The organism is Puniceicoccaceae bacterium, assembly GCA_040224245.1.
In the GTDB taxonomy this organism is placed as follows: Bacteria; Verrucomicrobiota; Verrucomicrobiia; order Opitutales; family JAFGAQ01; genus JAKSBQ01.
Genome location: JBEGIR010000032.1, coordinates 1 through 105,100, shown reverse-complemented (window position 1 = coordinate 105,100; position 105,100 = coordinate 1). Strand labels below are relative to the sequence as shown.

The following is a 105,100-nucleotide window of genomic DNA, read 5'->3' as shown; positions in this document are numbered from 1 at the left end:
AGGCCTGTTCCCCGCGCAGGGACAGCATGAGTTCGATGCGCTCGGTCAACTGGGAATCGAGCTGGGCAAACGCGGATGCCTGCAGTAGTTCGGAGCGCACGTTGGCGCCAATGTCCGGTGACCAGTAGTTGAGTCCATCGGGACCGATCTGAGGTCCGGCGAGGATGCGCGAGTTATCGCTGACGTTGCGTCTTGAGATGTCGCGCCGTGGAAAGGGTTCGGCAAAATAATCCTGCACCATTTCGGCGTCGGTGTAGCGCAGGCCAACACCATAACTCAGGGTGCTGCGTTCGAACCAGTCGAGGTAGTCCAGTCCCTGTACGAGCTGGTCGAGAATGAACTGTTCGGTATCGATGGCGTAGCCGTAGGACGACAGTTTTTCCGTCTTCAAGGTATCCAGCAATGCCTTGTATTGCCAGTGGGTACCCCGACCTCCGGTCCAGTCCAGATCGAGAAATCCAACCCAGTTGGTTGCCTCTGAGTGATCGCGTTCGTCCGAAAGCACCTGATTGCCGCTCAATGGCGTGGTGAAAACCGTTCCTCCGCGTGCAAAATACTCGCGCGTGTAGCGGTAGCCTTCGTTGGGATTCTGACTCAGGCGGGCCAGCAACTCGTTGAGATCCGCCCGTGCCGCAAAACGGGGATCCACCTGACCTGTGCTGGGCAGGGGTTGGCCATAGGCACGTGCGCGGTCATCGGGGTCGGCGAGGTTGAGCATGGCATCGCGTGCGGCTGCGCTGATGGAACCACTTGCAACGGCAGCGTCTACCACGGCCGTGGGCACCACCAAAGCGTTGAAATCCTCGATTCCATTGTAGAATCCAAAGCCGTAAGGATAGGAGCTGAGGTCGCGATGGGCGGTGTTTTGAAAGCTCGCATCTACCATGTTCACGGGTTCGCCAATGATGTAGTTGCCGTTGTCAATCAGGTCCTGCGTCACACGGTTCCAGCCTGCATTTTCCGAGCTCTGGTAGTGGAAATACTCGAAGCCCGCAAACGCCGTGATGCCGGGGGTCAGGTCAGTCTTGATGGAGGCATAGGCCGATTCAAAATCATTGCGCAGACGATCATAGTAGCTGCCCTCCCGGTTGAAGGTGAGGGAGACCCGAAAGGCGGAGGGACGATTGCCCAGCATCACGGGACCCCCGTAGTCCAGCAGGGTGCGATACTGCTGGTGACTGCCAAGTGTGAACTCGATGGAACCGCGATGTTTGTCAAAGAACGGCTGCTTGGGGACGAGGTTGACAAATCCGCCCACATGCGTCGGAGAGATGTTGGGAGGCGTGGGTCCCTTCACAATGTCAAGGGCTTCGGATGAGCCGAAGGACAGCGGCATTTCGTTGAGATTGAAGCTGCGCACCATGCCGTTGAGCAGGGTGGCACCCTTGGCCCCGCGTAGAATGGGAGTGCCCGTGACGCCGTAGTGGTTGATCAATTGTGTGCCCGCCCCAAACTTTGAGAGTGAGCGCAGATCGTCAATCTGCAGCAAATCCATGTGCTCAGGCGTGAGCAGGGTCACTGAGCGCGGGATTTCAATGATGGTTTTATCGGTGTTGAAGAGTCCCGACACTGTGCGGGACTGGGGCTCGATGCCACCTGCGGCGTATGCAGTGCTCTCGCGAACGATGAAGGCTTCGAGTTCGGTGATGGGTCCCTCAGCCACAGCGGTGTCGAGTTGTGCGGCGGCAGGTTGCGTCGCGGCGTTCAGCAGGATGGCAAGGACAAACGTGTACAGGATGTCAGGTTTCATGAGTTGCATGCAAGATCCGGGACATGCTGCCACCAAAGCCCGGAAGTGTTGGGTGGGAAATGAAAGACTGCAACCGACAGGGTCGATTCAGTGCTCCACCTCGTTCAAACTGGAAGTTGCGAGCGTTGGGAAAAGTTCGAAAATATCAACCTTTTTGTCGATCACGCCGAGTTGGTGAAGGATATCGACATTGGACTGAACTTTGTCGGCCTCGAGTCGGCCTATATTGGCTGGGTGGTTGGGTTTGCCGTCCACGATTCCGTAGTCGAGCATGGACTGACGGATGAACTCCATCAACTCGGGTGTCATGCGTTCATTGCGCTGTGCGATGAGATCATGGGCGGGTGCGGGATCTTCATACAGGTATTCATGCCAGGCTTCCTGAGTGGCACGCACAAAGGCTTCCAGTGCCGGGCGTTTTGTCTCCCAGGTTTCGGCGTGCACGAGGATGCCGCGATAGGTGTCCAGTCCGCTTTCCCAGATGGGCAGCACATGCGGGTTAGCCCCCTTTTGGCGCACGAAGTAGGCCTCGTTCGTGACAAAGCACTGCATGATGAATTTCGGGTCGTTGAGGAAGTGGCTCAGACCAAAATTGTGTGGCATGCGGATGAGCTGGATGTCGTATTTGCTTTCGATGTAGTCAATCCAGGGAGCGCCCACATCGACCATCACGCGGCGTCCGTCCAGCTGACGGAAGTCTGTGATTGCATGTTCGGCGTGGGACAGGATGCCCTGAGGGTTGTGCTGCATCGTCACACCGATGAAGCGTACAGGCATACCGCGTGCGTGGGCGACGATGGCGTCGTCTGCGCGGATGTTCATGAGGTCGCAACGCTTGAGCAGCAGGCGCTTGGTGGGATCCGCATTGGGTCCTCCTTCGAGGATGGTCACGTCGAGTCCGTAGTCAGCATAGCGTCCAGTGGCCAGTGCCTGGTAAAATCCTGCATACTCAGGCTGTGCAAACCAGTCGGATTGAAAGACGAGGGAAATGCGCGGCGCCTCACCCGGTTTGCTCGGTGTGGCCTCGGGACGACGCTCGCAGGCATAGAGCAGCAGGGTTGCCGCAGCAAGGATGAGTCCGGGATGCAGATTGCACAACACACGTTTCATGGTACGCAAAGCCAATCCCGCAGTTGCATCAAGTCAAGTTCGGGTCACCTGCTCAGGTGGCGAAGTTGGGCTGACACGATGCGACTATGCGGATGGAGCGTCGCCCTCAAGGCGCTTGGACAGGGTGATGACTGCATCCTGCTGGTATCCGATGCGGTGGTAGAAGGCGATCACCTCTCGGTTGCTCTCGCGCACCATCAGATTGATTTTGGGGCATCCGCGTTTGCGCAGCAGTGTTTCGGCATGTTGCATCAGGTTCCGCGCGATGCCCTGTTGCTGGTGGGCGGGGGATACCGCGAGGTAGTAGATCCACCCACGGTGTCCATCGTAGCCGAGCATGCAGCTGCCGATCACGGTGCCATCCTGTTCCGCCACAAGCATTTCATCAGGATTTTCTGCGAGCTTTCGCTGCAGGTCTTTTCGAGGGTTGTTGCGGGAGATGGTCAGCTTGCAATCGGTCCAGAGCTGGATCAGTGCATCAGTGTCGTTCGAATGATAGGGTCGGATGGTCATGGGAGTCGTAGCGTGGGATCAAATCCAGATGAAATGCGTGTCTTCGATGGTTGTGGTTTCACATGGCACCACGCTCTTCACATTTCCAAGCGCAGTGGAATTTGAGAAATTTCCGAAGTATGGCAGTGGCTCCGATTCCCCTCCGTCCCCCTCATGCGCGGTTTGAGTTGGCAAAGGAATCGTGCCATTTGTGCAGCAGCCACCAGTTGAGTATCTGCACGGTAGTCACAATGATCAGACCCAGCAGACAGGCGGTGAGTCCAACGGCAAAGAGCTCGGGAATCAGTGTTTCTTTGTTATAGATAAAGACCAGCAGGCCCAGCCCGCCGCGCCCGGCTTGAAAGCTCCCCACAAAAAACTCACCAAATACCGCTCCGATTGGAATGAGCGTTGCGGCGATCTTGATGCCATTGATCATCTGCGGAAGTGCATGGGGCAGGCGAAGCAGGAAGAGGGTCTGAAGCGGTGAGGCGCGATACACTTTGAAGCAGTCGATCAGGTTGGGATCGGTGGAAATCAGTCCGAGTGTGGTATTGGCTACAATCGGGAAAAAACTGGTGATGAAGGTGATGGTGACAACCGAGGCGGCACCATAGTCGAACCACAGCACAATAATGGGAGCAAAAATAACCACTGGTGTCATCTGGATGAGCAGGATCCAAGGGTAGATGGCCTGGCGAACCAGGCGGGAAGCACTGAGTCCGATCGAGAGCAGCACACCGAGCACGACGGCGATGAGGAAGCCACTCAGGCCAAACTGCGCCGTGACAGCTGCGGATTGCAACAGGCGTGGCCCTTCATTGTAGAACGCCTTCATGACCTCGTGAAAGGGCGGTAGAAAGTAGGGGTTGATGTCAAACAGCGCGATTGCACCATACCAGATGGCGATCACGAGCAACCCGGAACTCAGTGGCAGCAACACTCGATTGACGAGCGGGTGGGAGTGGTTGGGTGGGTTCATGCTCCGTTTGAAACGATACCGCAGTTTTCGTTGCCTCCGCTGAAGGTGATTTGATTGCGGATGGAGTTTACGTAGTCGAGGTAGGCAGGTGTGGTTTGCAGTTCCAGCTTCCGTTCGCGCGGCAGTTGGATGGGGATGATTTCACCCAGTGTTCCCGGTGCGGGACTCATGATGCACACCCGATCTGCCATGAAAATTGCTTCGTGTACCGAGTGGGTGACCATCAACACACTCCAGCCCGATTTGCGCTGGAGGCTGAGCACCAGCTCATTCATCTGATTGCGGGTCATCGCATCAAGCGCCGCAAAGGGTTCATCCAGAAAGAGCAATTGTGGGTTGAGCGTGAGTGCTCTTGCCAGTGAAACCCGCATTTTCATTCCGCCCGAGAGTGCCTTGGGGAAGTAGTCGGAAAAGCCATCGAGCAGTACGTCTCTCATGGCCTGTTCACATCGCTCGCGCCGCTCGGCGACACTGCTTCCCCTCAGGCGCAGCGGCACCTCCACATTGCCCAGGGCAGTGCGCCAGGGAAGCAGGGTGGGGTCCTGAAAGATAAACGCCAGTTCGGGGACGTGATCCCCGGCCCACTGGATGTGTCCGTCGGTCGGGCGCAACAGCCCCGCGATGGATTTGAGCAAGGTCGATTTGCCGCAACCGCTCGGACCAATGATGGCGACAATCTCGCCCGCCTGCAGATCCAGATTTACCGCCTGAAATGCGGTGTTGCCCGTTTCCCGGAATTGCAGTCCCAGTTTCCGCACCTGCACCGTGGGTGGTGGAGAGATTGCGGATTCGGGTGGCAGGGTTGTGGTGCTCATTCGTTCGAAACATTGGAACCCTAAAACGGTTTCACTGCAACTCTTCTGCACACAGTCCCGGGAGGGAATCAAGAATATGGGTCGGGCCTTCAGCCCTTGGGTTGGGACTCCTGTGATTCCTGGGGCGCCGCCCCAGGCTGGTATGATCTCGCGCCGTTGGCGCTGGCGGCAACGAGTTTTCCAAGGGCGAAGCCTCGTTTCATACCAGCCTGGGCAGCAGGCCGAGGAGTGAAAATGTCGTGATAAAAGCGTGTCGATTGAATGGTATTGGCGTAATTGAACGGCGAGGATACCGGATGAGCGGCAGCATGTGTTTTCGAGGGGCGAAGCCTTGTTTCATACCAGCCTGGGCTGCAGGCCCAGGAGAAAAGGTGATCCCATCACGCGAGGGCTGAAAGCCCGACTCATGAACTCTCAACCGGCGGATTCCTTTGCCAGATTTTCCCTTTGGTGAACCAGGGAATAAACGCAGGGGATCAGGATGAGCGTGATCAGCGTGGACGCGGTGAGTCCACCAATGACGGCCCGGGCAAGTGGTGCCTGTGCATCCGCACCTTCGCCAATACCCAGTGCGAGTGGAAGCAAGCCCAGAATCGTGGTCAGTGTGGTCATCAGAATGGGCCTGAGGCGTCGGCGTCCTGATTCGGTCACGGCTTCTCTCGCTGGCATGCCGCGCGACTGTAACTTGCCTGCCTGATCCACAAGCAGGATGGCATTGTTCACGACGATACCGCCCAGCATGATGCAACCGATGGCGGATTGAAGATTGAAGGTGGTATCTGTTCCCATGAGGGCGATAATCACGCCAATGCCGGCCATGGGTGCTGACAACATCACAATCAGGGGATTGACCAAGGACTCATACTGACAGGCGAGCACCATGTAGACCAGCAGCAGCGAGAGCACGATGGCGATCAGGAGTTCGCCAAATGCTTTTTGCTGCTCTTCAAAGCTGCCAGTGATCAGGAAACTGTAGCCCTCGGGGCGTGGCAGAGAGTCGAGCATGGCCTGAACCCTTGCGGCGACGGTACCCGTGTCGGCATCCTCCACATTGACGTCGATGCTGACGTAGCGCTGCTGATCCTTACGCTGGATGCCCTGTGGTGCACGATTGCTCTCGTTGGAGACGAGATTGCGCAGCGCGACCTGTTCCCCAGAAGGAGTCGAAAGCGTGAGGTCGAGCACCTCATCCATGGTGAGTGATTCGGCGTTGGCCAGTTGAAGCACCATCTCGACGGCACGACCCTCGGTCTGAAAATTGCCCGCGCGCGATCCGGCAACTGCGGTTTGCAGTACATTGGAAACATCCCTTGGAGACAGCCCCAACGCTGCGATTTTGGCCCGGTCCAGGATTAATTCTTCCTGCGGAAGCCCTTCGTCAAAACTCTTATTCAGATAGCCCGTCCCCTCGATTTTTTCGAGTTCCTCATACACCTGGTTGGCGATATCCTCCAGGACCGATATTTCGTAGCCCCTCACCTCCACGCGAAACCCGTTTCCGTCAATATCTCCGAGCACGCGCTGCAGCACAAACTGTCCTTGCGGTGCCCATGTAAAAATTTCCATACCGGCGATTTGTCCGCGAAGTTTGAGTCGCAGGTCGGTTGCAATTTCTTCATTGGAGCGTGCTCTTTGTGCGGCGGGCACCAACGAAATGCGCGCATCGCCCCAGCCCTCGGCAACACTGGTAATGGAGGCAACTTTTTCGGGGACAGATTCTTCCACAATGCGTTCGATGCGCCTCATCGCCTCGTCGACAATTTCAAATCGTGTTCCCACCTCCATTTTGCCATAGATGCGCACTTCTCCTTCATCGCTGGGTGGGAGAAATTCCGTGCCAATGAAGCGGAAGAGGTAAATGCTCAGTGCAAAAAGCAGGGTGGCGAAGGCGGAAATTTTGATGCGATGATTCAGGGCGCCCGCCAGGAGGTTTTGATAACTTTGCTCGAGGTTTTGAAACCATTTCTCCGAAAAATCGACCAAACGCTGCAGGGATTTCCGGCGTTTTTGTGCACCGACTCCCTTGGGTTGGATGAGCTTTGAGGACAGCATGGGGACCAGACTGAGGGAGACCAGCAGTGAGCAGATGAGGGAGAATACGATCACGTAGGCCAAGTCCTTGAACAGCAATCCGGAGACTCCCTTGATGAAGACGACGGGCAGAAAAATGACGAGGGTGGTGATCGTGCTGGCAACAATGGCGGTGGCGACCTCCTGGGCACCCTCTGGCGCTGCCTGTTTCGGATCGAGTCCTTCCGAGTCGCGCTTGCGGAAGATATTTTCCAGCACAACGATGGAGCTGTCCACCATCATGCCCACTCCGAGCGCCAGTCCGCCGAGTGTCATCAGGTTGATGGTGAATCCTCCAAAATACAGCATGGCAAAGGTGGCAATGATGGAGATGGGTATGGCCGCTCCAATCACAGCGGTGATGCGCACATTTCTGAGGAAAAACAACAGTACCAGGATCGCCAGTCCCCCTCCATAGAACACCGACATCGCCACATTCTGGATCGAACGTTCGATGAAATTTCCCTGATTGATCACCGGGATCACGTTCAGCTGTGGGAAATCGCGGTTTACGGCCTCGATTTCGGCGAGCACGCCCTTCGCCACTTCTACGGTGTTGGCATCGGCCTGCTTGCGGATCGCCACGCGAATGCCCTTCACTCCGTTGATGCGGTCCACTCGCCAGGGGCGATCATAAGTATCGCGAACCTCGGCGATCTGACGGATCGTAACGACAGCACCATCATCGGCCTGGACCATGGTGTCGCGGATTTCTTCGAGACTCCGGTATTGGGCAGGTGTTCGCAAATTGATTTCGTATCGACCCGTTGCGATGCTTCCCGAAGGCAGGTCGAGATTCGCATTTCGCAGTGCAGTGAGGACCCGGTCAACGGGCACCTGGAGCGCCCGCAGGCGGTCTGGATCGAGGTCGATGCGAATTTCCCGGTCGAAGCCTCCCCACAGGTCCACTTGAGCCACCCCGGGAACCCGCGAGAAGCGATAGCGGATCTCGTGGTTGATCATGTCCGTCATTTCCACGGGATCCAGATCGCTGGAGATGCCCAGCAGCACGACCGGAAAGCTACCGATGTCAAACTTGCTCACTCGCGGACGATTGATGTCCTGCGGGAGTTCGTTGATTTCGTCTTCAATCTTGGTCTGAACTTCGATGGCCGCAGCGTCGAGATTGGTTCCCCAGGCGAAGGTCACCCTGATATTACTGAAACCCTGGTAGGTACTCGATGATATTTCGTCAACCCCTGGAACCGTTGCGATGATTTCCTCCAGAATCTGGGTGACCCGGGTTTCCACCACTTGGGGACTGGCTCCGGGGTAGCCAGTGCGCACCGAAACGGTTGGCAGCTCCACTGGTGGAAGCAGGTCAATTTTGAGCTGACGAAACGAAAAAACCCCCAGCACGACCACGATCAGGGTGATCATGGTCGTGAAGATCGGCCGGCGGACGCTGAATTGCGGTAAACTCATGGTTGGCTGATGGAGGGGATCGTGGTGTCCACAATGGAGATTTCAGAGCCGTCTTCGAGCAGGTGCTGACCCAGAATGACGACCTGTCCACTAAGTGATTCCGGTTGGATGGCGCAGCGTCCGTCGTCCAGAAAGAGCACTTCAACTGGCTTCCACGAAACGGTGTGAGTCTCAGGGTCAGCGATGAACACTCCGGTTTGATCCTTGCGCCGGGCCAGGGCAATCTCGGGAACAATCGTGGCAGATTCGAGGCGATCCAGCGTGATGCGCACGCGCACAAACATGCCGGGTTTCAGCCGGTAGTCCGGATTTTGCACGGAGAGTTCAACACGAGCCTGACGTGTGGATTCGCGAAAAACCGGAGAAACTCGGTCAACCGTGCCGTGGAATACCTCACCCTTGAACGCATCGGTCTCAAATGTGGCGGATTGTCCGGGTTGCATGAACACATAGTCTCGCTCGGTCACGTGAATGACGGCCTTGATGGGATCGATTTCGACGATGCGGAAGAGTGTTTGATTGGGAGATACCACATCCCCCACCTCTTGATAGCGTTCAGCGACGATGCGTTCCTTGCCCGAACCGGACCAGATGACTCTCACTTCGGTATAGCTTTTCTGGATGCGCGCCGACTGCAATACGGCCTGCTGGCGGCGCAGTTGTGCTTCGGCGACCTTGAGCTGTGCCTGGCGTGCAAGGTATTGGGCTTCGGCGGTTTCGTAGTCGGCTGCGGATACAAACTCCCGGTCACGCAGGGTGTTGAAGCGTTCGATTTCGCGTTTGGAAATCTCCCAAAGGCTCCGCGCCTCGACCAGATTTGCCTCCGCGACGGCGAGATTGGCTTCGGCCTGCAGCACTTGCTGCTGGATCTCGGTATCGTCGAGATTTGCAACCACTTGTGCAGGGGTCACCACATCTGAAAAATCAACGAGCATCTCGGTCAGTTGACCTCCGATTTTGGGTGCAACCCGGAACTCAGAGTGCGGCTCCAGAGTGCCACTGAGCACGCGGCGTCTTTCGATGGAGTCTTTTACAACCGGGGTTACTGCAACGGGCACAGGGCGGTCCGCATAGGATTCGTCTTCCCGAGAGTTGTCATCGGTCTGGATTCGTTTCCACACCCAAAATGTGATGGCACCCACGACGAATAACACCACCAGGATTTTCAAAAAATGCTTCATGTCTAAGTATTGCTCAGGGTAACGGGTTTACTGCACTCACAACGACTGAACCCATCACCTTATCGCACACCAAGAGATGATTTGCAGAAATTAGTAATGAAAAGCCTCCAGAAATGATTTGTGGCACTGCGGTTTCCTCGTAGCGGAAATTGTGATCATTCCGGATTTGGACCCAAAGCACGCGAGGACCGAAGCCACCCTATGCAAAATCAAGGGCTAATGCCCTTCATTTGCTTATACAGGGCAAACTCAGAAGGGAAAAGATCGAGGTGATCCTAAACGAGTGCGTTTCGATCCAAATTGAACCTGTTGCGGGAAAATCGATCAGAAGAGATAAACCGAAAAGAATCATGATACCTCCGCGCCTCTCCAAATGTGCCCTCATGCTTTGGGGGTTTACCACGCTTTCATGGTTGCTTTGGGCCGATGCCAATGAGCATTTGCCTCTGGGTGATCCAGATGGGGATGTGCGGGATTCGATTACATCCGAAATCGATATGCTCATGAAACCGCAGCTGGATGCGGTGCTCGATTGGCAGCCTGTGTTCAGGGAATTCAACACCGACCTTGAATTTCCGGTCGGTGGGGAAATTTACGAATTGAAACCGATGGTGATTCAGCCTCGCCTGACCTTTCAGCAACGAGTGGATCGTGATCTGCATGAGGACCCGATACGGTTCCTTACGCCAAAAGGATTGACCGAAGCGTATCTTGCAGATCTTCCTTCGTGGGATGTGGACTTTCTCAATCGGTTTACGCTCCCTTTCATTGGAATGTCACCTGCCACCCGAGCCGAAATGCGCGCCCGAAACATGCGTAACGCGAAACACCTCGAAACCGTGAGACTCATCCTGTCGGTCAAGCGGGAATTCCATCCGCAGGAGTACCATGAGCAATTGGAAATGTATCGCAAATCGATGCGTTGAGCGAGAAGCGGATTTTAATTTCAGTATCTGGGAGCACACCTCGGCCTTGACTCGATCATAGGCGATTCCACTCGGAAATCGCTGAACGAATTTTCGCCCAGGTGTAACCTTTCAAACAGCGAGGATCGGGATCAAGGTCAGCATCTTCAAACCACGATAGTGATTTTTCGACGGTCCAGAGGTTTGCCTTGGGGTACTTCTCTTGAAAGAATCCGAGCAATTGCGAGCGTTCAAAATGCTGCATGAGTTCAAAGAGATCCCAGAAGTCCTTTTTGCTGCCACGATTGGCAATGGCGTTGAGTTTCATGGCGGCGATGTCCTCGACCGAACACAGGCGAATACTGTCCTGTTCCAGGATGGGTGCAATCATTGCATAACGGTGCGCCATGAAGTCGATCTTGATGCCGTTGATCACACCCGAAACCGAATTGGATTCGATGGAAGTGTGAACCAGTTGAAAGTGTTCTGTTAGCGATAGACCCAGTTTCGATGGATCAAACGAATGATCACAGAATAAATCGATGTCGACGGATTGTCGATGTCCGTAATGCAAGGCCAAGGCTGTGCCTCCAACGAGAGTGAAGTCGCTCAAGTGAGGATCTTTCATCAGTTCCTGCAAGAGATTCCACAATGGTTCAGGGACGGCTTCGGTATGCAGGTTCATGAATCCCAGTGAAGGGGTTGTTGCCAGGCGCGAAAGGTATTACTGGGGATTTGGAACTGATTGGCAAAAAAGCTGAGGGTCTTGCGGTTCAATGCCGGAGCCTGAACCAGCGCATCGCGTACCCGTTGGGCGCCATAGTAAGACCAAGCTTGGCGGACTTCTTCCGAATCTCCACGGTCCATGATTCGACGAATCAGGAATGCCGCATGTTGGTCAGCATCGAGGGACGCTGGATCGACATCCCAAAGCAAATGGGACGGGAGTTTCGCGATAAATTCCTGTCCGGATTCCATGTGGAGGAATGTTATTCGAATCCGGTGGCAGTTCAAGGGGAATTCCTTTACCCAGGGAATCTCCGGGCTTGAGTTAATGGATGTGCATTTCAACTGTATATGGGTCGTACGGCTCTCCCATTTTGAAATAAGTGGGGTTGTTATTTCAAAAAGTTGACATAAATGAAATAAGATTGCGGATTATTTCACAAAATGAAACAGGCAGGACGTACAGCAACGGGTGAATGGAAGGCGATTGAAGAGGGAGGTTTTGCCTTTCACCCGGATCCGCTGCCTCCCAAGATCGAATGGGATGTCGCCTTGGTCTCTGCCCTTTCCCGGGCAGATATTGAGATCGGTAAATTGACGGGTGAGGCGAAACGATTGCCAAACCCGCATGTCTTGATCAGGCCCTATGCTCGGCGGGAGGCAGTGTATTCATCCAAAATTGAAGGCACTCAGGCAACATTGGGAGAAATTCTTGCGGTGGAAGCAGGGGCGAAAGTGGAACGCAGCCCGGATGACATACGGGAAGTGAACAACTATGTGCAGGCGCTTGAGTATGGTCTCGAACGGGTGCATGCACTGCCGATCTCGAAACGCCTGATTCTGGAGTTACATGAAATCCTGATGCAAGGCGTGCGGGGGGATCATGCGCATCCTGGCAAATTTCGAACGATTCAAAACTGGATCGGACCTCTTGGGTGTAGCATAAAAAACGCTTCCTTTGTGCCTCCGCCACCCCAACACTTGCAGGACTGTTTGAACGAATGGGAGCGCTATGTGCATGAAGGCGATTTGCCAGTTTTGCTGCATGCTGCCCTGATTCACTACCAGTTTGAGACCATTCACCCGTTTCTGGACGGAAATGGCCGTATAGGGCGTTTGTTGATCACCCTGCTGCTCATTGAGCGCGGCATCATGGACGGACCTTTTTTATACCTGAGTGCTTCCTTTGAAGCGAATCGGACTCAGTATTACCAGTGTTTGCGGGAGGTGAGTGAAAATGGGGACTGGAAGCAATGGTTCTTGTTTTTCCTCAATGCGGTGGAACATCAAGCCGGAGATGCGATGAAGCGCAGTCAGTTGATCAATGCACAGCTGGATGAGTGGAGGAACCAGCTGCACGGGAAACGACCTGTGATTTTGCCACGCATTCTGGATCTGATCGCGACCAATCCTTACCTCACGGCTCGCAAGGTACAGTCCGCTCTGGAAGTTGCATACAACACAGCTTCCAAAGCGATCCAAGTCCTTCAGAGTGAGGATATCCTGATTCCCGTGGATGATCGTCAGCGTGACCGCGTCTATGTGTCTTCGCGATTGTTGGAAATCCTGGAAGATCCACTTTGAAGCTCGATGTCGGTTTCCCGTTTGAGTCCGAGTCCGCGAAAAACCTCCAATGTCGCAGTCGATTGGTTGAGGGTGTAGAAATGGATTCCCTTCGCACCTTGATGGATCAGGTCGGCACACTGGGTAGTTGCATGATGAATGCCAACGTGACGAATACGGGATTCATCGCCATTTGTACGTGAGAGTGCTCGCAGCAACCTTGCCGGGATACGGCTTCCTCCGGCCAGTTCTGCCATGCGCTTTAACCCGTTCAGACTCGTCACAGGCATGATGCCAGCCAGAATTGGAACATCGATACCCGCGAGTTCGCAGCGACCCTGAAAATCATAAAAGTCTGCATTTTCAAAGAACAGCTGCGTGCAGATATAGTCCGCTCCCGCATCGACCTTGGCCTTGAGATGGTCCATTTCGCGTAAGCGATTGGGAGTTTCAGGGTGTCCTTCGGGAAACCCAGCAACACCAATCCCGAAATCATGCCCATGTCGTTCTGAAAATCGGCGGATAAACGCCACCAGATCGGCGGCATAAGGGAACTCTCCCGCAGCGGAAATGTGAGTCCCTTTGGGGAAATCACCGCGCAGTGCCAGTAGATTGTTCACCCCTGCTTCGGCATATTTCTCGAGAAGCACTTCGATGTCCTTTTGGGTATGACCGACGCAGGTAAGGTGCGGAATGGTGTTCAGGTTTGTCTCCTGTGCCAGCCGAAGAACGAGTCCGAGCGTCGCTTCACGAGTCGTTCCTCCTGCTCCATAGGTCACACTGACGAATGCAGGTTCGTAGGGTTGCAGCTCGGAGATGGTCTGATAGAGCGATGCGGCCGCCCGTTCCGATTTGGGTGGGAAAAACTCAAATGAAAATAGCGTGCCATTTGTCGAAAGGATATCGCGCATGTGCATCACTGGTATTGTTGCATTCATGATTTTAGAACTGGGATTCAAAAGCATTTACCAAGGCAGATTCGCGTAGCTTCCGGGCCGCATCCACCATGTGAGTCAACGATGGAATGACTTCTTTCCACTGCCGGGTTTTCAGACCACAATCCGGGTTTACCCAAAGTCGCTCGGAAGGAATACGGCTGGCAGCTTTTTCCATCAGGTTCACAATGGATTCAACAGTTGGAATATTGGGCGTGTGAATATCGTATACCCCCGGCCCAATTGCGTTTGGGTATTGGAAGTCGTCAAATACATCCAGCAATTCCATGTCAGAACGGGAGGTTTCGATGGTGATGACATCTGCGTCCATCGCAGCAATGGATGCGATGATGTCATTGAACTCGGAATAACACATGTGCGTGTGGATTTGAGTCTCGTCCGCCACCCCGTTTGCAGTAATGCGAAAGGACTCCACGGCCCAGTCGAGGTATTCCTGCCATTGGGATCGCCGCAGCGGCAATCCTTCACGCAGGGCAGCTTCGTCAATTTGCACAATCGCAATGCCGACTCTTTCAAGATCCAAGACCTCTTCGCGAATCGCAAGTGCAAGCTGTTTGCAGGTGGTTGATCTGGGTTGGTCGTCTCTGACAAAGGACCAGTTCAGCAGGGTGACGGGTCCCGTCAGCATGCCTTTCATCGGTTTTGAGGTGAGTGACTGTGCGTAGGTCATCCAATCCACGGTCATGGCTTTGGGCCGGGAGATGTCTCCAAATAGGATAGGAGGCTTCACACAGCGGGAACCGTAACTTTGCACCCAGCCAAATTCGGTGAATGCATAGCCGTTGAGTTGTTCCCCGAAATACTCAACCATGTCGTTGCGCTCAGGTTCTCCATGCACCAGAACATCCAGTCCCAAAGACTCCTGCGCCTTCACACACTGGGCAATCTCATGGCGCATGGCTTCGGTGTAAAGTGCTTCATCCAGCTTTCCTTTTTTATACTGACTGCGAACATTGCGAATGCTTTGGGTTTGCGGAAACGACCCAATCGTCGTCGTTGGAAAACGCGGAAGCTGGAGGCGTGCAGATTGTAACTCGGCGCGTATGGCATAGTGGCTCTTTCGCTGTCCGAGTTCCGGAGAGATGGTTTTGAGTGCTTCTTGAACTCCCGCCTGGTGAACCCGACTGGAGTTTCTGCGGGAATCCATTGCAGCTGCATTTTCCCGCAGCGCCTCACGAACGCTCTCACGGCCTTCATTCAAGGCTTTTCTGAGGATTTCCAGTTCGACGAGTTTTTGCTTCGCAAATGCCAACCAGGAACGGATTTCCGGGTCCAGCTTTTCTTCGGATTCCAAGTCTACCGGTACGTGGAGCAAGGAGCACGATGGAGCCAGCCAGAGGCGATCTTTGAGCCGTTTTGCCAACGGTTCCAAGCCATCGAGTATGGCGACCAGATCCGACTTCCAGACATTGCGTCCGTTGATGATGCCGAGCGAGACAATCCTGTCTTGGGGCAGGGAATCGATCAAGGTTTCCACTTCATCCCATGCATTTACGGCATCCAGATGCACCCCTGATACCGGTAATTGCGCAACCACAGTCAGGTTTTCCCGGAGTTGGCCAAAATAACAGGTCAGCAGAAGTTTGATGCGACAAGCGGAGAATTCTTGATACGCGGTTTGCAGGGCATCCACCCATGCTGCATCCAAATCCGTTACCAAAATCGGTTCATCGATCTGCACCCATTCGATGTTCTGCCGGGATAACGCTTCCAGCAATTCCTTGTAAGTATGGAGCAATTCCGGGAGCAGCTGCAGTTTATGGGAACCATCTTTCGATTTTCCAAGGGCAAGATAGGAAACAGGTCCCAGCAACACGGGTTTTGGCGTGTGACCCTGTTCTTGGGCCTCCTGGATTTGCTCCAGCAAACGCGAAGGATCGAGTTCAAAACGCGTTTTGGCCGTAAACTCAGGAACAATGTAGTGATAATTGGTATCCAGCCATTTTGTCATTTCACCTGCTGCCACCGCACCGCATCCGCATGATTCAGACTCTGCGATGGCAGTATTGGCAGAACGACCCCGCGCGACTCTGAAGGAGTTGTCCAATGCATCACCCGAAAATCCGCTCACCCGCTCGGGCAAATTCCCCAAGGTAAAGCTCATGTCCAGGACATGATCGTAAAACGAAAAATCCCCAACCGGAACAAAATCGAGCATGGACTGGTCTCGCCAGTGGCGGTGACGCAGCTCAGCTCCTGTCTGCTTCAAGTCTGCCAGCGTGGATTCGCCCTTCCAATAACGCTCCAGCGCAAATTTCAGTTCTCGTTTTGCTCCCATGCGTGGGTAGCCCAAGTTGTGGATCTTCACCATTTTGATGTTTTCTGGATTTTTACGGATTACGCATTCTATCCACTTGTATCCATGAAGTAAAATGGTATAAATTCACATATCCATGATTCTGGCTCATGGGAAAAGTTACGATGCAAATTCTCGAACGCATTCATCTCGAAATCATTCGCTCGGTTGAGAAGTATGGCTCTCTGACCGCCGCTGCTGAAAAGCTGCACCTCACCCAATCCGCTTTGAGTCATAGCATTCGCAAATTGGAGGATCAGCTTGGAGTCAGAATCTGGTACCGGGAGGGTCGCCGCCTGGTCCCAACTCAAGCGGGTGAATACTTGCTCACCGTGGCAAACCGCTTGCACCAACAGTTTACGCTGGCCGAGTCAAATCTGCTGCAGTTTGCGCGGGGCGAAAGGGGAACGCTGCGCATCGGGATGGAATGCCACCCCTGTTACCAATGGCTGCTGAAGATGGCCAAGCCCTACCTGGCGCAATGGCCCTCAGTTGATTTGGATGTAAAACAGGAATTTCAATTTGGTGGAATCGGAGCGTTGGTCGGGCACGAAATCGACTTGTTGGTCACTCCCGATCCCGTCTTTAAAGAAGAACTCAGTTTTGAGCCTGTTTTTGACTACGAACAAGTGTTGGTTGTGGCACGAAATCATCCTCTTCAAACACGTCCCTGCATCCAGCCCGAGGATCTCACCCAGGAGGTGCTCATCACCTATCCCGTCAGCATCGACCGCCTCGATATTTTCAACCAGTTTCTCACTCCCGCCGGAGTCGTTCCCAAGCGCCACAAAATTATCGAAACCACCGACATCATGCTTCAGATGATCGCCAGTGGTCGTGGCGTCGGAGCACTGCCGCGCTGGTTTGTGGAAGAAAGCATCCCAAAGTTCGACATCGTTCCCATCCGATTGGGTCACAGCGGTGTGGCCAAGCAGATCTTTTTGGGGATTCGGGCAGCCGATGCCGAGGTGGACTATATCAGCGCATTTCTGAAGCTCGCACGGACCTTGTGGAAAAACGAAGCGGGATCTTGAGTCCAACAGGTCGGGGTTTTGCAACTCCGATGGATTGGAGCGTTTTGAGTTCGGCATCTGCCGAGCGGTGTTTTTTCGAATCCTGGATTCAGGATCTCAAATAATCATTCGCATGGGACCCTTTTCCTTTAAGCCATGGACAGCGAATTGGCTTGGGGGTGTTCGGATCACCCGAAAGTTCAAAGCGGAAATAGTGTTCCGAAGTTTCGGGAATGCTTTATTTTTGTCCGGAATGGGAGTATCCTCTTACCGTTCAAGACTCCATCGTTGATCCTCATAAAAACGGAATTGATTGATTTCCCGACCTTCCTCCTGTGCTTGTGCACGATAGGCTTGTTCGACCATGCACATGGATCGGACCCCTTGACCAGCGCATATTCCGAAACCAGCCCCACATACGAGCGCAGGCTTTTACCGTCGGGGCGATATGAGCGGGAAACCTATGCGTTTGCAAAAGGAGTGTGCTTGGACAACTCTGGTCGCGATGAATCGTTGACCCGACTGTCGTTTCTCGAGATTGGCAATGTGCTCGCTGAAGCGCTGTGGGAGGCGGATTACGCTCCAACTCCCAGTGTAGAGGCAACCGATCTGCTCATCGTGGTGCACTGGGGAAAAACGACCCCGTTTCGGCATGCAACCTCAAACATGGGTGTCGAGAACGTTGTGAACGCATTCGATGGAATGTCGTTGGCGACCGGTGATGGCAGTGTTGAAGACGAAAGTGGAGAATTGCAGGATTCATCTGCAGAGCTTTCGGCGGCTGCGTTTGATCCGGGGCGAATGGAAGTGGGGCTAGTGTTGCAGCAAATGGTTGACGATGACCGTCGACAGGTGATTTGGAACCACGCCCAACTGTTGGGTTATCAAGACGCAGTGATGCGGGCATGGAATCTCACGCAGTATGACTACCGATTCAGGGACTCCAATCTGGACGTCGTGAGGGAAATCGAAGCTCCCCGCTATTTTGTGATCCTTCAGGCATACGATTTCCAGAAAATATGGAAAGCGAAGGAAAAAAAAATGCTTTGGACGACCCGATTCAGCATTCGCGCGAACCGGAGGAATTTTGATGAAGAACTCCGATCCATGGCACTCGCAGCGAGCAGAGTCATCGGTTCGGACTCAAAATCTCTCAGAAGGGGATTGCTGAAATCCAGAGTTGAGTTCGGTGATCTGGAATACCTGGGAGTGCAAGAACGCACGGATTGAAAGCGCTTATCGATGGGGCTGAAAATCGAGGTGCATGTGGCAAATGCTCAAACGTTTTCCCTTTGACCCAGTTTTCCCTTTCGGTTGCTTGGGTCTGCTGGATAAAGTCACTCAGCGCTTCCGTGTCGAGTGCCAGCCGGCGGTCTAAGTCCTCAGGAACTCTTTCTAGAAACTCCAAGCCAAAGCACAGGTTCTGCACCAGATGCTCTTCGAGCACGATTTCGTTGTGAATGGACGTATTTTTTGCGCTCATTTCTTTCGACCAAAACCCGATCAACAAACTTCAAGTTTCATTACTTACTAAGCTTTGAAACAATTTTCTTTGGCGACACGACTGCAATCGGACTTTGCCTGAAACCTTTGGCATCGCGTGTGACCACATAATCGGAAAAACCTGCCACAGCAGACGAAATCTGGAGGGCATCCTCATAGTCGAAAGCATTGTAAGCAAACGCGCGCTGCGCTTCTTTGCTCCCTGTTGCAGGAATTGAGAAGACTTTCAGCAGTTCCTGGATCATCTCATCCGCTGCTGCTTTTCCGAACTTCTTTGTGCAGAGATAGCTCAGAATCGAGAGTGAATGCCAGGCGCAAAGATTCGTGGCAGCGATCTTCTGAGTTTGCTTCAGCAACTTGACCGCATCTGCATGTCCAGGTCTCGCTTGATCGACCAGATCAACCAGCACATTCGCATCCCAGAAAATCTTCACGCAAATTTTTCTTCGAGGTGCTGGTGGTAGTCCGTTTCGTCCAGTGCTTGCGCTTCTGCCGGATGCCGCTCTATCCAGCCAAGAATACCATCGATCGACGGTCGCTCCGAGATACCCTCTGCCTTTGCCTGCATCTGTCGAAAAGCTTCTGCTGAGAGCACCACCGCGACCGTGCGTCCTTTCTTCGAGATCTCAACCGGTGCCTTCTGCGTGGCCTCGAGCAGTTCGCCAAAATTGTTTTTCGCGTTTGTTGCAGTGATGACTGTCATGGCTGTCAAAATAGCCATTTTAGCTATTTGTTCAAGGGGGAAATCTACCCTACGCCTCCATTTTGGAAATAGCCAACACTCTACATGATTGGCAATCCCGGGGTCTGGAGGATCGGATTCAGGAGTTACGCGCCTGGTCCCCCGATGGGTTCGACAATATGCCTTTGGTCAAATCCAGCGATCAGCGGTTTCCCTTTCATCATGGCTTCCTGAACTGCTGGCAACGTCATCGAGTTCTGATGACTCTCCTGTCTTTCCACGCCTCGGAGATGCGGTAGAGTCTTTCGGGATAATCCTATGGGGATGTGTCTTTCGTAGGGCCTGCGTTTATCGCAGGCCGTTTGGGTGTTCGGACGCTGGGTGCTCCGAAGCACCCATCCTCTCCTACTTGAATCCAAGTAAGGGAACGGGTGGCGATGGAGGTCGATTTTGGTAGATTTTCAGGAGGTTTTTGAAGAAACATTCGAAAGCCTATCCTCCAACCCAGTTCTCCAATGCGCCCTTCGGATCGAGATATGCCTCGGATGTTTTGTCCCTTCCCTCCACCTTCGGAAGATGCTGCTTCAACCGCTCGACGGTGGATTGAGGCATACTATGCTTATTGGAATCGATGCAAAACCGCAATGGTTGACTGGGAACCCGAAACTCTCACGATCTTTTATGAAGAAACCTAAAATAAAGCATGTGCTCACAGCCGCAGTGGTTGTGTGTTTTGGGATCCTTCTGATCTCGGAACGTGATGCTGCAAAAGCGGGATTTCAGCAGGGATACGAATACATCAGCCAGTCGCTGGCGCGTTAGGGATCCAGGTGGATTTGCTAATACCTAAATCCAAGTAAGGCAACGGGTGGCGATGGGTTTGGGGTATGATACAGTTGGTTCGAGTTTTTGATGGATGCATTGATGCTCACCCTCCAGTCTTTTGTTCTCCAATGTCCACCTCCGATACTGCAATGCATATGCCATGCTTGTGCCCGTTCCGCGCATTCAGGAATCCGGCGAATGCAATTTGGACTCAACGGTTCAATGACTGGAGTGCGATGCCATCGCACCCTCATTCCTTTTTCGTGAACCCAATCTGAAAAGCTATGCAATTACCCAAACTCCCGAAACGGGTCTGCCCGATCCGATCTGTGTTCCTCCTCCTGCTGGTCGCGCTGTTGACACCGCTTCACGCCGCCCCTTGGCCGCCAAAACTGGACGGCATTGAGGGGGATCCGGCTGTCGTCTATGGTCAACTCGAAAACGGCGTGCGCTGGGCCTACCTTCCGAATGCGCATCCGGAGGATCAGCTCAGTCTGCGCCTGCTGGTGGAGGCGGGGTCGTTCATGGAGGAAGATGACGAGTTGGGCATGGCGCACTTTCTCGAACACATGGCGTTCAATGGTACGCAACACTTTCCCGCAGAAGGGCAGGCGATTGAGACGTTTCAGCGCCATGGACTCGCCTTTGGTCAGCAATTGAACGCGATGACGGGCTTCCTTCAGACCGTGTATCAAGTGGATCTGCCGCATCTGGAGACCGCCCTGCTGGATGATGCCTTCCGCTTTCTGCAGGATCAGGCACATGGACAAGTCTTCGATGAGGCGGAGATCGAAAAGGAGCGCGGCGTGATCCTTGAGGAGATGCGCACACGCAACTCTCCGCACTATCGCGCCTATTTTTCGAATTTGGGTTTCCTGCTTGGCGAGGGGCGCTTCGCGAACCGCTCACCCCTTGGCACTGAAGCGACGGTGAAGTCGTTTCAAAAACAGGATTTTGAAGAGTTCTATCAGAAATGGTACACCGCCGACCGAATGGTGGTGCTCGGAGTGGGGGCCTTGAGCGCGGAGGATTTTGAGGCGCGGGTGAAGGCGCATTTTGCGGAAATTCCGGCGAATAGCGAACCTCTGCCGAATCCGACGGACACCATCCGACCTCCCTCTGCCAATGCGGTGCACTTTTCCGATACTCCCGGTTCCGAGCACATGCTCGTGCAGCTGGCAAGTCTGCTGCCAGTGGGAAATGAACCGATGACCGCAGAGAAGATGCGCGAGAACACGCTCAACTTCATGTCCACAGTTTTCCTCGCGATCCATTTCAATCTGCAAGTGGCTGGTGGCAATGCTCCGTTTTTGCAGGCGATCAATGACATGCAGGAGGAAGCAGGGTTGTTTCGCCTGATGCGCCTGATCCTGGTGACCCAACCCAATCTGACGATGGAGGCTCTCGATCAGTTGGCCAAGAGCGTTGGTGATTTAACCACAAACGGGTTTGACGAAGAGCAGGCCAATCAGTTGAAGGCGATGCTGCTCGCCAACATGGACGGCATCGTGCAGCAGGCGGCGACGCGGCAAAACGCACAACTGGCACAGGCGATGGTGGGTGCATTTTCCACGCGTGGCATGGTGTTCATGCATCCGGCGCAGGAACAGGAACTGCTCAAGCAATGGTTTGCGGAGTGGGATGGCAAGCAGATTGGGGAGGCGCTTAGGGTCGCCCTCGAACCCGAGCGAGCTGCGATTCTGCTTGAGGGAAAACTGGCACAAGTGGAGCTGGACAAGGACGAAGTAGTTGCGGCGTATCAGCGCGGCCTCGCGACCCGGAGTGAAGGCAAGCAGAAGAAGGAAAAGCTGGAGTGGGCCTATGCGGATTTTGGAGAACCCGGGGAGATTGTATCGCAGGAGTTGGATCCCGAACTGAACATCACCCGGATTGCTTTTGCCAATGGGGTGCGGGTGAACCTCAAGGAACTGCCGACGCATCAGAATCTCATCAACATCAGCCTGCGCGTGGGCGAGGGCCTTGCCAGCATTACGGATCAGGACCGTCGCCTCGCACTTGCGGCTCCCTCCCACTTGCGGTTTGGTGGACTGGGCCAACACTCGCTGGAAGAGATCCAGCAGCTCACGTTGGCGAAACAGTTTGGCATCGGAGGAATAAACGTTGGCAACCTGGCGCTTGAACTGCATGCAGGCGGCTTGCGCAACGATTTCCCGATGCTACTCGAGCTGCTGGCTGCTCACCTCATTGATCCTGGCTTCCGAGCCTCCGCCCACGCGATTTATCAACAGGCCATTCAGGCACAGTGGAAGGACGAACCCAGCAATCCGATGGAAGTGTACCAAATGCATGTGCAGCCTTTTCTTTTTGCGAACGACTGGCGTTCCCGCCAGCTGAGCAAGGCGGAGATGCTGTCAGCTGAAGTGCCGACCACGACTGCCTGGCTGCTGCCCCAGCTGCGCGAGGGCTACCTCGAGATTGGAGTCGCGGGTGATTTCGAAACCGAGAAATTGTTGCCCGAGCTGGCGCGCACCTTTGGGGCCTTGCCAGTGCGCAGCACGGTTGTTCCGGTTATGGAAGCAGAGGATTCCCCGCAGTTGATTAAGCCAACTCGCGAGGTCTTCCGCTACGACGGACCCGACCCGAAGGCGGCCCTGGTGCTGACGCTGCCAGTCTGCAGCGGAGTATCGTGGCAGGAGGCAACACAGGTGGAAGTGCTGGCAGCTCTGGTGCAGGATGCATTGAACCAGGAAATCCGCGAAGCCATGGGCGGAACCTATGGGGTCAGTTGCCAGGCATCCTGTGGTTGGGATTCCACTGCAGACGGTCAGCTCACCATCCAGATGGAGTGCGACCCGGAGCGGGTGGATGCCTTTGAGGTCAAAGCGATGGAGGTGCTCACGAATCTCGCCAACGACGGTATTTCCAAGGATCAGCTCAAGCGCGCGCTTCGTCCGCTCATCCATCAGGAAAAGGAATCCCTGAAGGATCCCGGACACTGGAACGGATGGGTGCTCACGCGCAGTCAGGGCACCCCCTGGTTCAACGAGCGCATGCTCGGACGGCTTGAGGTACTGGAGTCCACGGAACTCGAGCACCTGCAGGCGCTGGCCTCGCGTTACCTCCAGGCGGATCGTGCCGTGATTGCCCAGATCCTGCCCAATGAGATTTGATTGATCCGTAGGGCCTGCGTTTATCGCAGGCCGTTTGGGTGTTCGGACGTTGGGGCGGCCTCCGGCAAGCGGAGGCCCTACGAGAGAGGGAAGAGGGCGGACTCCGGCCCTTCGGCCAACTCAGGGTGGTGAGCTTGTCGACACCAAGAGTGGAGCCTCTACGGATGGGAAGGCGGATTCACAGGGTCTTTCCGGCTGTGGGTCGAGTGTCTTTCGTAGGGCCTGCGTTTATCGCAGGCCGCTTGGGTGTTCGGACGTTGGGGCGGCCTCCGGCAAGCGGAGGCCCTACGAGAGAGGGAAGTGGGCGGACTCCGGCCCTTCGGCCAACTCAGGGTGGTGAGCTTGTCGACACCACAAGCGGAGGCCCTACGGGGAGGCAAGCCGCGCGTGGGGTTCTTGGGTCTGGGATGGTATGAGCAGAGGATTGACGCAGGTAGATGATGCTTTCAACATCAAGTTCTCATGTCCTCCAGACCTCTTCCTCAACGAAAGACAGAACGGCTTCGCATTGCACGAATTTCTCGATCTGGGCAGTGTTATTTCATTACGTTCTGCACGTCCCAGCGTCGAAGCCTCCTGAACACGCCGGAAGCATTTGATGCTTGTATCCAAGCTGCCGATGCAATCACAAAGTCCCTCAACTGGAATTTGAAGATGCAGACGGTAATGCCAGACCATATCCATCAGTTGTTCACACTGGGTGACTCCCTTTTACTCAGGCAATTAGTCGGAAAATACAAAACGCTTCTGAAACGAGAGATGGGGATAACTTTTCCTTTGTGGCAGGAGAATTTCCATGATCGACGGATCCGGGATGAAACGGAATTCCAATCAACGGGGTTCTACATGTTCATGAACCCTTATGTGAAAAAATTACTCTCAGTTCGCGAGGTTTGGAAGGGACACCTCATTCCCGATCCGAAGGTGTTTCCGTTTTTATCCAAACGAATTGAAGGGATGTATCCGGAACCGCGTTGGTTGTCTGGAGATTGAGAGAGACGGCCTCCGGCGGTGGGTCCCTTGTCTTTCGTGGGCCTGCGTTTATCGCAGGCCTTTGGGTGTTCGAACGTTGGGGCGGCCTCCGACAAGCGGAGGCCCTACGAGAGAGGGAAGAGGGCGGCCTCCGGCCCTTCGGCCAACTCAGGGTGGTGAGCCTGTCGACACCACAAGCAGAGGCCCTACGGATGGGAAGGTGGTGGCGAGGCAGGTGTCTTTCGTAGGGCCTGCGTTTATCGCAGGCCGTTTGGGTGTTCGGACGCTGGCGGCCTCCGACAAGCGGAGGCCCTACGAGGGAGGGAAGAGGGCGGCCTCCGGCCCTTCGGCTAACTCAGGGTGGTGAGCCTGTCGACACCTCAAGCGGAGGCCCTACTGAGGGGAAGGAGATGACGGGGAGGTGGGGGTTCCGGCTCAGGGGAAAACATGTTCGTGCAGGAACTGCACGGCGCGGGCTTCGTGCCAGCAGTGCTGACGTGGATGGAGGTCGCTCAGAAAGCCAACGTGACCTCCGTGTCTTGGGGTTTCGAGGAAGAAGGCATCACTGGCACTGGCGATGTGCTCCGGCAAGCAACTGGCGGACAGGAATGGGTCATCCAGCGCATTGACCAGCAGGGTGGGCACGTCGATGTGCTGTAGCAACGGCAGACTACTGTTGCGCTGCCAGTAGTCTTCGGCAGATGCGAATCCATGGACCGGAGCAGTGTAGGCGCCATCAAACTCGGCAAAGGTGCGCATGCGGCGGAAGGAAGGGATATCAAAATCGGTGCCAATGGTCTGATTTTTCAGTTCCAGTTTGCGAGTCATGTCGCGCATGAAGCGGCGCATGTAAATGCGGTTGATGGGACTGGCCAATACAGTTGCGCTGCCTGCCAGATCCACTGGCACCGACACAGCGACACCGCCTACAACGGAAGCATGGCGACTGCCCTCGCCGAGGTATTTCAACAGCACGTTGCCTCCGAGGCTGAATCCGATCAGTGCAATTTTAGATTGGGGAAATTTATGCTGCACCCACTCCACGGCCACCTGAACGTCCTCGGTCACGCCGCTGTGGTAGGAGCGGGCAAATCGATTGGGCCGACCGCCGCAACCCCGAAAATTCAGCGCAACAGCCGCCCATCCGGCTGCGACTACGGCATTCGCCATGCCGCGAAGATAATGGCCTTGACTGGAACCCTCGAGTCCGTGCAGCAGCAGTACCGCGCGATTGGACTGAACAGTTGGATGCAGTACATCCACATCCAGAAAATCGTCATCCGGAGTCGCAAGTGTGAAGCGCTGATAGTGCGCTGGAGCCGCTTGACGAAAGAGGGCGGTGAAGATGGTGGAAGTGTGCCCATTGCGAAGCAACCAGGGCGCACGGTAGGAGCTGGATGACAGGACTGGCATCCCGTCAGAACTGCCGCATTCGGCGGGTCTTGGCAAAACCAGAATCTATTGTAGAAAAGCGATGGCGTGAAAAAGATGTAAAAACGAGAAAAATTTCCGTGATCTCCAGGCGGGGTTCATGTTAAAAAAGAGTGAATCCGTCCGCATATCCCGCTCTGGCCCAGTTTCCGCTTTCAAAGCGTTTGTCCTATGAAAGAGTCATTTCAAGCATTCGTTTCCCTTCTTACTGCAACTGCATTGTTTTCCAGTGCCTCTGCCATGCGCATGGAGGATCAAGGGGGCTACGCCCTGGAAAAAGGACTGCAATACTTTCATGGTGAAGGAGTTCCCTATGATTATGAAGCGGCGGCAAAGCATTTTCGCGAAGCCGCTGAACTCGGAAATGTGGAAGCGCACCTCAATCTTGGTTTTCTGTATGACCTGGGCATTGGGGTGGAACAAGACTACCGCAAGGCAGCAAACTATTACCGCCTTGCCGCAGATGCAGGGGATGCGACCGCACAGTTCAATCTGGGCATCCTCTATCGCTTTGGTCGCGGAGTGGAGGCGGATCCTGCAATTGCGGCGGTCTGGTATGAAAAAGCGGCCGAGCAGGGCTATGTCGATGCACAGTACAATCTGGGTGTGCTTTACGAAACCGGACAAGGCGTGGATGCAAATCTGCTGATCGCCGACATGTGGTACATTCTTGCCGCTGCAAGTGACCACGGCAAAGCCATGGAGCGACACGAGGCACTGGTCGTGCAGATGACCCCGGAGCAAATGCAGCAGGCCTGGGAATCTGCCTACGAACTTGGTGTGGCCATGGTTGCTCACGCCGACGAGACGGAGTGAGCCTGCCGGGTGGGAGTTCGGTGGCGACCGATCCCTATCGCATCGAGCGTGAGCGTTACAGGGAAACAGTGAAACGCTCGTCTGCCTTGAGATCCTTAAGGAAGGCAACGAGCAGTTTTACGGTGTTTTCCACGTCGTTGAGATCCACCGTCTCCACGGGTGAATGCATGTAGCGCAAAGGGATCGAAATCAGCGCGGACGGAATGCCAGTGCGTGTGTTGAAGATTCTGTCTGTATCGGTTCCGGTGAAGCGACTGGTGGCTTCGTGCTGGATCGGAATGCCCGCATTTGTGGCGGCTTTGACGAGGCGCTCGACGACCATGGGGTGGTTGGCTGTGCCGTAGGTGAGTGTGGGTCCAGCACCAAGTTTGATCTCGCCGTGTTTCTTTTTGTCAATACCAGGTGTGTCCGTGGCGTGCGTGACATCAAACACGATGGCAACATCGGGGAAAAGCCGATCTGCAATCATCATGGCACCATTGCCGCCCACTTCTTCCTGTACCGCGTTGACCGCATACACCGTTGCCTCAGGGCGTTGCCCCGGTTGTTGCAACTCTTCAAAAATGCGCGCGAGAATGAAACCCGAGATGCGATTGTCGACGGCGCGGGAGACGAGGCGGTTTTCGGAAAGTTCGAGCGGCTCGATATCATAGACCGCGCAGCAGCCCACCTGCAGTCCCTTTTCGTGCACCTCAATACGGGTGTTGACACCGACATCGACAAACAACTCGTGCCACTTCGGAGTCTTTTCATCACCGCTACTGTCACGCCTCAGGTGGATCGCGGTATTGCCGATCACGCCGCACACGGGTCCCTTTGAGCCAAAAAACACGACGCGCTTGCCGCGCGCGATGGCCACGTCAGAACCCCCATTGGCAATCACCGATACAAAGCCATCCTCTGCGATGTAATTGATCATGAACCCGATTTCATCGGCATGGGCTTCAATCATGACCTTGATCGCGTCGGGCGCTGCCCCATTGAGTGTGGCCCAGGTGTTGCCGTAGGCGTCATTTTCGACGGAATCTGCGAGCGGACGCAGGTAGTTCGCCCAGACGCGCTGACCGGGCATTTCACCACCGACCGGACTGGGAGTGGTGAGCAATTGTTGAAGGAAGGTTTTGTGTTCGGATGTCATATGGGTGTTCCGTTTGTAAAATAGGAGATCAGTCCGCACTGGCTGGCACGCGATCCTGTGTGGCGACGCATGGACGGGAGAATCCGGAAAAGGTCAAATCAGTCGTTGAGGAAATCCACCACCTTGCGGTGCAGTACCTTGTTCGAGGCGATGACGGAGTTGCCCTTGAGTGCGTCCTCGCCCTCCCAGTCGGTGATCACGCCATTGGCACCGCGAATGATCGGAATCATGGCGTGAAAATCCCATGGTGAAACAATGGGATCGACCATGATGTCTGCCCAACCACTCGCGAGCAGCAGGTAGCCGTAACAGTCTCCCCAGGTACGGTAGAGCTTCACGTTGGCGGCGAGCTTGTTCCACTTGACCTCACCCTTGTAGCGTGCCGGATTGATGGGGTCGGAGGTCAACAGGATGGCGTCCTCGATCTTTGCAGTCTTCCGCACGGTTACCTGCTTGCCATTGAGCCAGGTGGTTTCGCCGTCGCCGATCAGGATCTGATTGAGCACGGGTTGATGAATCATGCCGAGAATGGGTTCGCCCTTGTATTTCAGGCAAAGCACGGTGCCGAAGAGCGGAACACTGGTCATGAATGTTTTGGTTCCATCAATCGGGTCGATCATCCAGACGTAGTCGGCCTCCTCGTTTTCGCTGCCAAACTCCTCCCCGACGATTCCATGCTCCGGGAAGCGGGTGTGGATCATCTTGCGGATCAACTGCTCCGCCTCCCGGTCCGCCTGGGTGACGGGTGTTTGATCTTCCTTCAGCTCGGTGGCAAGGTTTTGCGAACCGAAGTAGCTGCAGATCAAACCACCGCTCTTGACCGCGAGCAGGTTGGCAAATTCCAGATATTCAGCAATAGTACTCATGTGGAAAAAGGGACACACCTCATCATGCCTTGCGGCAGGGGATCATGGCGGCATCTTTCATGCCGTGAATGATCTTTTTGTCAGCGGGACACAGGGTGGCGAGGATTCCGTGCAGCTCTGCACGACCATCGACGATAAAATAATAGGGGCAGAGCCTAACACGTCCACTCATCTCCTGCAAGCTTCCATCGTCCTGGTAAACCGGATGTTGCACCCGCATGGGTTTGCGGTAGCGCTGCAGCACGTAGAGGCTTTGCTGTGGACCCGCGATGGCATTGCTGATGGCGGCTTCCCAGGTTTCGCGTGGCACATCCGAGCCGAGCACGACACTGCGTGCTCCCCAGGCCGTTTCATCAAATCCACTGATTTTGAGGATGAGTTCCCGCTCCCGTTTGGAGGCTTCGCCGAGCTGGCGCCAATCGTGGATGGGTTGACCACCCACATGTGGGGCATCGAGCACCGCACAGGGCGGCACGGGTGAGGGGTCCATGATCCACGTTTTGGGGATGATCTTGTGCAGTAGCTTGAACTGTGCTCCGCTCAACTGCTCCTTCCAGAACGCCTGCAGCAGGGGGTGGTGGAATAACCCGAGTGCCAGTTTCTCCTCCTGAAAAGGACGCATCGGCGGGGTGACATTGAGTTGACCCTCCTTCCAGGCCTCCAGCATGTGGTCGAGTGAGGCGATATTTTCGAGGTCAAAGAGCTCCCAGAAGCGGTAGACGATGTCAATTTTCTGCGGATTGCCGTCGATGGCGACGCAGAGTTCATGCCCGAGCGGCATCACGTCGTTGGGATGGAAGACAAAGACGCGCTTGCCCAGCAGCTGCAGTTGTTCCGCGATCCACTGCATCTCGGGTCGGTAGGTGGCGGCTTCGTCGCTCACCAGAATCGCAATGAATGGAAAACTGCGCTCGGAGACGGAACCCGCAAGCGTGTCGTAGAATGCGAGCAGCATCGACTTCATGGAGCCGACGATCTCCTGTCGTTCTCCATTCCCGGCTGCGTCGACTCCATACAGCTGATTGAGGAATGCGGTCAGACCAATGCCACCGGGCACGGAATCCATCTCGGACAGGGCAAACCCGTCTTCGGTGATCAACAGATCTGGACGCAGGATCAGTGGAGTGCGACCCTTGAGGCGGTCATCCCGCGCGTGCTCGATCAGCTCGGCGGGCTTGCCACGGTCGAGGTAATCGGCAACCCACGGAGCTTTGAGTTCTTTGTTGCGCAACAGATTGCGGTCCTGGGCGGAGCGCAGGTAGAGCGTTTCGAGTGCCAGGTGAAAGGCATAACAGGCGTCACCAATGGCCTCAATGGTTTCGAGCTGGGCTGCGCTGAGCGGATAGGCCTCTGGCGATAGCTTCCAGGTTTTTGACTCAAAGAGCGGCGTGGCCTCGAAGGTCTCCTTTAACTGCTGGAATGAAAGCATGGCAGACTGTCCGAGTTAAAGGGATAACCTTCGAAAGGGAAGCGAAAAGCTCACGCATCCACATCCTGCACCATATCCTTGCGTGCCCGTGGTCCTCCCGCGCGCAACCAGGCATGGATGAATGGTTCAAGTTCGCCATCCATGACGCCTTGTACGTTGGAGGTTTCGACACTGGTTCGAAGGTCCTTGACCATCTGATAGGGTTGAAAGACGTAGCTGCGGATTTGGTTGCCCCAGCCCATTTCTCCCTTTTCCCCATAGAATTTTTCCATTTCCGAGCGCTTTTCATCCTGAATCTTCTCATAGAGCCGACTCTTGAGCGTTTTCATCGCGGAGGCCTTGTTCTTGTGCTGTGAGCGCTCGTTTTGGCAGGCGACCACGATGCCGGAGGGGATGTGAGTCAGACGCACCGCCGAATCTGTCTTGTTGACATGCTGCCCACCCTTGCCGCTGGAGCGGTAGGTGTCCACGCGAAGATCCTCTTCCTTGATTTCGACATCGACGTCATCCTCGATTTCTGCGACCACATCGACGGAGCAGAAGGACGTGTGCCGCCGCTTGTTCGAATCAAACGGGCTGATCCGCACGAGACGATGCACGCCGCGTTCGGCCTTGGCATAACCATAGGCATTGAACCCCACGATTCGCATGATTGCGCGGGAGAGGCCAGCCTCTTCTCCGGGTTGCAGGTCCTGAATATCGACCTCATAGCCTGCGCGCTCGGCCCATCGACTGTACATGCGGAAGAGCATGTCGGCCCAGTCGCACGACTCCGTTCCACCTGCACCGGCGTGGATGGTGAGAATGGCGTTGCTCTTGTCGAGCTTACCACTGAGAAAGGACTGCAGCTCGAGCGCATCAATTTTCTTCGCCAGTTCCTCGACGCTGGAGTTGACCTCATCCATGTAGAGTGCGGCCTCATCCTCGTCGGATTCGCGAACAAGATCGACGAGGGTTTTCAGATCCTCGAGTTTCTGGGTGAACTGTTCACACTCCCGTAGCACCTGCTTGAGGGAACTGAGTTCACTGGTGATTGTCTGCGCCTTTTCGGGGGAGTCCCAGAACGTGGCATCGGCCATCAACTCTTCGATTTCGGCAACTCGCTTTTGTTTGTTAGCGACGTCAAAGAAACCTCCATAAATATCCGGCTCGCTTGTTGATGTCTTCGATTTGAGAAAGGATTTCGGGTGTGATCATAAGCATCGATATCAGAACAGTCTTGCTTCGCTTTTCAAGATTTTATGCACTGGCGGCACAAGATGCGTATCTATTGGGATGTCACGAAAGTCAGTAAAAACCGGGTGTTTTCGGGATTGAACCGTGTATCCCAGCGCCTGCGACAGGCGCTGTCGGAAGCGGGTGAAGAAGTGATACCAGTGGCCTGGTCGCTGCGAAATTCCACCTACCTGTGTTTTCCTTCGCGGGAGCCAATCCACCCCACGACACGAGATGTGTTTGTGACTCCCGAGCTGTTCAGCGAGCACGAGCGGCCCGGGGCGAATGCCTGGGTGCAACGCTTCAAAGGGCGTTGTTTTGCGGTTTTTCACGATGCCATTCCGCTGAAGTTTCCAGAGTTTACATGGCCCAAAAGTGTGGCGCGTCATCCCTTCTACCTGAAGGATCTGGCGGCATACGACGGAGTCCTTGCCAACTCTCAACACAGCTGCGAGGAGTTGCTGGCGTATTGGGACTGGCTGGGGATTCAAGCAAATGCAACTGTTAGCACCATCCCGCTGGGTGCTGATTTTTCACGCGATCCCAGGGTGCTGACTTCGCATCCAAACTCACCCATCCTGCAGTTGCTGATGGTGGGGATTCTCGAACCCCGAAAAAACCACGATGTCGTGCTCAGCGCGATGGAGATTTTGCGCACGCAGGGAAAAGCAGTGCAACTGTCGATTGTGGGACGTGTGAACCCCCACTTTGGCAAACCCGTGCTCAGGCGCATTGAGACCCTCATTCGGCGCGGGCTGCCCATCCGCTTTCACCGTCAGGTCGAGGATTCCGAGTTGGTGCGCCTCTACGAGCAGGCGGACCTCACGCTCTTTCCGTCCCGGGTTGAGGGGAATGGGCTACCTGTGATCGAGTCGCTCTGGCGAGGCATTCCGACCATTGCGAGTTCGATTCCTCCTCATCTCGAGCACGCGAGCAGGGGCGGAGGCATCCGCATTGTGAACCCAATGGATGCCAGCCACCTCGCGGCCACACTGGATCAGTTTATCGATCAACCGGAGACGTTGGCAGACTTGAAGACCCAAGCGCTGCAACACGACCTTCCAACCTGGAAAGACAGTGCGCGAGTGACCCTGGACGCTCTGCGAAATCGGGCGCAACCACGTCGAACTTCGTCGCAGACATGAGAACTGCGATTACGGCAAATCCCTGGCGTATGGGTGCGGTGTGCGCGGTTGCGATTTTTTGCATCCTTCTGGGCATCAAGCTCTCCCTTCCCGGTGGATGGACGCGCCTGGGTGGGTTTGGAGAGCATTTCAGCGAGCGCTATCTTGGCGTGGTGCATGAGATGGATGCCTACATCAAACCCGATTCCGGTGGATATGATGGTCAGTTTTATGCGCAGCTGGCAACGGATCCGACCTTGCAGGAGAGTGCGTTTGATCAGGCCATCGATGAACCCTCCTATCGCGCTCGTCGCATCCTGCTCCCATGGATCGCGCATGTGCTGGCACTGGGAGATCCACAGCGCTCGATTCGGATCTATTGCAGCCTCAACGTATTCTGCTGGTTTGCTTTTGCGGCACTGATCTGGCGCTGGCTGGAGGTTCGTGATGCGCGAACCTTTGCGCGCTGGATGGCCTGCATTTTCAGCATGGGCGTGATGGATTCTGTGAAATATTCCCTTACGGATTTGCCTTCGATTCTGCTGATCCTGACATTGATCCGCTATGCCACCCATCGACCGCTTGTGGGGGGAGTGGGAGTTGTAGCATCGGTCTTTCTGAAAGAAACCAACATCCTCGCGATAACGGCAATGCCCGAGCTGAAAGGACAAACGGGCAAGAGTTGGAGATCCCTTTGGCCCTGGTTGCTGAGTACGGCTATGTCCATGGTTTTGTTTTGGCTGTGGTACCAGTACATTCACCTGCGGTTTGAACCCTTCCATGGCGTTCGGGGCAACTTCGACTGGCCGTTGGTTTCCATGCTGCGCAACGGGTTTGCGGGCATACAGGAGCTTGTTTCAGGAAACTGGGATGATCGTTACCTCTTCCGGACCCTTGCCATCATTGGCTTTGCCGTGCAGGGCATCTATTTGCTGACCCGTGCGCGCGACCTTGAGCTGCCGCTGGTGCGTCTGGGCTGGACCTTTGGCGCATTGTTCCTCGTGCTGGGAGATCTGGTCTGGTGGGGCTATTGGGCGGTCTGTCGCGTTGCGCTGCCCATGACCATTGCGTTCAATTTGCTCTACGCACCGAAAGGCAAACAAACATTCTGGTGGGGCCTGGTGTTGGCCAACCTGACCGTGATTCACGCGCTGTATCGCTTTTTGTAGAGAAAGACGGAACAGTGGTTTTGGCAGGAGTAACCAAAAAAGCCTGCTCCGTTGTGAGAGCAGGCTTTTTTGCAAATTCGAGTTGGCGAAGGGATCAGATGATGGGCTTGGTCTTTTGCAGACCAACCACGCGGTCGCCTTCATTCCACTGGCCGCGTTTTCTGAGCAAATCCACTCGCTCAAAACGCTTCAGAACATTGCGTTTCTTCTTACCGGCTGCGGAGCCTACCTTAAAGCTATTATGCTGTGACATGGGTCTGTGTTGGTTGAAAAGGGGAGATTAAGAGGAACTTGCTCATGCATTTCAAGCCCATTTTCAGAATTTTTCCCAACAGGAAGTGCTGAAGTGCTCAAGCTACTGGGATTCGCACATCCAGTCAAAGTAGGGTGCTGCGATGCCATCCATTCGCACCCAGAGCCACTGCGGCACATCGTAGGGGTGATGTTGTTCGAGAAACGCTTCGATTGCGGGAGCTTGGGTATCGAGAAATTTGAGCGTGATGCGGTACTCTTCGTCGGTGTGCAGCTGACCCTGCCAGGAGTAATGGGAACGTATGGGTGAAGACACCTGCGCGCATGCTACGAGGTGGTGCTCCAGTAGTGCAGCCGCGAGGGCGTCGGCTTGTTCCCGGCTCGCAGTGGTGGTCCATCCAACTGCTGCGATGGCGGAGCGGGCTGCGGGGGAATCGGGAATCATGATGATCTCACGGGTTGAAATTCCAGAGAATGGCAGGCTGGGTCAAATCCCCAGTTGCGTTAGGACGGGCATGAGCACATTTTATCATTGAAAACGGGTAAGGGAGATGCATGATGATGCGATTTGGTCCGCGTGCAGTCCTGTGCCGGATGCAGGTATCGGCATCAATCCAAACCCATTTCCGCAATTGAAAGACGAGTATTTAAAGCAAGCGCAGAAGGTGATTCAAGATCCAAACATTCTGGTGAATGTGGTTTCCCGGCGGGTGAAACAGCTCAAACACGGCAGTCGACCCCTGGTTGAATCCCTCGAACGACTCAACCCGGAAGATATCGCACTGCGCGAAATCATCGAAGGGAAGATCACTTACCAGCTCTACAACGCGGACGATCCGTTGAACTGAGGGTCGGCGATTCGGATCAAACTCCGGTCTTCCCCACTTTTTTCAGGCTGGAAACAGGGACAGTGTCCGGTTCCAGCCTTTTGTCATTGAGCAAATGGCCAAGTCCAAACAGCAAGAACGCAACAAGGAAATCCGCAATGCGAAGGTGCATCACAACTACTTCGTTACGGAGACCTATGAAGCGGGCATTGTATTGCGGGGCACCGAGGTGAAATCGGTGCGCCTGGGCAAGGCCCAGATCGCGGAGTCCTTCGCGCGCATCGACAAGGGTGAGGTGTTTCTCTACAATGCCCACATCAACGAGTATGCCTTTGGCAACCTGAACAATCACAATCCGACGCGTCCGCGAAAGTTACTGCTCAACCGGCGCGAAATTCACAAAATCCTGGGGTCCATCGAAAGCGGGGGCAAAACGCTCATCCCCACCCGGATGTATCTGAAACATGGCCTGGTAAAAGTGGAACTGGGCCTGTGCACTGGCAAAAAACTGCACGACAAACGCGAGACGCTGAAGCGCAAAATTGATCTGCGCGAGGCTGAACGGGCCATGAAGCGCACGCAGGTCTATCCTGCAGCGGGCCGCTGAGCTGGATTGAAGCGTTGAGGAACACGGTGAGCATGGATACGGGCACCCCCTTCAGGAACGCTTCACCTCCTCCCCGTTCGCCTTCTGCCCGGGGCCTGAAGACGGGACTGCCATCCTTGCGGGAAATTCCGGACTGGTTGCGCTGGCGTTTCACCGATGCCCAGCGCTTTCTGTTGCTCTGCATCATAGCCGGGGTGCTGTGTGGACTGGCGGGAGTAGGATTTCACCTTTCCATCCATTGGGTGTATGATACATGGTCCCACTCCTTCCGGGGAACTACGGGCTGGCAAAAGGTTGCGTTGATGATCGCATCACCGGCTATTGCTGGACTGATGGTGGGATTGATCCTGCAACACCTCGCTCCTACGGCAACGGGTAGTGGCATCCCCCAGACCAAACATGCGTATTACCAAAAATTTGGGTATATCGGTCTGAAGGAGGCCTTTTTCCGTTTTGTGGCGGGCACCTTGTTTGTGGGGCTTGGCAATAGCCTGGGAAGGGAGGGACCAACCGTGCACATTTGCAGCGCGATTGCCTCAAAAATCGGACAGTGGGCCGGCCTTGCGAAGTCGAGCGTGCGCGCCATGGTGCCTGTGGGCATGGGGGCTGGCATTGCGTCTGCCTTCAACACTCCAATCGCGGCGATTTTTTTTGTGTTTGAAGAATTGCTGGATGATTTCAGCAGCAAGGCACTCGGCGGCATTCTGGTGGCAGTGGTGATTGCTGCAGTTGTATCTCGGGCGATACTGGGTGAGCATGCAGCCTTTGTCTTGGACCTGCCTCCGTATCACATGAATGCATGGATGCTGGTATCGGTTGTGATGGGCATCAGTGCGGGATTTCTGGGGCACCTGTGGGTTACCCTGTTATTGTGGATGCGGTCACGGGTCAAACGATGGGGTGCGCCAGTCTGGATCAAGCCGGGCCTGGGAGGGCTGAGTGTGGGATTGATTGCCTACTCGGTCTATCAACTCACGGGAGGTGCCGAGGGCGTGTACAGCATCGGGTATCAGGATTTGAGTGCCGCATTGGGGGGCAAGCTGGTGTTGCCTGTCATCTTGGCCCTGTTTCTCGGAAAATTTTTCGCCACGCTGTTTGCCTATTGTTTTGGCGGCAGTGGTGGGATTTTTGCACCGGTCCTGTTCATGGGTGGCATGCTCGGTGCGCTGTTTGGGGAGAGTCTAACGTTGTATTTTGCGGTCCCGGATCGGGTGGACGCTGCCTGTGCGCTGTTGGGCATGGGGGTGTTTTTTGCCGCGGTGATCCGCTGCCCGCTGACCTCGATTCTCATTATTTTTGAAATGACGCGCAATTATTCGATCATTCTGCCGCTGATGACGGGCAACATGATTGCCTATGCGATTGCGGTGAAATTGCGTCCGATTTCGATCTACGATTCCCTGCTGCTGCAGGACCGCATCAGCCTGAAGCGCATGCCAAGTTATCGGGGAGAGCGGGACTGGCGAAACCTCCCGGTTTCAACGATCATGACGCATGAAGCGGTGACGCTTCGTGCTGAGGATACGGTGGAGCATAGCCTGCAAGGAGTCATTGCGGCGCAGCGACACCATGCCTATCCGGTGGTGGATGCTGCCGGGAAGCTTGTGGGGGTGATCACCCGGCACGAGTTGATGGAAGCAAGTCCGGAACGCAGGCATGACGAGGTTCAGGAACTGATGCCAACGAAGCGCCTGGTTACCCTGACGCCCGATACCTCCATCCGTGATGCAGCCAACATCATGGTGCTGGGGGATGTGGAACAGGCGCCAGTGGTGAGCAAGAGCGATGCGACGCGGCTGCTTGGTATTCTCACCTTGCACGATATTGCCCGACAGCAGAACGCGATTCAGGAGAAAGAGGATGGCTGATGGGGTTTGGGACAGCATCACCACCTATGGTGGCTCTGAAAACCGATGGTGCATTGTTTTGAGGGTTGTTTCATCGCGGCAACACCTACACTATTCAACCCACTCAGCCTTTCCGTGCAGATGGTTTCCTGCATGCCCGAAAGGCCAAGCAACCGCAAGCAAGTGACTATGGACAAAAAGATTCGCATTGGGATCATTGGCGCGGGCGAGAATACGCGCATCAAACACATACCCGGATTTCAGGCGATTCACGGGGTGGAGGTGGTGTGCGTGTGCAACCGACGTCCCAACAGTTCGCGTTCGGTTGCGGACCAGTTCAAGATCCCGCGCATTCACAATGACTGGCGCGAGGTGATCGCGGACCCGGAGGTGGACGCCGTGTGCATCGGCACCTGGCCCTACCTGCACTGTGATGCCTCCATCGAGGCACTTAAGGCGGGCAAACACGTATTGTGTGAAGCCCGCATGGGCATGAACCTGACCGATGCTGTTGAGATGGTCAACGCCGCGCGCTCCCAGCCGGATCTGGTGGCGCAGCTGGTGCCGGCACCCATGTCCCTCGATTTTGACCATGTGATCAAGAATACACTCGAGCGGGAGGAGCTGGGAGAGATTCGGGAGATTGTGCTCACGCACTACAGCCGCAGCAATATCGACCGCGAAGCTTCCATGCACTGGCGGCAGGACATGGATTTGAGCGGATGCAATGTGCTCACCCTGGGAATCTTCTATGAAATGCTTCACCGGTGGTTTCCGCAGGATCCGGAATGGTTGATGGCGGATGCTGCGATTTACACCCAGTTTCGCCAGGACAAGTTGTCCGGCAAAATCAAGGAAGTTAAAGTTCCCGATACCATCACGGTGCTTGGGCGCTACGGGAACGGAACGCGATTGGTGCTGAACATGACCGGAGTGGATGCGGGGCAGCCAGTCTCCGAAATCCGAATCCATGGTACCGAAGGTAGCCTGCGGGTGGATTTTCTGGAGATGTATCTGTTTTTTGCCCGCATGGGTCACGATTATGAAATTCCGATTGATGTGCCTCGGCAGACCCGTCGGGGCTGGCGCGTGGAAGAGGACTTTATTGCAAGCATTCGCACGGGCAAACCGGTGGAACTGACCAGCTTTGACGAAGGACTCAACTACATGCGCTTCACTCAGCGCGTTTACAACTCCTGGTCAAATGGGGGGATTAAGACCTGATGAGTCCACGTAACACCAGCCTTACGATGGTACTGGCGACGGGCAATGCGGGGAAAGTAAAAGATTTTCAGTTGCTTCTGGAAGCCTCTCCCTTGGACATTGATCTGAAATCGATGCAGTCCTTTGGCGGCATGCCGGAGGTGCACGAAAGTGAAACCACCTTTGCTGGCAACGCCCACCTCAAGGCACTGGCAGCACGTTCGAAGCTCCCCACCCACAGCGCGTTTTGGGTGTTGGCCGATGACAGTGGGTTATCGGTGGATGCACTTGATGGGGCACCCGGTGTGCAAAGTGCGCGCTTTGCGGGTGAGCATGCGACAGATGCTGAGAACCGGGAAAAGTTGCTCTCAAAGTTGCAGGGCGTGGAGGGAGCTTTGCGCAGGGCGTTTTTCACCTGCCACCTCTGTTTGATTGCACCGGATGGAACCCGGTATGATTTTGTCGGGAAACGCGTGGGTCACATCGCCAATGCAGCAAAAGGAAGCCGTGGCTTTGGGTATGATTCTCTCTTCATTCCCGAGGGTGAAACCCAAACGTGGGGGGAACTTCCGGAATCCACCAAAAACGCTCACAGCCATCGGGGAAATGCAGTTCAACAGATGCTCGATTGGCTGTCGTCAGTCACCCCCCCGCAATGAAGTTCGATTTTTTTGAGCATTTTTTGGGAAGGGATTGTCCTAAAGCTGGTATGAAATGCCTTTGACGCCGATATCGTCTTGACTCGAAACTTGAGTGCATATCAAGCTTTCGGTGAGTATTCGGAGGTGTTTTTCCCACATTCGCCAGTTGAAGCGCCAGCGCGGGCTGCTCCCACGTAATCCCCTGTTGCACGCTTTATTCCAGACCCATCGACCACTATGTTCCGGTTTCGCAACACACTTTGTCTCAGCATCCTTTTTTTGGTATCAACGATTTCCCTGAAGGCTCAGGGCAATGATCCTGCTCTCGACAGCTACTACGCCGCCAACGCGCTCTACAATAAAAACCTGTATGAACTCGCGGTGGACGAATACAAAACCTTTGTTGCGCGCTATCCGCGGCATGAGAAGATTTTGCACGCAAAATTTGGACTCGCGTTTGCGCTTTACAATCTGGGCCGCTACCAGGAAGCAGAGCGCCAGCTTGCGGAATTGGCCCGTGAGCAGGATACTCCGAAAAAGGAGCAAGTGCATAATTTCTGGGGGCAGTGTCTGCTCATCCTGGGGCGTCCTGCTGAGGCTGAGGCGGCTTTTCTGTGGAGTGTGAATCGCGGTAAGGAGCGCCTCTTTCTCGATCTTCCGGGCATGGGGGGGCAGTATCAGGAAGCTCCGGAGCTGGCTTCCAGCTCGATTCAGGATCTCGATCCTCTGGAACGCGCGATGGTGGGACTCATTGAGGCCCTGTTTCAACAGGCCAAATGGTCGGGGGTTTCATCGTTTTCCCAGGAGTTTATTGAATTGGTGCCCGAGAGTGAGCACATCTCCCGGGTGCGCTTTCAGAGTGCATTTGCGAAGTATGAGCTGCAGGAATACCGGGAAGCCTCTGTGATTTTGGAGGACATCAAACTCTACCATCGCCTGTCTCCGTTTTACGAGCACTCCGTGTTTCTCTTGGCCGAATGCCAGCGTGAATTGGGTAATTTGGATGTTTCGGCAACCAACCACAGCATTGTCGCCCGCGAGGTGAAGGGCGAGTTTGCGGGGAACTCTCTCTTCCGTCTTGGATTCATCCGGTTTACCCAGAAAAACTATGAGCAGGCAGCAAAGGACTTTGAAGACCTTCGTCTGCTTTATCCGCAGAGTGAGTACTACAATGATGCGGGAATCTACCTGGGGCGCTCCCTGCTCGAATCGGGTGCATTTGTGCGGGCGCAGGAGGTTTTTGGCAGCCTGACCTCGGTTGGGCCGGTTGCATCGGAAGCGACGCTCTGGCTGGCGCGCACCTTTCTTCGCCAGCGCGAGTTTCAGCAAGCACTTGATGTGTTGGGACCGGCAATCCGCAATTTTAACAATGATTCGCGACTCAACCAGTTTGTTTTTGAGTATGGAAATTCCCTGATGGGATTGGGGCAAAACCGGGAGGCCGCAGATGTGTTCAAACGTGTGGTGCAGGAGTTTGAGGAGAGTATTCTTACGCCCCAGGCCTTGCGACTGCGAGCGTTTTGCCTGCTCAACGACGAAAACTATGTCGAGAGTTTGACGGTGTGTGAACGCTTCCTGCAGGGGTATCCCAATGATCCCTCATACCGGGATGTTGCGTTCATGCGTGCGGAGAACTTCTTCTTTCTCGACCGTCCCGACGAGGCCATTCGAGCCTATCAGCAGTTCATCCCGTGGGACCGCCGCACCGAGTATACGGACGAGGCCCGGTTTCGCATCATCCAGATCCACGCAGAGCAGAAAAAATGGAACGAATTGCTGGACGAAATTTACGAACTCAAGCGCGAGGGGAATCCGGAGGGAGAGTTTTTTGATCAGCTCGACTACATTGAGGGTCTGACATACTACAACCTCTCCCGCTGGGATAATGCGATTCAGTCCCTTGAGGCATTCATTCGGGAAGATCCCAAGCGTCTGAATGCAGATATTGCGCAAATCAAGCTTGCCCAGTCCTACGAATCCAAGCGCGATGTGGCCAAGGCCAAGCTCGCGCTCGAAGTGCTCGTGCAGGACAATCCGGAGAGTCAGTATCTGCCACAGGCACTCGCAGAACTGGGGCGGTTGAACTACCTCGAAGGCAACCGGGATTTGGCTGAGACGTATTTCAACCGGGTTTCCACTGAATTTCAGTCGAGTCCGTTTTTTGCGCAAGCCCAGTATTATCAGGGTTGGATTGAAATGAATCGGGACAACCTGCTGCGCGCGATCGGATTTTTTGATAAGGTGGCGAGCAACTTTCCGGATGACGAACTCGCCATTGATTCGCTCTACAAAAAGGGGCTGCTCTATCTCGAAATGAATCAACCCGGCAATGCGCAGGTTGCCTTCAAGAATTTCCTGGAACGCTATCCAAACGATGAGCGCTTTGACCAGGCCTCTTTCTATTACGGACGCAGTCTTTCGCAGCTGCAGCGCTACTCCGAGGCCATGTCAGTCTTTAACGGGCTTGTCGGACGTTCGCGTGACAATGACCTTTCTGCACGCACACTCTACGAGATGGCCTGGTGCAATCAGGGACTGGCCAATCTGGAATCTGCCAAAGCACGCTACCAGGATCTCATCAATACCCACCCCGATCATCCGCTCACCCGCCGCGCCATTTTTGAGCTGGCTGAGATTGAGTATGAAGAAGAGAACTATGATGGAGCCATTGCCCGGTTGGATGTCTTGCTTGCCGGAAATCTGGATGAAGCGTTAAGGGAGCGCGTGCTCAACCGCATGGGATGGAGTCTTCTCGGGCGCGGGCAGGATCTTGCGGCAGCGGAAGTGTTTGAGCAGATGCTGCGGGACTTTCCCAATTCGGAGTTCACCGGCATCGCATCCTACCAGGCAGGAGAAGTGCGGTTGACGCGCAAGGAGTATCGTGAGGCACAGATTCATTTCGAACGCGCACGTCGCTTTGCGAAGGAAGAACGACTGTTGCAGCAGTCGACTCTTCGCCTTGGTGAGACTCACACCTACCTGAATGAGTGGGAACAGGCGGAGCCGATTTTTGCACAGTTTTATTCAAAGTTTCCAAACTCCGAATTCGTTCGCCGCGCTCTGCTTTGGCTGGGTTGGTCGCAGGAGAATTTGGGACGGTATGAACAGGCCATTGCCAATTACCGACTGGTGCTGCGTGGGGGGAAGCGGGATGAAATCGCTGCTCGCAGCCAATTCCAGATCGGTCAGAGCCTGATCAAGATGGGAGAAAAGGAGCAGGCGGTTCGCGAACTCGTGCTTGTGGATGTCAACTATGCATACCCCGTATGGAGTGCGCGCGCGATTCTTGAGATCGGGCGAGTGCTGGATACCCAGGATCATCAACGCGAGGCGCACGATCGCTTCCGTGAGGTTATTCTGAAATTTCCCGATACGGATGAAGCATCGCTTGCAAGGGACATCCTCCGCGAACGCGGGGTTACCATTTAACCATTTGAGGATCGAGGAAGGAACGACATTCACATCATGCTAACACACCAACGTAATCTTCTATTCATGGGTCTGGCAGCCGTCCTGGCCGGAATGGCCCTCATGGGGCAGACGGTCGAGACCGTGCAAACCGTGGAGCGCACCGATTCGCTGTTCACACTGTTGTCCAAGGGAGGCATCGTCATGATTCCGCTGGCATTGTGTTCGGTGCTTGCGGTAACGATCACGATGGAGCGATTCATCAGTTTGGGTCACAAAAACATGGTTCCCTCCGGACTCGAAGATGAACTCATCGGTGTGCTTGATGGCACAAAATCGGGCAAGGTTGGCAAGGCCAAGGAGGTATGCAAAAATCACCCCGGCCCACTTGCGGACATGTTTTTGACCGGTCTGGACCATTGGGAACACGAAACGGTGGAAGTGGAGAAGGCCATGGCGGATACTGCGAGCCTGCGTGTGCGTAAACTGCGTCGTAGCATTCGTTCGCTTCGCTTGATCGGGAGCGTCTCCCCGCTGCTCGGACTTCTGGGAACCGTGGTCGGGATGATCCGGGCATTCCAGACAGTTGCGTTGAGCAGTCAGTCGATCAATAAGGCCGAATTGCTCGCTGAGGGGATTTACCAGGCGATGGTCACCACGGCGGCGGGACTGACGATCGCAATCCCGACCCTGATCGTCTATTTTTATTTCAACAACCGGATCGACAAGATCGCGGAGAACTATGAGGAGATTGGAAATCGCTTTATTTTCCGCTTCTTCCGCACCCGACTCAAGCTGGAGGCCTGATTTATGAGAATCGATTCCGGCGAAGACGTGGGGGCAGATCAGCTCATTGATACCTCCTCGTTGGTGGACATCATGTTCATCCTGATCATCTTCTTTCTGGTCACGATGTCGTTCCACGAGCAGGAGACGGATATGGCGGTGAACCTGCCTGAAACCGATCTGACCCTGAGTTCGGCAGTGCAGGTGCTTGTCATCAACATCCGCAATGACGGAAGCTACTATTTGAATGACCGTCGCATGGACCTCGAGGGACTCAATGAGGAGTTGATCGATGTGGTGCAGCGCAACCCGGACCAGAAGGTGCTTGTGCGCGCGGACCGCAATGCCCTGCACGGCCAGGTAGCGCAGGCGATTGCGTCGTGCCGAAGGGTGGGCATCAGCGAAGCCAACATTGGTTACATGACCACCTTGTAGGCTTCAGTAATGACATTCCCCGTTTACAGATTGCAGCACTCACAAAGCAGCGATTCCAGAATTTGAGCATGGGTATTTCCGAGACCATCAAGAAGGCATTGAGCAAGTTCATCGTATCTCCGGTGTTCCTCGTGCTCGCTGCGCTGATCGTGTTCAGCATCGGAATGTTGTTTGGGCTTGGATATCTGCGGTATTATGTGGATGGGGAGAGCATCAACCGCCGTGCCATTCACTCCACGCTGGTGCTCAATCTCTGGGAACAGCCCGAGTTTTTGAAAGGGGAACTGAATTTGCTGCGTGGCAACATGGAAGCGACGGTGTCTGAGGATGGCAATACGCTGATCCTCTCCCGTATGTTTTCGAGAGACAACATGGATCTCTTCATCTCCGAGCGCGGTGAGCAGGGATGGAGCAAACCTGTTGCCCTGAGCGGATTCATCAATACCGGTTATGACGAACGCGGACCGAGTCTCAGCCGTGACGGGAACTGGCTGATTTTCCAATCCAACCGCCCGAGCACCCGAGGTGGCTACGACCTTTACATCAGTCAGCGAACAGGGGATCGATGGACGGAACCCGTGAATCTCGGGGAAACCGTGAATTCGGAGCACGATGAAGGGTTTGCGACATTTTCACCCGATGGGAAATCCATTTTTTTCTCTTCGAATCGTCCCAAGCCGCTCGGTGCAGTGGTTGAGTCGGAAAAACAGAACCTTCGCCCGGATGGGGAAGCAGATGCAGCGGATTGGGACCTCTATCGCAGCGATGTGATCATGGAAGGTGTGCCTGCTTCGGAGACGCTGCCAATCTTTGGGGATTCGCATTACCTCGAACGTGTGAATTCCGAGTGGGATGAGTTTCATGCGGCGATGCCCAATGGCTCGGATATTTTGTACTTTTCCTCGGATCGACCGGGCGGAGTGGGTGAGAATGACATTTGGTTGAGCCGCTTCTTCCAGGGCGAGTACATCGAACCGGAGAATCTGGGAAAGCCCGTCAACTCAACCATGGACGAGTATTACCCGACCTTTTACTCCCGTGGATCGGAGATGATCTTTGTTTCCAACGTCTACTCGATCCATCCGCGCATGCTGAAGTACTACAGCACCCAATCCCGGCAGGTACTCAGTCGATTTGACTATGATCTGCTGCGAAATGTGCTGCTCATTGTATTGCTGCTGGTGCTGGCTGGATTGGCGATCCACTACCTGCTCAAGCTGTTGCTCGACTCGGAGTTGAAGTTGCTGCCGCGATGTCTGATCGCATCCTTTTTGCTGCACTTGATTCTTGCGGCGCTATCCGGTTCCCTTTTCCTGACCTCAAAAATCGAGGAGAGACTTGAGGCGAGCCTTCAGGAAATGACGGTCAACATGAATGCGCTGGCTCAGGAGAGCATTGCAGTGGCGATCCGGGAGAGCATTGCATCACTGCCCCAGATGCAGTCACCCGACATGACCCAGCAGGTGGAAGTCGAAATTCCACTGCAAACCGAAACCCCGATCCAAAATCGTGTGAATCCATACCCGGATACCGTATCGGTTAAGCAGACCAGTTTGAATTCGGAACGACTCACCCAGGTGCAGCAAGCGCAGTCCACCATTCCCAACGCCAGCACCGCAAGCAAGGTTGCCAAGTTGAGTTTTTCGCAGTCGAACCTGCTCATGGAAAGTCCGCAGGGCATCATCCAGTCGGGAGAAGGTGACCAGACGGAACCCTCGGACCGTCAGCCCGAACCTCAGCAGGAGACACGTCGCATTGCCGACAATGTTCTGGAAGCCCCTTCATACGATCCGGGCGATACCACACGAGGCGAAATCTCCGATGTGGTTACCGAAGCGGTGCAGTCTGCTTCAATTGCGGCGGCTTCGCGCTCCCGTTCATCGGGCAATCTGGCGCAGACGATTGTCAAAGGCGTAAACTCGGCAATGGCCGACAACCGCTCACTGGAGATGGCTCCCAGTTCGCCCACCAGCGTGGCGTTTGATCAGGCCTATGGCACGCTGGTCTTTGATGCGGATTTTGTCATGGAGATGCTTTCGGAAATGGATGAAGAAGAGGAAGAGGATCTTTTCCAGCGCTTTCTGGGCAACGCAACGGGGCGATTGCAAACAGCCTCGCGCTTCGGCTTTGATCGTCGCTTTGAAGATGTTCGCATTCCGGCTCCGGATGGCAGTTTTGAGGGCAAACACGAATTGGATCGAGTGCGGGAAACGCGCAGTCGGGATCCTGAGCGATCCCTTTCGGGGGTTTCATCCTTGCTCAAGACCCGCATGCCCGGCCTGACCATGGAAGTCGACAGCGAACTGGAAATCCCCGAATACATGCTCGAGGATCTGGAGTCCGAACCCGTGCGCCCGGTTTTCTGAGGCACTCCTACACTCAGTGCTGGAAGTAAGCGTCACTTCGGCTCCTGGAGATAGCGGCAAGTGCCGAATCCATGCAATACTGGCTAGTTGAAAAAGCTGGTGGGCCCTGTCGGATTCGAACCGACGACCAAGGGATTATGAGTCCCCTGCTCTAACCGCTGAGCTAAGGGCCCACGAAAAGACAGGTGATTGTTTGGGATTTGGGCAAAAGCGCAACCCTGATTTGGAGGCTCCGACAGTCTGAGGCGAAAAAGTTCGTTTTGGACGGTGAATTGGCGCAAAATTGCATTTCATGATGCAGCGACGATCCTTTTTGAAAGTGGTTCCGGCGATGGCGGGGGGCAGTTTATTGCTGGCGGGCAACCCCAAATCTGAAACACAGGAGCAGGGTTATGATGCGAAACGCAGTGGCGCGCAGATCCGTGAGCTTTGGGTAGAGATGCTCGAAGGCATTGCTTCGCCGGTTTTGCGGGCGGGCAGTGGGCGCGAGCTGAAGCAACGCATGCCGGTTGAAAAATCACCAGAAGCTTGGGATGAGCGTGAGTGCACGTATCTGGAAGCGGTGGGTCGGTTGCTGGCGGGCATTGCCCCCTGGCTGGAATGTGATGAAGTGGGATCGCAGTCCGAGCGTGTGCTGAAAGATCAGTTTCGGCAACAGGCGGTGGAGACCGTGCGTTCCATTGTGGATCCGGATTCCCCCGATTATCTCTTTGCGCGCATGGAGAAGCAGATGCTGGTGGACGCTGCTTTTCTTGCACACGCGATGCTGCGTGCACCCCGGCGCTTGTGGCAGGCGCTGGATTCGACGGATCAGGCGCACCTGGTTCGATGCCTGCGCGCGACGCGCGAGGTCAATCCCTACTACTCGAATTGGCTGCTCTTCAGTGCGATGGTGGAGGCATTTTTCCTGAGGTTTGGGCTACCCTTTGACGAGATGCGCATGAGCCTTCCGCTCAACAAGCACAAGGAGTGGTATCTGGGCGATGGCATGTATGGGGATGGACCCGAGTTTCACTGGGATTATTACAACAGTTATGTGATCCAGCCCATGCTGATGGATTTGGCGAGCACAATGCAGGCGAACGCAATGATCTCGGATGCGACTGTGGAAGCGATTGCCCGTCGCTTTTCACGTTATGCAGCCATTCAGGAGCGACTCATTGCTCCCGATGGCACCTTCCCTGCGATTGGGCGATCCATCGTGTACCGCATGGGTGCGTTTCAGCACCTGGCGCAGGCGGCTCTGCAGGAACGCTTGCCTGAAACCCTTGCACCCGCGCAGGTGCGCGAGGCGATGACCGCAGTGATGTTACGCCTGATGCAGGCACCGGGCACTTATGATGCCGGAGGATGGTTGACCATTGGATTGGTGGGCCATCAGCCCGCTCTGGGAGAGGCCTACATCTCGACGGGGAGCTGCTACCTTTGTGCGACGGGCCTGCTCCCGCTCGGATTGCCTCCGCAGCACGCATTCTGGAGCGGAGACGCTCAGCCCTGGACGTCCGTGCGCCTGTGGAACGGGGAAAACCTGATGCGCGATGCAGCACTGAAGGAGTGAGGCGGTTTGGCTTATACCCTTTAGGGTTTAAACAACTCAATCAGGTAACATCGGCTGGCGAATGCCAGCCTCCTCTGACCCACATAGACTGCGAAACAGCGGAAAAAGGGGTTGGGTCCTCAACTCGTCGGGGTTATTGCAGCTCCGATGGATCGCAGTACTTTGATACGGGTTCTGGTTTTGTTCACTGAACAGAAACGTAGGGTCTTCGCTAGCCGGAGATCTCAGTTACCTCACAGGATGCGGCATCGCGGTGAACGCGAACCCTACGGAAACGTGATGGATGATCAGTGTTTTGTGAAATCCTGGATTCAGTATCTCAAACAATCATTCGCATGAGTGAAGGGTGCGTTGAACCCCTTGCATGAAACAATGGAAAAGCTGCCCCGGAAAAGCACAGATGGCTGTTGCCGGGGCGCTGGAAGGTTATCGAATCTCTACGGTCAGCGTGTCACTGATCAACCCATCGGCACTGGCCTTGAGTGTGAGGGTTCCCTGCTCCGGCGTGGCGCCGAGAATGACCTGAGCCAAGCCGTTGAAGACCTTGCGCTTCCACGCTTCGGGTGCCTGTTCAAAGCGGAAACTGGCGGGGTGCAGCTGGAACAAACCCTCGCGATCGCGCCAGACTGGGAACGGTGTGGCCTCGATGCGCAGGAGATTTCCGGTGGGTTTCAGGCTTCCGGCCTCGAGCGCCAGTTGTAGCGTACCGGCTTCCAATTCCTCGCCATTGAGCACGATGCGCTGGTTTTCACCAAGCGCATTGAAGAGCAGTGTGACGGAGGTGTTGTCCTCTACGTTGGGTGCATCGAACTGGGTTTCCCAGAGAATGGCGGTGTCCGGGTCGGCGGGATTGGGTGCGGTCCATTCGCCAATGGGTTCACCCCAGACGCGTTCGACGTAGACATCTGCCTCGAGGGATGAGGGGTTCCCGTTGCCGACGCCGAGGATTTCGCCGACTCCGGATGCTTCCAAATGGATCAGATCTTCAGCGGTGGGGACGACGCGACCGGCCTCATCGAGCACGCGAACGGTGACCATGGCGACCTCATTGCGGTCGGGTGCGAGCTGGGTGCGATCCGCGATCAGCTCGATGCGTGCGGCGGAACCGGTGGTGCTCACGCTTTCCGTGCGCTTCGAACCATCTGCCCAGGTGCCGATCACCTTCAAGTCACCGGACTCGTAGAGAACCTGCCAGGCGAGGTGTCCGTTGACTGGCATGTCCTGCGACCCCAGTGAGCGTTCGTTCAGGAAGAGTTCGGCATTTGCACAGTTGCTGTGCAGGCGCACTTCGATGCTTTCGCCTTCCCGACCCGGCCAATTCCAGTGAGGGAAGAGATGCAGTACCGGTTCATCGGTCCACCAGGATTTCAAGTAGTAAAAACTGTCCTTGGGAAATCCGCAGGTGTCAAGAATGCCAAACTGCGAAGCAATCGCCGGATAGCCAAAAGGCGTGGGTTCACCACGGTAGTCAAATCCGGTCCAGAAGAGCACACCCGCTCCCCAATCCCGCTCGGCATAATATTTCCAGCCGATTTCGCAATTTCCACGGGAGCTGCCGTCCTCGAGTGGGGGCAGGTGGCAGCGTTCGTCGTCTCGCACATAGATCCCACGGGTTTGCTGGGTGGTGGTTTCTTCGGTTCCGAGGATGATTTGCCAGGGATAGTCCTTGTGTTGCTGGTCGGGATCGGCCTGGCCAATGTAGTTGACTCCGGCGACCTGCACGACTTGGGAGATGCCTCCCCATCCACCGCTGATGGCAACGGTGGCATAGCGCGTGGGATCGAGGCGATGGCAGAAATCCTGCATGGTTTGGGTGATGCGCGCTCCCTTGATGTTGCCCTCGATGGCCCACTCCTCATTGCCAAGCCCCCAGAGGATGACGCTGGGGTGGTTGCGGTCACGCCGCACCAGACGCTCGAGCTGTCTGAAGTGGTAGGGGTTGATGCCCATGAGGCGTGTTTCATTGATCACCAGTATACCGAGTCGGTCGCAGGCCTGCAGCAGTTCCGTGGTGGGCGGGTTGTGCGAAGTGCGGTAGGCATTGTGACCCATGGCCATGAGCTGGCGCAGCCGCCACTCCTGCAAACTGTCGGGAATCGCTGCGCCGACACCCGCGTGATCCTGGTGGTTGTTACTGCCGACAATTTTGACGGACTTTCCGTTCAGAAAAAACCCGCGATCCGGATCCCATTCGAGGGTGCGAAATCCAAAGTCGGTGGAAAACCTATCCGTCAACTCATCGCCGAGCATGATATCCGCCTCGATGCGATAGAGCGTGGGGGATTTGATGGACCAGAGATCGGGATCAAAAGCCAGATGCAGATCGGAATGATCCACTACCATTTCTCCGGCATCGAGAGGGTGCTGAGCGGATTCATGCGAATGCACTACTTCACCAGCTGCATTGAGGATGCGGTAGTGCACCGTGAATGCTGCGGACTCGCGCAGGTGGTTTTTCACTTCGGATTGCAGATGCACGGTCCAGGAGTTGGCGCTCAATTGCGGATTCACCCAGACTCCGTCCTTCACAAAATGGAGCGGATGTTTTTTGGTGAGCCATGCATGGCGATAGATACCAGCTCCCTCGTAGAACCATCCCTCCTCCATGGAGGCATCCACCCGTACGACAATCACGTTGTTCCCGCCGTAGTTGAGATAGTCTGTGAGGTCATGTTGTTGGCCCAGATATCCGCTGGGTTCATTGCCGACAAAAAATCCATTGATGAACACATCGGCATCCCGATAAATGCCATCGAACTCGACATAGATCTTTTTTCCCAGATCCGACTCCGGGATAAAAACCTGCTTACGGTACCATCCCACGCTGGTTTCGGGAAATCCCGGCCCCATGGCTTTGTAACCGTGGCTGTGACTGCCACGCGGGTCGAAAGGCACCTCAATCGCCCAATCGTGTGGCAAGTTGACACGTCGCCAGGTGCGATCATCAAACGCCGTACTGGCGGGGCCGTCGCCGAAGCCAGTCTTGGCGAGATAGGAAAAGTAACCGGTAGCGTGTTGAAAATCCTGTGCGGGATCGGAGGCGTGGCCGAGCGCAAAGGCCCAGTCGTCGTTTAAACGCATGCGCTCTGCGGTCAGGGTCATGCCGACGAGTCCGGCAGCGCAAAGGACGACGCTCAGCAAACGTCGGTACAGTAGGGTCATTGACATGGATGATGGGATTCGGGGTTGGGTTTCATGCTGGCCTGGCAGGGTGACACCGGGACGCAGCGACATCATCGATGTTAGGAATTCACCCCTTCCGGGCAAAGCAGGATCGGGTTGAAATTGATTCATACATAAGAACCACAGCTGGTGAGCCTCCTTCGATCTCAGATGGAAGATCACTTTACCGTTCACCAACCCCGACGTTTTCAATACACAGGATTCAGAACAAGCTCTTCTTCCCAACATCGACCGAGTGGTTTCGATCACCGTGCATCACCGCAACCCCCTTTTGAAGTCATGAAAATTCCCCAGATTGACCGTAAGCCTGTGCGTACCCTGCGAGTGTTCACCATGGCCCTTTTGCCCACACTGCTTTGGGCGAGTCCCACAGCAGCGCACACGCACAGTGAAGCCTGTTCGGTCTGTGGGGATGGCACCCATGCCAGCCGCGTGGCTTTGGGTCCAGGCGTGTTTTACGATGCGATGCAGGCCAACCGCGACTATCTGCTCGCACACGATCCGGATCGCCTGCTGGCTCCCTTTCTGAGAGAGGCGGGACTCGAACCCAAACAACCGCCCTACGGCAACTGGGAGTCATCCGGGCTGGATGGACACACAGCGGGGCACTATCTCTCCGCACTTGCATTCATGGTGGCGTCGGGGGGAGATAACGCGCAGGGGGAATTGCGCAAGCGACTCGACTCGATGCTGGCCGAGCTGGAGCGCTGCCAACAGGCAGGCGGCACGGGCTACATCGGAGGTGTTCCTGATGGGTTTGCGCTCTGGCAGGAAATTGCTGAGGGCAAGATCGAGGCCCATGGATTTGGACTGAACAACCGCTGGGTACCGCTCTATAACATTCACAAGACCTTTGCTGGGCTTCGTGATGCATGGACGGCGTTGCACCATCCGGTTGCGCGACAGCTGTTGGTGAATCTTGGCGATTGGTGGGTGGAATTGATGTCTCAGCTCAGCGATGCGCAAGTGCAGGATATGCTGCGTTCGGAGCACGGTGGCATGAACGAAGTGCTAGCGGATTTGTATGCGATCACAGGTGAGCAGCGATATCTCGAAGTGGCCAAACGTACCCATCATCGCGCGATCCTTGAACCCCTGATGGACAGAAGGGATGAACTGACCGGCATGCATGCGAACACGCAGATTCCCAAAGTGATCGGACTGGCCCGGGTTGGGGCGTTGACCGAAGACGAACGCGCGATGCAGGGTGCCGAGTTTTTCTGGGAGACGGTTACGCAGCGCCGCAGTGTCGCATTTGGCGGCAATAGTGTGCGGGAACATTTTAACGATCCCTTTGATTTTCGGGAAGTGGTGGAGGATCGCCAGGGTCCGGAAACCTGCAACACCTACAACATGCTGCGCCTCACTCAACAGCTGTTTGAGGCAGAACCTCAGGCACGCTATGCGGACTACTATGAGCGCGCTCTCTACAACCACATCCTCGCGTCGATCCACCCCGATCATCCCGGATACGTGTATTTCACACCCCTGCGTCCACAGCACTATCGTGTCTATTCGGAACCAGAACTGTGTTTCTGGTGCTGTGTGGGCAGTGGCATGGAAAATCCCGGAAAGTATGGAGATTTCATCTATTCCGTAGCGGAGGATGGCGGTATCTACGTGAACCTGTTCATCGCATCGGAATTGCAGTTGAAGCAGGGAGGACAACTGGTGCAGGACACTCGCTTCCCCTACGAATCGCAAACCCGCTTCCAGTTTGCCCTCGAAGCACCCCAGTCCATTGCCCTGCGACTTCGACATCCGTCCTGGGTGCCGGCGAACGAACTGCGCATCACCCTCAACGGAGCACCGCTGGATATCGAGTCGATGCCCTCTTCCTATGTGGAGATCGAGCGGACTTGGAGTGATGGAGACCGGGTAGAGGTTGAATTGCCCATGCAACTGCATACCGAGACATTGCCCGACGGTTCCAATTGGGTTTCCCTGCTCTACGGTCCGCTGGTGATGGCGGCTCCATCGGGAACAGAGGATCTGACAGGATTGCGTGCCGATGACAGTCGCATGGGACACGTGGCACATGGACCCGTCGTGCCGCTCGATCAGGTGCCGGTGCTTCGCGAGGAAGTGACGGATCTTGCAGCGTGTCTGGATCCGGATCCTTCGGGCGAACCCCTGACATTTCGCTTGAGAGGGGCACTTGTTCCAGAGCCGGAAGGCGGACTGCAATTGCGCCCCTTCTTCGGACTGCACGATCAACGGTATCAATTGGTATGGCAGCGACTGTCTGTGACCTCGATCAAGGAGCGTCAGGAGCAGCTCGCCGCCACCGAGCGCGAACGGGCACTGCGAGAGGCAGCGACACTGGACCGTGTGGCAATTGGTGAACAGCAATCAGAGGTGGAGCATGGATTTGAAGCGGTCGAAAGTGAAACCGGAATTCTCGATGGCAAACGCTGGCGCCACGGTCGGGAATTTTCCTATGTGCTCGACCCTCGCGGGATGACGGAGGTGGAGCTTGAGGTAACCTATTGGGGCGGGGACGAAAATCGCGAGTTTGCGATTCTCATGAATGGTGAAGCCATTGCAACGCAGGTGGCAGCCGGAGATGCAGCTCTCGGATTATACCGGGTGCGCTATCCGGTGCCCGAGAAGCTGCTCCAGTCGGCGGATGGTCCCTTGCGGGTGACCTTCCGTGCTCAGGAGGGATTGGCGGGAGGCGTGTTTGATCTCCGGCTGATGCGGACGGACTCCAACCCGGAACTTTAACAATCCAGACGAAAGACGAACCATGAAAACAACGACAACAGTGAAGTTTTTTTGCGGCTTGATGCTGTCACTGCCAGCTGTAGCGGCTGCCGCCGAACCCGCGCAAAACCCCATCCTCTGGATGGATGTACCCGACGTCGCCATGGTGCGTGTGGAGGATACCTATTACATGAGCAGCACGACCATGCACATGAACCCCGGGCTTCCCCTCATGCGTTCGAAGGATTTGGTCAGCTGGGATCTTGTGAGCTATGCCTATGATACACTGGTGGACAATGCCAAGATGCGCCTGGAAGAAGGAGAGCGGGCATACGGGGCAGGTTCCTGGGCAAGCAGCCTGCGTTACCACGAGGGCACCTATTACGCTACTACGTTTTCCAGCACGAGCGGCAAAACTCACGTCTTCACCACCGACGACATCGAAAGTGGGCAATGGGAGTCCTTTGAGTTCGAGCCGATGCTGCACGATCATACCCTGGTGTTTGATGACGATGGACGGGTCTACATGATTTATGGAGCCGGTTCGATTCGACTGGTGGAACTGAATCCAGGCGCGCGCGGCATCAAAGCGGGAACGGAAGAAAAAGTGATCATTGAAAACGCAACCCTGGTTGCAGGTGGAACACCGGGGCTATCGGCGGAAGGCTCTCAGTTGATCAAGGTGAACGGATGGTACTACCTCTTTCACATCACCTGGCCACGTGAGGACATGCGAACCGTGCTGGTGCATCGCGCAAAATCCATCCAGGGTCCCTGGGAGGGACGAGTGGCATTCAAGGATCGCGGCATTGCCCAGGGCAGCATCATCGATACGCCCGAGGGCGACTGGTATGCCTACCTGTTTCGCGACTATGGTGCAGTGGGACGCATTCCATACCTGGTTCCGATGACATGGCAGGATGGCTGGCCCGTGATTGGCGTGGACGGCAAGGCCCCGGACACCCTGCCCATGTCCGCTCCAGAGCAACCCCTTGGCAATATCGTGACGAGTGATTCCTTTGACCGTTCAGCCGGGGATCCCGATTTTCCGCTTGCCTGGCAGTGGAATCACAACCCCGTGCGAGAGGGTTGGTCCCTCACGGAGCGTCCTGGGCACCTTCGCCTGCGAAGTGTGCGTCTGGATGCGCATGTGCTGGAAGCCCGCAACATGCTGACACAGCGCACCTTTGGGCCATTCTCCAGCGCATCCACACGGTTGGATCTGAAAGGACTGCAAGTGGGAGATCGTGCAGGGTTGATTGCCCTGCAGCGCCACTACGGATGGATCGGGGTGCAGCGACGGGAGCATGGGTTTCACCTGGTTGTTGAGCAGGTGCCCGAAAGTGAAGCCGTCATTGTGGCCGAAGCGGCATTGCCTGCAGGAGTGGATTCGGTGGAGCTGCGCATTGATGGTGATTTTGAGGACCGTAAGGACATCGCAACCTTCTATTATCGACTGAGTGATCGCGACCCCTGGACCCGCATCGGACCAGAGCTGCAGATGCGCTATACCTTGCCCCATTTCATGGGCTATCGCTTTGGGCTGTTCCACTACGCAACTGAGTCACTGGGTGGATATTCGGATTTTGACGAGTATCGTGTGACGGGAGAACGCTGAGGGCACTCAGGCTGCTAATCGAATCATCGCACATACGGAGCGGCGATCCCAATCCATTGCCCCCACATCGAACCGGATTCTTCAATGCGAAGGATCACGGATTTGCTGTGGGGCGGGATGTTGATTGCGACGAGACTCCAGCGTTCGGGAGATAAGGGGAGTGCGAACTGCTCAAAGATCTGTGCAGTGGAGGAATTACTGCGCACTTCAATGCGAGCGTCCGGAATGGCGGGACCGGAGAGGTAAGGCAGTAGGAGTTGGCGTTGCCCGGGGGTGACCTCAATTTCCATCTCCATACTGCCAGTGTTGGCGTCGGAACCGCTCCAGGAACCCCAAATTTCGTTTACTCCCTCCGGCTTGGGAATACCCGGGAAAATTCCCGGCTGCGTCCAATGCGATCCCGGATGCAATTTCAGGATGCGCGTCACCTGTAAGCCATCGGCACTGAACTTGCGCAGGGAAACCATGGGTTGTTGTTCGATTTGCAGGTTGTTCAAGCGCGCCAGCGGGACGAAGCGATTTCCTCGTTGCACGCAGATCAGTGCAGTTGCATCTGCCAGACTGCGGTTTGCATGACCATAAAAAAGGTGAGAGCCGGGCTGAGGCTCGAACTGGTTGAACGGTTTATGGTCTGGCAGCCGCCGGACTGCGAATCCTGTGCCGAGCAGTTCTCCGGAGGAGTCGGTGAAGTAGAGGCGTTCAAGCCCCAGTTCAGCCGATGCAGGAATGCTGCCATAGATGACCAGTTTTCGCGGAGCGGAATCAAAGTCCTCCCGCAGAAGAGCGTGTGCGTCAATTTGCATGTCCGAAAACGGGACGGTTTGCTCTCCAAATTTGAGGGTGTCGGGCAGTTGGTGTGCACCTTTTTTTTCCTGAGAGGTCAAGCTGCGAAGGGCGGGCAGATGCCGTCGCAACTCAGGATACACAAAAGGAGTGACTGAATCATCGATGCACTGGTTTTGCAGGGCGTTGAGGGCGAGCTGCTTGTGTCGGAATTGAATGCCGTAGTGATGCAGATAGAAGTTCTGGAGATGCATCAGGTATCCAAGGTAAAGGACTGACATGGCAAACCACGTACTGATGAGGCAGCACATCCAGCGCTTCCGACACAGGAAGGACCATTGAATCGAGCCGTAGACACAGAGGCAGGCGATCAGTATCAAGGCCCCGGTTGTATAGCGTTCGGAGGTTGCGTTGATGAGACCGCGGTCGACTCGTGCCAGGGTGGTCATCAGACCGGAGCCGAGCACAAAAACGGCCATGTAGAGCAATGAAGAGCCACGTTGCGCGGCTCGACGGACTTCGCTATCGCGCGAAAGCATGCGATGACCCACAAACAGGGTAAGCACCAGTGTGAGAGCACCAAAGTTCGTGGCCAATGAAAGGCTCGCTTTGCCCAGCGGATTTGCCAGATAGACCATCCAAAAGCGAAAGAACTCAAAATCGGGAGCCGCACTTCCGATGGGCACATGGGATGCCGACTGACTTTGAATCACCGGGAGAAAATAGGGAACAACGATGAGGATGAACAGCACCAGACTTGCAAATCCGTAGACCCACCGCCGTTGCAGGAGTGCGGCTACGCCCAGTACTGGCCAGACCAACACTCCATTTGCCATTGAAAAACTGGCGAGCAGGGCAAACCCCCAGCTGAACGCACCACTCCAAGCGAGCCGGGAGGGGGAAAGGAGATAACGATCCGCCTGTTGAAAACTGAGAAATGCGAAGAGAAACACCCCAATGAACTGAGTTTGAAAGGACCAGGTGAAGTTTTCCAGTTGGGTTGCTGAAAACAGGAGCATGCAAACGATGAACGTCACAGCCGCCTTTGCCCTCCAAGACTGGAGGTATTTCCAGGCAGGCCAACAGATGCCAAACGCAAGCAGCGACTGACCGAGGACCATGATGGACACGGGCATCCAGTGGGTCGCACCCGTTGTGTGCAAGTCGAGCAGGAAAATCAGACGGGTGAAGGAAATTCGGTGACCGTTGTGTGGCGCAAAGACCCAGGTCCAGAACGATTCCGCAGCCTGATAGTCGAGGTAGGATCGGTACAAGTCCCATTGATCCCAGAACAGTGAGGGGTACAGGTAGGCGAACGTGCCTGTGAGCGTGCTCACGCAAATCCACAAGGCAAGCACTGCGAGCACTGTGAGTAGAAGACTGTTTATAACGCTGGCGCGAGTGCCGTTGGGTGATCGGATACACATGGTTGACGGGATAGCGGTTCTCCGAAACGGGTGTACGGATTTCGTAGGCATCAAAACAAGTCCGAATTGCTGCGAAGTCGAATTCAGAATTCGTCGCAATCCCAGAAGCACAAAATTGGTGACCAATGTGGCAGAGGTGCCCCCACCTCGATTGGCACTGCGCTTGTGTCGGCTTGCGTCTGGCGTCGGAATCCTCGGTACGAACTCTTCGAGTTGCAGGCCTTCTCTTCCGACTGGCGTCGGAATCGTGAACTCGTCTCGTTGTGGGCTGGTGCCCCCACCTCGATTGGCGCTGCGCTTGTGTCGGCTTCCGCCTGGCGTCGGAATCCTCGGTACGAACTCTTCGAGTTCTCGTCTCGTTGTGGGCTGGTGCCCCCACCGAGACTCGAACTCGGATTAACAGTTTAGGAAACTGCGGTTCTATCCATTGAACTATGGGGACCCACGCGAGGAGTTGAGTTCAAAGCAAAATGGGAGAAATTGTCGAGGATTAATGCTGAGGAGAGTGGGTGAGAAGCTGCTCGTATCGCTCGGAGACGGTGTTCCAGTTGATGATGTCCCAGAAGGCGCTGATGTAGTCTGAGCGGCGGTTTTGGTAGTGGAGATAGTAGGCGTGTTCCCAGACGTCGATTCCGAGCAGGGGGATGCCGGGTTGATCCACAAATGAGGCCATGAGCGGGTTGTCCTGATTGGGTGTGGAGCTGACAAAGAGGCGGTGATTGGTGTCAGCGCACAGCCAGGCCCAGCCGCTACCGAAGCGAGTGGCGGCTGCTTTGGAAAATTCCGCTTTCAGGGCGTCGTGCGTGCCAAAGTCACGGGCAATGGCTTGTGCGAGTTTGCCGGATGGACTTGTGCCGTGTTCAGGCGTCATGCAGCGCCAGAAGAGCTCATGATTCCAGGCTCCGCCACCGTTGTTGCGAACGGCAGTGCGAACGGTTTCGGGAAGCTCGTGCAGGTGGGCGAACAGGGATTCGAGGGATTCGTAAGCAGCAGAGTCTGTCCAGGATTCGAGGGTGCGATTGAAATTGTTGATGTAGCCCTGATGGTGTTTCCCATGATGGATTTGCATGGTCAGGGTATCGATGGCTGGCTCGAGCGCATCGTGTGCGTAAGCGAGGTTGGGCAAGCTTAATTTCAGGCCCTTCGTGCCAGCATGGCTGCGCTGCAATGGGATCAGGGAAGGGGTGAGGGTAAGCAGGGCTGCAGTTCCAAGGCTCGATTGCAGGAAATGGCGACGGTTCATCATAGGATTGTTTTTGGGTTGATAGTGCTTGAAGGGAAAAGGTTAGGGCGGGACGGACTGAATTTCAAATGGACCGGACAAAAAAGGTGAGTGATCAGGCGTGTGAAGACAGAGCAATAGCTGACACAGGAGGCGTGTAAATTTATTATTAGAATGATCGTTTTACAAAAGAATTGACAGAATTGTAACTTTGGGTCGGTTATGTTACGATTCACAATCCTTTCGGTGACTCAGCCCGCGATTATGACTCAAGCATCCAACAACATCCGTTTTTTCACTGCGCTTGCGGGGACCCTTCTCTTGCTTGGCGCGATCATTGCCGTTTTGCTCATCATGGACACTGCCCAGGCGATTCGCTTGCTCCGGGAGGATGGTCCGATCGAGATGATGACGGTTGCGTTGTATGCGCTGGCTGGAGGCTACTGGCTGGTCAAGACGAAGGCGGCGGATCTCAAGTGGAGTTGGCCATTTCTCGCCCTCATGGCGATGTTTGCGTTGAGGGAACTGGATTTCCATACTCGATTTACCACGATGGGGATTACCAAAACCCGCTTCTATGTCAGTCCGGATGTAGCGCTATCGGAAAAGGTGTTTGGTGTTGCGGTGACGGTGTTTTTTCTCTGGGTCCTGATCCTGCTGTTCAAGCGTCACTTCTTTCAGTTTTTTGCATTGCTATGGCAGCGGTCGGTTGTGGGAATCGGCGTTTTTCTGACGGGAGCACTGATCGTGGTGTCCAAGAGCCTTGACGGGTTGGCTCGAAAACTTGCTGGTGTGGGTATTGAACTCTCCGGTGACCTCAATTTTATTGCAACGACGATGGAAGAGGTTCTGGAAATGGGAATTCCTCTGCTGATGTTGCTCACCATTTGGGCGGGCCTTGCGCTGCAAGGCAGGGTGGAATCAGGGGCTATGATTGGAAGCGAATCCACCTCGCGCGATGGGGTTTCGAATTGACGGGGTCTGATGAAGATCAAGCTGATCCGGTGCCGGAATGGTTCGGACTTAACATCGTACTGAGCATCTCGCGCAGAGTTTGGTTCACATCGACTCCGGGGCTGGCATGACAGGTGTCCATGCGGGTCGTCCATCCCTCGATCAGAGTAAAGAGCACAATGGCAAAACCCTCGCTGTCCAGTGATTGTCGAATCTGGTTTTTCGATTTTGCAAGGTTCAGGACTCGAACAATGTTTTGCACGATGCGTTGATTTCGTTCGGACAGGATGGTGTAGATCTCCGGGTTGCGAACGGATTCGGCTGTGATTTCTGCATTGAGCACACCGGAGATCCGGTATCGATCAGTGGAGATGTGTTCAAATTCGTTGAGAATCGACTCAAGTAGATTGGCGCTATTTAGCATCGCCTGCACTCGAAGTTCGGCTTTGTTGGAATCCTCCTCCACAATGGTCCGGATCAGGGACTCCTTGCTGTCGAAATAGTGGTAAACGTGACCCGGGCTCATGTGCGCCGTCTTGCAGATCATCGCCATACTGGCTGCGTGAAAGCCGCGCTCCTTGAAGCACTGCATCGCGGCGTCCATGATTTGCTGGCGGCGTTGGGCAGTGCGGATGGGATCGGTTTGACGCATTTTGCGGGTAAATCGAATGCTCATTCCATCACATCCAGATTTTAGTGGAGGTCAATGATTTGCGCAACCCACTGTGGATGCCCTGCTGGGATTCGCTTTGCAGGCATCGCAGCGGTGAGCGAACCCAAGCTGTGCAAGTCAGCGCAGCAAATGGCTCTTTGGTTTTCGCCTGCGTCGAATCGAATAGCCGATCACAGCCACTCCGGAGAGGGCGCCGATCAGGATCGTTCCAGGTTCGGGTACTGCCTGATACTGTGAAAAGCGAATATTGGAGAGACCAATCGCCTGTTGTCCAGGATCGGCGACCGCACCGGATCCGGTTGTGTAGCGAAATGAAACAGTATCCACCGGACTGCTCCACCCGAGATTCAGTTGCGATCGGGGGTTGTCATCCTGATCGCGGGCTGAGGAAAGTCAACGGGGAGTGAAGGCAGACTACTGAGGGATCGTTTTGCGAAATTCGCACATCCGGCATGCATTGGTATTTGACCCCGGATCGGATTCAGATTGTGTAGCAGAAGGTGTGTACCTGGTTCGTAATGTCCGGGTCAACCCTCCATCGTGATGAGTGTCGAACTTACAGAACCTAAGGATGCCTGGGCTGAAATCCGCTCCTTGATCGAAGCCCGCGATGGTACAGCCATTGTATCCTGGATCCACGGACTGCCCGCCAATGAGATCGGTCGTCTGCTTTCACGACTGAGCGATGAAGAAGTATCTCTGGTGATGCATCTCATCGGACCCGAACAGGGTGCCGAGTTGTTGGGGCTGATTTCCGAGGCGCAGGCGGTGGACATCATCGAGGATCTGCCAATTGAATCGGCTGCCAAAATTGTCGACGAACTCGATAGTGATGAACAGGCGGACATTCTCGGTGAAATGGACAAGGAGGACGCTGAGGCGATCCTCTCCCAAATGGATCCGAAGGAGGCGTCAGATGCACGACGCCTGATCAACTACGAGTGGAGCACTGCGGGTGGCATCATGATCACCGAGTTTCTCTCGTTCAACGAGGGCGTCACCACGCAACAGTTGCTGGAGGACTTGCGAAAGAACCGCGATGTCTATGCCGACTACGATGTGGGATACATCTACATCACGGGCAAAGACCGCCGCTTGAAGGGTGTGCTGAAACTGCGGGAGTTGTTGTTGTCCAGAGACAATGTGAAAGTGGGCAGTTTGATGACCCGGGATCCGATCAAGGTGAAAACGGATGAGGGTCTGGTCGACCTGCGACGGCTGTTTGAATCCCATGAATTGCTCGGCATCCCCGTGGTGGATCGGCATGAACGGCTGGTTGGAGTGGTGCGACGTGCGGCAGTTGAAGAGGCCGTTGGAGAGCAGGCAACTGAGGATTTTCTGAAAGTGAGCGGTCTGAGCGGGGAGGAAGAACTGCGAAGCATGCCCTTCTGGGAACGTGCACAGCGTCGCTTGTCCTGGCTAGTGATCGGGATGTTGCTCAGTTTGGCAGCCTCCACCGTGATTGCATTTTTTGATCACGTGATCCAGGAGGTGATCATTCTTGCGGCATTTCTGCCAGTGGTGGCCAACATGAGTGGTTCATCTGGGAATCAGGCGGTAGCGGTGAGTATCCGTGAACTCTCATTGGGTCTCGTCAAACCGTGGGAGATCATGCGTGTGCTGTTTCAGGAGTTCAGTGTGGGGGTGATTCTCGGACTCTGTCTGGGAACGATCCTCGGCCTGGTGGTCTCGCTCTGGAAGGGGAATTTTTATCTGGGACTGGTTGTCGGAGGAGCCATGTTTTTCAACAGCATCATTTCTGTGGTGCTGGGGGGCTGTGTTCCGATGGCGTTAAAATGGGCAAAGCAGGATCCTGCGCTGGCGTCGGGGCCGTTTGTGATGACACTGGCAGATGCGTTTGGATTTTTCATCACCCTGATGCTGGCCAGTTTGATGCTGCAGCACCTGATTTGAGCGTTTACCGTTGGTGACTGCCTCCGTCCGTATGATCGCGCAGATCGGGTGGGGGCGGATGCAAGGTTTCCCGATGTTCGCTAATGCGCAGGGAGCGCACACGGAAGGTTGTACCCTTGCCCATCGGGAGCAAAAACAGGAGTTCCCGATAACCCGGGTAGAAGGTATATTTGCTGTGAAACACTCTCTGCAATCGTCCCTCGTCGTGCCATGCGAGTCCGATTCGGGTCTCTTTGCCCCAGAACGACTGGAGGGGAAGGGGAGCGGAGATACCGGGTTGAAGTTTCAGAGGTTGCTGTCCAAAAATCCCTTCGAGAGCCCTGTCTGTTGCGTTGAAGATGCGCAGTGTGTCGATGGGAAAGGCGGGTTCGCGATCATCCAATGCGTGGAGGTGGAAGTGGGGCTGTGAATTTGAGGAATCGGCAATAAAAACGATCAGAAAGGCATGGGAATCCATCGGAGGCTGTACGCTTGCGATGGGTTGGTAGGCATAACCGTCTGGAGAATCGGAATCGGGTTTTCGATGAAAGAACTGAAGCGGCAGCGTCCCCATATAGGCGTGGGGGAGGGAGCGCTCATGCGTCCAGAATTGCACGGGGCGAAAGGCATTGGGATGAGGTTGGTAGTAGATACCGTGCCAGTTGGCCTGCCCGATGGAATAGACCGAAAACTGAAACTCACGCAATTCGGGAGTGCTGCTGGCACCTGAAGCAGCGCAAACACTGCAAAGAACGATGATCCACAGTTTGCACCAGAACCCATAGGGGTGCTGCGTTGCCAGCGTGCAGGGGGAGCAATGTGAGGTCGTGATGAGAGGCAGGAGCATGAGGAGTTAGATTTCATGGGGTTGCAACCAACGAAAGTGGAGGATGCGGTATCGCCGACCTTCGATGACGTTGGCAGTGTGAGTTGCAGCAGCATGAGCAGGTTCTTCAGGTCGCACATATTCAGGAATGCGCTGCACCACCGCTTCCGCCCAGGCTTGTGCAATCGGGCGACTCGAACCCTCGCCAGCGCTCTCACCGTAGCAGCGCACGACAAAGGAATCGCTGCGAGTCGTCAGTTGGCTGCCCACTCGTGCGAGCACATCGCTCTGGCGCAGGAATCCGGGATTGAGTGGATCGATGTCTCCGTCGCGGGTTCCTTCGATGGCATCGTGGTTGAGGCCGCGCCCATCGCCGGGACGTTGGGTGTTGGTGATGGCCTGCTCGATGATTCCGAGATTGATGAAATCCTGAAGGGAATGAATCGGCAATGCGGGCGATGGCGCAGAGGCAACCGCCTGGCGAATCTCCAGCACGATTTGTTCAGCCAGTGCGCGAAGATCGATGTCAGCATCGCCTGGAACACCATCCAGCGCACGCACTGCTTGTCGGTAGAGCATGCGATTGCGTTGCTCGTCCGGTAGGGTGCTGTCACTGCGACCGCTATGGAGGTAGGCAGCAGCGTGTGGCAGTCGTGCGAAGGTGTTTGGAATCGACGGACTGCCTGCGTCAGAACTGATCCAGCCCGGCAAACTGCCTACAGGCATTGCATGTTTGAGCGTGATCATCCATGCCAGTGGGGATGCAGAGAAGAGGTTGAATCCACCTTCCATGAGGCAATGTGCTGCCCCGATGGCAGAGGTCACCGTCGATTCGTCAGGGAAAGTGCCCGTTTTGTCGGGAAGTGGCACCAGGCGAAGGTTCTGGAACCGGCGGACGTGGGCAGCCTTGGAATTCCAGACTTGGGAATGGGTTGGGTAGTTACGGAGTGCGGAACCGGAGAAAAACGCACGATCCCAAATCCCGTTGAGCGGAGAATGGCTCGCACGGGGTGAACCTATCCAGGGATGTGGGTAATCGTGAAAGTGAAGTTGTGACAGTGCAGCCGCAGAAACCGGTTGCCACAAGGGAATGTCGTAGAGGAAAAATTGCCATGCTTCGGCATTGGGCGGATTTGAGTTTGTGCGGTCACTGTCGTCCCAGAATCGTTCCTGTTCGGTGAGTGGGTCGCTGCTGCGTGCAGCAGCTGCTGCATCAAAGATCTCATACACGGATCGTGTGAGTGTATCTGCAAAATCAATCTGGGTGTCGCGCAGCGAATGCGCCTCCGACAGGGTTTGCCAGATGCGCGCATCGCGCTCGTTCAGCTTGAAATGGAATGCGAGCCGATAGTCGTTGGGATTGAACGATCCACTGGTGGAGCGGGAGTAGTTGCTTCCACTGAGTCGCAGGTCGATGTCCGGGAAGGCGATGTTTTTGAACTGCAGCAACGCCCCGGATTGCTCGGCAAAGGAGTCGGGGTGCTGATCGTCCGGTATGCGTGCTTCGTTGGACAGGGGCAGAACCGAGAGCCGGAGCCGAACAGGGTCAAGCGATCGGATGCGCATGACATCGTCACCGTAGATTCTGTTCGGCTCGCGTGCACCAGCCTCGGGGGCCTGTGCCCCTCCCCAGCGCCAGAGGTTCGGAGCTTCCTGAAGGGTGCGTGCGAGACCCTGAGGCTGCCGCACCTTGTCGGGTTCGCTCATGCGGTAAACCTGTCCGGCATCGATACCGTAGGTCGCTTCCCGTCGGGGTGAAGTCGAGAGTCGGTCAAATTCCATCCATGCGTGAATTTTGCTTTGACTTGGGTCGTTGTAGCGGAAGTCGGGATTGAATGCGTTGAGGTCGACAATGAATCCCTCACCGCTGCTCTCATTCAGAACTTCGAGCCGTGGAAGTTGGTCCACCAGAATGAGAAACGGTCGCTTACTCCGGAATCCCATCTCATGGGGATAGGGATTCAACCATTCGGAGTGCAGGTGATAGCGCAGACGGTGGCGACGGTCGCTTTGGGTGTGGAAAATCCCCATCGACAGACAGAATTCGGTGAGAATGGGAGGGGTGTGGGAAATCAGTTGCCCGGCAGGCAGGTCTCCATTGATGGGGAAGGCGTTGTCCGGATCATCACCCGGGATGCGGAGAGCTTCGGAGTTCGGGTCGAGTCTCGGCTGAAGGGCGTCGCGTATTTGCGGAGTGAATCCGAGCACCTCTGCATCAGGATCGGTGAGATTCACCTTGAGTCCACCGTCGATGGAATTGCTCAGCACGGAGTAGGTGCGAGTGGTGACATCGTGGTAGGATTTGCGTAATGCCTCGCGGTTTTGATTCAGGAAAAACAACTGTGCATCGACCTCGGTGCGTGCCATCTGATCCCTCACATTATCAGAGTCGGGCAGGGGAGTTTCGGAATGCCACGCTTCCAGCGCGGAACGTCGCTGTTGAGACAGCTGTAGAAAGCTGCGCTGTTCCACAGTCATCCCGGAATGATCGCTCAGGGGATCAGTCAAGGCCAGGGATGCCCGTGTGTTGAGTTCCCCAATCCAGTATGCGTATGCCTGAAAGCCTTGGGTTTCAGAACCTGGAGTGGTGTGCAGCTCAGGCAGTTGCACCCGTGGAACGTAGACCCAGGTATCCGGCTCTGTGGGGTCAGCACTGCCGGGACCGACGAGCCGGATCGCTTCTTCATCGGAGAGCGGAGCTTGTGGATCGGCCTGCGAAGCTCCTGAAACAAGCCAGGTAGAAGTTCCAGAGGGAACATGAAGTGCCAAGGTCCAGTATGGGTGTTCGACCCCGGTAACCTCCAGCGTGGATGGGGTTGTATCGAGCAGGGTGGCAGCGGGCAATGTGATCACGCGGTCAGTTCCGGTATGGCGCTGCAGCTGCGCCAGTGCAAGATCGAGCGCAACGCGGGCATTTTGCCGGGCGAGCTTGCGATGAGTCTGCAATTCAACCCGGTCAACCTGAAGACGCATCAAGCTGCTGAACGTGAGCATGCACGCCACCACAAGCCCAAGCATGGCCAGGGTTGCCATAAGGGCAAATCCGTGGGAGGCAGTGGGTGAACGAGAGGTGCCTGCGCAGGCAGACTGAGGAGGACGCCTCAACGGCATGGTGACAGGTTGCCGCATTCAGGAGAAAATGGCAACCCCTTTGGAGTGGAGTTCTTTTCTCCAGCTGTGAAATGCACGTCTGGCAAGCGCGAGCTGGAAGCTCCCGCTACACGGAGACGCTGCGACTCAGACGGTTCGTGAGAAGCGGGCGTCCCCAATGTTCAGGTAGGCATCGAACTCCATCGCAATGTTGCGAAGGAACAGGCGTCCTGTTTCGGTGACCTCAAATCCGGTCGATCCCAGGCGCAACAGCCCATCCTGCTCGAATTCCTGAAGTCTGGAGCGGGTGTGATCCATCAAAGCCTGAACCTGCGAGGCCTGGCCTGATGGAAAACTCGCTGCCTCCAGGCGAAGGTTGCACATGATCGACTGAATGATGGAGCGGTGCAGTACGTCGGTATCGCTGAGCAGGATGCCGCGCGCGATGGGCCATTGCTCTGCAGCAATGCTCTTGGCATAGGATTCAAAATCCTTGTGATTCTGGCGGTAGGATTTTGGGGTTTCCGAAATCGAGGAGATCCCGAGAGCGATGACCTCCTTTTCTTCCTGAATGGTGTAGCCCTGGAAATTGCGATGCAGGCGGTGCTCCCGCTGGGCGGCGTGCAGCTCATCTTCCGGTTTGGCAAAGTGATCCATGCCGATGTAGCCGTATCCAGCGTTTGAGAGGTGTTCGATGATGGTCAGCAGCAGCTGAATTTTCTCCTCGGGAGCGGGCATGCGATGCTGTTCGAGCCGTTTTTGAAAAGGTTTGAGGTGGGGTACATGTGCGTAATTGAAGACCGCAAGTCGGTCGGGGCCGAGCTTGAGCACTTCGCGCAGGGTATTCTGATAGGAGGCCACGGTTTGCAGTGGAAGACCGTAGACCAGGTCGATGTTGATGGATTTGACACCGGCACCCCGTAACATCTCGATGGCGCGTACATTGTTTTCCATGGGTTGTACCCGGTTGATCGCGCGCTGCACATCGGGTTGCACATCCTGGATACCAAATGAGGCTCGGCTCAGCCCGGCTCGCTGAAATGCATCCACATGCGCTTGCGTGAGGTAGTTCGGAGCCATTTCCACGCTCAATTCGCAGGAATTGGCGATGGCAAAACCACTGCGCAGAAGGGCAAAGAGACGGTCAATCTGTTCGGGCTTGAGGAAATTCGGAGTGCCACCGCCGAGGTGGATCTGGGTCACCTCGCGAGCGGTATCGATGTGGGCATGGATGAGGGCGATTTCCTGTTCCAGCAGATCGAGGTATTCATCGGCCCAGCTGTTGCGCGTGGTGATGATCGTATTGCAGCCACAGAACCAGCAGTTGCTCTTACAGAATGGAATGTGCAGGTAGAGCGAGACGGGACCCTCTCCCTTCACACAGGCATCCCGGAGCTGTACCATATCGGTCGATTCGCTGAAGTGCGGTGCCGTTGGGTAGGACGTATAGCGAGGACCGGGGCGGTTGTGTTTGGTGATCAGGTCCTGGATGTTGGTGGGAAGGTTCATGGTGGATGTTGACTCGTATGCCAGTTCCAGTGTTTCGGAATGGAACGCACTTTGGCAAGGGAGGAATGCAGGTAAGAAGAGCCGCGTTGGCGATCAAGGCGGAGTGTGCGCAGAAGCGGATTTGAGTGGTTTGGTATTCCGATACCGTGAGCTTAGGTTTTATGAGGGGATGGTTGTGCGCTTTGTTAGAAACAAAAGGCCGCTAAAAATCATTTTTGCATAGGAAAAATACTCCGAAAAACGGGGTCTTATGGTTTGTAACAGAACGGTTACAATCTCATTTCAAACGGTAGAAACCATTGACACTTTTGTGCTTTTGAATTCTTGGTACGCGTGGATTTCCGAAGGATTCGGTTTTTCATCATAACAACCTATCGAAATGAAACCTCAGCGACTCCGGACATGCTTTGCACGGTTGTCGAAGTGGGAAAACTCAAGACTATGAAAACTAGATTATGGAAGTTGGCATTCGTAGCCATGGCATGTGTCATGGGTACTTCAGTGCTCCATGCTCAGAGTGTCACGACCTCTGCGCTTGCGGGGGTGGTTACCGACGCATCCGGAGAGCCTGTTGCAGGCCTTACGGTGACGGCAGTACATGCTCCTACCGGAACGGTTTATCGCGCGGTCACCCGTGAAGGAGGTGCTTATGGTATCGTGGGAATGCGTCCTGGTGGACCCTATGTGCTTCAGATCACTGGTGAGGGAGTGCGTCCCACGACGGTGAATGATATCCAGTTGCAGCTATCTGTCACGCGCACCCTGAATCTCCAGGTGCAGCAGGATGTGGTCGATCTTGAACCCTATGTGGTTTCAGCCCGCGACCTTACCAGCATCGATCTCAACCAGATCGGCGTGGGGACCAGTCTTAACAGTGCGTCGGTAACATCGCTGCCACAGACCGGAGCTTCTCTGAATGACTTTGCACGTCTCAATCCGTTTGTGACGGTCAATGAGGCGGACCGCAACGAAATGACAGTTGCAGGACAGAACAACCGTTTCAACAGCATCCAAATCGACGGAGTGCGCGTGAACGACCAGTTTGGTTTGGATTCATCAGGATCGGTTTCCCTGGTTTCGCCGCTTCCCTATGAAGCGATTGAAGCGTTGAATGTGGAAATTTCGCCCTACGACTTGCGCCAGAGCGGTTTTACGGGTGCTTCGATCAATGCGGTGACCAAGAGCGGAACGAATCGCTTGAGCGGCAGTCTCTATACGCGCTACACCGATGACCATTTCCGTGGTGAAGATGTTAATGATGGCTCCAATACGCTCTTCCGCGAGTGGACCTGGGGTGCCAGCCTGGGCGGTGCGATCATCCAGGACAAACTGTTCTTCTATGTGAACTACGAAGAGTTTGAGCGCACGCTTGAACCCGGTGCACCGGGATTTATTCCCGATGCTGCAGCGATTCAACAGGTGGTTGACTACGGCAAGAATGTGCTGGGTGTTGACTTTGGCGTATGGGCACCGCCTTCCGCTGTGAAGCTCAACACGGAAACCCTGCTCGTGAACATCGACTGGAACATCAGCTCGATGCACCGTGCGCGGTTCAGCTACCGTGGACAGGATGGTGTCAGTCCGAATTTTGGGGATTTTGATGACTTCGGTGAAACTGCGCTTTCCACCAACTTCTACTCTCAGGAACGCGGTGAAGACTACTTCGTCGCCCAGCTCTTCAGTGACTGGTCTGACAAGTTCTCCACGGAATTTAAGGTTTCCTATGGTGAATACCGCCAACCCAGCTCCTTTGAATCTCCGCTGCCCGCGATTGAAATTGATGCCTTCCCGGGTGCTGATGGCGATCCAGACGCTGGTGAACTGTTCATTGGAACCGAGCGCTTCCGTCACGCGAACAACCTCGACTGGGACATTCTCACAATTGCAGGTTCGGGAACCTATTACGCCGGTGCTCACGAAATCACTGCTGGTTTTGACTATGAGTTCACAAAGTACGCGAACCTTTTCCTCTCGGATTCCCTTGGTAACTTTGTGTTTCGCAATCTGGATGACTTCCTAAACGACCGTCCCCAGTTTGACGGATTCCGCAATACTGGCATCACAGGCCAGAACCCGATTGCGGAACCTGAGCTCGGTGTTCTCGGGGTTTACATTCAGGATCGCTGGCAGGTGAATTCGGATCTCACCATCACGGGTGGTGTGCGTGTGGACATGACGCTGTCAGACACCGAACCTCCGGTGGCACAGGGCTTTGAACAGGCATTCGGATTTGGCAATGGTGGTTCCATCGATGGTGCCACCGTGGTTGCACCGCGCATTGGATTCAAATACCGTGTGCGCCAGAGCTGGATTCCAGAAGAGCACAATGTTTACCTGCGCGGTGGTGTGGGACTCTTCCAGGGTCGCACCCCTGCAGTATGGTTTGCAAATGCCTATACCAACAACGGTGAAACCGCTGGCAGCATCGACCTGACAGATGGCCTGGTCAGCTACATGCAGAATGACTTCGATCCGAATAACTCGCCGATCTATGTTCCTCGCGAGCAGAGCACACCGGCAGTTGATGCACTCGAGGAGGATCTCGAATTGCCCTCGATCTGGCGTGGCAACCTCGCACTCGACTACGAAGTGCCGGCTTGGGATCTTGTCTTCACGGCTGAAGTGCTGATGTCCACCGTCAAGAACGCGCTCTATGTCTATGACGCAAACCAACCTGTGGTTGGAACCGGTCCGGACGGACGCAAACTCTACGAAAACCGGGGTGTTACCACGGATTTCCGCGAAGTCTACGTGTTGGGCAATACCAGCGAAGGAGACAGCCGCAACATCGTATTTCAGGTCAGCCGCCCCGACCGTGGACAAGGGTTCTTTGGTTCCCTCTCTGTCAACTTTGGGCATTCGGACGACGTGAATCCCTTCACTTCGAGCCGTGCCATCTCGAACTGGCAGAACCGTGCAGGATTCAACCTGAACGATCCGGAAGGTGGCACCTCGAATTTCGAGATCAAGGAACGTTGGCTCGGTGTGTTTGGATACACGCACGATTGGGGCAACGGTCACAAGACCCGCGCAACGCTCGTGTATGAAGGCCGTGTTGGTCGTCCGTTCAGCTACACCTTCTCGACGGATATCAACGGTGACGGGCGCAACAACAACGATCTGCTCTACATCCCGACGGGACCGAGCGATCCGAACGTCGTGTTTGCTGACACCTTTGATACGGGGCCGTTTTTCGACTTCCTCGAGCGCGTCGGTTTGGCTCAGCACGGTGGTTCCTACGCGCCGCGCAACAGTCAGAACAGCCCATGGGTTCATGTCTGGGATCTGAAGATTACCCAGGAAATCCCACTGTCTTATCGTGACATGGGACTGGAGCTTTTTGTTTCGGTGCGCAACCTTGGCAACCTGCTCAACGACGACTGGGGACTCACCGAAGAAGTTGGATTCCCCTACTCGGCACGTGCCGTGAACGCGGACATCGTGGATGGAAAATACGTGTTCAACACCTTCGATCCTGACGAACCCGTTATTTATGTGGGCGACAATCGCTCACGCTGGGGTGTTCAGTTTGGTGCGAAACTGAGCTTCTGATCTCCCCGATGATCACCTACTCCCGATGTGCGGCCTCACGGCAGTCATCGGGATGAATGTGACTTCACAAAAAACCCTCGTCTGGTTTCAGTCGGGGGTTTTTGTTTTCTGTCTAAGCAAAAGGCCCGACGGTCCAAACCCGAGGACGTTTTGATGAAATCTGTGAACTCAGCGGCGTTTCAGCAGTGCGGCGACGTAGACCAGCGCGGCGAGTTCGATCATGGTGGCTCCGGCGGGAAGGTTCCACGCATACGAAATCCAGAGGCCGAGTACCAGAGTGCTGGCACTGATCCCCACTGCCAGCAACATCATTCGCGGCAAGCTGGTGCTCAGGCGGCTTGCGGTTGCGGCGGGCAGGGTGAGCAGTGCAATGACCAGAACGATGCCCACAAGTCGCACCAACACCACGACGGTCAATGCGGTTGCGAGCGTGAAGAGCACATCCATGCGTGCGGAATGCGTACCCCTCAGTTCTGCGAGTGTGGTATTGAAACTGACGGCAACCAGACGGTCATAACTCCATGCAATGTAGCCCAAAATGAGCAAAGTCAGTCCCGCCATGATCCATAGATCTCCCGTGGAAACCAGCAGAATGTCTCCAAACAGATAACCCATCAGGTCCTGCGCATATCCGGGTGTGAGGGTCATGAACGTGATTCCAAGTGCCATGCCAAGTGCCCACATGGCGCTGAGCAGGGTGTCTTCGCGCTCAGTGGCCCTCGCGCGCACGGCACTGGCAATTCCACCCGCCAGCAAAGCGGCGAGCAGAGCCCCGAGCATCGGTGTCATCCACTCAATCCCGTGCACCACCTGAAGGTAACGGGAGAATCCGATGCCGCCGAGGGCGCAGTGCGAAATCGCACCCACCGCATAGGTGGATCGACGGATCACCACAAAGGAACCCATGATGCCGCAGATCACCGAGCACAGCAATGCGGCAAGCACGGCATGCTGCAGGAAGCGGAATTCGAGCAGATCGTTCAGGAAGATCATGAGTCAGAGTGATGATGCGAGTCGGAATCGTGCTTGCACCCCTCATGCGAACCGTGGGGTTGACTCAGCGCGTGTGAGGGGTCGTTCACATGGCAATGGTTGCCATGATGGATGAGGGCCAGTTTGCCGCCATACAGTTCGGTGAAGGTGCTCTCCAGCACGTCATCGATGGCATGCATGGCAGCCGTGCGATTGACGCAGATGACATGGCTGACGTTTTGCGAAACCACGTTCAGGTTGTGTGAAACGAAGACGATGGGGATGCGCTGATTCAATTCCCGAAACAGTTCGTAAATCTCATGCTCCGAGCGTGGGTCCACGTTGGCGGTGGGTTCATCCAGTAGCAGTAAGCTGGGGTCACTGGCCAGCGCCCGCGCGATGAGCACGCGCTGGCGTTCTCCTCCCGACAGTTCGCTGAACGCCTGCTGCGCAAGGTGCTCAGCGCCCGTGCTCACGAGCAGTTCCAGTGCACGCTTTCGCAGGGATTGACCCCAGGCCCAGCGTCGCTTGGGGGCGAGAAAGCCCATGCGCACGACTTCCAGTGCGTTGACTGGGAAATTGCGGTCCAGGTCCAGTTTCTGGGGCACATACCCCACTTCGCTGCGCCGTAGCACAGGATCGCAACCCAGCAGGGCGATTTGTCCCCGGTCGGGCTGCAACAGCCCCAGCATGAGGTGCAGCAGTGTGGTTTTGCCGCCGCCGTTGGGTCCCACAATCGCAGTCATCGAACCTGCAGGGATTTCCAGATTCACGTTGTGCAGGATTTCCCGCCTGCGGTAGGAGAAGCAGACGTCCCGGACAGTGACAACGGGCTGAGAATTGGAAATCGCTGGGCACATGAGTGAATTCAACCTAGGCCATGCATCCTGTATTTGCACGTACATTTGAAGTTGAATTCGAGTGGGGGTGCACTAGTTTGGCGTGTCGTCGGTTGGCGAAAATCCGCTGATGATACCGGATATGAAACGATATCGCATCCTTCAATTTCTTTGCAAAATGTTGTGCATTGCCTGTTCATCGGGAGGCATTCTTTCGGTGAGTGCTTCGGGTGAAGAAGTGCTGCGCGTGCTGGTTCCGATCGAACCCTATCGGTTCGTCGTCGAATTCATTGCCGAAGAAGCCGTTGAAGTGGAGTCCCTGGTTCCGGCGGGCATGGATCCCCATCATTTTTCGCCGACGGGTAAACAGGTTCGCTTCATGGCTTCGGCAGATCTCTATTTTGCCACCGGCCTGCCGTTTGAGCAGCAAAATGGAAACAAGCACCTGGCCAACAGTAAAGCACTCCGGATTGATTTGCTGGAGGGACTTCCATTGAAGGAATCCACCTATGTCTGTGAGCATGGACATGTGCACTCCCATTCCCATGCCGGGCACGATGCACACGGACATGATCTTGCTGCAGAAGCCATGGACCCGCATGTCTGGACCTCTCCGATTCTGATGTCAATGCAGGTGGATCGCATTCTGGAAACCCTTGTTGCCCAACGACCCGGCGCAGAAGCATTGTTTCGCGAACGTGCGCTTGCGCTGAAGACAGAGTTGCAGGTGCTCGATGCGCAGTTTCAGGACCTGCGGGAGCAAACAGGACCCCTTCGACTGCTGGTCTACCATCCGGCCTGGTCCTATTTTTGCGAGGCCTATGGGTGGCAGCAGGTATCGGTGGAGCGTGAAGGCAAGGCCCTGCAGGCACGTGAGCTGGTGCGGCTGCTTCAGTCCATTGACGAGGGCTATTTTCCAGTCCTGTTGATTCAGCCTCAGATCCAGGCACGCATGCCCCAACAATTTGCAACTGAGGCGGGGTTGGCGGTTGAGGTTGTGGATCCGTTGGCCTATGATTATCTCGATGCCATGCGGCATCTGTACGAGGTGCTGGTTTCATCGACAGAGCATGGATTGTAGACGTTGTCGAAATTCTCCCGAATTTCGCTACGGGTGAGGGGGCAGCATTTCGTCTCTGTCCACGCAAACCCCTCCGATTTCGCTTGAACTGTTCGCCTGTGTGGGAGTGGATCGTGGCATGGTTGCAGACGGAGTATCGATTTGGTTGCTGATTCCCGCAGTTGCAGTGGTGTATGTGCTGCTTGCCAATCTGGGGCGGGTACGGACAGCGGATGCCCGGCGCATGATCGCTGAGGGGGCAACCCTGCTGGATGTGCGCAGCCCCGAGGAGGTCAAGGGGGACGGAATTGAAGGGGCCATCAACGTTCCGGTACAGCTTGTGGGGCCGGGAATCCGGGAATCGCTTGTAAACCCGGAGCAACCCATTCTCTGTTTTTGTCTGAGCGGGTCGCGATCCAGCACGGCGGTCGGGCGGCTGAAACGTCTTGGCTTTCGGGCCTACAATGTAGGGGGAGTCGGGCGCATGCGACGCCTGCTGGAAACCTCCTGAACCGGCGTAGCGATAAGGACTCAGTCTGCGACAATGCTTGCGGCAACAAGTTCGCGCAGACGCTGCGTATCGGTGACGTGGGTTTTTGCAAGAAAACCACGGGCGTGCGCAAAGTGAACATCGGGAGCATCGGTGATGCGGGAAAAATCGAGCAGTGGATCGTCCTGATATCGGGAGAGTCCGTAGCCGGGGCCGCGACGATCCGGATAGATGAGGCCGTGCAGGCGCAGGCTGTGTTCATCCATGAAGCGGGCAAGCCCGAGGCTGGGGTCGTCGGGAAGGGGATCGGTACGTGGCAGAAAGATCATGCGCAATGTGCTTTCTGCTGCATCGTGCGGAAATTCCCAAATCTCATGGTGCGCTGCAATGAACTGCAGCCGGTCGTGCAGGGTTTTCAGGTAGCGAACCAGATCGGAGCCCGTGCGTCGCAGGGTCTCCCACAACGCATCTCCGGGCTTCCAGCGTTCGCCAGATGCGAACCAGTTCAGCAGGGTGACATCGAGCGGAGAGTGGAGCTTTCGCGATACTTCGGGGTCGATACCCAGCCATCGCGCAGTCGCAATTGCACCTTTGCTGTCGAACCATTCGAGCGTTTCGAGCCAGTCGCAAAAGCGATGTGCATCTTCATAGAGGTCAAGCGCTTGCAGCACGAGAGAGAGCGAGCAGGTCGGGGTGTGATCTCTGGGGAACTGATGGTGGTCGAAATTTGAGCGAGCGGGGTCATGCACATATCCGATATCGACCACTGCAACCTGGGGATCGTGCAATTCTTCGGGTGTAGGATCCCTCCTCAAGATCTCGACTGGGTGTGCCTGCAGCAGTAGTGCGCAGGCCAGCAGTTCATCTTTGTGGGCACCACCGGGGTGGGTGACGATGGTGTGGATGGATGATGGCAGACTCATGGATGGCATTGCAGGCAAAAGTGCGATGGCATCGCATTCGCCCGGCAATGGCAATGCTGGAAGCGATCAATCCGTCGTCACCTCACTCGGGTCATAGATGTAGCCGACACCGTGGATCGTTCGGAAGGAATCGAGCTTGATGCCGTGGCGATTGAACGCATCCCGGATCTTCACGATGTACTGGTCGAGTGAGCGACTCTTGACATCTGCGTGAATGCCCCAGACCGCATGGATGAGATTTTTGCGGGTCAGGATGGTGCCCTGATTTGCAAAGAGGTAGGCCATGATGCCAAACTCCTTGCGACCAAGGGGTTCGGTCACTCCATCGGGGAAGGTAATTTCGAGCCGCTGGGTATTGATCTCCGCGCCGCAGAACTCAAACGGTTTTTCCGAAATCTTGGACGTCGGTGTGACCTGGTTATCCCGTGAGGTTTCGGCACGCCGCAGTACCGCGTTGATGCGGGCTACCAGTTCTGGAAACGAGAAAGGCTTGGTCACGTAGTCATCTGCTCCGGTCTCGAGGCCACGCACCTTCTGCACTTCGGAATCATTGCCGGTGAAAAAAATCACGGGCAGGTCAAACCCACTCTTTCGCAGTTCCTCCAGAAGTGAGAATCCACTGCCGTCTGGCAGGTTCACGTCGAGCAACATGAGGTTGGCAAAGCTGTTTTCGAGAAATTTCTGAACATTGCCAGCACGGAAAAAGACCTGTGTCTTCATTCCGGCCAGTTCCAGATGCTCGGCGGTGAGGTTCGCCAGTGCCTTATCGTCCTCGACAATCAGAATGAGCGGTTTGGATGCTGATGTCATTTTCTTGTGGTTATGTGATGGTGCGGAGAGCTGTGAAACAGATTCTCAAGAGAAATTTACATTTTTACAATTATTATCCTCTATCGGCAGAAATGGCTTGTTTTTTAGCACTAAGATTTATTCGGATCATTTTATGATGAGTTTAGGCTCCGAGCAGATAAAAATTGGTTTTCCCAAGGGAAGTCTGGAAGACGCGACCATTCGGCTCTTTGGCAAGGCCGGATACCGTGTGACCAAGAGTTCCCGCTCCTATCGCCCGTCGATTGACGACCCGGAACTGGACGGACGCTTCATCCGGGCGCAGGAGATCAGCCGTTATGTTGAAAAAGGGTTTTTTGACTGCGGGCTGACGGGGCAGGACTGGATTCGCGAAAACAACTCGGACATCGTTGATGTCTGTGGCCTGGTTTACAGCAAGGCGAGTTCGGTGGAATCGCGCTGGATCATCGCTGTGCCGGAGCAGTCCGACATTCGCACCCTGCAGGATCTCAACGGAAAAACCATTGCCACGGAGCTGGTCAACTCCACGCGCAAGTATCTGGAGGATCACGGCGTGCAGGCGGATGTGGAATTTTCCTGGGGTGCAACTGAAGTCAAGGTGCCCGAACTCGTGGATGCCATTGTCGACATTACTGAGACGGGCAATTCCCTACGCGCGAACAAGCTGCGCATTCTCGAAACCATGTTCACTACGCACACGCGCTTTATTGCAAACAAGGCAGCGTGGGAGCATCCGGCAAAGCGGCGCAAGATCGAAAACCTTGCGCTCCTGCTGCAGGCGGCACTGGAGGCCGAGGACAAGGTGGGACTCAAGCTCAACGTTGAGCGCACGAGCCTTGATCGGGTGCTGCAGGATCTGCCCGCCCTCAAGAATCCGACGATTTCTCCGCTTGCCGACGACAGCTGGGTCGCGATCGAGGCCATCGTCAATGAGAAGGTGGTGCGTGAGATCATTCCGATTCTGCGCGAGCATGGTGCCCAGGGCATTGTCGAGTATCCGCTCAACAAGGTGGTGCTCTGAGTTTGAAGTGAGCTGGGTCGCTACGACCTCGCAATCCTGCAACCAGTTCCTGCAGTCCCTGTTGCCTGCATCTCATTGATTCCATTGCTGATGTGATATCGCTGAGAGGTGGGGTTTCATGCGCGCAAATCCCGCTGATTTTCGGGCTTGCCCAGGACTCGGTTTTCCTGTTTCATCAACCTTTTTTCGTTTGCCGGGCACCCAACGGTTGGGTGTCTGACAAAAGAACACATTGAATATTAACCACTAACCAACTTTCGGGATTCAACTCCCGAAGTCCAACAAGTTCATATGGGCTCATTAATGGAAGAGCTGCTCGCTGAGAGCAACATTCAACCCCTCGTAGAGGGTACTATCATCCCCGGAACCATCACCGAAATCCGACAAAGCGAGGTCATCGTTGACATTGGAGCCAAGTCTGAAGGTGCCATCCCGCACGTCGAATTCATCGATGTAGGAGAATTGGAAGTCGGATCGCAGATCGAGGTTTTCCTCGAAAAGATCGAGGACAAGGACGGAAACCCTGTGGTTTCTTTCGACAAGGCCGAGCAGAAGAAGAATTGGGAAAACATCCTTGCCAAGTGTGAGGAAGGCTCGGTTGTTCAGGGTCGCGTGAAGGCCAAGGTCAAGGGCGGACTGATGATCAGCATCGGTGTGGATTCTTTCCTGCCGTCGTCGCAGATCGACATCCAGCCCCCGAAGAATCTGGACCAGTATGTGGGCCAGACCTACGACTTTAAGGTGCTCAAGATCAATCAGGAGCGCCGCAACATTGTGGTATCCCGCCGCGAGCTGATCGAAGAACAGCGCGCTGAGAAGCGCCGCACCCTGCTTGAGGAAGTCAAGCCAGGTGATCGCCGCCGGGGTATCGTCAAGAATACCACCGACTACGGTGCCTTCATCGACCTCGACGGTCTCGACGGTCTGCTTCACATCACGGACATGAGCTGGGGCCGCATCTCGCACCCGAGTGAGATGGTGAAGACCGGTGAAGAAATCGAAGTGATGATCATCGAAGTGGATCGTGAAAAGGAGCGGGTGTCTCTCGGACTCAAACAGCTCAACGCGAATCCCTGGGAGAAGATCGAAGAGAAATACCCTGTTGGCGGTCGCATCACCGGGAAGGTGGTCAACCTCGTACAGTATGGTGCTTTCATCGAAATCGAAGAGGGCGTCGAAGGTTTGGTGCACGTCACCGAAATGTCCTGGACCAAACGCATCAACAAACCGAGTGAGGTTCTCAAGATCGGGGAAGAAGTCGATGCCGTGGTACTGGGAATCCAGAAGGACGAGCAGAAAATTTCACTCGGACTGCGTCAGCTTGAGGAAAATCCCTGGGATATGGCCCGTCACAACTACCCAGTGGGCGCCCGTGTTCGGGGTCAGGTACGCAACCTCACTTCCTACGGTGCGTTTGTGGAGCTTGAAGAGGGCATCGACGGCATGGTGCACGTCTCAGACATGAGCTGGACGCGAAAGATCAACCACCCGAGCGAAATGCTCAAGAAGGGTGATGAAGTCGACGCGATTGTGCTCGATGTGGATGCTGCCAACCAGCGCATCTCCCTGGGCATGAAGCAGGTGACTGACGATCCGTGGCTCTCCATCGAGAAGTACTTCAAGATGGGCGATGTGGTCGAAGGCCAGATCACCAAGATCACGTCCTATGGATTCTTCGTGCAACTGTCGCACGATATCGATGGTCTCGTGCACATCAGCCAGATCAGCGAGGATCGCATCGAGAAGATCAAGGAACACCACAATGTTGGCGACACCGTCAACGCGCGTGTGATCAAGATCGACCGCGATGATCGTCGCATCGGCCTGAGCATTAAGGCTGCGAACTATGATTCGGATCAACTGGCTGCAGAAGCGGCGGCCTATGATTCTCTCAAGGGCGACAGCGAACTTGCAAGCCTGGGCGACATCATGGACGAACTCGACAAGTAACCCTGTCGATGCCGTCACGTGTTGACGGAAGCTTTGAAAAAGGCGGTGGACACAGTTCACCGCCTTTTTCTGTGCAGTGGCGCAAAGAATAGGGATGTCCGGGCGGGTGTTCCGAGTTGCAGGATGGCAGGCAATCTGCCATAGCTGTTGGGGTTGTCATCCGCATCATTCACCTCCCATGCTCGAAGAAGTTGAGTCCATCGCCATCGACTATTTTGAAACCAACGGGTTCCTCGTGCGCACGAGTTCGAGTTTGTTCGGACGCCAGGCGGACGGGTTTTTCCCGAGTCTGATGGTGCGCAATCTCAAGGAAGAGGAACTGCAGGAGCGCATGATGTTCAACTTTCAGTGGTTTTCCTCGGACATCCTCAAGACCAAGCGTGCGGTTGTGTCCCTGGTGGGTGAGTCACTGTTTGATATTGGCAACCGGGTATTGCGGCAGGACAAGCGACTGATTCAAAACCTCAAAAAATGCATCACCGCACGGAATGCACCCCGCTTCCCCTGGGAAGAGCACGCCCTGGAGGAGGATATGCGCGGGCACACGCATCTGGTGCTGCTTCCCCTGTTCCCCGCAGTGGAACCAGGCTACTCGCAACTCTGCGACCTGCTTGCCTCGCGTGGTGTGGCAGGAGTGATGACGCTGCGCACCCTGTTGGATAATCTAATGCAGCAGCTGGAGGTGCTCGAGCCAGAGCGCCTGACCCCGCGACTGAAGCTGCTCAAGCTCATGAAGCAGATGGAACTGCTGAAAGTGCCGCAGTTGGATCTTTTCGAATCGCAGAGTGGCTCACAGGGCTGAGGTTATCTGTTCTTTTCTCTCTTCCGCGGATCGACTCCCAACCGTATCGATCAGAGGTGATTGTGTTGGAAGACACCTTGGTTCTGTAATCGCATCTGCCCGGGATTTTGCGTTGAAGTCATGCGCAAACCTGATGCACTGGGAGGCATGGCAATTCATCCGACTGCGATTGTGGATCCAACGGCAACTCTCGGGAACGACGTAAGCATCGGCCCCTATTCGATTGTGGAGGCGGATGTTGTGATCGGAGAGGGAACTCGCCTGGCGAACAACGTGCGCATCTGCCGCTGGACCCGGCTCGGTGCAAAATGCCGGATCGAATCCAACGCAGTGATCGGAGGCGATCCCCAGTACGTCGGCTGGGATTGCAGCCAACAAACCGGGGTGCTGATCGGCGACCGCTGCACATTGCGGGAAGCTGCAACGGTGCATCGTTCGATCTATGAAGGCAAAAACACTGTGATCGGCAATGACGTGTATTTGATGGTCAATGCGCATGTGGCACACGACTGTGTGCTGGGAGACCGGGTGGTTCTTACAAACAATGCGATGATTGCAGGCCATGCGGAAATCGGAGCAAACGCCTACATCGGCGGCGGTGCGGCCGTGCACCAATTTGTCCGCGTGGGTGAAGGGTCGATGACGGGAGGAGTTTCCCGCATTGTGCAGGATGTTGCTCCCTATCTGATTGTTGCTGAGCGTGGGGAAGTGCACGGACTGAATCTGGTTGGACTCAAGCGCCGGGGCACGAGTCGGGAGGTGATCAAGGAACTGAAAGAATTGTTCCACCTGCTGCTGGATACTCCGGGAAACATCAAAAACCAGGCGGCAGAGATCCTGGAACAACGGGGCGCATCGCTCTCGGAGCAAGGACGCTGCTTTGTGGAATTTTTCCAGACCGGAAAGCGCGGGTTTTCAGGACTGGAACGCAAGAGCGGAAAATCCGGCACTGCGGATAGCTGAACCCTTGAGGAAGGCCTGGCCATGACGGCGAAAATTGCGATCACAATGGGAGATCCGGCCGGAATCGGACCGGAGCTGATCGAACGCCTGTTGCAGGAACAGCCGCAATGGCGGGAGCAGGTGTGCGTGATCGGCCTGAGGAATTGGGTCAGCAGACTCGAGCAATCGCTTGGCGTCACGGTGGAATCCACAGGCGGACCCGAACAGTGCACTCCTGGACATCCTGATGTGGGTGGAGCGCAGGCGGCGCTTGAGGCGATGCAGCGCGCCGCCTCAGGCTGCAGGGAGGGGCGTTACCGTGCGGTGGTGACGGGTCCCATCAGCAAGCATGAGTGTCGAAAGGCAGGCATGACACAGCCGGGGCAGACGGAGTTTTTTGCAGAGCAGTGGGGCGGCGAACCCACCATGGCTTTTGTGGCACCAACCCTGACGGTGTCACTGGCAACCTGGCACGTACCCCTGATGGACCTGCCGAACTGGTTGACTCCGGCGACACTCGAGCGCTGTGTGAGGCACACGGCAGAACTGATGCTTCGGTTGGGTGTGAGTCGACCACGCATCGCAGTATGCGGACTCAATCCTCATGCAGGGGAGCAGGGGCAGATTGGCCGGGAGGAAGTCGAGTGGATCAATCCCCTGATTGCACGGTTGCAGGCGAATCTTGCGCGGATCGAACTGAGCGGATGCCATCCAGCAGATACTGTCTTTTATCGTCACGTGAGCGGGGAATTTGATGCGGTCGTGGCACTGTATCACGACCAGGCGCTCGCTCCTGTGAAAACGGTTGCCTTTCATGAGGCGGTGAATGTCACTCTGGGCCTGCCGCATGTGCGGACGAGTCCGGATCATGGAACTGCCTTTGGCATTGCGGGCAAAGGTGTGGCTCGCCCCCTGAGCTTGCAGCGTGCCCTTGAACTTGCGGACCGTCTAACTCGTCAGGTGGTGTAAGGTTTTGCAAGGAGTGCTGCGTGTTCCTGGGTGGCCTTCCCATTCTTTCCGATAGAATGGGTTTTTCTGTTGAAGTTTGACGCGCTTGGCATAAATGATCACCAGCTATGCCCAAACGCACCGATATTAAGTCCATTTTGATTGTTGGTTCCGGCCCGATTGTGATCGGTCAAGCGTGTGAGTTTGACTACAGCGGAACTCAGGCCTGCAAGGCATTGAAGGAGGAGGGTTACCGGGTTATTCTGGTGAACAGCAACCCTGCTACCATCATGACCGACCCCGAGTTTTCGGATGCGACCTACATCGAACCTTTGGTTCCGGAAGTACTCGAAAAAATTATCGCCAAGGAGCGGCCGGATGTGTTGCTGCCCACCCTGGGAGGACAGACTGGCCTCAATCTCTCGCTGGAACTGGCGAATCGGGGCATACTGGAAAAGTATGGAGTCGAACTGATCGGTGCAAAGAAAGAGGCCATTGAAAAAGGAGAGGACCGGGAGCTTTTTAAGGAAGCGATGTTGAAGATCGGACTCGACGTGGCGCGTTCGTACCGGGTGAGTTCCATCGAGCAGGCCCGTGAGGCCGCCTACGAGCTGGGACTCTTTCCGGTGATCATTCGACCGAGCTACACCTTGGGTGGTGCGGGAGGTGGCATCGCCTATAACAAGGAGGAATATGAACAAATGATCCTTCGGGGTCTGGATATTTCACCCGTGCATGAAGTGCTGGTCGAAGAATGTTTGCTGGGATGGAAGGAATACGAGATGGAAGTCATGCGCGACTGCAAGGACCAGTGCGTGGTGATTTGCTCGATTGAAAACCTCGATCCCATGGGCGTGCACACGGGAGATTCGATCACAGTGGCACCGGCGATGACACTCACCGACAAGGAATACCAGGTCATGCGGGATGCCTCTTTTGCCTGTATCCGCGAGATTGGTGTCGAAACCGGCGGAAGCAACATCCAGTTTTCGGTCAATCCGGAAACGGGGCGCATGGTGGTGATTGAGATGAATCCCCGGGTGAGTCGCAGCTCGGCCCTTGCGTCGAAGGCAACGGGCTTTCCCATTGCCAAGATTGCGGCGAAACTTGCGGTTGGCTACTCCCTCGATGAGTTGAAAAACGACATCACGCGCGAGACTCCCACCTGTTTTGAACCGACCATCGACTATGTGGTGACCAAGGTGCCCCGGTTTACGTTCGAAAAATTCCCGGGCACAGATACCACGCTGACATCCAGCATGAAGTCCGTGGGAGAGGCCATGGCTATCGGTCGCACGTTCAAGGAATCCCTGCAGAAGGCGCTGCGTTCCCTCGAAACCCGAGCGAACGGATTTGGAGCGGGCGGCGCGTTTGGTGATCGCGAACCGAAGGACATCAATGTCATCAAATCCGGCCTGTCACGCCCCTCTGCCGAGCGCATTTTCTGGGTGCGCTACGCGTTCCTCAACGGCATGACCGCCGAAGAAGTGCACCGCATCACCTTTATTGACCCCTGGTTCCTTCACCAGATGCAGCAGCTCGTGGAAATGGAGAATCAGCTGGTGAAACTCCGCTTCAACGATCTGACGCCCGCCGTGCTCAGGAAGGCCAAGGAGTATGGATACACGGATACACAGATTGCGCATCTGGTCGGTTCACAGCGACAGAAGATTCGCAAGCTGCGCGAAAATCACGGCATCTTCACAACCTATCGACTGGTTGATACCTGTGCGGCGGAGTTTGAGGCATTTACCCCCTATTTTTATTCCAGTTACGGCGACGAGAACGAGATCGTGAAATCGGACAAGAAGAAGATCATGATTCTCGGAGGAGGGCCGAATCGCATCGGTCAGGGCATCGAGTTTGACTACTGTTGTGTGCACGCGTCATTTGCCCTGAGGGAGCTGGGTTATGAGTCGATCATGGTGAACTCCAATCCGGAAACCGTGTCGACTGACTACGATACTTCGGACAAGCTCTTCTTTGAGCCACTCACCCTGGAGGATGTGCTCGAAATCTACTCCCAGCAGGAGTGTGACGGCGTCATTGTCCAGTTTGGAGGCCAAACGCCACTCAATCTGGCCGCCGAGCTGGTTGGGTATGGCATTAATATTCTGGGCACGAGTCACCAGAGCATCGAATTGGCAGAAGACCGCGAGCACTTCAAGAACGTGCTCGACAAGATCCACATTCGCCAGCCCGTCAACCGCATTGCCCGCTCTCCTGAGGAAGCTTATGAAATGGCGGGTGTGATCGGGTTTCCCATCCTGCTGCGGCCCTCTTTTGTGCTCGGAGGGCGAGGCATGTTCATTGTTTACGATATCGATGAACTCAAGCGCGTGGTGCGTGAGGTTTTTGACGTTGCACCTGGCAAGCCGGTGTTGCTCGACAAGTTCCTTGAAGACGCGATTGAACTCGATGTGGACTGCATTTCCGATGGAGAGACTGTCGTGATTGGCGGCATGCTTGAGCATGTGGAGTTTGCGGGCGTGCACTCCGGTGATGCGGCAATGGTGTTGCCGCCGCACACGCTGTCTCCGGCAATGCTCGACAAGGTGCGTGAAGCGACTGTCAACCTGGCCAAGGAGCTGAATATCATTGGGTTGATGAATATCCAGTACGCCATCAAGGACGACGAACTGTTCATCATCGAAGCGAACCCACGCGCCTCCCGCACGGTACCATTTGTGAGCAAGGCGATTGGTGTCCCGCTCGCCAAACTCGCTGCCAAGGTGATGGTGGGACACAAACTGAAAGATCTTGGTTTCACTCAGGAGGTCATTCCGCCCTATTATTCCATCAAAGAATCCGTCTTCCCATTTGTGCGTTTCCCGAACAGCCCGATCACGCTCTCTCCGGAAATGAAGAGCACGGGTGAAGTGATGGGACAGGACCGGGATCTGGGCATGGCGTTTGCCAAATCGCAGATGGCCGCCCAACCCGAACTTCCGCTCAAGGGCAATGTCTTCATCTCAGTCAAGGCGGACTACAAGCCTCAGGCGGCCGAACTTGCCCGGAAATTCACCGAGATGGGATTCACGGTCTGTGCTACGGAGGGAACGGCCATGGCCATTGAAGCAGCTGGCGTGTCCGTGCGTCGCCTGTTCAAGCTCAGTGAAGGGGCGCGTCCGAACGTGGTGGACGTGATCAAGAATGGAGAAATCGATATCATCATCAATGTTCCGCAAGGCATGCTGCCCCGGAAGGATGACGACGCGATCCGCCGCGAGGCGCTCAATCATAACATCTGCATGATGACGACGCTCACCAGCGCGTATGCGGCGATTGACGGAATCAAGGCCCTGCAGACGCGTCCGATTGAGGTGTGTTCGGTTCAGGAATATCATCAGCAACTGGGTTCCTGAACCTGTGTCCGCTGCGGCGAGTGGCGGATGTGAATTCTGAATTTATGGGAAAAAGATGGCTCCCTCTGCGGTAAGCAGGGGGAGCCTCACTGTGTGTCAGGTGAAAAACCGGTATCGGCTTGACGGAAGGGAAGTGCAACTCAAGCCATCATTTCCTCGCGAATGCGTAGGAGCAGGTCGCGGGTTTTGCGAACCCCTTCCATTTCTTCGCCCGGACCCTCAAATTCGATGCCGACCCAGCTGTGATAGCCCGCATCGGTGACGGTCTTCATGATGCGGTGAAAATCAATGTGAGCTTCATTTCCGGCGGCATCGAATACGTGTGATTTGGCGCTGACCGCCTTGGCAAAAGGCATGAGGTCGATCATGCCCTGATAGCGGTCATACTCGCTGGTGCACTGCCAGCTGCCATCGTCCTTACGAGTGCGTTCGATGCAGAAGTTTCCAAAATCCGGCAGCGTCCCGCAGTTGGGCTTGCCAACCCGCGCGATCACATTGGCGAGCCACGCACCATCCGAGGAGTAGCCGCCGTGATTCTCCACGATCACGTTGATCCCGGCTTGAGCACCGTAGTCAGAGAGACGGCCTAATCCATCCACGACCGCGTCTGCAAGCTGCTCCCGCGAACCCTCACCGCCCGCATTGACGCGAATGGAGTGGCATCCGAGGGTGTGGGCGGCGTCGATCCACTTGTAGTGGTTTTCGACAGCCTGCGTGCGCCGGGTGGCGTCGGCGTCGCCGAGTTGGCCTTCTCCGTCGATCATGATGAGCACCTGCGTGACACCTTGATCTGCTGCAATGGAGTTCAGCTGGTTGAGATAGGCCTTGTCCTTCGCCTTGTCCTTGAAGAACTGATTGACGTATTCAATGCCATCAATGTCGAACTGCTCCCGCGCAATTTTTGCAAAATGAAGCGGATCGAGTTTACCGCCAAAAAAGGCGCGATTGAGCGACCACTGGGCGAGCGAGATGCGAAAGGGCAGGGGTTTGGGTGCCGCTGACAGTAGCATGCGGCTGCCAAGCAGCCCCAGTGCCATTGAGGCAGTTGCGGATTTCTGTAGGAAAGAACGGCGGGAGAGGGATGTCGATTTCATGGGATATGTGCAGTGAAGCAGGGTGAGTGATATGGAGGGTGGCATGCGGGGGAGGCATGCCACCCTGTGGATGGCAGGAGCGAGCGCTCCTGAATCAGGAAAGGATCCAGCCGGAGGGATAGTCCTTGGCGATCAGTTTGTTGGCCTCATCGTCACCGATGAATTTTCCGGCAGATCCGTCAAATCGAAGCTTGCGACCCGTGCGTTGGGCAATAACACCGAGCAACACGGTCTCCGTGAACGGCCCCGCATAGGAGAAATCGGAAGAGGCTTCGCGTCCTTCCTTGATGGCATTGTAAAACTCCTCGAGGTGACTGGCCTTGATGCGCGGCAGGGTCTTGGGCGGCAGTTTGCTGCGCAACTCCATGAACTTGTCGTTGGGCAGGATCTGCGCTCGCTGGCTGTAGGTATCCGTCAGGATGGCGGCGCCTTCTCCCAGTATCAGCGATCCATTGCTTGGGAAATTGGCCTGACTGAGTTGCTCGACATCCTTGAGAAACTCGGGAATGACTGGCCGCAGATCGCCATCATACCACTTGTAGGTCACGGGGGGCATGCTGCCACGAGCGGGAAACTGGTAGGTGACCACTGAGCTGACCGGGAAACTGAAGTTGTTCATCTTGGTCGTGATGGCCTCGATTTCGGTTGGGGAACCCAGGTCCAGACCCCAAAACGCAGAGTCCATGATGTGGCAGGCCATGTCGCCAAGTGCACCGCAGCCATAGTCCACGTATGCGCGCCAGCTGAACGGAACGTATGCGGGATCGTAGGCCCTGCGGTCGGCAACGCCCTGCCAGAGGTCCCAGTCGAGACCTTCCGGAATCACCGGAATGGCTTTGGAGTGGTCGGGCTGGTCGAGTCCCTGCTGCCAGTAAACAGCCGGTCGATCTGTCCAGGAATGCACTTCGCGAATGTCGCCGATCACACCAGCCTGAATCCATTCGCGCACATTGCGGGTGCCGTCAAGGGAATGCCCCTGGTTTCCCATCTGAGTCACAACCCCCTTCTTTTTGGCTGCAGCTGCGAGTTTGCGAGCCTCATCCACGGTGTGGGTCAGGGGTTTTTCGCAATACACATGCTTGCCCAGGTTGATCGCGGACATGGCGATGGGATAGTGCATGTGGTCAGGCGTGGAGATGATCACGGCGTCGATTTGATCTGTCATCTCCTCAAACATGATGCGGTAGTCCTGGAACCATTTGGCTCCATTGGACTCGTGATGCCGCAGGGCCTTGTCAAACTCCACTCCGCGCTGGCCCGTTTCGGAGCGTTGGCGCTGGATCAGTCCCTTGTCGACATCGCAAAGCGCGACCACATTCTCGCTGACGCTCGCAACAGTGGGTCCGATCCCCTTGCTGCCCACTCCAACGATGGCAATGCGCAGCTTTTCACGGTTTGAGGTTCCGGTTTCAGGATTGGATCGAAGGAAGGATGGCAGTGCAACTGCGCTGGCTCCGATGGCGGAGGCTTTGACGAAGTCGCGGCGATTCATGCTCAGGGGTGTGCTGGCTTCTTTCTCATTCATAGGGTTTGTCGGATTCAGGGTGTTGAATTGTGAATGTCGCGTCACCCAAAGCAGAAAGCATTGCATGCACATCATGTAAAAGGGTGACGCATGTCACGGGGTAGATCAGCAAACAACCAAGGGTGCGCTGACCCGCATGTTCATTACTTTAACCCATCGTTTGCAGCGCGTATAGCGAAAATCACCGATTGACGAATACTGCACAAACCTCGCTGAATCCAGCCATTGATTATTTTGTGGATTCTGCTAGGATAGGTCCGTGAGTCGAAAAATTACCCTGTTTACGGGTCAGTGGGCGGATATCCCTCTCGCTGATCTTCTACCCCAAGTTAAATCCATGGGTTATGACGGAGTGGAGCTCGCCTGCTGGGGAGACCACTTCGACGTCCGGAGAGCATTGCAGGAGGACGCGTATGTGGAGGAAAAGTGGAAGCTGTTGCAAGCCAATGGTTTAACCTGTTTCTCAATCTCAAACCATCTCGTTGGGCAAGCCATCTGTGATCCCATTGACGAGCGACACAAGGCGATCCTGTCCCCGCATGTCTGGGGTGATGGTGAGCCGGAAGGCGTGCGCCAGCGGGCCGCGAAGGAGATGGCGGACACGGCACGGGCCTGTCGCAAGTTCATGGATGCAGCAGGTGCAAACCGGACAGACGCCCATGAGGCCTTTGGTCGTGCAGTGGTGAATGGGTTTACCGGTTCGAGCATCTGGCATGCCCTGTATGCATTTCCGCCGACCAGCCAGGATTATCTGGATCGCGGCTTCAAGGACTTCGCAGATCGCTTCATCCCGATTCTCGATGTGTTTGAAAGTGTGAATGTGGATTTTGCGCTCGAGGTTCACCCCACCGAGATTGCATTTGACATTGCCTCCGCTCAGCGAGCGCTTGAAGCGGTGAAGCAGCACAAGCGCTTTGGGTTCAACTACGATCCCTCCCATCTGGCCTATCAGGGAGTGGATTATGTGAAGTTCATCCGCACCTTCAGCGAGCGCATCTACCATGTGCACATGAAGGATGCATGGTGGGGCCACGGCGACGGCAGTGTAGGCGTCTTTGGCGGACACACCGACTTCGGGGACACCCGGCGCTATTGGGATTTCCGTTCGGTGGGTCGAGGCGATATTGAATTCGAGGATATCATTGTCGCCCTGAATGACATCCGCTATGCGGGACCGCTCTCGATCGAATGGGAAGACGGTCGCATGGATCGTTTTCACGGTGCCGAAGAGAGTTGTGACTACGTGCGCGACATCGATTTCCCGCCCAACGCAACCACCGCGTTTGACGCGGCATTCTCAAGCGACTGAGTGCCGCCAGCCCGGGTTCATCCGAATTCCGGGCCTTTGTCTTCTCTCCCTTCCCCTGTATTCTGTTTCTACTTATCTGATACCTTATGAAAAACACACCTTCCCAGTTCTTCTTCGCGAGTTGTCTCGCGCTGGTCGTTACGGCCATGAGTTTTGCCCTGCGCGGAGGCGCGATGGGTTTTTGGACCGATGAGTTCACATTGACCAACGAACAGGTTGGTTGGGTCACAGGCACGGCCTTCTGGGGTTTCACCCTGGCCATGATTTTTGGAGGACCTTTGTGCGACCTGGTGGGACTGAAACGCATCTCTGTCTTTGCATTTGCGGGTCATGTCATCTCCATCCTGTTGACGGTCTTTGCGTGGGACTTCTGGAGCCTCTACATCGGGACCTTGATTTTCGGGATTGCCAATGGAGCAGTGGAAGCCGCCTGCAATCCGTTGATCGCAACGCTGTATCCGAATAATAAGACCACAAAATTGAACAACTTCCACGTGTGGTTCCCGGGTGGGATTCTGATCGGTGCGGTGATGGCCTACCTGATGGGAAACTGGGGCATGGGCTGGCGCGTCTGGTTTGCGGTTCTGATGATTCCGTCCCTGATCTATGGGTACAAGTTCATGCGCCTTGAGTTTCCGAAAACCGAGCGGGTTCAACAGGGAATTTCAACGGCAGAAATGTTCAAGGCCTGCATCCGTCCCTTCTTCCTGCTCATGGTGGCCTGCATGTTCCTGACCGCATCGACGGAATTGGGACCCGGACAGTGGATTCCGACGATTCTGGAAAATGCCGGTGTTGCGGGTATTCTGGTGCTTGCCTACATCAACGGACTGATGGCACTGGGTCGCCAGTTTGCAGGTCCGGTTGTGCATCGCCTCTCTCCGATCGGCATGCTGATCGGCAGTGCGATTTTCAGTGCATTGGGACTCTTCTTGCTGAGCAAGTCTTCGGGACCCATCGTCTTTGCCTCGGCAACTGTTTTTGCGGTTGGCGTGTGTTTCTTCTGGCCCACCATGCTCGGGTTTGTAAACGAGCGTTTTCCGGCTACGGGAGCACTGGGCCTTGCGATCATGGGAGGCGCAGGAATGCTGTCGGTGAGTTTCATCCTGCCGGTGATCGGACGTTTTTATGATGACGGCATTGCTGCAAACCTTCCGGACGGACAGACCGTTGAGGCACTGAGTGCGGCACCTGCCGGGACCGAGTTGGCTGACATCTGGGCGCAGGTTCAGAATGCTGCGGGCATGAGCGCGCTTGAAGCTGTTGCTCTGTTGCCAGTGGTCTTGTTCGTCATTTTCACATTGATTCGATTGCTGGACAAGAAGGCGAAGACCAGCCACGAATCCACCGAAGCCTGAGGCTAACAACCCCCTGAATTCACCCTCTGAAAATTAACGTATGAGAATTGGAATCATCGGAGCCGGCGGCATGCTGGCCTACCACGTGAAAGGCTTTCGCAAGGCGGGAGCCGAGGTCAGTGCCATCGCAGATTTGAATCTGGAGGCGGCACAGAAAGCCGCTGCGGCACACGGCGTCGATGAGGCCCTCGGCAGCGTGGAAGCGTTGTTGGAAAAACCTGAGATTGATGCGGTAAGCATCATCGTGCCCAACAAGTTCCACGCTGCGATTTCCATGCAGGCACTCCGTGCGGGAAAGCATGTGTTTTGTGAAAAACCACCTGCGATGAATGTGCCCGAAGTGGAGCAGATGATCCAAACTGCAAGCGAGTCTGGCAAAACCCTGATGTTCAATTTCAACAACAGGGCGCGCCCTCTCTGTGCTGCGCTCAAGGCGGAAATCGATTCGGGCCGGGTTGGCCCGATCAATTCCGCCCAGGCCAAGTGGATTCGTCGCCGGGGCATTCCCGGCTTCGGAGGGTGGTTTACCCAGAAAAAACTCTCGGGCGGAGGTCCGCTGATCGATCTCCTGCACATGCTGGATCTTGCGCTCTACTACATGGGATATCCCGAACCCGACTGCGTGGTTGCGCGCACTTTCGATGATTTCATCCAGAACCACGAATTCAAAGGTCCCTGGGGCATTCCCGATGTGCAGGGCGTCAAGAACGACGTGGAAAGCGCAGCCCATGGAGTGATCACCTTCAAGGACGGGCAGATCCTGACCTTCCAAAATTCCTGGGCCGAGATGGTCAAGCGGGAAGAAGTTTCCGTTTGTTTCCAGGGGAAAAAGGCGGGCGGCATGGTGCGCCGCTTGTTTGAAGTCGATGGAGACGATGATACGTCGGTTGACGAAGCCGAACTGTATGTGCAGGAAAATGGCGAACAGGCCGATATCCCCATCACCGGTGAACTCGATCCAGAAATGGGACGAGTACATTCCGCTGCAAATTTTGTCGAAGCCATTGAAGGACGAGCGGCTCCGCTGAATGAACTCAGGGAAGCACTCATTCTCATGAAAGTCATCGATGCAGCCTACGCCTCGGCAAAAAGCGGCAAACCGGTGTCGATTGAATGAACTTCCGATCCATTTTCCGCGACTAACGTTTTTACAAATCCCTAATTTGAACATGCGTGCAACCCATGAATCCAACATCTGAATCCACCCCCACCTACTTTTCGCTGGAGCATACCCTTGCGTTTCTGCTCCTTCGGATCTGGCTCGCCGTTCGAGCGATCTTCACCGGCATTGAAAAATTTTCCGCCAATGTCATTGTGGAAAAACCGCTTCTGGATGAACTGGGAAATCCCGACCCCAGCGGGATCACGCTCAGCGTGGAGCAGAAAGTGTATGGCCTGAGCCATTACCATGGAATGCCGGAGTCACTGGCGGAGAAATTTGCGGCTGAACCATTCCTTCCCGGATTTTTGCTGGTACCTTATCAGTTCCTGCTCGGACCGGTACTGATTCTGGTCGGACTGACCCTGTTGCTGGGCGTTGCGACGCGCATCAGTCTGTTTGTCATGGGACTGATTTACGTGAGCCTTACCTTTGGGTTGATCTTGATCGCTCAGGATGGGGGAATTGCCTGGTTGGCAGCCCACACGATCATGATTGGGTATGCCCTGACGCTGGCGCGCTACAACCGCTTCGCGATCCTGAAGAAATATTGAGTAACCCTATTTTGGAGAGCAAAACCATGAACCAGACTACCGATTCCGGGTATCAACCCTTTTTCATCAATCGCCGCGATTTTGTCAAAAAGAGCGCCATGCTGGGCGCCGCAGGCCTGACTCTGGGAGCCGTTGCTCCGCTCAAAGCTGCCTCGGGTGGAAGCGAGATCAATGTGGCCATGATTGGCACGGGTGCACAGGGCCAGGTACTGCTGAATTCACTCAAGAACATTCCGGGGCTTCGCTTTGTTGCACTGTGTGACATCTGGGATTACAATCTCAAACGGGGCATGAGCACGCTTCGGGCGACGGGCCAACGCCCTGCGGTGTATGAAAATCATCAGGAAATGCTCGAGAAGGAGCCGAGCATCGATGCCGTATTTGTCGCAACACCCGATTTTTGGCATGCGCCGCACACGGTGGACTGTCTGAAGGCTGGCAAACATGTGTATTGTGAGAAGATGATGTCGGACACCCTTGAGGGTGCGCGTTCGATGGTGCTGGCCGCTCGCGAGTCGGGAAAATTGCTGCAGATCGGCCATCAGCGCCGCAGCAATCCGCGCTACCGCTTCGTGCTCGACCGTTTTGTTCAGCGGGCTGAACTCTGTGGGCAGATCATCAACATCAATGGACAGTGGAATCGCTCATTGTCAGCGTCGCAGGACATCACCATTCGCAAAGCGGACCTCATTCTTCCGACGGAGAAGCTCAAGCAATACGGGTTCAACAACATGCATGAGTTTCTGAACTGGAGATGGTACAAGCGCTTGAGCGGGGGTCCGATTTCGGATCTCGGAGCGCACCAGATCGATGTGTTCAACTGGTTTCTGGGAGCAGTACCGACCAGCGTCACGGCATCGGGTGGGCGCGATTATTTCAAGAATCGTGAGCATTTCGACAATGTGATGTCCATTTTTGAGTATGCGACGCCGAAAGGAAATGCCCGTGCGTTCTATCAGGTGCTGACCACCACGAGTGCTGGTGGCGGCTATTTCGAACGGTTCATGGGCACCGAAGGAACCATCAATATCTCTGAAAATCCGGCTTTCACCAAGATCTACCGTGAGCCGGAGGTCGATTTGGAAAAATGGAAACCGCTTGTCAGTCAGGGCTTTCTCAAGCAGGACGCACCTGCGACAACTGCAACGCCAGCAGCAACCACCATGGACGTGCGTGAATCGGCCCCCTTGGCGGCATACGATCTTCCCATCGTCCTGAATAAACCTGCGCACCAGCCCCACGTGGAAAACTTCATCAGTGCCATCAAGGGTGAAGCGGAGCTGACGTGTGACGGTGAGCATGCCTATCGTGATGAATATGCAATCTATCACGTGAACAAGGCAGCAGAAACCAACGAACGCATTACTTTCAAACCTGAGGATTATCTCATCTGATCCGTTTTCAAACTCATACCGATCATGCAATTTATGAAACCAAACCTGCTGTCCGCTACCTGTGGACTTCTCTTGATCACTGCCAGTGTTTCGGCTGGCATGATTGAACTCAAAACCGACATTCCGCCCGCTGAGATCAGCGGAACACCCGTACCGATCAATCTGACCAACCTCGAGCCGTTGCAGCAAACGGCGCCGACGCTCAAAGTTCCCGAGGGAACGGTGTTGCTCTCAGCTGATAAACCCGTCACCTCCAGCGATGACTGGCCTTTGATCGGCGATGTGGAGTACCTTACCGATGGCGACAAGGAAACGGGAGAAGGATATTACGTGGAATTGATTCCTGGCTTGCAGTGGGTTCAGATTGACCTTGAGCAGGAAGCCACCATTGAAGCCATCTGGTTGTGGCATTACCACGCCCAGCAGCGCGCCTATCATGACGTGGTGGTCCAGCTGTCAAATGATCCGGAGTTCGCTGCCGATGTCACAACCGTGTTCAATAACGATTTTGACAACTCTGCCGGATTTGGGGTGGGTCCCGATCTTCCTTACATCGAAACCAATTATGGAAAATTGATTGATGTGAAAAGTGTGTCAGCACGCTATGTGCGGTTTTACGCTAATGGCAGCACGAGCAACGACGCCAATCATTACATTGAGGCAGAAGTCTGGGGCGTTCCGGCCAACTGACACTGCATCGTTGAGAAAGTTTGAGCAATGCATGCGCTCTGTGACCTGATGGCACAGAGCGTTTTTAGCTATTGCGAATCAGGTGGAGCACCTGATCCGCAAAAAAGGTACGGTTTTCAACATGCACATTGTGACCGGAATCCGGGACTACTGCACTCGTGAGATTTGGAAAATGGTTTCGAATGATCTGGTGATCCTCCGGCAATACGAAGTCTGAGTGTTCCCCGTGCAGCAAGAGGCTGGGTCCGTCATACTGATCCCCTGTATTCAGCGGGGATTCAGAAAGTGTCGACAGGGCGCGGGTAATGGCTGAAAGGTTGATTTGCCAGTCAAATGTACCCGAGTCGTTGCGCTTGAGATTCGTGACCAGAAACTGCCGCATGGCGGCATCGTTGAGGTGCGGTGCGAGTGCTGCTTCCACCTCTGCAATACGGCGATAGTGCTGAGGCTCGATTTGGTGCATTGCGTCAAACGCAGTGCGAAAGTGGGGTGCGTAGGAACGCGGTGCAATGTCGGCGATGGTGAGGCTCCGTACGCGTTCAGCATGGCTGCACGCGAGCCGCATGGCGGTTTTTCCACCCATGCTGTGCCCGACCAGGTGTGCAGTGGTGATCGAGTGTGCATCCATCCAGTGCAGCACATCGTCTGCCATGAGTGAATAGTCCATCACGTCAGCGTGAGGGGAGTTTCCATGGTTGCGCAGGTCCAACGCAAAAACAGGTGCTCCGTCGCTCAGGAGTTTTCCGACCGTCACCCAGTTTCGTGCTGACCCGAGCAGGCCATGCAGTAGCAGGATGGGGCAGTCGCCCGTGCCGCCGAATTCTCGATGTGAAAGCTTCATCGTTGGTCAGCCTTGTCCGGCGGAATACAGGATCAAGCCAAAAAAGAAGCGGAGCCTGCAATGAGGCTCCGCCAGGTGGTAGTTTTGAACGAGTGAAGAAAGGAAGGCGATCAGGGCAGGATGACCGAATCGATCACATGGATGGTTCCGTTCCAGGCGGGAAGATCCGACTGGATGAGGGTGGGTCCTGCATCCAGTTGCAGAGAACCGTGATTGAAGTGTGCGTTCAGCATCTTGCCCTGCAAGGTCGTAACCGGAGCATTCAGCAGATCTCCTGCACCTACCGATCCAGGCACAACATGGGCAGTGAGCACGGCGGTAAGGGGCGCAAGGTTTTCAGGTTGCAGCAGGGTGTTTACAGTTCCTGCGGGCAATTTTCCAAAAGCTTCATCGGTCGGTGCAAACAGGGTGAGCTTGTCGCCACCGTTGAGCACGTCGAGCAACCCTGCAGCTTCAAGTGCTGCGACCAGGGTGCTGAAGCGAACATCATTGCGAAGAGTTGTGCCGATGTTCTGTGGCGGCAGCAGCACGTGGTCGACGGCATGAATCACAGCCTGACTGGACAGGATGTTTGCCTGGATGACATTGGCCTGATTGTTGACCCAAACACCGCTTCCAACCGAAATCGGAAGGTTGGCACCGGCTGCAGTCGGGTAAACCCCCGTGCTCAGTCCCGCAGCGTAGCGATTTCCGGTGACCACATGATAGAGCAGCACATTGGTCAGCAGTTCGGTGTTAGCGGGGTCAGTCAGCGTGGTGAGAATGTCGGCTGGCAGCTTCGCGAATGCTTCATCGGTGGGGGCAAACAAGGTCGCGTTGCTGAGGTTGGCGAGAGTGTCGGCGATGCCCGCACTGGTTGCGACACTGAGCAGTGTCGTGAATCGACCGTCGGCGGCCAGGGTTTCCACCAGATTGCTTCCTCCGGGCAGCAGCACGGTGTCAATCTTGTGTACAACTCCGTTGTTGGCGAGGATGTCGACAGCGACTGGCGCCGCAGAACCACCCGGGAAGTTGAAGGAAGGAGTGCTAGTGTCCACGGTGATCGATCCGCCATTGAGCATGGCAATGGGTCCGTCGGTGAGACCTCCCGCGAAGATGCTATCCTCTGTAGCATGGTAGAGGATAATGTTTTGCAGGGTGCTCAGATTTTCAGGTTGCAGCAGCGATTCGAGCGTTCCGGCTGGCAGGGCGGCAAATGCATCATTGGTCGGCGCAAATACGGTGTAGGGGCGTCCTGTGGCGAGCGCATTACCCAGACCAGCAGCGGAAACTGCGGCAAGAAGAGTGCTCAGTTCCGGATCGCTGGCAACCAGATCGGTGATCGTTTGCTGCGGTGGCAGCAGCACACTGTCGATGATGTGAATGACCCCGTTCTTGGCCATTACATCTGCGGTCGTGACCGTCGTCGTGTCGTTCAGGGTGACCGTGGCACCTACATTCACTTTCAGTCCAGCGCGTGCAACGGTTTCGATGTATCCATTCTTCAGGTCAGTGGATTTCACAACGCCTTCCACCAAGTGGTAGTGCAGGATCTGAATCAGCTGCTGTTGGTTCTCAGGCAGGAGCAGGCTTTCGACGGTTCCAGCAGGTAACTTGGCGAAAGCTTCATCAGTCGGTGCAAAAACGGTTTTGGGGGCCTGGTTGTCGATCCAACCAGCCACACCGGCAGCCTGCGCGGCGGCAAGCAGTGTATTGAAGACGCCCGCGTTTTGCGCGATGGTTACGATACTGTCTTCGGATGTTTCGTTGGCACGCAGTTGCAAAGGTGCAGCGAGTAATAGAGAACTTAGGGTAAGGTTTAGATATTTAGATATTTTCATAGCTGTTGATGATTTTGTCTAGGTAATGGGAGTATATAATGTATAGATGTCAAATAATATTTAGAAAAAATATAGAAACTCGAGTGGTATGAAGCTTCACGTGACGTGTTTACGGTGAGATCTTCAAAAAGGTTGAAATGCAAGGGTGTGCTGCGTAGCGTGCTGGCACTTGCGATTATGGCTGCCGAGAACCTGACTCCCATGATGCGACAGTATCTTGAGATACGTGATTCGCTCCCGAAAAATACGATGCTTCTCTTCCGGCTCGGTGATTTCTACGAAATGTTCGGAGCGGATGCGGAGCTGGGTTCCAAGGTCTTGGGCATTACCCTGACAAAGCGGCATCATCAGTTGATGGCGGGTATACCCTATCACGCAGGTGACACCTACATTGAAAAGATTTTGAAGGCGGGGTACAAGGTGGCGATTTGCGAGCAAACCGAAACCCCAAAGACGGGCAAACTGGTGCAGCGGGCAGTCGTGCGCATCCTCACCCCGGGAACCACACTTGAGGAGGACCGTCTGGCCACCAAACACAACCACTTCCTGCTTGGCATTGCCGCTGGACGCCAGTCAGTCGCGCTTGCCTGGTTGGACTTGAGCACGGGGGCATTTCAGATCGCTCGTGAACCCACGGCGGAGCGGTTGCTCCCGATTCTTCACTCCCTCGATCCGAAGGAGGTGGTTTTGCCAGAGCGCATGCTCGAACAATATCACGATGGAAACATGGAAAGTGGGTTGCACTCACTGCTGCAGGCGGTGGCATCGATTCCCTGGACAGAGATCCCCGACTATCACTTTGATGCACTTGTGGGCGAGAAGGCGGTAAAGGAAGCCTTGGGCGTTATGACACTGGATGGATTTGGCATCGCATCGGGACATGAGGGCCTAGGGGTTGCAGGTGCGCTGGTGTATTACGCCACTGAGATGCTGTGCTCGCCTCCCCAAAATTTATTTGGTATCCGTGAATATCGCTCCCAGCATTGCCTGCTCATTGATCCCGCCACCCAGCGCAATCTGGAAATCTTCCGGGCCTCAGGAGGGGGGCGCAAGGGAAGTCTGCTGGAGGCAATGGATGCGACCACAACGGCGGCGGGTGGGCGGCTGCTCGAGCAAATGCTCAGTGAGCCAGGGCAGGATATCGATGAGATTGAACGCCGACAGGATGTTGTGGAGGCATTCCTGCATGCTCACACTCTCAGCGAGGATCTGGTTGAGGATCTTGCGCGTGTTTACGACATTCAGCGCATTCTTGGCCGCATTCAAAACCGAATCCGCAACCCTCGTGAGCTGGGGGGGATTCGGGCAACGCTTGGGGTACTCCCCTCGATTCGGCGGACACTGGAGATTTTCTCAAACCCGGTGGTTCAGGCACTGGCACAGCGCATCGAACCCTTTGCGGAGTTGAAAGCCCACTTGGAATCGGCGCTCAGTGAGGAACTCCCCGGCAATATCCAGGAAGGGGGAGTCATCCGCTCCGGATTTGATGCTGAACTGGATCGTCTGCGCTCGCTCAATTCCAACAACAAGAGCTGGATTTCGGATCTTGAAACGAGCGAGCGCGAACGCACTGGAATCAAGAACCTCAAAGTGAAATTCAACGGTGCATTTGGGTACTTCATCGAAGTGACGAAGGCCAATTTGGATCTGGTCCCGGATCACTACATCCGTAAGCAGACCATGGTCAATGCGGAGCGCTTTTATACCGAGGACTTGAAGCTCAAGGAACGAGAGATCCTGCATGCCGAGGAGATGAGTCTGGCGCGGGAGGAACAGTTATTTAATGCCTTGGTTGAAACCCTGTCTGAGCACAGTGAGGCACTGATGCAAACGGCAGCTGCGCTGGCGGAAGTGGATGTCTTTCTGGGGTGGGCACAGCTCAGTCGCGACTGGGACTATTGCAAGCCTGAGTTTGTGAGGAATACGACGCTTCTCGAGATTGAGGCGGGCCGTCATCCGGTGATTGAACAGGCCCTGCGGGACAGTCCGCATGGACTCGCCGGCACGCATGCGTTTGTACCCAACCATTGCCAGCTCCAGGCAAACGCGCAGCAGATTGCCTTGATCACGGGTCCCAACATGGCAGGAAAATCCACCTACATTCGTCAAAATGCGCTGATTGTGCTGATGGCGCATGTGGGTTGCTGGGTTCCGGCAGCGAGCTGTCGCCTGGGTTGCATTGACCGCATCTTCTCACGGGTAGGTGCCAGCGACGAACTGGCGCGCGGGAATTCGACCTTCATGGTCGAGATGAACGAAACCGCGAACATTTTGAATCATGCTACGGCACGCAGCCTGGTCATTCTCGACGAGATCGGGCGCGGAACTTCCACCTACGATGGACTCAGCATTGCCTGGGCGGTGGTGGAATATTTGCACGGGGATGGGGACAGGGGACCGATGACCCTGTTTGCAACACACTACCATGAGCTGACACAATTGCATGCATCATTGCCACGCCTGAAAAATCTCTGTGTGGCGGTGAAGGAGTGGAATGATGAGATCATCTTTGTGCGGCAGGTCATTGATGGGGCGGCAGATCGTTCCTATGGAATTCAGGTGGCACGCCTTGCAGGATTGCCCAGAGCCGTGATCCAGCGCGCCCAGGTATTGCTCGAGCATCTGGAGTCCGATCCCAACCGCGCGCCAGTGGTCATGCCTGAAGCCGCGAGGAAAACAACTCCGGAACCGCGTGCTGAAAAGCGCAAGGCTCCTGAAAATCAGTTGAGCTTATTTGCAGAGAGTTGATTCAAGCATCCCTGCTAAATCGGCGGATTCGATTGGCGTGTGCTGGAAAACCCGGGGTTTAGCGGCATAGGTTGTTCGGACCATGAGCTTGCTAGTGATCAGTTCCAGTTTGAATCCGGACTCCAACAGCCGGAAATTGGCAGTGGCTGCGGTGGCGGCGGCAGAGGCGTCGTCAACCCCGGTGCAGTATGTGGATTTGCGTGAGAAGTCCCTCCCCATTTGCGACGGAGCGGAGAGTTTTGAACACCCGGAACTCGATAGCCTGAAAGCGCAAATTGGTGGAGCGTCGGCGATTATACTGAGTGGACCAGTCTATGCCTATGGCATGGCGGCCTCCACAAAAAATCTGATCGAACTCACCGGACGGGCCTGGACGGGGAAGCCCGTTGGATTGATGGCTGCTGCCGGTGGGAGTTTCAGTTACATGGCAGTTCTGGGTCTGGCAAACACACTCATGCTGGACTATCGCTGTCCGATCATTCCCAAATACGTCTATGCGACCGGTTCCGATTTCGATGCCGAGGGTCAGGGAGTTGCGGACACGATCGAGTCCCGCATTGCCGAACTGGTCCGGACAGTGGTTCACTGGGGATCGGTGCTGTAGATTTGATGGAAGAGTTTGCAGTTCGCATCCGGAAAGCAGGGTGTGCGCAGGTTGGATTGGCAGTGGGCGGAGATGCCATGTCGGAGCTGGGGATCGCCTTGAAGCGACCTATCAGAAAACCTGCTCGATCCATGGGTAATGGAAAGCAAGTTTAATAATAGAACTCGACTCATTCATGGCGATGTCCTTAACATCAAGCGCTTAACCCAATTAGGACATTGATCGAAGATTCACTCAATTCGGAACGGATTCACAAGCTGCGTGCGACCAAAGCCGGGATGCGCCTCGGTGGTGGCGAGAAACGACTGGAGGCGCAGCGGTCGCGAGGCAAACTCACGGTGTGGGAGCGACTGGAGTATTTTTTTGACGCCGGTACCTTTGAGGAAGTGGGTGCTTTCATCCAGCATCGAAGCACGAATTTTGGACTTGAGAAATCAAAGGTTGCCGGTGATGGGGTGGTTACCGGATTTGGACTCGTGAACGGGCGCTTGGTGTATGTGGCCGCGCAGGACTTTACAGTGCTCGGCGGTTCACTTGGAGAAATGCATGGGCGCAAGATCGCCAATATCATGGACATGGCAATCGCCAATGGTGCACCGATGGTGACCTTGAATGACTCCGGTGGCGCGCGCATTCAGGAGGGCATTGGCTCACTCTGCGGGTATGGGGAGATTTTTTTCCGCAATACACGGGCATCGGGCGTGATACCCCAGATCAGCGTGATCATGGGACCCTGTGCGGGCGGCGCAGTTTATTCTCCGGGGATTACCGATTTTGTGGCAATGGTTGAGGACACCTCCTACATGTTTATCACGGGACCGGAAGTCATCAAAACGGTGACTGGTGAAGAGGTTTCGATGGATTCACTGGGTGGAGGTGACGTACACATGAAGCGTTCCGGGGTGGCCACCTATGTCGGTAAGGATGACGAATCGACGCTCGACTGGGTGAAACTGCTGCTTTCCTATTTGCCATCGAACAACGAAGAAGTGGTGGAGCGCTTCCCTGCTAAAAACGCACAATTGCCCGTGGCAGAGCTGGACCATGTGGTTCCGTCCAACCCAAACAAGGGCTATGACATCCGTGAGGTCATTGATCGACTTGTGGATGCGGGAACTTTTTTTGAGCTGCAGGACCGATTTGCCGCAAACATCAACATCGGTTTTGCGCGCATCGATGGAATCTCGGTGGGCGTGGTTGCCAATAATCCCAAGCAGCTCGCCGGATGCCTCGATGTGGATGCATCGGATAAGGCGGCCCGCTTTGTGCGCTTTTGCGATGCTTTCAATATTCCCTTATTGACCCTGGTTGACGTACCTGGGTTCCTCCCGGGTACCGATCAGGAGTACAACGGCATTATCCGACACGGGGCTAAATTGCTCTACGCCTATTCGGAAGCGACAGTGCCCAAGCTGACGGTGATCATGCGAAAGGCGTATGGGGGAGCTTACATCTGCATGTGCTCCAAGCATCTTGGAGCGGATATGGTGGCGGCCTGGCCGGGGTCTGAAATTGCGGTCATGGGTCCCAAGGGAGCGGTGAACATCATCTTTCGCAAAGACATTCAGGAAGCCGACAATAAGGAACGCCGGGCGAAAGAACTCGAACAGGAGTACACCGATAAATTTGCAAATCCCCAACTGGCGGCGTCGTTGGGTTATGTGGACAACGTGATCGAACCCAGTGAGACGCGAACGGTGGTGATCCGTTATCTGAAGTCTCATCTGAACAAACAGCAGATCACACCGCGTCGCAAACACGGAAATATTCCGCTTTAGCCAACGGAAGAGGGAGGGTTCCGGGTTGTCCAAAGATTAAACCATTATGTTTTCAAGTGTATTGATTGCCAATCGCGGTCTGATCCAGGCCAATTGTGTTCGGGCGGTGAAAGAACTCGGGTGTCGCGCCATCACGGTGTATGCACCCAATGACCGACAAAACGCAGGGGTTCGCAATGCGGACGAAGCGCATGAACTGGAGCCGCGCATGGGGATCCCGTATCAGGACATTGATCAGCTGGTGGAGCTGGCGGAGCGGTTGAAGGTCGATGCAGTGCACCCGGGCTATGGATTTCTCGCGCAAAATGCTTCGTTTCGTCAGCGACTGAAGGCAAAGGGCATCCAGATGATTTGTCCCGAAACCCGGGAGGATATTCATGTGGAGGATAAACCGCAGATTCGGGAGGTCGCAAAACAACTTGGCCTGCCCATCCTGCCGGGAACAGGAACGCTCACGGATGTGGAGGCGCTGAAACAGGCTGCGCAGAAGATTGGCTATCCGCTCGTCATGAAAGCGACCGAAGGATATGGGGGAATCGGTATCCGGGTGATAAACCGGGAGACGGAGATTGAATCCAACTACCGCAATATTGTTGGACAGGCAGATCGATTCCTGTTCAACGCGCAGAATGTCTACCTCGAAAAGTTTTTTCCGAAGTCGCGGCACATTGAGTTTCCGGTAGCTCGGGATCATCAGGGCAACATGGTGGTATTTCCGGAGAGAGAATGCACCATCCAGCGACGCTTTCAGAAGCTTGTAACCGAGAGTCCGAGCAGTTGCCTGCCCAACGCGCTGCGCAACAAATTGAAATCGGCCGTGGAGTTGCTGATGAATCAGTTGAATGTGCGGGGATTTGTATCGGTGGAATTTTTGTTTGATGGGGAACAGGCATATTTCCTTGAGATCAACAATTACATGCAACCCTCCCACACGGTCAGCGCACTGCACACGAATATCGACATGCTGCGGGAGCAGGTGAACATTGCCGCCCGGAATCCACTCACCTTTACTCAGAATGATGTGCGCGTGGATGGCGTGGCCATGGGTGTTTTTGTTTCTGCCGAGGATACGGACCGCGGTTTTATTCCCTCTCCGGGCTATGTCGAGCGGCTTGACCTTCCCTACGGCGATGGTGTTTACAGCCAGACCAGTGTTTGCTCAGGTGATACCGTTGGCACATTCTACGATCCGATCATTGCGCTCGTGATGGTGCGGGAAGCCAATCGGGAAAAGGCCATCGCCAAGATGCAAACTGCGCTTGAAGGGCTGCACATTGACGGGATACGGACAAGCATCCCGCTGATGCGTGCCTTGATGCGGTATCCGGATTTCATCCGGGGCAGATACGATTCCCAGTTGATAACGGAAGAGAAAAACAGGGAAGACCTTTACGAAAACATTCGAACAGAGGAGGAATCGGAGATCGCGGCGTTAATCGCCGCGCTTTCCATTCATCGCGATTCGAATCAACAATACCTGCTCGATCAGGGACGACGCAGTTCCAAGGCAAAAATCTGGGACATGGCAAGTGACTGGTTCGCTCGCCAGAAGTAAACCCGACCCGCAATCCTTCGTCGCAACTCATGAAATATCAGATCAAACAGGCTGAGCTTCGGCACAGTGTGAATATCGACGGAAAATACGATTTTTCGCAGGAATCTCCACTCCAGGTTGGCAAGAACACCTATCAGGTTCGAGTTCTCGAAACCGATGTGAATGGAGCCATGAAAACGGTCATGGTGAATCGTAAGCTCTACCGCATCAGCGTCAATCGCCGCGCTGACGGGTTTCCCGAAGAGGTCATTCTCAAGGGCGTTCCCTATCGGGTGGAGTTGGAGCGCATCGAGTCCACCCGCTACCGTCCGCCGCCCCCTCCGAAGGTGATTCCGGGCAATGTGCAGGCCAGCATGCCAGGGCAGGTGATCTCCCTGCTGGTGCAGCCCGGTGACCAAGTGGAGGAGGGACAGGCTGTGCTCATTCTCGAAGCAATGAAGATGGAAAATGAAATTCTTGCCCCCAAAGCGGGAGCGCTCGCCCATCTTGCAGTGGCGGAAGGCGATCTCGTGATGAAGGGAGATTTGCTGTTTGAGATCGAATGATCGCGCGTGGGCAGGACAGGATTTACCAGCGCAGTGACGACTGTATCGCAATCTGACGTTTCCCTGCGGGTACCGCCGGGATTTCTTCGTAATCGGAGTCGAAGAGATTGTCGACCGACAGCCGCAGATCCCAGTCCAATTGCTCCAGCGGCTTCCAACGAAGGGAGAGGTATGCGAGCCACGCCTCCGAAGTGCTGCGTCGCAGGGGATTGGGTTCCTGGTTCCGATATTCCCCATCCAGGCGAAGTTCAAGTTTCCGGTGCAATGGGTGCACCAGTGAGACCGTGACGCGGTGTCGGGGAAAATTCATTGCATAGAAACTAGCGTCGACTTGGGCACTTCCATAGGATTCACGCTTGTGCAGATGCGTGTAGGCGAGTGTCAGATCGCTTTGCTTCCACTGGTGGCGCATCAGAAACTCGAAGCCGATGGTATCGATATCTACTTCGTTGGCACGCCTGGCATTCGGCTGGGAAAAACTGAAGGTCCAGTCGGTCAAGTCTCGATCCTGCCGGAGGAAACCGGCAAATTGCAGCGTGGTTTGAGCACTTGACCAGGAGTAGGCGAGTTCGAGGTTGTGGCTGCGTTCGGTGTCGAGGGAAGCGTTGCCGGCAAACAGTCCGCTGGGTGCTGAGCCGATGGCAGTGTAGCCGCTGACCTGACTGGAGCTGCTGTATTCCAGCGTGAGGTGGCGCGATTGGGCTGATCCGGCGGAACTGAGATCCCAGCTGAATTGAAGCGCGGAATCGAGAGCGGAGCGGTTGCGATTGGTATCAAACCAGGACAGTGAGGCTGAGGTGCTGAGTGAGCGCCACCAGGTCGGAGCGGTGGCATGTGCCTTGAGTTGGCGATAGGTGCGGGATTGAAAGCTGTGGGTCAATGAGGTGGAATCGATTCCATCCGCAAAGACATCGGCACTGACACTCCACTGGATGTCGGAATGAGGCGATCCGGTCCAGCCGCCTCGAAACCCTGCGACTTCGGTCGTATGTTCATAGGGATTGTAGAGGCCGGGTCGCGAGCGATCAAATTCGTAGTCGTCTTGGTTTTTGC

General features: G+C 55.3%; 80 protein-coding genes and 2 tRNA genes. 43 read left to right on the top strand and 39 right to left on the bottom strand.

The window, feature by feature from the left end; all coding sequences use genetic code 11:
* From ABQ298_05930 to ABQ298_05900, 7 genes are all read right to left on the bottom strand, one after another.
* A partial coding sequence (locus tag ABQ298_05930; protein ID MEQ9823904.1) for a hypothetical protein occupies positions 1-1,750 on the bottom strand: 1,750 nt, incomplete at its 3' end.
* A gap of 87 nt (positions 1,751-1,837) precedes the next feature.
* Complete coding sequence (locus ABQ298_05925) at positions 1,838-2,860, bottom strand: ABC transporter substrate-binding protein (protein MEQ9823903.1); 1,023 nt, start codon at positions 2,858-2,860, stop codon at positions 1,838-1,840.
* Between the two features lie 84 nt (positions 2,861-2,944).
* Positions 2,945-3,373 (bottom strand): GNAT family acetyltransferase, encoded by a 429-nt coding sequence (locus tag ABQ298_05920; GenBank protein MEQ9823902.1) that lies wholly within the window; start codon positions 3,371-3,373, stop codon positions 2,945-2,947.
* Positions 3,374-3,524: 151 nt separating this feature from the next.
* A complete protein-coding gene (locus tag ABQ298_05915; protein ID MEQ9823901.1) occupies positions 3,525-4,334 on the bottom strand; it encodes an ABC transporter permease in 810 nt (269 codons plus the stop codon).
* Positions 4,331-5,149 carry an ABC transporter ATP-binding protein gene (locus ABQ298_05910; protein MEQ9823900.1) on the bottom strand — a complete coding sequence of 273 codons (819 nt, stop codon included), beginning with the start codon at positions 5,147-5,149 and terminating at the stop codon, positions 4,331-4,333. Before ABQ298_05910 ends, ABQ298_05915 begins: the two co-directional genes overlap by 4 nt.
* Before the next feature lie 414 nt (positions 5,150-5,563).
* Positions 5,564-8,644 (bottom strand): efflux RND transporter permease subunit, encoded by a 3,081-nt coding sequence (locus tag ABQ298_05905; GenBank protein MEQ9823899.1) that lies wholly within the window; start codon positions 8,642-8,644, stop codon positions 5,564-5,566.
* A complete protein-coding gene (locus tag ABQ298_05900) occupies positions 8,641-9,825 on the bottom strand; it encodes an efflux RND transporter periplasmic adaptor subunit (protein ID MEQ9823898.1) in 1,185 nt (394 codons plus the stop codon). The genes ABQ298_05905 and ABQ298_05900 overlap by 4 nt, the downstream gene beginning before the upstream one ends.
* A gap of 350 nt (positions 9,826-10,175) precedes the next feature.
* Between ABQ298_05900 and ABQ298_05895 the strand changes: the two genes are divergently transcribed.
* Entirely contained in the window at positions 10,176-10,751 is a 576-nt protein-coding gene (locus ABQ298_05895) for a hypothetical protein (protein ID MEQ9823897.1), read from the top strand.
* Positions 10,752-10,806: 55 nt separating this feature from the next.
* Here the strand turns inward: ABQ298_05895 and ABQ298_05890 are convergent, their stop codons facing one another.
* Both ABQ298_05890 and ABQ298_05885 read right to left on the bottom strand, forming a co-directional pair.
* Positions 10,807-11,415, bottom strand: coding sequence for a nucleotidyl transferase AbiEii/AbiGii toxin family protein (locus ABQ298_05890; GenBank protein MEQ9823896.1), 609 nt, complete (start codon positions 11,413-11,415; stop codon positions 10,807-10,809).
* Positions 11,412-11,708, bottom strand: coding sequence for a hypothetical protein (locus ABQ298_05885; GenBank protein MEQ9823895.1), 297 nt, complete (start codon positions 11,706-11,708; stop codon positions 11,412-11,414). The genes ABQ298_05890 and ABQ298_05885 overlap by 4 nt, the downstream gene beginning before the upstream one ends.
* Positions 11,709-11,900: 192 nt before the next feature.
* Here ABQ298_05885 and ABQ298_05880 point away from each other — a divergent pair, with 192 nt between their 5' ends.
* Positions 11,901-13,040, top strand: a complete 1,140-nt coding sequence (locus ABQ298_05880; GenBank protein ID MEQ9823894.1) for a Fic family protein — start codon at positions 11,901-11,903, stop codon at positions 13,038-13,040.
* Here ABQ298_05880 and metF read toward each other — a convergent pair.
* Positions 12,995-13,957: a methylenetetrahydrofolate reductase [NAD(P)H] gene (metF, locus tag ABQ298_05875; GenBank protein MEQ9823893.1), complete on the bottom strand. Its 963-nt coding sequence runs from the start codon at positions 13,955-13,957 to the stop codon at positions 12,995-12,997. The two genes, ABQ298_05880 and metF, sit on opposite strands and share 46 nt — an antisense overlap.
* A gap of 4 nt (positions 13,958-13,961) precedes the next feature.
* The gene (metE, locus tag ABQ298_05870) at positions 13,962-16,286 is read right to left on the bottom strand and encodes a 5-methyltetrahydropteroyltriglutamate--homocysteine S-methyltransferase (protein MEQ9823892.1); all 2,325 of its coding nucleotides are present in this window, start codon (positions 16,284-16,286) and stop codon (positions 13,962-13,964) included.
* A 95-nt stretch (positions 16,287-16,381) separates the two neighbouring features.
* On the opposite strand from metE, the gene ABQ298_05865 reads away from it, so the two are divergent.
* Positions 16,382-17,305, top strand: a complete 924-nt coding sequence (locus ABQ298_05865) for a LysR family transcriptional regulator (protein MEQ9823891.1) — start codon at positions 16,382-16,384, stop codon at positions 17,303-17,305.
* Between the two features lie 363 nt (positions 17,306-17,668).
* Positions 17,669-18,514 carry a hypothetical protein gene (locus tag ABQ298_05860; protein MEQ9823890.1) on the top strand — a complete coding sequence of 282 codons (846 nt, stop codon included), beginning with the start codon at positions 17,669-17,671 and terminating at the stop codon, positions 18,512-18,514.
* A 293-nt stretch (positions 18,515-18,807) separates the two neighbouring features.
* Here ABQ298_05860 and ABQ298_05855 read toward each other — a convergent pair whose 3' ends face one another.
* Together ABQ298_05855 and ABQ298_05850 are read right to left on the bottom strand one after the other, a co-directional pair.
* Positions 18,808-19,221, bottom strand: coding sequence for a PIN domain-containing protein (locus tag ABQ298_05855; protein MEQ9823889.1), 414 nt, complete (start codon positions 19,219-19,221; stop codon positions 18,808-18,810).
* On the bottom strand, positions 19,218-19,508 hold the full coding sequence (locus ABQ298_05850; protein MEQ9823888.1) for a type II toxin-antitoxin system Phd/YefM family antitoxin: 291 nt from the start codon (positions 19,506-19,508) through the stop codon (positions 19,218-19,220). Before ABQ298_05850 ends, ABQ298_05855 begins: the two co-directional genes overlap by 4 nt.
* 642 nt (positions 19,509-20,150) lie before the next feature.
* Between ABQ298_05850 and ABQ298_05845 the strand changes: the two genes are divergently transcribed.
* Positions 20,151-20,291: a hypothetical protein gene (locus ABQ298_05845; protein ID MEQ9823887.1), complete on the top strand. Its 141-nt coding sequence runs from the start codon at positions 20,151-20,153 to the stop codon at positions 20,289-20,291.
* A 332-nt stretch (positions 20,292-20,623) separates the two neighbouring features.
* Entirely contained in the window at positions 20,624-23,425 is a 2,802-nt protein-coding gene (locus ABQ298_05840; protein MEQ9823886.1) for an insulinase family protein, read from the top strand.
* Positions 23,426-24,832: 1,407 nt separating this feature from the next.
* Here the strand turns inward: ABQ298_05840 and ABQ298_05835 are convergent.
* Positions 24,833-25,810 carry an alpha/beta fold hydrolase gene (locus tag ABQ298_05835; protein MEQ9823885.1) on the bottom strand — a complete coding sequence of 326 codons (978 nt, stop codon included), beginning with the start codon at positions 25,808-25,810 and terminating at the stop codon, positions 24,833-24,835.
* Between the two features lie 189 nt (positions 25,811-25,999).
* On the opposite strand from ABQ298_05835, the gene ABQ298_05830 reads away from it, so the two are divergent.
* On the top strand, positions 26,000-26,644 hold the full coding sequence (locus ABQ298_05830; protein MEQ9823884.1) for a tetratricopeptide repeat protein: 645 nt from the start codon (positions 26,000-26,002) through the stop codon (positions 26,642-26,644).
* A gap of 55 nt (positions 26,645-26,699) precedes the next feature.
* On the opposite strand, the gene ABQ298_05825 is transcribed toward ABQ298_05830, so the two are convergent.
* From ABQ298_05825 to prfB, 4 genes are all read right to left on the bottom strand, one after another.
* A complete protein-coding gene (locus ABQ298_05825) occupies positions 26,700-27,782 on the bottom strand; it encodes a M42 family metallopeptidase (GenBank protein ID MEQ9823883.1) in 1,083 nt (360 codons plus the stop codon).
* 98 nt (positions 27,783-27,880) lie between these two features.
* Positions 27,881-28,648: a histidinol-phosphatase gene (hisN, locus tag ABQ298_05820; protein ID MEQ9823882.1), complete on the bottom strand. Its 768-nt coding sequence runs from the start codon at positions 28,646-28,648 to the stop codon at positions 27,881-27,883.
* Between the two features lie 22 nt (positions 28,649-28,670).
* Complete coding sequence (locus ABQ298_05815) at positions 28,671-30,077, bottom strand: hypothetical protein (GenBank protein ID MEQ9823881.1); 1,407 nt, start codon at positions 30,075-30,077, stop codon at positions 28,671-28,673.
* A gap of 50 nt (positions 30,078-30,127) precedes the next feature.
* Positions 30,128-31,274 (bottom strand): peptide chain release factor 2 gene (gene prfB / locus ABQ298_05810; protein MEQ9823880.1). Its coding sequence is split into 2 segments (ribosomal slippage): positions 30,128-31,201 and positions 31,203-31,274, totalling 1,146 coding nucleotides; the frame shifts between segments, so codons are not numbered across the junction.
* Between the two features lie 44 nt (positions 31,275-31,318).
* Between prfB and ABQ298_05805 the strand changes: the two genes are divergently transcribed.
* Positions 31,319-32,437, top strand: coding sequence for a glycosyltransferase (locus ABQ298_05805; protein ID MEQ9823879.1), 1,119 nt, complete (start codon positions 31,319-31,321; stop codon positions 32,435-32,437).
* Entirely contained in the window at positions 32,434-33,585 is a 1,152-nt protein-coding gene (locus ABQ298_05800) for a hypothetical protein (protein ID MEQ9823878.1), read from the top strand. The genes ABQ298_05805 and ABQ298_05800 overlap by 4 nt, the downstream gene beginning before the upstream one ends.
* A 94-nt stretch (positions 33,586-33,679) precedes the next feature.
* Here the strand turns inward: ABQ298_05800 and ABQ298_05795 are convergent, their stop codons facing one another.
* Entirely contained in the window at positions 33,680-33,838 is a 159-nt protein-coding gene (locus tag ABQ298_05795; protein MEQ9823877.1) for a small basic protein, read from the bottom strand.
* A gap of 102 nt (positions 33,839-33,940) precedes the next feature.
* A complete protein-coding gene (gene cutA, locus ABQ298_05790) occupies positions 33,941-34,282 on the bottom strand; it encodes a divalent-cation tolerance protein CutA (GenBank protein ID MEQ9823876.1) in 342 nt (113 codons plus the stop codon).
* 187 nt (positions 34,283-34,469) lie between these two features.
* Between cutA and ABQ298_05785 the strand changes: the two genes are divergently transcribed.
* The 9 genes from ABQ298_05785 to ABQ298_05745 all read left to right on the top strand — a co-directional run bounded on the left by ABQ298_05785 (position 34,470) and on the right by ABQ298_05745 (position 45,957).
* A complete protein-coding gene (locus tag ABQ298_05785) occupies positions 34,470-34,685 on the top strand; it encodes a DNA-directed RNA polymerase subunit omega (protein ID MEQ9823875.1) in 216 nt (71 codons plus the stop codon).
* A 94-nt stretch (positions 34,686-34,779) separates the two neighbouring features.
* Positions 34,780-35,271 carry an SsrA-binding protein SmpB gene (gene smpB, locus ABQ298_05780; protein ID MEQ9823874.1) on the top strand — a complete coding sequence of 164 codons (492 nt, stop codon included), beginning with the start codon at positions 34,780-34,782 and terminating at the stop codon, positions 35,269-35,271.
* Between the two features lie 116 nt (positions 35,272-35,387).
* A complete protein-coding gene (locus ABQ298_05775; GenBank protein ID MEQ9823873.1) occupies positions 35,388-37,139 on the top strand; it encodes a chloride channel protein in 1,752 nt (583 codons plus the stop codon).
* Between the two features lie 168 nt (positions 37,140-37,307).
* Positions 37,308-38,342: a Gfo/Idh/MocA family oxidoreductase gene (locus tag ABQ298_05770; protein ID MEQ9823872.1), complete on the top strand. Its 1,035-nt coding sequence runs from the start codon at positions 37,308-37,310 to the stop codon at positions 38,340-38,342.
* Entirely contained in the window at positions 38,342-38,980 is a 639-nt protein-coding gene (rdgB, locus tag ABQ298_05765; protein MEQ9823871.1) for an RdgB/HAM1 family non-canonical purine NTP pyrophosphatase, read from the top strand. Before ABQ298_05770 ends, rdgB begins: the two co-directional genes overlap by 1 nt.
* Before the next feature lie 261 nt (positions 38,981-39,241).
* Complete coding sequence (locus ABQ298_05760) at positions 39,242-42,391, top strand: tetratricopeptide repeat protein (protein MEQ9823870.1); 3,150 nt, start codon at positions 39,242-39,244, stop codon at positions 42,389-42,391.
* A gap of 36 nt (positions 42,392-42,427) precedes the next feature.
* A complete protein-coding gene (locus tag ABQ298_05755; GenBank protein MEQ9823869.1) occupies positions 42,428-43,177 on the top strand; it encodes a MotA/TolQ/ExbB proton channel family protein in 750 nt (249 codons plus the stop codon).
* 3 nt (positions 43,178-43,180) lie between these two features.
* Positions 43,181-43,591 (top strand): biopolymer transporter ExbD, encoded by a 411-nt coding sequence (locus ABQ298_05750; protein MEQ9823868.1) that lies wholly within the window; start codon positions 43,181-43,183, stop codon positions 43,589-43,591.
* A 68-nt stretch (positions 43,592-43,659) separates the two neighbouring features.
* Positions 43,660-45,957, top strand: a complete 2,298-nt coding sequence (locus ABQ298_05745; protein ID MEQ9823867.1) for a hypothetical protein — start codon at positions 43,660-43,662, stop codon at positions 45,955-45,957.
* Between the two features lie 97 nt (positions 45,958-46,054).
* On the opposite strand, the gene ABQ298_05740 is transcribed toward ABQ298_05745, so the two are convergent.
* Positions 46,055-46,130: transfer RNA gene (locus ABQ298_05740), tRNA-Ile, on the bottom strand.
* A gap of 119 nt (positions 46,131-46,249) precedes the next feature.
* Here ABQ298_05740 and ABQ298_05735 point away from each other — a divergent pair.
* A complete protein-coding gene (locus ABQ298_05735) occupies positions 46,250-47,515 on the top strand; it encodes a DUF2264 domain-containing protein (GenBank protein MEQ9823866.1) in 1,266 nt (421 codons plus the stop codon).
* Positions 47,516-47,941: 426 nt separating this feature from the next.
* Here ABQ298_05735 and galA read toward each other — a convergent pair whose 3' ends face one another.
* The gene (gene galA / locus ABQ298_05730) at positions 47,942-50,683 is read right to left on the bottom strand and encodes a beta-galactosidase GalA (protein MEQ9823865.1); all 2,742 of its coding nucleotides are present in this window, start codon (positions 50,681-50,683) and stop codon (positions 47,942-47,944) included.
* A 294-nt stretch (positions 50,684-50,977) separates the two neighbouring features.
* Here galA and ABQ298_05725 point away from each other — a divergent pair, with 294 nt between their 5' ends.
* Together ABQ298_05725 and ABQ298_05720 are read left to right on the top strand one after the other, a co-directional pair.
* The gene (locus tag ABQ298_05725; GenBank protein ID MEQ9823864.1) at positions 50,978-53,425 is read left to right on the top strand and encodes a glycoside hydrolase family 127 protein; all 2,448 of its coding nucleotides are present in this window, start codon (positions 50,978-50,980) and stop codon (positions 53,423-53,425) included.
* Positions 53,426-53,447: 22 nt separating this feature from the next.
* Positions 53,448-55,022 carry a glycoside hydrolase 43 family protein gene (locus tag ABQ298_05720; GenBank protein MEQ9823863.1) on the top strand — a complete coding sequence of 525 codons (1,575 nt, stop codon included), beginning with the start codon at positions 53,448-53,450 and terminating at the stop codon, positions 55,020-55,022.
* Between the two features lie 23 nt (positions 55,023-55,045).
* Here ABQ298_05720 and ABQ298_05715 read toward each other — a convergent pair whose 3' ends face one another.
* From ABQ298_05715 to ABQ298_05705, 3 genes are all read right to left on the bottom strand, one after another.
* Complete coding sequence (locus ABQ298_05715; protein ID MEQ9823862.1) at positions 55,046-57,232, bottom strand: hypothetical protein; 2,187 nt, start codon at positions 57,230-57,232, stop codon at positions 55,046-55,048.
* 367 nt (positions 57,233-57,599) lie between these two features.
* A tRNA-Arg gene (locus ABQ298_05710) sits at positions 57,600-57,674 on the bottom strand.
* Between the two features lie 48 nt (positions 57,675-57,722).
* Entirely contained in the window at positions 57,723-58,370 is a 648-nt protein-coding gene (locus ABQ298_05705; protein MEQ9823861.1) for a superoxide dismutase, read from the bottom strand.
* Between the two features lie 348 nt (positions 58,371-58,718).
* Here ABQ298_05705 and ABQ298_05700 point away from each other — a divergent pair, with 348 nt between their 5' ends.
* Positions 58,719-59,429, top strand: a complete 711-nt coding sequence (locus ABQ298_05700) for a hypothetical protein (GenBank protein ID MEQ9823860.1) — start codon at positions 58,719-58,721, stop codon at positions 59,427-59,429.
* 16 nt (positions 59,430-59,445) lie between these two features.
* On the opposite strand, the gene ABQ298_05695 is transcribed toward ABQ298_05700, so the two are convergent.
* Both ABQ298_05695 and ABQ298_05690 read right to left on the bottom strand, forming a co-directional pair.
* Positions 59,446-60,084, bottom strand: coding sequence for a TetR/AcrR family transcriptional regulator (locus ABQ298_05695; protein ID MEQ9823859.1), 639 nt, complete (start codon positions 60,082-60,084; stop codon positions 59,446-59,448).
* Positions 60,085-60,198: 114 nt separating this feature from the next.
* Positions 60,199-60,408 carry a PEP-CTERM sorting domain-containing protein gene (locus tag ABQ298_05690; GenBank protein MEQ9823858.1) on the bottom strand — a complete coding sequence of 70 codons (210 nt, stop codon included), beginning with the start codon at positions 60,406-60,408 and terminating at the stop codon, positions 60,199-60,201.
* A 216-nt stretch (positions 60,409-60,624) separates the two neighbouring features.
* Here ABQ298_05690 and mgtE point away from each other — a divergent pair, with 216 nt between their 5' ends.
* Positions 60,625-61,995 carry a magnesium transporter gene (gene mgtE / locus ABQ298_05685; GenBank protein ID MEQ9823857.1) on the top strand — a complete coding sequence of 457 codons (1,371 nt, stop codon included), beginning with the start codon at positions 60,625-60,627 and terminating at the stop codon, positions 61,993-61,995.
* Between the two features lie 4 nt (positions 61,996-61,999).
* Here mgtE and ABQ298_05680 read toward each other — a convergent pair whose 3' ends face one another.
* The 3 genes from ABQ298_05680 to hemN all read right to left on the bottom strand — a co-directional run bounded on the left by ABQ298_05680 (position 62,000) and on the right by hemN (position 67,399).
* Positions 62,000-62,821, bottom strand: coding sequence for a hypothetical protein (locus ABQ298_05680; protein MEQ9823856.1), 822 nt, complete (start codon positions 62,819-62,821; stop codon positions 62,000-62,002).
* Positions 62,822-62,827: 6 nt separating this feature from the next.
* Complete coding sequence (locus tag ABQ298_05675) at positions 62,828-65,911, bottom strand: hypothetical protein (GenBank protein MEQ9823855.1); 3,084 nt, start codon at positions 65,909-65,911, stop codon at positions 62,828-62,830.
* Positions 65,912-66,037: 126 nt separating this feature from the next.
* Positions 66,038-67,399: an oxygen-independent coproporphyrinogen III oxidase gene (gene hemN, locus ABQ298_05670; protein MEQ9823854.1), complete on the bottom strand. Its 1,362-nt coding sequence runs from the start codon at positions 67,397-67,399 to the stop codon at positions 66,038-66,040.
* Positions 67,400-67,840: 441 nt separating this feature from the next.
* On the opposite strand from hemN, the gene ABQ298_05665 reads away from it, so the two are divergent.
* Complete coding sequence (locus ABQ298_05665) at positions 67,841-70,951, top strand: carboxypeptidase regulatory-like domain-containing protein (protein ID MEQ9823853.1); 3,111 nt, start codon at positions 67,841-67,843, stop codon at positions 70,949-70,951.
* Positions 70,952-71,119: 168 nt separating this feature from the next.
* Here ABQ298_05665 and ABQ298_05660 read toward each other — a convergent pair whose 3' ends face one another.
* Together ABQ298_05660 and ABQ298_05655 are read right to left on the bottom strand one after the other, a co-directional pair.
* Positions 71,120-71,944, bottom strand: coding sequence for a metal ABC transporter permease (locus tag ABQ298_05660; GenBank protein MEQ9823852.1), 825 nt, complete (start codon positions 71,942-71,944; stop codon positions 71,120-71,122).
* Positions 71,941-72,783 carry an ABC transporter ATP-binding protein gene (locus tag ABQ298_05655; protein MEQ9823851.1) on the bottom strand — a complete coding sequence of 281 codons (843 nt, stop codon included), beginning with the start codon at positions 72,781-72,783 and terminating at the stop codon, positions 71,941-71,943. The genes ABQ298_05660 and ABQ298_05655 overlap by 4 nt, the downstream gene beginning before the upstream one ends.
* Positions 72,784-72,904: 121 nt before the next feature.
* On the opposite strand from ABQ298_05655, the gene ABQ298_05650 reads away from it, so the two are divergent.
* Together ABQ298_05650 and ABQ298_05645 are read left to right on the top strand one after the other, a co-directional pair.
* Positions 72,905-73,843, top strand: coding sequence for a zinc ABC transporter substrate-binding protein (locus tag ABQ298_05650; protein ID MEQ9823850.1), 939 nt, complete (start codon positions 72,905-72,907; stop codon positions 73,841-73,843).
* Between the two features lie 118 nt (positions 73,844-73,961).
* Positions 73,962-74,333 (top strand): rhodanese-like domain-containing protein, encoded by a 372-nt coding sequence (locus ABQ298_05645; GenBank protein MEQ9823849.1) that lies wholly within the window; start codon positions 73,962-73,964, stop codon positions 74,331-74,333.
* Between the two features lie 20 nt (positions 74,334-74,353).
* Here ABQ298_05645 and ABQ298_05640 read toward each other — a convergent pair whose 3' ends face one another.
* Entirely contained in the window at positions 74,354-75,235 is an 882-nt protein-coding gene (locus ABQ298_05640; protein MEQ9823848.1) for an MYG1 family protein, read from the bottom strand.
* A gap of 66 nt (positions 75,236-75,301) precedes the next feature.
* Complete coding sequence (locus tag ABQ298_05635) at positions 75,302-76,045, bottom strand: response regulator transcription factor (protein ID MEQ9823847.1); 744 nt, start codon at positions 76,043-76,045, stop codon at positions 75,302-75,304.
* A 136-nt stretch (positions 76,046-76,181) separates the two neighbouring features.
* Here ABQ298_05635 and hisG point away from each other — a divergent pair, with 136 nt between their 5' ends.
* The 6 genes from hisG (at position 76,182) to carB (ending at position 85,073) form a co-directional block, all read left to right on the top strand.
* Positions 76,182-77,066, top strand: a complete 885-nt coding sequence (gene hisG, locus ABQ298_05630) for an ATP phosphoribosyltransferase (protein MEQ9823846.1) — start codon at positions 76,182-76,184, stop codon at positions 77,064-77,066.
* Positions 77,067-77,369: 303 nt separating this feature from the next.
* Complete coding sequence (gene rpsA / locus ABQ298_05625) at positions 77,370-79,016, top strand: 30S ribosomal protein S1 (protein MEQ9823845.1); 1,647 nt, start codon at positions 77,370-77,372, stop codon at positions 79,014-79,016.
* Between the two features lie 178 nt (positions 79,017-79,194).
* Positions 79,195-79,818: a hypothetical protein gene (locus ABQ298_05620; protein MEQ9823844.1), complete on the top strand. Its 624-nt coding sequence runs from the start codon at positions 79,195-79,197 to the stop codon at positions 79,816-79,818.
* Positions 79,819-79,938: 120 nt separating this feature from the next.
* Complete coding sequence (gene lpxA / locus ABQ298_05615; protein MEQ9823843.1) at positions 79,939-80,781, top strand: acyl-ACP--UDP-N-acetylglucosamine O-acyltransferase; 843 nt, start codon at positions 79,939-79,941, stop codon at positions 80,779-80,781.
* Between the two features lie 21 nt (positions 80,782-80,802).
* Positions 80,803-81,729 carry a 4-hydroxythreonine-4-phosphate dehydrogenase PdxA gene (gene pdxA, locus ABQ298_05610; protein MEQ9823842.1) on the top strand — a complete coding sequence of 309 codons (927 nt, stop codon included), beginning with the start codon at positions 80,803-80,805 and terminating at the stop codon, positions 81,727-81,729.
* 107 nt (positions 81,730-81,836) lie between these two features.
* A complete protein-coding gene (gene carB, locus ABQ298_05605) occupies positions 81,837-85,073 on the top strand; it encodes a carbamoyl-phosphate synthase large subunit (protein ID MEQ9823841.1) in 3,237 nt (1,078 codons plus the stop codon).
* A 140-nt stretch (positions 85,074-85,213) separates the two neighbouring features.
* On the opposite strand, the gene ABQ298_05600 is transcribed toward carB, so the two are convergent.
* Positions 85,214-86,167, bottom strand: a complete 954-nt coding sequence (locus ABQ298_05600; GenBank protein ID MEQ9823840.1) for a sugar phosphate isomerase/epimerase family protein — start codon at positions 86,165-86,167, stop codon at positions 85,214-85,216.
* Between the two features lie 94 nt (positions 86,168-86,261).
* A complete protein-coding gene (locus ABQ298_05595; GenBank protein MEQ9823839.1) occupies positions 86,262-87,692 on the bottom strand; it encodes a Gfo/Idh/MocA family oxidoreductase in 1,431 nt (476 codons plus the stop codon).
* Positions 87,693-87,951: 259 nt separating this feature from the next.
* On the opposite strand from ABQ298_05595, the gene ABQ298_05590 reads away from it, so the two are divergent.
* The 6 genes from ABQ298_05590 to ABQ298_05565 all read left to right on the top strand — a co-directional run bounded on the left by ABQ298_05590 (position 87,952) and on the right by ABQ298_05565 (position 94,156).
* The gene (locus ABQ298_05590) at positions 87,952-89,001 is read left to right on the top strand and encodes a sugar phosphate isomerase/epimerase (protein MEQ9823838.1); all 1,050 of its coding nucleotides are present in this window, start codon (positions 87,952-87,954) and stop codon (positions 88,999-89,001) included.
* Positions 89,002-89,087: 86 nt separating this feature from the next.
* The gene (locus ABQ298_05585; GenBank protein ID MEQ9823837.1) at positions 89,088-90,359 is read left to right on the top strand and encodes an MFS transporter; all 1,272 of its coding nucleotides are present in this window, start codon (positions 89,088-89,090) and stop codon (positions 90,357-90,359) included.
* 40 nt (positions 90,360-90,399) lie between these two features.
* Positions 90,400-91,476: a Gfo/Idh/MocA family oxidoreductase gene (locus ABQ298_05580; GenBank protein ID MEQ9823836.1), complete on the top strand. Its 1,077-nt coding sequence runs from the start codon at positions 90,400-90,402 to the stop codon at positions 91,474-91,476.
* Between the two features lie 65 nt (positions 91,477-91,541).
* Complete coding sequence (locus tag ABQ298_05575; protein MEQ9823835.1) at positions 91,542-92,072, top strand: hypothetical protein; 531 nt, start codon at positions 91,542-91,544, stop codon at positions 92,070-92,072.
* Between the two features lie 26 nt (positions 92,073-92,098).
* On the top strand, positions 92,099-93,466 hold the full coding sequence (locus tag ABQ298_05570) for a Gfo/Idh/MocA family oxidoreductase (GenBank protein MEQ9823834.1): 1,368 nt from the start codon (positions 92,099-92,101) through the stop codon (positions 93,464-93,466).
* A 33-nt stretch (positions 93,467-93,499) separates the two neighbouring features.
* A complete protein-coding gene (locus ABQ298_05565; protein ID MEQ9823833.1) occupies positions 93,500-94,156 on the top strand; it encodes a discoidin domain-containing protein in 657 nt (218 codons plus the stop codon).
* A gap of 64 nt (positions 94,157-94,220) precedes the next feature.
* Here the strand turns inward: ABQ298_05565 and ABQ298_05560 are convergent, their stop codons facing one another.
* Together ABQ298_05560 and ABQ298_05555 are read right to left on the bottom strand one after the other, a co-directional pair.
* On the bottom strand, positions 94,221-94,997 hold the full coding sequence (locus ABQ298_05560; protein ID MEQ9823832.1) for an alpha/beta fold hydrolase: 777 nt from the start codon (positions 94,995-94,997) through the stop codon (positions 94,221-94,223).
* 110 nt (positions 94,998-95,107) lie between these two features.
* The gene (locus tag ABQ298_05555) at positions 95,108-96,817 is read right to left on the bottom strand and encodes a fasciclin domain-containing protein (protein MEQ9823831.1); all 1,710 of its coding nucleotides are present in this window, start codon (positions 96,815-96,817) and stop codon (positions 95,108-95,110) included.
* Between the two features lie 132 nt (positions 96,818-96,949).
* On the opposite strand from ABQ298_05555, the gene mutS reads away from it, so the two are divergent.
* The 5 genes from mutS to ABQ298_05530 all read left to right on the top strand — a co-directional run bounded on the left by mutS (position 96,950) and on the right by ABQ298_05530 (position 104,047).
* On the top strand, positions 96,950-99,565 hold the full coding sequence (mutS, locus tag ABQ298_05550) for a DNA mismatch repair protein MutS (GenBank protein MEQ9823830.1): 2,616 nt from the start codon (positions 96,950-96,952) through the stop codon (positions 99,563-99,565).
* A gap of 82 nt (positions 99,566-99,647) precedes the next feature.
* Positions 99,648-100,169 (top strand): NADPH-dependent FMN reductase, encoded by a 522-nt coding sequence (locus ABQ298_05545; GenBank protein MEQ9823829.1) that lies wholly within the window; start codon positions 99,648-99,650, stop codon positions 100,167-100,169.
* A gap of 278 nt (positions 100,170-100,447) precedes the next feature.
* Positions 100,448-101,947 (top strand): acyl-CoA carboxylase subunit beta, encoded by a 1,500-nt coding sequence (locus ABQ298_05540; GenBank protein MEQ9823828.1) that lies wholly within the window; start codon positions 100,448-100,450, stop codon positions 101,945-101,947.
* Between the two features lie 46 nt (positions 101,948-101,993).
* Entirely contained in the window at positions 101,994-103,502 is a 1,509-nt protein-coding gene (locus ABQ298_05535) for a biotin carboxylase N-terminal domain-containing protein (protein ID MEQ9823827.1), read from the top strand.
* Between the two features lie 29 nt (positions 103,503-103,531).
* Positions 103,532-104,047 carry an acetyl-CoA carboxylase biotin carboxyl carrier protein subunit gene (locus ABQ298_05530; protein MEQ9823826.1) on the top strand — a complete coding sequence of 172 codons (516 nt, stop codon included), beginning with the start codon at positions 103,532-103,534 and terminating at the stop codon, positions 104,045-104,047.
* 22 nt (positions 104,048-104,069) lie between these two features.
* On the opposite strand, the gene ABQ298_05525 is transcribed toward ABQ298_05530, so the two are convergent.
* Positions 104,070-105,100: TonB-dependent receptor (locus tag ABQ298_05525; protein ID MEQ9823825.1), on the bottom strand; the 1,031-nt coding region annotated here is incomplete at its 5' end.

Bases quoted from the DNA above. Each gene is read 5' to 3' on its own strand.
- ABQ298_05925 (MEQ9823903.1), bottom strand. From the start codon at position 2,860: ATGAAACGTGTGTTGTGCAATCTGCATCCCGGACTCATCCTTGCTGCG.
- ABQ298_05920 (MEQ9823902.1), bottom strand. From the start codon at position 3,373: ATGACCATCCGACCCTATCATTCGAACGACACTGATGCACTGATCCAG.
- ABQ298_05915 (MEQ9823901.1), bottom strand. From the start codon at position 4,334: ATGAACCCACCCAACCACTCCCACCCGCTCGTCAATCGAGTGTTGCTG.
- ABQ298_05910 (MEQ9823900.1), bottom strand. From the start codon at position 5,149: ATGAGCACCACAACCCTGCCACCCGAATCCGCAATCTCTCCACCACCC.
- ABQ298_05905 (MEQ9823899.1), bottom strand. From the start codon at position 8,644: ATGAGTTTACCGCAATTCAGCGTCCGCCGGCCGATCTTCACGACCATG.
- ABQ298_05900 (MEQ9823898.1), bottom strand. From the start codon at position 9,825: ATGAAGCATTTTTTGAAAATCCTGGTGGTGTTATTCGTCGTGGGTGCC.
- ABQ298_05895 (MEQ9823897.1), top strand. From the start codon at position 10,176: ATGATACCTCCGCGCCTCTCCAAATGTGCCCTCATGCTTTGGGGGTTT.
- ABQ298_05890 (MEQ9823896.1), bottom strand. From the start codon at position 11,415: ATGAACCTGCATACCGAAGCCGTCCCTGAACCATTGTGGAATCTCTTG.
- ABQ298_05885 (MEQ9823895.1), bottom strand. From the start codon at position 11,708: ATGGAATCCGGACAGGAATTTATCGCGAAACTCCCGTCCCATTTGCTT.
- ABQ298_05880 (MEQ9823894.1), top strand. From the start codon at position 11,901: ATGAAACAGGCAGGACGTACAGCAACGGGTGAATGGAAGGCGATTGAA.
- metF (MEQ9823893.1), bottom strand. From the start codon at position 13,957: ATGAATGCAACAATACCAGTGATGCACATGCGCGATATCCTTTCGACA.
- metE (MEQ9823892.1), bottom strand. From the start codon at position 16,286: ATGGTGAAGATCCACAACTTGGGCTACCCACGCATGGGAGCAAAACGA.
- ABQ298_05865 (MEQ9823891.1), top strand. From the start codon at position 16,382: ATGGGAAAAGTTACGATGCAAATTCTCGAACGCATTCATCTCGAAATC.
- ABQ298_05850 (MEQ9823888.1), bottom strand. From the start codon at position 19,508: ATGGCTATTTTGACAGCCATGACAGTCATCACTGCAACAAACGCGAAA.
- ABQ298_05845 (MEQ9823887.1), top strand. From the start codon at position 20,151: ATGAAGAAACCTAAAATAAAGCATGTGCTCACAGCCGCAGTGGTTGTG.
- ABQ298_05835 (MEQ9823885.1), bottom strand. From the start codon at position 25,810: ATGCCAGTCCTGTCATCCAGCTCCTACCGTGCGCCCTGGTTGCTTCGC.
- ABQ298_05830 (MEQ9823884.1), top strand. From the start codon at position 26,000: ATGAAAGAGTCATTTCAAGCATTCGTTTCCCTTCTTACTGCAACTGCA.
- ABQ298_05825 (MEQ9823883.1), bottom strand. From the start codon at position 27,782: ATGACATCCGAACACAAAACCTTCCTTCAACAATTGCTCACCACTCCC.
- hisN (MEQ9823882.1), bottom strand. From the start codon at position 28,648: ATGAGTACTATTGCTGAATATCTGGAATTTGCCAACCTGCTCGCGGTC.
- ABQ298_05815 (MEQ9823881.1), bottom strand. From the start codon at position 30,077: ATGCTTTCATTCCAGCAGTTAAAGGAGACCTTCGAGGCCACGCCGCTC.
- ABQ298_05805 (MEQ9823879.1), top strand. From the start codon at position 31,319: ATGCACTGGCGGCACAAGATGCGTATCTATTGGGATGTCACGAAAGTC.
- ABQ298_05800 (MEQ9823878.1), top strand. From the start codon at position 32,434: ATGAGAACTGCGATTACGGCAAATCCCTGGCGTATGGGTGCGGTGTGC.
- ABQ298_05795 (MEQ9823877.1), bottom strand. From the start codon at position 33,838: ATGTCACAGCATAATAGCTTTAAGGTAGGCTCCGCAGCCGGTAAGAAG.
- cutA (MEQ9823876.1), bottom strand. From the start codon at position 34,282: ATGATTCCCGATTCCCCCGCAGCCCGCTCCGCCATCGCAGCAGTTGGA.
- smpB (MEQ9823874.1), top strand. From the start codon at position 34,780: ATGGCCAAGTCCAAACAGCAAGAACGCAACAAGGAAATCCGCAATGCG.
- ABQ298_05770 (MEQ9823872.1), top strand. From the start codon at position 37,308: ATGGACAAAAAGATTCGCATTGGGATCATTGGCGCGGGCGAGAATACG.
- rdgB (MEQ9823871.1), top strand. From the start codon at position 38,342: ATGAGTCCACGTAACACCAGCCTTACGATGGTACTGGCGACGGGCAAT.
- ABQ298_05755 (MEQ9823869.1), top strand. From the start codon at position 42,428: ATGCTAACACACCAACGTAATCTTCTATTCATGGGTCTGGCAGCCGTC.
- ABQ298_05750 (MEQ9823868.1), top strand. From the start codon at position 43,181: ATGAGAATCGATTCCGGCGAAGACGTGGGGGCAGATCAGCTCATTGAT.
- ABQ298_05745 (MEQ9823867.1), top strand. From the start codon at position 43,660: ATGGGTATTTCCGAGACCATCAAGAAGGCATTGAGCAAGTTCATCGTA.
- ABQ298_05735 (MEQ9823866.1), top strand. From the start codon at position 46,250: ATGATGCAGCGACGATCCTTTTTGAAAGTGGTTCCGGCGATGGCGGGG.
- galA (MEQ9823865.1), bottom strand. From the start codon at position 50,683: ATGTCAATGACCCTACTGTACCGACGTTTGCTGAGCGTCGTCCTTTGC.
- ABQ298_05725 (MEQ9823864.1), top strand. From the start codon at position 50,978: ATGAAAATTCCCCAGATTGACCGTAAGCCTGTGCGTACCCTGCGAGTG.
- ABQ298_05720 (MEQ9823863.1), top strand. From the start codon at position 53,448: ATGAAAACAACGACAACAGTGAAGTTTTTTTGCGGCTTGATGCTGTCA.
- ABQ298_05715 (MEQ9823862.1), bottom strand. From the start codon at position 57,232: ATGTGTATCCGATCACCCAACGGCACTCGCGCCAGCGTTATAAACAGT.
- ABQ298_05700 (MEQ9823860.1), top strand. From the start codon at position 58,719: ATGACTCAAGCATCCAACAACATCCGTTTTTTCACTGCGCTTGCGGGG.
- ABQ298_05695 (MEQ9823859.1), bottom strand. From the start codon at position 60,084: ATGAGCATTCGATTTACCCGCAAAATGCGTCAAACCGATCCCATCCGC.
- mgtE (MEQ9823857.1), top strand. From the start codon at position 60,625: ATGAGTGTCGAACTTACAGAACCTAAGGATGCCTGGGCTGAAATCCGC.
- ABQ298_05680 (MEQ9823856.1), bottom strand. From the start codon at position 62,821: ATGCTCCTGCCTCTCATCACGACCTCACATTGCTCCCCCTGCACGCTG.
- ABQ298_05675 (MEQ9823855.1), bottom strand. From the start codon at position 65,911: ATGCCGTTGAGGCGTCCTCCTCAGTCTGCCTGCGCAGGCACCTCTCGT.
- hemN (MEQ9823854.1), bottom strand. From the start codon at position 67,399: ATGAACCTTCCCACCAACATCCAGGACCTGATCACCAAACACAACCGC.
- ABQ298_05665 (MEQ9823853.1), top strand. From the start codon at position 67,841: ATGAAAACTAGATTATGGAAGTTGGCATTCGTAGCCATGGCATGTGTC.
- ABQ298_05660 (MEQ9823852.1), bottom strand. From the start codon at position 71,944: ATGATCTTCCTGAACGATCTGCTCGAATTCCGCTTCCTGCAGCATGCC.
- ABQ298_05655 (MEQ9823851.1), bottom strand. From the start codon at position 72,783: ATGTGCCCAGCGATTTCCAATTCTCAGCCCGTTGTCACTGTCCGGGAC.
- ABQ298_05650 (MEQ9823850.1), top strand. From the start codon at position 72,905: ATGAAACGATATCGCATCCTTCAATTTCTTTGCAAAATGTTGTGCATT.
- ABQ298_05645 (MEQ9823849.1), top strand. From the start codon at position 73,962: ATGGTTGCAGACGGAGTATCGATTTGGTTGCTGATTCCCGCAGTTGCA.
- ABQ298_05640 (MEQ9823848.1), bottom strand. From the start codon at position 75,235: ATGAGTCTGCCATCATCCATCCACACCATCGTCACCCACCCCGGTGGT.
- ABQ298_05635 (MEQ9823847.1), bottom strand. From the start codon at position 76,045: ATGACATCAGCATCCAAACCGCTCATTCTGATTGTCGAGGACGATAAG.
- hisG (MEQ9823846.1), top strand. From the start codon at position 76,182: ATGAGTTTAGGCTCCGAGCAGATAAAAATTGGTTTTCCCAAGGGAAGT.
- rpsA (MEQ9823845.1), top strand. From the start codon at position 77,370: ATGGAAGAGCTGCTCGCTGAGAGCAACATTCAACCCCTCGTAGAGGGT.
- ABQ298_05620 (MEQ9823844.1), top strand. From the start codon at position 79,195: ATGCTCGAAGAAGTTGAGTCCATCGCCATCGACTATTTTGAAACCAAC.
- lpxA (MEQ9823843.1), top strand. From the start codon at position 79,939: ATGCGCAAACCTGATGCACTGGGAGGCATGGCAATTCATCCGACTGCG.
- pdxA (MEQ9823842.1), top strand. From the start codon at position 80,803: ATGACGGCGAAAATTGCGATCACAATGGGAGATCCGGCCGGAATCGGA.
- carB (MEQ9823841.1), top strand. From the start codon at position 81,837: ATGCCCAAACGCACCGATATTAAGTCCATTTTGATTGTTGGTTCCGGC.
- ABQ298_05600 (MEQ9823840.1), bottom strand. From the start codon at position 86,167: ATGAAATCGACATCCCTCTCCCGCCGTTCTTTCCTACAGAAATCCGCA.
- ABQ298_05595 (MEQ9823839.1), bottom strand. From the start codon at position 87,692: ATGAATGAGAAAGAAGCCAGCACACCCCTGAGCATGAATCGCCGCGAC.
- ABQ298_05585 (MEQ9823837.1), top strand. From the start codon at position 89,088: ATGAAAAACACACCTTCCCAGTTCTTCTTCGCGAGTTGTCTCGCGCTG.
- ABQ298_05580 (MEQ9823836.1), top strand. From the start codon at position 90,400: ATGAGAATTGGAATCATCGGAGCCGGCGGCATGCTGGCCTACCACGTG.
- ABQ298_05575 (MEQ9823835.1), top strand. From the start codon at position 91,542: ATGAATCCAACATCTGAATCCACCCCCACCTACTTTTCGCTGGAGCAT.
- ABQ298_05570 (MEQ9823834.1), top strand. From the start codon at position 92,099: ATGAACCAGACTACCGATTCCGGGTATCAACCCTTTTTCATCAATCGC.
- ABQ298_05565 (MEQ9823833.1), top strand. From the start codon at position 93,500: ATGAAACCAAACCTGCTGTCCGCTACCTGTGGACTTCTCTTGATCACT.
- ABQ298_05560 (MEQ9823832.1), bottom strand. From the start codon at position 94,997: ATGAAGCTTTCACATCGAGAATTCGGCGGCACGGGCGACTGCCCCATC.
- ABQ298_05555 (MEQ9823831.1), bottom strand. From the start codon at position 96,817: ATGAAAATATCTAAATATCTAAACCTTACCCTAAGTTCTCTATTACTC.
- ABQ298_05545 (MEQ9823829.1), top strand. From the start codon at position 99,648: ATGAGCTTGCTAGTGATCAGTTCCAGTTTGAATCCGGACTCCAACAGC.
- ABQ298_05540 (MEQ9823828.1), top strand. From the start codon at position 100,448: ATGCGCCTCGGTGGTGGCGAGAAACGACTGGAGGCGCAGCGGTCGCGA.
- ABQ298_05535 (MEQ9823827.1), top strand. From the start codon at position 101,994: ATGTTTTCAAGTGTATTGATTGCCAATCGCGGTCTGATCCAGGCCAAT.
- ABQ298_05530 (MEQ9823826.1), top strand. From the start codon at position 103,532: ATGAAATATCAGATCAAACAGGCTGAGCTTCGGCACAGTGTGAATATC.